Annotated in this window: 105 protein-coding genes; 59 read left to right on the top strand and 46 right to left on the bottom strand. The window is 63.1% G+C overall.

Annotated elements, in window-relative coordinates; translation table 11 throughout:
• Positions 1 to 350: 350 nt before the first annotated feature.
• From CWS72_RS19290 to CWS72_RS19305, 4 genes are all read left to right on the top strand, one after another.
• Positions 351 to 1910: a M23 family metallopeptidase gene (locus CWS72_RS19290; RefSeq protein WP_101252276.1), complete on the top strand. Its 1560-nt coding sequence runs from the start codon at positions 351 to 353 to the stop codon at positions 1908 to 1910.
• Positions 1911 to 2047: 137 nt separating this feature from the next.
• On the top strand, positions 2048 to 2425 hold the full coding sequence (locus CWS72_RS19295; RefSeq protein WP_101252277.1) for a hypothetical protein: 378 nt from the start codon (positions 2048 to 2050) through the stop codon (positions 2423 to 2425).
• A 7-nt stretch (positions 2426 to 2432) separates the two neighbouring features.
• Complete coding sequence (locus CWS72_RS19300; RefSeq protein WP_101252278.1) at positions 2433 to 2849, top strand: hypothetical protein; 417 nt, start codon at positions 2433 to 2435, stop codon at positions 2847 to 2849.
• Positions 2839 to 3381: an RNA polymerase sigma factor gene (locus CWS72_RS19305; protein ID WP_101252279.1), complete on the top strand. Its 543-nt coding sequence runs from the start codon at positions 2839 to 2841 to the stop codon at positions 3379 to 3381. The genes CWS72_RS19300 and CWS72_RS19305 overlap by 11 nt, the downstream gene beginning before the upstream one ends.
• A gap of 10 nt (positions 3382 to 3391) precedes the next feature.
• Here the strand turns inward: CWS72_RS19305 and rbsK are convergent, their stop codons facing one another.
• From rbsK to CWS72_RS19325, 4 genes are read right to left on the bottom strand one after another with little or no spacing between them, the layout of a single operon-like run.
• On the bottom strand, positions 3392 to 4324 hold the full coding sequence (gene rbsK / locus CWS72_RS19310; protein WP_101252280.1) for a ribokinase: 933 nt from the start codon (positions 4322 to 4324) through the stop codon (positions 3392 to 3394).
• Positions 4321 to 5265, bottom strand: coding sequence for a dihydrodipicolinate synthase family protein (locus CWS72_RS19315; RefSeq protein ID WP_101252281.1), 945 nt, complete (start codon positions 5263 to 5265; stop codon positions 4321 to 4323). The genes rbsK and CWS72_RS19315 overlap by 4 nt, the downstream gene beginning before the upstream one ends.
• A 15-nt stretch (positions 5266 to 5280) precedes the next feature.
• Positions 5281 to 6609: an MFS transporter gene (locus CWS72_RS19320; protein WP_101252282.1), complete on the bottom strand. Its 1329-nt coding sequence runs from the start codon at positions 6607 to 6609 to the stop codon at positions 5281 to 5283.
• 53 nt (positions 6610 to 6662) lie between these two features.
• Entirely contained in the window at positions 6663 to 7358 is a 696-nt protein-coding gene (locus CWS72_RS19325) for a GntR family transcriptional regulator (protein ID WP_101252283.1), read from the bottom strand.
• 88 nt (positions 7359 to 7446) lie between these two features.
• Between CWS72_RS19325 and CWS72_RS19330 the strand changes: the two genes are divergently transcribed.
• Positions 7447 to 8136 carry a YceI family protein gene (locus tag CWS72_RS19330; RefSeq protein WP_158240724.1) on the top strand — a complete coding sequence of 230 codons (690 nt, stop codon included), beginning with the start codon at positions 7447 to 7449 and terminating at the stop codon, positions 8134 to 8136.
• A 26-nt stretch (positions 8137 to 8162) separates the two neighbouring features.
• Here CWS72_RS19330 and CWS72_RS19335 read toward each other — a convergent pair whose 3' ends face one another.
• From CWS72_RS19335 to CWS72_RS19400, 14 genes are all read right to left on the bottom strand, one after another.
• Positions 8163 to 9257 carry a type II secretion system F family protein gene (locus CWS72_RS19335; protein WP_101252285.1) on the bottom strand — a complete coding sequence of 365 codons (1095 nt, stop codon included), beginning with the start codon at positions 9255 to 9257 and terminating at the stop codon, positions 8163 to 8165.
• Positions 9254 to 10786, bottom strand: coding sequence for a GspE/PulE family protein (locus tag CWS72_RS19340; RefSeq protein ID WP_158240725.1), 1533 nt, complete (start codon positions 10784 to 10786; stop codon positions 9254 to 9256). The genes CWS72_RS19335 and CWS72_RS19340 overlap by 4 nt, the downstream gene beginning before the upstream one ends.
• Before the next feature lie 4 nt (positions 10787 to 10790).
• Positions 10791 to 11411 (bottom strand): type IV pilus biogenesis protein PilP, encoded by a 621-nt coding sequence (gene pilP, locus CWS72_RS19345; RefSeq protein ID WP_101252287.1) that lies wholly within the window; start codon positions 11409 to 11411, stop codon positions 10791 to 10793.
• Entirely contained in the window at positions 11401 to 12576 is a 1176-nt protein-coding gene (gene pilO2, locus CWS72_RS19350) for a type 4b pilus protein PilO2 (protein WP_101252288.1), read from the bottom strand. The genes pilP and pilO2 overlap by 11 nt, the downstream gene beginning before the upstream one ends.
• Position 12577: 1 nt before the next feature.
• Positions 12578 to 14281: a PilN family type IVB pilus formation outer membrane protein gene (pilN, locus tag CWS72_RS19355; RefSeq protein WP_101252289.1), complete on the bottom strand. Its 1704-nt coding sequence runs from the start codon at positions 14279 to 14281 to the stop codon at positions 12578 to 12580.
• A complete protein-coding gene (locus CWS72_RS19360) occupies positions 14278 to 15234 on the bottom strand; it encodes a toxin co-regulated pilus biosynthesis Q family protein (RefSeq protein WP_101252290.1) in 957 nt (318 codons plus the stop codon). Before CWS72_RS19360 ends, pilN begins: the two co-directional genes overlap by 4 nt.
• Entirely contained in the window at positions 15228 to 16403 is a 1176-nt protein-coding gene (locus tag CWS72_RS19365) for a TrbG/VirB9 family P-type conjugative transfer protein (protein WP_101252291.1), read from the bottom strand. Before CWS72_RS19365 ends, CWS72_RS19360 begins: the two co-directional genes overlap by 7 nt.
• Positions 16400 to 17137 (bottom strand): VirB8 family type IV secretion system protein, encoded by a 738-nt coding sequence (locus CWS72_RS19370; RefSeq protein WP_158240726.1) that lies wholly within the window; start codon positions 17135 to 17137, stop codon positions 16400 to 16402. The genes CWS72_RS19365 and CWS72_RS19370 overlap by 4 nt, the downstream gene beginning before the upstream one ends.
• 241 nt (positions 17138 to 17378) lie before the next feature.
• Positions 17379 to 18080 (bottom strand): hypothetical protein, encoded by a 702-nt coding sequence (locus CWS72_RS19375; RefSeq protein ID WP_101252293.1) that lies wholly within the window; start codon positions 18078 to 18080, stop codon positions 17379 to 17381.
• Entirely contained in the window at positions 18077 to 19696 is a 1620-nt protein-coding gene (locus CWS72_RS19380) for a hypothetical protein (RefSeq protein ID WP_146002814.1), read from the bottom strand. Before CWS72_RS19380 ends, CWS72_RS19375 begins: the two co-directional genes overlap by 4 nt.
• Positions 19697 to 19704: 8 nt before the next feature.
• The gene (locus tag CWS72_RS19385; protein WP_146002815.1) at positions 19705 to 20550 is read right to left on the bottom strand and encodes a hypothetical protein; all 846 of its coding nucleotides are present in this window, start codon (positions 20548 to 20550) and stop codon (positions 19705 to 19707) included.
• A complete protein-coding gene (locus tag CWS72_RS19390; protein ID WP_101252296.1) occupies positions 20534 to 23005 on the bottom strand; it encodes a VirB4 family type IV secretion/conjugal transfer ATPase in 2472 nt (823 codons plus the stop codon). Before CWS72_RS19390 ends, CWS72_RS19385 begins: the two co-directional genes overlap by 17 nt.
• Complete coding sequence (locus tag CWS72_RS19395) at positions 22995 to 23285, bottom strand: hypothetical protein (protein ID WP_101252297.1); 291 nt, start codon at positions 23283 to 23285, stop codon at positions 22995 to 22997. Before CWS72_RS19395 ends, CWS72_RS19390 begins: the two co-directional genes overlap by 11 nt.
• A 17-nt stretch (positions 23286 to 23302) precedes the next feature.
• Positions 23303 to 23638, bottom strand: coding sequence for a TrbC/VirB2 family protein (locus CWS72_RS19400; protein WP_158240727.1), 336 nt, complete (start codon positions 23636 to 23638; stop codon positions 23303 to 23305).
• Between the two features lie 364 nt (positions 23639 to 24002).
• On the opposite strand from CWS72_RS19400, the gene CWS72_RS19405 reads away from it, so the two are divergent.
• From CWS72_RS19405 to CWS72_RS19460, 12 genes are all read left to right on the top strand, one after another.
• Positions 24003 to 24626, top strand: coding sequence for a helix-turn-helix domain-containing protein (locus CWS72_RS19405; RefSeq protein WP_101252299.1), 624 nt, complete (start codon positions 24003 to 24005; stop codon positions 24624 to 24626).
• Between the two features lie 451 nt (positions 24627 to 25077).
• The gene (locus CWS72_RS19410; protein ID WP_241911812.1) at positions 25078 to 25434 is read left to right on the top strand and encodes a hypothetical protein; all 357 of its coding nucleotides are present in this window, start codon (positions 25078 to 25080) and stop codon (positions 25432 to 25434) included.
• 381 nt (positions 25435 to 25815) lie between these two features.
• Positions 25816 to 26139 carry a hypothetical protein gene (locus CWS72_RS19415; protein ID WP_101252300.1) on the top strand — a complete coding sequence of 108 codons (324 nt, stop codon included), beginning with the start codon at positions 25816 to 25818 and terminating at the stop codon, positions 26137 to 26139.
• A gap of 75 nt (positions 26140 to 26214) precedes the next feature.
• The gene (pepF, locus tag CWS72_RS19420; protein WP_101252301.1) at positions 26215 to 28077 is read left to right on the top strand and encodes an oligoendopeptidase F; all 1863 of its coding nucleotides are present in this window, start codon (positions 26215 to 26217) and stop codon (positions 28075 to 28077) included.
• Between the two features lie 199 nt (positions 28078 to 28276).
• Entirely contained in the window at positions 28277 to 29527 is a 1251-nt protein-coding gene (locus tag CWS72_RS19425) for an MFS transporter (protein ID WP_241911813.1), read from the top strand.
• A gap of 26 nt (positions 29528 to 29553) precedes the next feature.
• Positions 29554 to 30435 carry a dihydroorotate dehydrogenase electron transfer subunit gene (locus tag CWS72_RS19430; RefSeq protein ID WP_101252303.1) on the top strand — a complete coding sequence of 294 codons (882 nt, stop codon included), beginning with the start codon at positions 29554 to 29556 and terminating at the stop codon, positions 30433 to 30435.
• On the top strand, positions 30432 to 31394 hold the full coding sequence (locus tag CWS72_RS19435) for a dihydroorotate dehydrogenase (RefSeq protein ID WP_101252304.1): 963 nt from the start codon (positions 30432 to 30434) through the stop codon (positions 31392 to 31394). Before CWS72_RS19430 ends, CWS72_RS19435 begins: the two co-directional genes overlap by 4 nt.
• Positions 31391 to 32686 (top strand): Zn-dependent hydrolase, encoded by a 1296-nt coding sequence (locus CWS72_RS19440; RefSeq protein ID WP_101252305.1) that lies wholly within the window; start codon positions 31391 to 31393, stop codon positions 32684 to 32686. Before CWS72_RS19435 ends, CWS72_RS19440 begins: the two co-directional genes overlap by 4 nt.
• Positions 32683 to 33780, top strand: a complete 1098-nt coding sequence (gene pyrC / locus CWS72_RS19445; protein ID WP_101252306.1) for a dihydroorotase — start codon at positions 32683 to 32685, stop codon at positions 33778 to 33780. Before CWS72_RS19440 ends, pyrC begins: the two co-directional genes overlap by 4 nt.
• Positions 33777 to 34457 carry an orotate phosphoribosyltransferase gene (locus CWS72_RS19450; RefSeq protein WP_101252307.1) on the top strand — a complete coding sequence of 227 codons (681 nt, stop codon included), beginning with the start codon at positions 33777 to 33779 and terminating at the stop codon, positions 34455 to 34457. Before pyrC ends, CWS72_RS19450 begins: the two co-directional genes overlap by 4 nt.
• A 62-nt stretch (positions 34458 to 34519) precedes the next feature.
• Complete coding sequence (locus tag CWS72_RS19455; protein ID WP_101252308.1) at positions 34520 to 34828, top strand: hypothetical protein; 309 nt, start codon at positions 34520 to 34522, stop codon at positions 34826 to 34828.
• A 181-nt stretch (positions 34829 to 35009) separates the two neighbouring features.
• Positions 35010 to 35720: an orotate phosphoribosyltransferase gene (locus CWS72_RS19460; protein WP_101252309.1), complete on the top strand. Its 711-nt coding sequence runs from the start codon at positions 35010 to 35012 to the stop codon at positions 35718 to 35720.
• A gap of 294 nt (positions 35721 to 36014) precedes the next feature.
• On the opposite strand, the gene CWS72_RS19465 is transcribed toward CWS72_RS19460, so the two are convergent.
• Positions 36015 to 36929 carry a helix-turn-helix domain-containing protein gene (locus tag CWS72_RS19465; RefSeq protein WP_101252310.1) on the bottom strand — a complete coding sequence of 305 codons (915 nt, stop codon included), beginning with the start codon at positions 36927 to 36929 and terminating at the stop codon, positions 36015 to 36017.
• Positions 36930 to 37177: 248 nt separating this feature from the next.
• Between CWS72_RS19465 and CWS72_RS19470 the strand changes: the two genes are divergently transcribed.
• Complete coding sequence (locus CWS72_RS19470; protein WP_206747704.1) at positions 37178 to 38647, top strand: coniferyl aldehyde dehydrogenase; 1470 nt, start codon at positions 37178 to 37180, stop codon at positions 38645 to 38647.
• Between the two features lie 66 nt (positions 38648 to 38713).
• Here the strand turns inward: CWS72_RS19470 and CWS72_RS19475 are convergent, their stop codons facing one another.
• Positions 38714 to 39061 (bottom strand): hypothetical protein, encoded by a 348-nt coding sequence (locus tag CWS72_RS19475; RefSeq protein WP_101252311.1) that lies wholly within the window; start codon positions 39059 to 39061, stop codon positions 38714 to 38716.
• A 352-nt stretch (positions 39062 to 39413) separates the two neighbouring features.
• Here CWS72_RS19475 and CWS72_RS19480 point away from each other — a divergent pair, with 352 nt between their 5' ends.
• Both CWS72_RS19480 and CWS72_RS19485 read left to right on the top strand, forming a co-directional pair.
• A complete protein-coding gene (locus CWS72_RS19480) occupies positions 39414 to 39677 on the top strand; it encodes a hypothetical protein (RefSeq protein ID WP_101252312.1) in 264 nt (87 codons plus the stop codon).
• Positions 39678 to 39950: 273 nt separating this feature from the next.
• Complete coding sequence (locus CWS72_RS19485) at positions 39951 to 40304, top strand: winged helix-turn-helix domain-containing protein (RefSeq protein WP_101252313.1); 354 nt, start codon at positions 39951 to 39953, stop codon at positions 40302 to 40304.
• Here CWS72_RS19485 and modD read toward each other — a convergent pair.
• The 5 genes from modD to modA form a co-directional block, all read right to left on the bottom strand.
• Positions 40291 to 41160: a ModD protein gene (gene modD / locus CWS72_RS19490; RefSeq protein ID WP_101252314.1), complete on the bottom strand. Its 870-nt coding sequence runs from the start codon at positions 41158 to 41160 to the stop codon at positions 40291 to 40293. The genes CWS72_RS19485 and modD overlap by 14 nt on opposite strands.
• A gap of 80 nt (positions 41161 to 41240) precedes the next feature.
• The gene (gene nifX / locus CWS72_RS19495; RefSeq protein WP_101252315.1) at positions 41241 to 41627 is read right to left on the bottom strand and encodes a nitrogen fixation protein NifX; all 387 of its coding nucleotides are present in this window, start codon (positions 41625 to 41627) and stop codon (positions 41241 to 41243) included.
• The gene (gene modC / locus CWS72_RS19500) at positions 41624 to 42754 is read right to left on the bottom strand and encodes a molybdenum ABC transporter ATP-binding protein (protein WP_101252316.1); all 1131 of its coding nucleotides are present in this window, start codon (positions 42752 to 42754) and stop codon (positions 41624 to 41626) included. The genes nifX and modC overlap by 4 nt, the downstream gene beginning before the upstream one ends.
• Positions 42755 to 42757: 3 nt before the next feature.
• A complete protein-coding gene (modB, locus tag CWS72_RS19505) occupies positions 42758 to 43450 on the bottom strand; it encodes a molybdate ABC transporter permease subunit (RefSeq protein ID WP_101252317.1) in 693 nt (230 codons plus the stop codon).
• 13 nt (positions 43451 to 43463) lie between these two features.
• A complete protein-coding gene (gene modA / locus CWS72_RS19510) occupies positions 43464 to 44228 on the bottom strand; it encodes a molybdate ABC transporter substrate-binding protein (RefSeq protein ID WP_101252371.1) in 765 nt (254 codons plus the stop codon).
• A gap of 306 nt (positions 44229 to 44534) precedes the next feature.
• Between modA and coxB the strand changes: the two genes are divergently transcribed.
• From coxB to CWS72_RS19550, 8 genes are all read left to right on the top strand, one after another.
• The gene (gene coxB, locus CWS72_RS19515; RefSeq protein ID WP_101252318.1) at positions 44535 to 45353 is read left to right on the top strand and encodes a cytochrome c oxidase subunit II; all 819 of its coding nucleotides are present in this window, start codon (positions 44535 to 44537) and stop codon (positions 45351 to 45353) included.
• 50 nt (positions 45354 to 45403) lie between these two features.
• Complete coding sequence (gene ctaD, locus CWS72_RS19520; RefSeq protein ID WP_101252319.1) at positions 45404 to 47038, top strand: cytochrome c oxidase subunit I; 1635 nt, start codon at positions 45404 to 45406, stop codon at positions 47036 to 47038.
• A gap of 4 nt (positions 47039 to 47042) precedes the next feature.
• Positions 47043 to 47615, top strand: coding sequence for a cytochrome c oxidase assembly protein (locus CWS72_RS19525; RefSeq protein ID WP_101252320.1), 573 nt, complete (start codon positions 47043 to 47045; stop codon positions 47613 to 47615).
• On the top strand, positions 47612 to 48418 hold the full coding sequence (locus CWS72_RS19530; RefSeq protein ID WP_101252321.1) for a cytochrome c oxidase subunit 3: 807 nt from the start codon (positions 47612 to 47614) through the stop codon (positions 48416 to 48418). Before CWS72_RS19525 ends, CWS72_RS19530 begins: the two co-directional genes overlap by 4 nt.
• Positions 48419 to 48632: 214 nt before the next feature.
• Positions 48633 to 49133 (top strand): RNA polymerase sigma factor, encoded by a 501-nt coding sequence (locus CWS72_RS19535; protein WP_206747705.1) that lies wholly within the window; start codon positions 48633 to 48635, stop codon positions 49131 to 49133.
• Positions 49133 to 50095, top strand: coding sequence for a FecR family protein (locus CWS72_RS19540; protein ID WP_101252323.1), 963 nt, complete (start codon positions 49133 to 49135; stop codon positions 50093 to 50095). The genes CWS72_RS19535 and CWS72_RS19540 overlap by 1 nt, the downstream gene beginning before the upstream one ends.
• A 114-nt stretch (positions 50096 to 50209) precedes the next feature.
• Positions 50210 to 52633: a TonB-dependent siderophore receptor gene (locus CWS72_RS19545; protein WP_158240728.1), complete on the top strand. Its 2424-nt coding sequence runs from the start codon at positions 50210 to 50212 to the stop codon at positions 52631 to 52633.
• Between the two features lie 143 nt (positions 52634 to 52776).
• Complete coding sequence (locus tag CWS72_RS19550) at positions 52777 to 54399, top strand: PepSY-associated TM helix domain-containing protein (protein WP_158240729.1); 1623 nt, start codon at positions 52777 to 52779, stop codon at positions 54397 to 54399.
• 95 nt (positions 54400 to 54494) lie between these two features.
• Here CWS72_RS19550 and CWS72_RS19555 read toward each other — a convergent pair whose 3' ends face one another.
• Complete coding sequence (locus CWS72_RS19555; protein ID WP_101252326.1) at positions 54495 to 55403, bottom strand: LysR family transcriptional regulator; 909 nt, start codon at positions 55401 to 55403, stop codon at positions 54495 to 54497.
• Positions 55404 to 55685: 282 nt separating this feature from the next.
• Here CWS72_RS19555 and CWS72_RS19560 point away from each other — a divergent pair, with 282 nt between their 5' ends.
• From CWS72_RS19560 to CWS72_RS19610, 11 genes are all read left to right on the top strand, one after another.
• Positions 55686 to 56600: a SphA family protein gene (locus tag CWS72_RS19560; protein WP_101252327.1), complete on the top strand. Its 915-nt coding sequence runs from the start codon at positions 55686 to 55688 to the stop codon at positions 56598 to 56600.
• A gap of 46 nt (positions 56601 to 56646) precedes the next feature.
• Positions 56647 to 57447, top strand: a complete 801-nt coding sequence (locus CWS72_RS19565; protein WP_101252328.1) for a 5-oxoprolinase subunit PxpA — start codon at positions 56647 to 56649, stop codon at positions 57445 to 57447.
• A gap of 6 nt (positions 57448 to 57453) precedes the next feature.
• A complete protein-coding gene (locus CWS72_RS19570) occupies positions 57454 to 57699 on the top strand; it encodes an acetyl-CoA carboxylase (RefSeq protein ID WP_101252329.1) in 246 nt (81 codons plus the stop codon).
• A 14-nt stretch (positions 57700 to 57713) separates the two neighbouring features.
• Positions 57714 to 59120 carry an acetyl-CoA carboxylase biotin carboxylase subunit gene (locus tag CWS72_RS19575; RefSeq protein WP_199175808.1) on the top strand — a complete coding sequence of 469 codons (1407 nt, stop codon included), beginning with the start codon at positions 57714 to 57716 and terminating at the stop codon, positions 59118 to 59120.
• Positions 59117 to 59992 carry a 5-oxoprolinase subunit B family protein gene (locus tag CWS72_RS19580; RefSeq protein ID WP_101252331.1) on the top strand — a complete coding sequence of 292 codons (876 nt, stop codon included), beginning with the start codon at positions 59117 to 59119 and terminating at the stop codon, positions 59990 to 59992. The genes CWS72_RS19575 and CWS72_RS19580 overlap by 4 nt, the downstream gene beginning before the upstream one ends.
• Positions 59982 to 60956: a 5-oxoprolinase subunit C family protein gene (locus tag CWS72_RS19585; RefSeq protein WP_101252332.1), complete on the top strand. Its 975-nt coding sequence runs from the start codon at positions 59982 to 59984 to the stop codon at positions 60954 to 60956. The genes CWS72_RS19580 and CWS72_RS19585 overlap by 11 nt, the downstream gene beginning before the upstream one ends.
• Before the next feature lie 34 nt (positions 60957 to 60990).
• Complete coding sequence (torT, locus tag CWS72_RS19590; RefSeq protein WP_101252333.1) at positions 60991 to 62067, top strand: TMAO reductase system periplasmic protein TorT; 1077 nt, start codon at positions 60991 to 60993, stop codon at positions 62065 to 62067.
• Positions 62068 to 62156: 89 nt separating this feature from the next.
• The gene (locus CWS72_RS19595) at positions 62157 to 63683 is read left to right on the top strand and encodes a sugar ABC transporter ATP-binding protein (RefSeq protein ID WP_101252334.1); all 1527 of its coding nucleotides are present in this window, start codon (positions 62157 to 62159) and stop codon (positions 63681 to 63683) included.
• Positions 63680 to 64702 carry an ABC transporter permease gene (locus tag CWS72_RS19600; protein WP_101252335.1) on the top strand — a complete coding sequence of 341 codons (1023 nt, stop codon included), beginning with the start codon at positions 63680 to 63682 and terminating at the stop codon, positions 64700 to 64702. Before CWS72_RS19595 ends, CWS72_RS19600 begins: the two co-directional genes overlap by 4 nt.
• Before the next feature lie 166 nt (positions 64703 to 64868).
• Positions 64869 to 65789, top strand: a complete 921-nt coding sequence (locus CWS72_RS19605) for an extracellular catalytic domain type 1 short-chain-length polyhydroxyalkanoate depolymerase (protein ID WP_158240730.1) — start codon at positions 64869 to 64871, stop codon at positions 65787 to 65789.
• A gap of 2 nt (positions 65790 to 65791) precedes the next feature.
• Complete coding sequence (locus CWS72_RS19610) at positions 65792 to 66778, top strand: glycosyl transferase family protein (RefSeq protein ID WP_101252337.1); 987 nt, start codon at positions 65792 to 65794, stop codon at positions 66776 to 66778.
• 73 nt (positions 66779 to 66851) lie between these two features.
• On the opposite strand, the gene CWS72_RS19615 is transcribed toward CWS72_RS19610, so the two are convergent.
• Positions 66852 to 67922 carry a DUF1796 family putative cysteine peptidase gene (locus CWS72_RS19615; protein ID WP_101252338.1) on the bottom strand — a complete coding sequence of 357 codons (1071 nt, stop codon included), beginning with the start codon at positions 67920 to 67922 and terminating at the stop codon, positions 66852 to 66854.
• Positions 67859 to 68185, bottom strand: a complete 327-nt coding sequence (locus tag CWS72_RS27905; protein ID WP_158240731.1) for a hypothetical protein — start codon at positions 68183 to 68185, stop codon at positions 67859 to 67861. Before CWS72_RS27905 ends, CWS72_RS19615 begins: the two co-directional genes overlap by 64 nt.
• Positions 68186 to 68352: 167 nt before the next feature.
• On the opposite strand from CWS72_RS27905, the gene CWS72_RS19620 reads away from it, so the two are divergent.
• Together CWS72_RS19620 and CWS72_RS19625 are read left to right on the top strand one after the other, a co-directional pair.
• Positions 68353 to 69324, top strand: coding sequence for an ABC transporter ATP-binding protein (locus tag CWS72_RS19620; protein WP_101252339.1), 972 nt, complete (start codon positions 68353 to 68355; stop codon positions 69322 to 69324).
• On the top strand, positions 69321 to 70118 hold the full coding sequence (locus tag CWS72_RS19625; protein ID WP_101252340.1) for an ABC transporter permease: 798 nt from the start codon (positions 69321 to 69323) through the stop codon (positions 70116 to 70118). The genes CWS72_RS19620 and CWS72_RS19625 overlap by 4 nt, the downstream gene beginning before the upstream one ends.
• On the opposite strand, the gene cyoE is transcribed toward CWS72_RS19625, so the two are convergent.
• The 4 genes from cyoE to CWS72_RS28660 are packed head-to-tail and all read right to left on the bottom strand — an operon-like array spanning position 70105 to position 72905.
• A complete protein-coding gene (gene cyoE / locus CWS72_RS19630; protein ID WP_101252341.1) occupies positions 70105 to 70962 on the bottom strand; it encodes a heme o synthase in 858 nt (285 codons plus the stop codon). The two genes, CWS72_RS19625 and cyoE, sit on opposite strands and share 14 nt — an antisense overlap.
• Positions 70959 to 72350 carry a cbb3-type cytochrome c oxidase subunit I gene (locus CWS72_RS19635; protein ID WP_101252342.1) on the bottom strand — a complete coding sequence of 464 codons (1392 nt, stop codon included), beginning with the start codon at positions 72348 to 72350 and terminating at the stop codon, positions 70959 to 70961. The genes cyoE and CWS72_RS19635 overlap by 4 nt, the downstream gene beginning before the upstream one ends.
• On the bottom strand, positions 72347 to 72775 hold the full coding sequence (locus CWS72_RS19640; protein WP_101252343.1) for a DUF420 domain-containing protein: 429 nt from the start codon (positions 72773 to 72775) through the stop codon (positions 72347 to 72349). The genes CWS72_RS19635 and CWS72_RS19640 overlap by 4 nt, the downstream gene beginning before the upstream one ends.
• A 4-nt stretch (positions 72776 to 72779) precedes the next feature.
• Positions 72780 to 72905 carry a hypothetical protein gene (locus CWS72_RS28660; RefSeq protein ID WP_274540612.1) on the bottom strand — a complete coding sequence of 42 codons (126 nt, stop codon included), beginning with the start codon at positions 72903 to 72905 and terminating at the stop codon, positions 72780 to 72782.
• 235 nt (positions 72906 to 73140) lie between these two features.
• On the opposite strand from CWS72_RS28660, the gene CWS72_RS19645 reads away from it, so the two are divergent.
• Positions 73141 to 73917, top strand: a complete 777-nt coding sequence (locus CWS72_RS19645) for a DUF2189 domain-containing protein (RefSeq protein WP_241911814.1) — start codon at positions 73141 to 73143, stop codon at positions 73915 to 73917.
• 148 nt (positions 73918 to 74065) lie between these two features.
• Here the strand turns inward: CWS72_RS19645 and CWS72_RS19650 are convergent, their stop codons facing one another.
• Positions 74066 to 74311: a sulfurtransferase TusA family protein gene (locus CWS72_RS19650; protein WP_101252344.1), complete on the bottom strand. Its 246-nt coding sequence runs from the start codon at positions 74309 to 74311 to the stop codon at positions 74066 to 74068.
• A 189-nt stretch (positions 74312 to 74500) separates the two neighbouring features.
• Positions 74501 to 74743 (bottom strand): hypothetical protein, encoded by a 243-nt coding sequence (locus CWS72_RS19655; RefSeq protein ID WP_101252345.1) that lies wholly within the window; start codon positions 74741 to 74743, stop codon positions 74501 to 74503.
• Between the two features lie 242 nt (positions 74744 to 74985).
• On the opposite strand from CWS72_RS19655, the gene CWS72_RS19660 reads away from it, so the two are divergent.
• The 7 genes from CWS72_RS19660 to CWS72_RS19690 all read left to right on the top strand — a co-directional run bounded on the left by CWS72_RS19660 (position 74986) and on the right by CWS72_RS19690 (position 82316).
• A complete protein-coding gene (locus CWS72_RS19660; RefSeq protein WP_101252373.1) occupies positions 74986 to 75321 on the top strand; it encodes a rhodanese-like domain-containing protein in 336 nt (111 codons plus the stop codon).
• A gap of 9 nt (positions 75322 to 75330) precedes the next feature.
• On the top strand, positions 75331 to 76245 hold the full coding sequence (locus CWS72_RS19665) for a sulfite exporter TauE/SafE family protein (protein ID WP_101252346.1): 915 nt from the start codon (positions 75331 to 75333) through the stop codon (positions 76243 to 76245).
• A gap of 311 nt (positions 76246 to 76556) precedes the next feature.
• Positions 76557 to 76994, top strand: a complete 438-nt coding sequence (locus tag CWS72_RS19670; protein ID WP_101252374.1) for a response regulator — start codon at positions 76557 to 76559, stop codon at positions 76992 to 76994.
• A 23-nt stretch (positions 76995 to 77017) separates the two neighbouring features.
• Positions 77018 to 79111 (top strand): putative bifunctional diguanylate cyclase/phosphodiesterase, encoded by a 2094-nt coding sequence (locus tag CWS72_RS19675; protein WP_101252347.1) that lies wholly within the window; start codon positions 77018 to 77020, stop codon positions 79109 to 79111.
• 386 nt (positions 79112 to 79497) lie between these two features.
• Positions 79498 to 80847, top strand: coding sequence for an oxygen-independent coproporphyrinogen III oxidase (gene hemN, locus CWS72_RS19680; RefSeq protein WP_101252348.1), 1350 nt, complete (start codon positions 79498 to 79500; stop codon positions 80845 to 80847).
• Positions 80848 to 81381 carry an O-acetyl-ADP-ribose deacetylase gene (locus tag CWS72_RS19685; protein ID WP_101252349.1) on the top strand — a complete coding sequence of 178 codons (534 nt, stop codon included), beginning with the start codon at positions 80848 to 80850 and terminating at the stop codon, positions 81379 to 81381.
• Positions 81381 to 82316, top strand: coding sequence for a fumarylacetoacetate hydrolase family protein (locus tag CWS72_RS19690; protein WP_199175810.1), 936 nt, complete (start codon positions 81381 to 81383; stop codon positions 82314 to 82316). Before CWS72_RS19685 ends, CWS72_RS19690 begins: the two co-directional genes overlap by 1 nt.
• A gap of 4 nt (positions 82317 to 82320) precedes the next feature.
• Here CWS72_RS19690 and CWS72_RS19695 read toward each other — a convergent pair whose 3' ends face one another.
• Positions 82321 to 82857, bottom strand: a complete 537-nt coding sequence (locus tag CWS72_RS19695) for a YgjV family protein (protein ID WP_101252350.1) — start codon at positions 82855 to 82857, stop codon at positions 82321 to 82323.
• Positions 82858 to 82942: 85 nt separating this feature from the next.
• Positions 82943 to 83881 carry a mitochondrial fission ELM1 family protein gene (locus CWS72_RS19700; protein ID WP_241911817.1) on the bottom strand — a complete coding sequence of 313 codons (939 nt, stop codon included), beginning with the start codon at positions 83879 to 83881 and terminating at the stop codon, positions 82943 to 82945.
• 329 nt (positions 83882 to 84210) lie between these two features.
• On the opposite strand from CWS72_RS19700, the gene CWS72_RS19705 reads away from it, so the two are divergent.
• A complete protein-coding gene (locus tag CWS72_RS19705) occupies positions 84211 to 84441 on the top strand; it encodes a TraR/DksA C4-type zinc finger protein (protein WP_101252351.1) in 231 nt (76 codons plus the stop codon).
• Between the two features lie 228 nt (positions 84442 to 84669).
• Positions 84670 to 84897, top strand: a complete 228-nt coding sequence (locus CWS72_RS19710; protein ID WP_101252352.1) for a hypothetical protein — start codon at positions 84670 to 84672, stop codon at positions 84895 to 84897.
• Between the two features lie 15 nt (positions 84898 to 84912).
• Here the strand turns inward: CWS72_RS19710 and CWS72_RS19715 are convergent, their stop codons facing one another.
• Entirely contained in the window at positions 84913 to 85692 is a 780-nt protein-coding gene (locus tag CWS72_RS19715) for an enoyl-CoA hydratase/isomerase family protein (RefSeq protein ID WP_101252353.1), read from the bottom strand.
• Positions 85693 to 85835: 143 nt separating this feature from the next.
• Between CWS72_RS19715 and CWS72_RS19720 the strand changes: the two genes are divergently transcribed.
• Positions 85836 to 86525 carry an orotate phosphoribosyltransferase gene (locus CWS72_RS19720; protein ID WP_101252354.1) on the top strand — a complete coding sequence of 230 codons (690 nt, stop codon included), beginning with the start codon at positions 85836 to 85838 and terminating at the stop codon, positions 86523 to 86525.
• 104 nt (positions 86526 to 86629) lie between these two features.
• Here the strand turns inward: CWS72_RS19720 and CWS72_RS19725 are convergent, their stop codons facing one another.
• The 4 genes from CWS72_RS19725 to msrP all read right to left on the bottom strand — a co-directional run bounded on the left by CWS72_RS19725 (position 86630) and on the right by msrP (position 89263).
• Positions 86630 to 87106 (bottom strand): hypothetical protein, encoded by a 477-nt coding sequence (locus CWS72_RS19725; RefSeq protein ID WP_101252355.1) that lies wholly within the window; start codon positions 87104 to 87106, stop codon positions 86630 to 86632.
• A 154-nt stretch (positions 87107 to 87260) separates the two neighbouring features.
• On the bottom strand, positions 87261 to 87446 hold the full coding sequence (locus CWS72_RS19730) for a hypothetical protein (protein WP_101252356.1): 186 nt from the start codon (positions 87444 to 87446) through the stop codon (positions 87261 to 87263).
• A 225-nt stretch (positions 87447 to 87671) separates the two neighbouring features.
• Positions 87672 to 88328 carry a protein-methionine-sulfoxide reductase heme-binding subunit MsrQ gene (locus CWS72_RS19735; protein WP_101252357.1) on the bottom strand — a complete coding sequence of 219 codons (657 nt, stop codon included), beginning with the start codon at positions 88326 to 88328 and terminating at the stop codon, positions 87672 to 87674.
• Complete coding sequence (gene msrP / locus CWS72_RS19740; protein ID WP_101252358.1) at positions 88328 to 89263, bottom strand: protein-methionine-sulfoxide reductase catalytic subunit MsrP; 936 nt, start codon at positions 89261 to 89263, stop codon at positions 88328 to 88330. Before msrP ends, CWS72_RS19735 begins: the two co-directional genes overlap by 1 nt.
• A gap of 170 nt (positions 89264 to 89433) precedes the next feature.
• Between msrP and CWS72_RS19745 the strand changes: the two genes are divergently transcribed.
• Both CWS72_RS19745 and CWS72_RS19750 read left to right on the top strand, forming a co-directional pair.
• A complete protein-coding gene (locus CWS72_RS19745; RefSeq protein ID WP_101252359.1) occupies positions 89434 to 90672 on the top strand; it encodes a NupC/NupG family nucleoside CNT transporter in 1239 nt (412 codons plus the stop codon).
• Positions 90669 to 90971, top strand: a complete 303-nt coding sequence (locus CWS72_RS19750) for a DUF2293 domain-containing protein (RefSeq protein WP_101252360.1) — start codon at positions 90669 to 90671, stop codon at positions 90969 to 90971. Before CWS72_RS19745 ends, CWS72_RS19750 begins: the two co-directional genes overlap by 4 nt.
• Here CWS72_RS19750 and CWS72_RS27910 read toward each other — a convergent pair.
• Both CWS72_RS27910 and CWS72_RS19755 read right to left on the bottom strand, forming a co-directional pair.
• A complete protein-coding gene (locus tag CWS72_RS27910) occupies positions 90968 to 91138 on the bottom strand; it encodes a hypothetical protein (RefSeq protein ID WP_158240732.1) in 171 nt (56 codons plus the stop codon). The genes CWS72_RS19750 and CWS72_RS27910 overlap by 4 nt on opposite strands.
• 180 nt (positions 91139 to 91318) lie before the next feature.
• Positions 91319 to 91873: a YMGG-like glycine zipper-containing protein gene (locus tag CWS72_RS19755; RefSeq protein ID WP_241911816.1), complete on the bottom strand. Its 555-nt coding sequence runs from the start codon at positions 91871 to 91873 to the stop codon at positions 91319 to 91321.
• Positions 91874 to 92056: 183 nt separating this feature from the next.
• On the opposite strand from CWS72_RS19755, the gene CWS72_RS19760 reads away from it, so the two are divergent.
• Positions 92057 to 92599, top strand: coding sequence for a peroxiredoxin (locus CWS72_RS19760; RefSeq protein ID WP_101252361.1), 543 nt, complete (start codon positions 92057 to 92059; stop codon positions 92597 to 92599).
• 23 nt (positions 92600 to 92622) lie between these two features.
• Here CWS72_RS19760 and yccS read toward each other — a convergent pair whose 3' ends face one another.
• Both yccS and CWS72_RS19770 read right to left on the bottom strand, forming a co-directional pair.
• On the bottom strand, positions 92623 to 94809 hold the full coding sequence (yccS, locus tag CWS72_RS19765) for a YccS family putative transporter (RefSeq protein WP_101252362.1): 2187 nt from the start codon (positions 94807 to 94809) through the stop codon (positions 92623 to 92625).
• Between the two features lie 86 nt (positions 94810 to 94895).
• Positions 94896 to 95252, bottom strand: a complete 357-nt coding sequence (locus CWS72_RS19770; RefSeq protein WP_101252363.1) for an ArsC family reductase — start codon at positions 95250 to 95252, stop codon at positions 94896 to 94898.
• A 222-nt stretch (positions 95253 to 95474) separates the two neighbouring features.
• On the opposite strand from CWS72_RS19770, the gene CWS72_RS19775 reads away from it, so the two are divergent.
• The 4 genes from CWS72_RS19775 (at position 95475) to CWS72_RS19790 (ending at position 97555) form a co-directional block, all read left to right on the top strand.
• The gene (locus tag CWS72_RS19775; RefSeq protein ID WP_158240733.1) at positions 95475 to 95960 is read left to right on the top strand and encodes a Spy/CpxP family protein refolding chaperone; all 486 of its coding nucleotides are present in this window, start codon (positions 95475 to 95477) and stop codon (positions 95958 to 95960) included.
• 8 nt (positions 95961 to 95968) lie between these two features.
• Entirely contained in the window at positions 95969 to 96247 is a 279-nt protein-coding gene (locus CWS72_RS19780; RefSeq protein WP_101252365.1) for a hypothetical protein, read from the top strand.
• 264 nt (positions 96248 to 96511) lie between these two features.
• Positions 96512 to 96823: a hypothetical protein gene (locus CWS72_RS19785; RefSeq protein WP_101252366.1), complete on the top strand. Its 312-nt coding sequence runs from the start codon at positions 96512 to 96514 to the stop codon at positions 96821 to 96823.
• Between the two features lie 216 nt (positions 96824 to 97039).
• Positions 97040 to 97555 carry a phenolic acid decarboxylase gene (locus CWS72_RS19790; RefSeq protein WP_101252367.1) on the top strand — a complete coding sequence of 172 codons (516 nt, stop codon included), beginning with the start codon at positions 97040 to 97042 and terminating at the stop codon, positions 97553 to 97555.
• 46 nt (positions 97556 to 97601) lie between these two features.
• Here CWS72_RS19790 and CWS72_RS19795 read toward each other — a convergent pair whose 3' ends face one another.
• Positions 97602 to 98483, bottom strand: coding sequence for a LysR family transcriptional regulator (locus CWS72_RS19795; protein ID WP_101252368.1), 882 nt, complete (start codon positions 98481 to 98483; stop codon positions 97602 to 97604).
• Positions 98484 to 98777 lie beyond the last annotated feature (294 nt).

Here is a 98777-nt window from a genome sequence, read left to right on the forward strand (position 1 = left end):
TCATCTTTCGGAAACACTCAAAATCCGCTTCCGAAAAACCCACAATCTCGCCTCAAGGCTCAATCGGGAGGCCGGGTTCTAATGCCTCAAACAATCACTGTCAACTGACTTTTATCCTAATTTTCAGCCTCCTCGCGCATGAGCGCCCCACGCGCGTGAGCGCACGTCTAACTATTAGCTAACCTCGCAATATCGCGGTGCGGCGCCACCAGATCTGGTGTTTTATGGTGAGCGCCGCCACAATGGGCGTTGGAAGAGACCTGAAACACGAAAGATCACGGAAAACCGTGATGCAGGGTTGCCTTTTCCGGCTGAGCTTGAGATAACCGCGAAACGCCAGGATTTGCGCCATGTTGCGGGCGCCCTCGCTGATCAACCAGGGGCTGAAGGCCGATCTGGACGACATCATGCGGAAACCGGCCGGGTATCCCGGATTACCGCAAACGGGGCCGCCCGTGCCGGCCCTCGAAGCCTGGTCTTTGATACGAAGCCCCCTGGGGGACTTCGTAGAACGGCAGATGAGTAACGGAGGGCAGGATATGCATTTTTGGCGATCGACGCCGGCTCGGGCGATAACCGCCACCGCGCTGGTTGCCTTATGCGTCACCGGCGGCGTTCATCTGTTCCATCGGACGAGGACGCCCGCCGGGCCCCAAGGACCATCCGCCCCGCCATCCGCGTCCTCTCCAGAAGCGGAGACGGAATCCTACCGGCAATCCCTCGCCACGCCGAAGGCCGACAGCGAACTGGAGGATCAGGCGAGCCATCCCATTCAGACGGTGGTGGAGGCCGAGCGCGGAGATACGCTGCTCGATCTTCTTCTGAAGGCGGGCGTCGAACGGAATGACGCCAACCAGGCCATCGACGCGCTTCGCGAGGTCTACAATCCGCGCGCGCTGAAGATCGGGCAGGAAATCACCGTCACCTTCGAAAGGCCGAGCGACGGTATCGGCACCGGGCCGTTCCACGCCATCGCCTTGCAGCCCGACGCCGGGCGCCAAGTGTCGGCCAAACGGGCCAAGGACGGCTTCGCCGCCAGCGAGGTGAAGCGCGAGGTCACCCGGCAGATGGCGCATTTCACCGGCACCATCAAGGGCAGCCTGTTCGAAACCGCCACCACCGAGGGCGTGCCCGCGCCCATCCTGGTGGAAATGATCCGCGCCTTTTCCTACGACGTCGACTTCCAGCGCGACATCCAGCCGGGGGATTCCTTCGAGGTGATGTTCGATCGCTTCGTCGATAAGAAAGGCCAGGTGGTGAAGGACGGCGACATCACCTATGCCAAGCTGACCCTGTCGGGCGTGGCCATGCCCATCTACCGTTATGTCGATTCGAGCGGCATGCCCGATTATTATAATCCCAACGGCGAAAGCGTGAGAAAGGCCCTGCTGCGCACTCCGGTCGACGGGGCCAGGATCAGCTCTGGCTACGGCATGCGCATGCATCCGATCCTGGGCTTCAGCAAGATGCACAAAGGCGTCGATTTCGCCGTCACCACCGGCACGCCGGTGCTGGCCGCCGGCTCGGGCGTCATCGACTTCGCCGGGGCAAACGGCTCCTACGGCTATTACGTGCGCATCAAGCACGATGCCCTGCATTCCACCGCCTATGCCCATCTGTCGCGCTTCGCCCAGGGCATCCGCACCGGCAAGCATGTGGCGCAAGGCCAGGTCGTCGCATTTTCCGGCGCCACCGGACGGGCCACCGGACCGCATCTGCATTATGAGGTTCTGGTCCATAACGAACAGGTCAACCCGATGAGCGTCAAGTTCCAGTCGGGCAACAAACTGGCCGGAAAGGAGCTGCAACGCTTCCTGTCCACCACCAAGGAACAGGGACAATTGCTGGTCCAGACGCCGGTGACCAGCAAGGTGGCGTTGAACAGGTCCGACGCCGCCCGCCCGAACTGATCCCAAGGGAAGGCGAGCTTCCTTCCCGCCCCGCCCCCGCTTTTTTCCGAAAAATTCCCGATCACCGGCAATAAAAGGCCGGCGCCGTTCGTCACTGTCATCGAATGAGTAACCATACTCCTTGCGAGGACAGCGATATGAACGAGACTCCTTATGTGCAGGCTTTCGATCTGATGTGGGAAACGTTCCCCGAACCGACCCTGCTGGTCCGCAAGGACCGCACGGTCATCGCCGCCAACGCCTCGGCGCGCCGGATGGGACGCACGGAAGGTGGAAAATGTTTCGGCGTCACCCCCTTCGGCGGCGGCAAGAACCATTGCCGGAACTGCAAGGCCGACCTGACCTTGCGCAGCCGCGAAGCGATCAGCGAGGTCAGCCTCGATCTCGGCGCCCCGATCACCAGCTATTGGCTTCCCCTGCCCGATTCGACCGAGCTTTATGTCCACTTCGGCTTCGGCGTCGCCGAGCTTCTGCGCAATCAGGGGGCCGCCGCCGCCCCCCAATCCCAAGGATAAGTCCATCATGTTTCATCAGTGCCGCTCGGATCGCCATGACCGCTGGTCGGCCTGGCCCAAACCGGTCCGCATCGCCCGCCATGTGACGCTGGGCTTGCTGGTCGCCGCCAGCTTCGCCCTGGTCTTCGGCTATGTGACGATGCTGCTGTGGAACGCCATCCTGCCGCAAATCTCATCGCTGCCGGCCGTCACCTTCTGGCAGGCCGTGGGGATCCTTTTGCTGGCCCGGCTGCTGACCGGACGGTTCTCCCATGGCGATCACCCTCACCGGTTCCACCGCCGTCGTCCGGAGCGGAGCGAAGCGGAACGAGATGACGCCGGCCGCTATGCCGAATGGTGGGAAACCGAGGGAAGCGCGGCCTTCGACGCCTATCTGGCGCGATCGCGGAACGGAAGCTCCCGCAACGGCCCGCATGAAGAATGATCCGTCGGACAACCGGCGGCGGCTGACGGCGATCATCGAGCATGATCGCCGGGGCCTGACCCGGTTCGTCCAATCCCGCTTGTTCGGCGAAGGCCGAGACGAAGCCGACGACATCGTTTCGGACGTCGTCTTGCGCCTGTTCGAGCGCGCCGACCTGCTGGCCCAGGTCGAGGACGTCACCGCCTATCTCTATCGGGCGCTGGCCCATGCGGTGACCGATATGTTCCGGCGCCGCCGGGCCGGTCCCCTGCGTCCCGCCCCGGAACCTCCGGATCGTGACGAACCGGAGGGCGCCGACCCCGCCCCCGATCCGGAAGTGGCCCTCGCCCAACGGGAACAGCGCGAGCGCATCGGCCAGGCGCTTTCCCGTCTGACCCCGGCCGAACGGGCGGTCTGGGTGGCCGTCGAGATCGAGGGATGGCGGTTTCGCGAACTGGCCGAACGCTGGAATGAACCGCTGGGGACCCTGCTGTCGCGCAAGAATCGGGCCGCCAAAAAACTGCGTGCCCTCCTGGAGGGCGAGTCTCGATGAAACGGAGTTGTTACAGCTCGGCACGAAAAGGAATGGCCGGTTGCGCGCCATGCCGGGTCACGCAGAGGGCCGCCGCCCGCTGCCCCAGATCCGCCGCCTCCCACAATGTCATCCCTTCGCGCAGTCCGACGGCGACACCGCCGATAAAGGTATCGCCGGCGGCGGTGGTATCGACGGCCTGGACCGATCGGGCGGCAAGATGGCGCGCATCGTCCGGGCCCACGATCACCACCCCCTGCCTCCCCAGGGTCACCAGGACATGGCGGACGCCGCGCGAGCGCAATATCCAGGCGGCCTCCATGGCCGAAGACGGATCGGTGACCGGGATGCCGGCGAGCGCCGAGGCCTCGCTTTCATTGGGAATCAGATAGTCGATCTTCGGCCACAGCCGATCCGGCAGCGCCAGGACCGGCGCCGGATTGAGCAAAACCGGCAAACCGGCGCGGACGGCGCGATCGACGGCATGCTCCACCGTCGCCAAGGGCACTTCGAGCTGCAGAATCATCAGCGCCGCCCGGTCGATGGCGGCGGAGGCGGCGTCCACATGGATGGGCTCCAACGTCGCATTGGCCCCCGAAACCACGACGATGCGATTCTGGCCGTCGTCATCGACCTGGATCATCGCCACCCCGGTCGCCGACCGATCGTCGGTCACGACATGGGTGGTATCGATGCCGTCCCCGGCCATGGCCTGGCGAAGCTGGGCGCCGAACGCGTCGGCGCCCAGGCTGCCGATCAGCGTCACCGGGGCGCCCAGGCGCGCGCAGGCCACCGCCTGATTGGCGCCCTTGCCCCCCGGCACCACGGAAAACTGGCGCCCCATCAGGGTTTCGCCGGCCGCCGGAGCACGGGATACACGCAGCACCAAATCCATATTGAGGCTGCCGACCACGACGATCGACTTCGCCGAAGGGCCCGGCGAGGCGGCCCCCCGGGTCGTCATGCCGGCAGGCCGGCGATCTTGGCGCGGTAGAATTCGGTGCCCTCGACGATCTTGTCGAGAACCGCATCCAATGCCCAGAAGCGCTCGCGCACGTCATAATCGATAACCCGGCAGCGGATGGAGGCGAAGGTCCCGATGCGCTGATGATACATCTTGGCCAGCGCCGGATAGCCGAGGGATTCGGAAACGGCGGCCAGGACCAGGAAGGTCGCCAGTTCGCCGGCCAACTCCGGATGCCCGGCCGAGGAGGCATAGAGCCACTTGTAGAGATCGGGATGGAAATTGGCGAAGACGCCGTTGAATCCCGGCGCGCCCGCCTTCATCGCGTCCCAGGCGATGGCCGCGTTGGCGTTGAGGATCCGCATGGGGGTCTGGGCGGTCAGCGCCACGCGCCGTTTCACCGTCGGCAGATCGCAACTGACGTCCTTCAACAGGATGAAGCGGCCCGACTGGGCGCACAGCGACAGTTCCTCGTCCGTCAGCAATCGCCGATAGGGCGCCGGGCATTCGTAAAGACCCAGGGGGAGATCCTTGGGCAGACGGTCGAGCAGCGTGGCGAGCGTCGCCTTGAAGGCGCCCGTCCCCGCCTTCTTCGGATCGAGATGATTGGTCACCAGGATCAAGGCGTCGGCGCCCACCCGGCTCATCTCGGTCAGTTCGCCGATCTGGGCGTCGATATCGTCGCTGATGTGCCCCGAGACCACCACCGGCACCCGGCCTTTCACCTTTTCGACGACAAAACGCCCCAGGGCGGCGCGTTCATCGAGCGACAGGAACATCATCTCGCTCGATTGGCAGACGGCGAACAGGGCGTCGGCGCCGTGGGCCAGATACCATTCGATCAGACGTTCCAGGCCGGCGTAGTCGATCCGCCCGTCATCGGTGAACGGAGTCAGCATCACCGGGACGATGCCCTGGATGCGGGGAAGAGATTGGGTCATGAGAAGCACCTATGGCTATTCGGCATGTTCGGGAATGGGGCGGGTGACCAGGAACAGATAGCTCATGGCGCCCGCGAAGGAGATGGCCGCGCCGGTCAGCAGGGCCGGCACGAAGGAGAAGGATTGGGCGATGAAGCCGGTGACGATGGGCGCCAGGGCGCCGCCGATGAAACCGCCGAAATTCTGCAAGGCGCCCAGCGAGGCGATGCGGCTGGGCGGCGCGGCGGCCGTCACCAGCGCCCAGGAGCAGGCCGAGGCGGCGTTGGCGAGGAAGATCACCACCGAGATGCAGGCCAGCGCGACGAGGTTGCTGTCGGCCAGTGCGGCCGGAATGGTGAAGGCGGCCATGCCCAGCATGGCGACCACCACCGGGATGCGCCGGCCCTTCACCGGCGAGCCCTGGGTCCGCCGGGTCACCTGGTCGGAGACCCAGCCGGCGGCAAGGCATCCCAGGAATCCGCAGAAGAAGGGAACCGAGGCGGCGACGCCGGTGCGCGCCAGGCTCATGTGGCGTTCGCCGATCAGATAGGCGGGCAGCCAGCTCAAATAGACCCAGTTCAGATAAACCGAACCGAAAAAGCCCAGGATCATTCCCCAGGTGGTGCGAAACGAAAAGAGGCTGAGCCAATCGGCGAAGGTCACCTTGGGCGCGGTCCGTTCCTCGGTCTCCGACGTCAGATAGGCGGTTTCCTCCTGGTCGAGGCGCATCTCGGCGGGATCGCGGTAAAGCGCGTACCAGACGAGGGCGACGACGAGGCCGGCCCCTCCCATCAGGATGAACATCCAGCGCCAGTCGAGGAAGATGATCAGCTGCGTCAGGATCAGGGGGGCCAGCGCGGTTCCCAGCGGCGAGGCGGAATTGAAGATGCCCGTCGGCACGCCGCGCCGGCTGACCGGATACCAGTTGCTGACGACCCGCGCGGCCGAGGGAAACTGCGGCGCCTCGCCGATGCCCAGGAAGACGCGGGCGGTGATCAGTTGCACGAAATTCGCGGCCAAACCACCCGCCGCCTGGGCCACCGACCAGAGGGCGAGGCCGACGGCCAGCAGCCGGCGCGGCCCGACGCGGTCGACCAGGCCGCCGGTCGGCAGTTGGGCGAGGGCGTAGCTCCAGGAGAAGGCCGACAGCAGCAGCCCCATCTGTCCGAGCGACAGCCCCAGTTCCTTGGCGACGGTCTGGCTGGCCACAGCCAGGGTGCCGCGGTCCATGTAATTGACGACGCCGCTCAGGATCAGCAGCGACAGCGAAAGGATCTGGGCCCGCCGGACACGGGGCGGGGCGGCGGCGAACGATCGCCGTGGAATGGCCACGGATAATGGTGCCGGTGGCGCCGGGGTGCTCATGGTTGTTCCTCCACTGGTGGCTTTTTTTCTTTGTTTTTCGAAAGGGTGTTGTCTCAGGTCGAACCCGGCTCGACGGATTCGCTTTCGTCGAAGGGGCCGACGCTCAGCGACCGGCGGCGCGAACTGTGCAGATGCGCCCGCAAGGCGAGCAGGGCGGCATCGACGTCCCGCCGGACCAGGGCCGCCAGCACCGCCTCATGCTCGCGCAGCGCGACCGGCAGACGGGCGGCGGGCAGGCCGATGCGTTCCCCCAGGATCATGCGGATGCGCAGGGAATTGACGCGATGGATATCGGTGATCAGGCGATTGCGCATGGCGGCGATGAAGGTGTCGTGCATCTCCCAGTCGGCGGCCTGCGCCTCCTCCAGGAAAGCCGGCGTTACCGGGCCCCGGCCGGCCACCGCCTTGATCTCCTGGAGACGGTCGTAGAGGGTGGTGATCTCGCGCGGCGAGGCATGCCGGCCGAATTCCGCCAAGGCGGTCATTTCCACCATTTCGCGCAGTTGGAACGCCTCGACGACCATCTGCAGGTCGACATGGGCGATTTGCAGGCCGCGCTGGCTGATCACCTTGATCAGTCCTTCGGCCTCCAGCCGGGGCACCATCTGATGGATCGAGGCCAGGGACATGGAGGTCAGTTCCGCCAGTTCCCGCTGACTGACGAACTGACCGGGCAAAAGCTGGCGTTTCAACAGATGCTGAGTAAAGGCCTGGTAGGCCTGGTCACGAAGTTTCGGTTGCCCCGACATCTGACGACACCATTACCATCACACTGACATGTCAGTGACTATTGCACAAATATGGCAGTTGCGCAAATCGGCGTGGCGAGATAATCGGATGAGCGCGGGTCCAGTGCCCTTGGAGTGGCCCGGCGGCGACACCATGTGGTGGGAATTCGACGGAATGGCCCCATCGGCAACCGGCCGGGAGCGGATCCCCATGTGGCGCGCGATCGTCCTTGTTTTTATCCTGGCGCTGGCCGTGCCCGCCCGGGCCGCCCCTTCGGTTTATGAGATCGGCCCCTACTCCACGGAGATCGGCTTCGCCGTCGACCTGGCCGACGTCACCACTGTGGCCGGGGCCTTCACCCGCTTCACCGGCAAGCTCTCCCTCGATCTGGACGCGCCGCAGGCCAGCCGGGTGGCGGTGACGGTCGACACCCGGTCCTTCGACATCGGCTGGGAACCGGCCTACAGCCTGTTGCGATCGGACGCCTATCTGGATGTCTTGCACTGGCCGGCGATGAGCTTCTCCACCGAAACGGTCAGCCAGCAGGATGCGACGCATGTGCGGATGGCCGGCACCCTGACCATCCGCGGCGTCGCCCGGCCGCAAGTCCTGGACGCGGTCCTGGAACAGCGGCATTGGGATCCGGACAGCCAAGCCGAAATCGCCGTCTTCACCGTGACGGGCATCCTGCACCGTTCCGATTTCGGCATGGTCTCCGACGCCTTGCTGGTCGGCGACGAGGTCAATCTGAATATCAAGGCCCGCCTGCGTCTGGCCGGCGCGGAACCTGCGCGGTAATCCGGAGGGTTACCATTGCCCCGGCCTCACATTCCACTGGTCAGTTGCTGCTGAACGGCGATGATCCCGAACTGGATCCAGGCGATGGTCCCGGCGACGAACACCATGCCCGCCACCTTCATGGCGTCGCTCTTGGCTTGCAGACTGTCGAGGCTGAGCTTCATCCATTCGGCGGAAAGGCGTCCCATCGCCTCTTCCAGATTACCGAGGCTGGCATAGATTCTGAGATCCTCGACGATTTCACGGGCCGGAAACCGGTAGCCGGTCAGATGCAGCGCCTCGCCCAGATCGTAGCCGGAATTGACGAAATAAAGCGTCGCATCGATCCGTTCCCGCAGCCAGGGATTGGCGATCGTCCGCAACCGCCGCAACGCTTCCGGCACCGGCATGCCGGCTTTCAGAAAAGCCACCAGCGAGGCCAGGAAACTGGTTCCCATGATCAATTGGTAGAGCGACCAGGGCGGCCAGGAATCGACCCGCGCCCGCCATTCACCCGTCCATCGGGGCAGCGACCAGACGACGGCCGACAGAAGGGCGAGCAGAAGCGCCAGAAACGGCAGCAGCCCGGCATGAACCACGCGGGACAGAACGCCCATGGCGGCGGCCAGTCCCGTCCATTTCTCCATCGGCTTTACCTCGGCGAAGGCGGGAATCGCATCGACGCTGAAAATCCAAAGCAGGATGCAGAGCAGGCCCCCCAAAAAGAGCGGATAGCCGACGGCGGTGGTGATCGCTCCCAGCATCTTCTGGGAAGATTCGATAAGTCCCGCAGCCTCGTCCAGGGCCTGCCCCAGGTCGCCGGCGCCCGCCTCGATGAGCGACCATTCCTGAACGGGCACCCAACCATCGAGAGCTTTGCCGAAGGTGTGGCCGTCGTAGACCTTCCGGCGCCAACTGTCGACGACTCGGGCCAAGGGGGACGCGGAGCGCTTGCCGCCCAACGAGCTCACCTGCCAGATGGCATCGAGGGCGCGCGGCAGAGGCATGCCGGTCCGCGACAGGCTGGCGATCTTCCGGTAGAGGCGCATCCTGACCCGCGCGGTCAGGGCGAGCCGCGCCTGAAACAGCCCGATGTCCATTCCTTCGAACCAGAATACGATCGTATCGAAGATAGTCTTCATGGAGCCGGCAACTTTCCCAGCCGGTATTCGGCCTGTACGGGGTCGATCACGCCCTCGATGATTTTCTCGATGGCGTGATGCGAGAACTCCCGTCCCCCCAGACGATCCATCCAATAACGATAAGCGTCCTGACGCTCGCCCGCGCACAGCAGATCCAACAAGGTCTGATCCGGCCGGATGATTTCGGCGACCACGGTCCTGCCGTCATAACCGTTCCGGCAATCGGCGCATCCGCCGCCGGGCATCCAGACGGGCCGTCCCTGGAGAATCGGCCGCAACCGCGCCGCCGTCTCGGCCGGCAGGCCGGCGCCGTCGAGGCCGCACCGGCGCCGGCACTTTGGGCACAGCCGCCGGACCAGCCGCTGGGCGACCAGACCGCGCATCAGCGAGGCATCGCGCAATTTGAAGGATTCGACGCCGACATCGAGCAGACGGGGAACGATGCCCAGGGCGTCGTTGGCATGCACCGTCGTCAACACCTGATGGCCGGTCATCGCCGCTTCGAAGGCATGATGGGCGGCGGCCCGCGTGCGAATCTCGCCGATCATGATTCGATCGGGATCGCTGCGAAGCGCGGCCGCGATGGCCTCGGTGTAGGCGCCGTCGCGATCTCCGTCGTTGCGCATGTTGGAAACGGGCAACTGGACGACCCCGGGAATCCTGTATTCGGGAGGGTCCTCGACCGAAAGGATGCTTTCGCCCGGATTGCGCTCGACGATCCGCCGCATCAGACGTTCCAGCGTCGTCGTCTTACCCGAGCCGGTGGGCCCGGAGATCACGATGATGCCGGTCTGATTGCCGGTGACGTCGGTCAGCATGTCGACCTGTGCCGGGGAAAAACCCAGATCGCCGATGGACTGGCCCGCCGCGTGGCCGGCGTAGAGCAACCGCATGACCAGATGGCGGCCGCTGTATCCCACCGGATTGAACTGCAGGCGTACGGCCTGAACCCCCGGCGGCAGACCCGTCATGATACGGCCCGCCTGATAGCTGAAGGGATCGTAATTGGCATCGGCGGTCCCACCCTCGGCCGCCATCGCGTAGGCGGTCATGCAGATCTGACGCCCGTGCTCGGCCCGCCATTGCACGGACGCCCCCGAACCGCCCGGCATCGTTTGGAGTTCTCCGTCGATGCGAACCCTGACGCTGGCGGTGTCGGCGTCGACGACGATATGAATGTCGCTGGCCTGCACGGCGGCGGCCCTCGACAGCAGGTTCTGCACTTCGCGCTGCATGGTCGTGTCGTCATGCAGAAGCCGGCTGGCCGAAGACCAGGGGCCCGCCGGCGCCGCGCCGGAATAGAAGCTTCGCAGGGAGCCGAGATCGACGAACTCCGGCGCCCTGGTGGGAAAGCCAAGCCGGCGAGCCAGCGCGATCAGGGAAATGACGTCGACGTCCTCGGAATGCGCGCGCGAGACCAGGCAGCGTCCATCGGCGAAAATCGCCACCTTGTCCCGCAAGGCTTCGCTGGCCCGGACCGGGCCCCCGTCACGGGTGATCAACTCCCCGGCGTCGGCGGTTCCCCACATGGGATCAGAACCCCACGCGCCGGGACGAAGAGACCGGCAAGGCGTAGGGCGGCTGGTCCCCCTTGCGGACATAAACCGTGTCAGGAAGGATCTGGACGACCCGCAACCCTCCGATAACCCCTCCCGACCTGATGTTCCTCGTCTCCCCGTCGGGCAAGGCGATCAGTGCCACCAGATCGTTGCCCACCTTGTGGATACGCCGCACCAGGGGACCGACCGGCGCCTCCTGCGGCATATCCACCGAAGAAGGAGGAAGCGATGCGCCGGGGCTCGGCGGCATGGCGGCAGCGGCAACGGGCAGGAATTGCGGCGGTTTGGCTTGGCCGGCGCTTTCCAGCTCGCGCAGCTTTTTCTGAAGTTCGGCACGCTTCAGGTCCAGTTCCAGGATGGTGAGTTCGGTCTGCCGCCGGCCGATTTCCCGTAGAACGCCAGGGAATTGGCCGTTTTCGGGCGGCACCGCTTCGGCAGGGGGCGCGCCCGCGACGACGGACGCGGGCGCGGGCACCATGGGCAGAACCACGGCCGGTGGCGCGGGAAGGATTTCCTCGGCCATCGCCGGCTGTGCCAAAGGTGGTGCGACCAACAGAAAATATCGAAAGAAACGAGCCCTTTGGTTAGCGGACATAGGCTTTCCCTCTCACACGCCACCCCGATGATTGCCAAGAGACCTCATCGGCCACGAAGGCCGGAATTTTCGCAAGCAGGACGGACAGCGCGCTCAACGGCAGCCGCCCGCCCATGGAAAGTGGAATCGGGCGGAAACCGCTATTGTCGTCGGCGGCCAAAGACCGCCCCGGCAACAACCCGGCGGCCGGGCCGCCCTGCTCGCCCAACTCGCTGTCGAGCAGATAGGCCTGCGCGGCCCCCCACAGATGCCGGCGCAAGGCGTCGATGGTCATCGGCCTTTCCTCGCCGGAACGGCGAAGCAGGGGGATGGTCAGCGGCGTGCTCACGCTGACCCGGTCCGGAGATATCACCACGCTGTTTTTCGGCAACCAGGCGACAGATCCCTTTTCCCGCCGATAGCGCGCGGTGGCACCACCGGATCCACAGGTCGCCATCTCGATCTCGAACCCCGGAAGCGTCCTGGTTTCCTCGATCGCCCGCTCGCAGGCCAGGATCAATGACGATACTGTCGGCTGTCCCAGCCAGGGCGGAGGCGGCGCCACCGGCACGCTGGAAACCGTGGGCGCGGCCGGGGGCGAGGGGAAAACCGCCATCCAGCCCCCCCAACAAACGGCCGCCGCGCCGCAAAAGGCCAGGATGAATGGCAGAGGAGTGCGGTTAACGGCGCGCAAACGCGCATCGGAATAGGACGAGATCAGATCGACGATATCGTCCGTTCGCGCCTCTTCCATCCGCCAATGCAACGGCGCGAAAACCGCGTCCCAATCCCCGATCGACAATTCGCTGCGCAGTTTCTGGCGCGCCTCCTGCTCGCTGCGGAACAGGACGTCGCCATCGGGCATGACCGCCCCCTTGCGAACCATGACGTAAAGCCACCCCTGATCCGTCCGGAAGACACCGATCCAGCTGGCATCAGCCACAGCCGAAGCGAGAACGGGGGCGATCGCCCGCATTCCGGCCCGGTGTCCGGCTTTGCGCTGCCCCAGACCGAATTGGGGAACACCGCGCTTGCGGACGCAAAACAGATCGGCGGCCAATTCCGCCTTGCCCGCCACGATCCGAGCCTCTCGCACGGCCAGGCCGGCCGTCGGCGCCGCCTGCCAGAACAGCCCGGCGGCGAAGGTCTCCTTTCCAATGCGGATGATCGCGGAAACCTTGTCCATTCTAGAGGGTCTCCCCGACCGCGCGCGCAAGCACCTCCGGCGCCATCATGATGACGATGACCGAGCGTCCTTTTTCGGTCTGAATGCTTCCTCCCAGCAGGGAAGGACCGATACCCGGCAGACCGGTGTCCGCCACGCCGGCCGAGGTGGACTGGTAGCCGGCGAGAACCAGCAGGTCGCCGCTGCGCATGATCGCCTGTTGCAGGAAGGAGCGGATATTAACGTCGGGCAGTTGGACCTTCGTCCCGTTGGAATCGAACTCGGTCAAAGCCTTGAGATCGGACAGGCTCAGCCCGTATTGCAAAAGAATCTGCCCGTCGTCGAGAACACGCGGCAGCACTTGCATATTGAAGCCGGTCACCAGCGTCGCCGGGGTGATCTGCGTCTGGGTCGTCGAATTGGTGCCGCTGGCGATGGTCGTCGCGGTGGAAGCGACATAGCTCTGCTGCTCGGCGACCGATACCGGAGCCACCTGGCCGTTCAGGGTGGTCACGCTGGTCTCGGTCATCAAAGTGACCTTGCCCATGGTCTGCAGCGCATCGATGGCGGCGTGAGTCGTCGACGCCAGCGAACTGCCGGTGGCCCATTGCCCCTTGTTGGTCTGCGTGTTCTGGATGGCCTGGACCAGATAGGTGGCCGCCGTCCCCGAGGTCACCTTAAGCGGCGCCGGCCCCGCCAGATTGACCGCATATTGGCCCGACAGTTGCTGGAACACCCCGCTCAGGTCGAGACCCAGATCATAGGTGTCCTTGACGTCCACCCTGAGCACCTTCACCGAGATGGTTACCTGACGGGTGATCCGCCTGTTCTGCTGCTCGACATAACTGGCGATACGGCGCATGGCCAATGGGGGGGCGATCACCGTCAGCGTGCCGGTGGCGGGTGACATCGTCGCCTTCGCCCCACCGGGCAGCATCGCCTGAACGGCCTCCTTGATATCGTCCCAAAGCTTGATCGACGCCTCGTGCGACGTGTCCTGCAGCATCGAGCCCGACGATGTCGTCCCGTTGCCGGGCGCCGTCGAACCACCATTGGCGGAGGAGGACGATCCCGAGGTATTGACCCCCGACCGGATGGTGGAGTTCGACGGAAGAGCCGCCAGAGTGAAGGTGCGGATCTCGTGTCGGAAAATACGGACCTGCCCGCCCCGATATTCCCATTGCAAGCCGAAATAGGTCGATACGCTGTCCAGGAGCCCCGACAACGGCCCGGACCAGGCCAGAGCCATGCCGTTTTGCTGACGCGCCGCCGCCAGCACCGGAAGCGACGGAGCGGCGGGCGGCCCGTCCGCGTTCGTCCGCCGGACCGGTTCCGGCGCCGGAATGGTGGCGGATGCTGGCAGATCGAGATGTTCCTCCAGCACGACCTTGACGCCGGTCTGAGCGGTGATTTCCGCGGCGATCTCCCTCAGTTCGAGCGAAGCCCCCATGCTGTTCAACACCACGGCGGCGGCGGTCTCGGCGGCGGCGGGAAGAGCGTCGCCATTGGGTTTCACGACGCTCCGTCCCCCCACCCAGATCCCGTCATGCAAGGTGATGGTTCCGGCGCGCACCTTTCCCCCTTGAGAAACGGCCTTGGCCATCGCATCGTCCGCCTCCTTTTCACGCAAATGGACGGCCGCCTTGCTGTCGTCGGCCACCTGGCAGGCCGCCATCGGGAAAAGCAGTGACGCCAGAACCAGCGCCTCGCGCAAACCTTTGGTCATCGCCCTTCCCCCGATTCCACCAAGAGAACGCGGTTTCCCTTGTAGAAATGAGCGGAGGGCACGGGTACCGCGGTCGAAAAGCCCTCGAACAATTGACTGGCCGCCTTGGTGAAATCGCCGGAAAAGGTGGCGGCGGCATCGATCGGATATTCCCGATCCGATTGCCAGACGACCGTCCAGCCGGAACGGCTTCCCCAATCCTTCAGCACCGTCCGCAGGGACTGCCCCACCGGCGCGATCCAGAGCTCCTCGACCTCGGCCTCGACGACGGGAGGCGAATCCGCCGGTATGACCGCCGGGGGGCCCCCGCCCTGAACCGGCCCCTCGGCGGGAAGCGGAGGCGAAGACGATGTCGGCGCAGATGGGGAAGAGGGAGAATGTGCCGCCGCCTCTCCGGCCCTTGCCGTTTTCTCCCCATCGTCAATGGGAAGAAGAGAGGTCGGATGGGTCTCAGGCCGGGTCTCCTCGCGCGATACCGGCACGGGTGCCGCGACCGTCGCGGCGATCGGCTCGATTTCGAGCGGCGTGGCAGGCAAGACCCGTGGCGCAACCCACAAGACGATGGTGTCGTCGGCCTCGGGGCGAGGAGATTTGACCGTTTCGCCGGCCATGCCCCGCTTTGCCAGTTCCTGCTGCACGACATTCAGGCGTGACCGGACGAATTGACGAATCGCCGGATCGCGGGGCGTGGGGACGAAGACGACGAGCCGGCTTTCAGGCTGCGCGGCCAGAGACACCGACAACCGCTCAAGACCGGACAGATCCGCCGCCGTCAACCGATTGGAACGCGCCTCGAACCCCAGCACCAGTCTCGCCCCGTCTTCCGCTCCCCCGACCGCCGCGTGACCGGGGCGGATGGCCGAAATCCCGGCGAGAATCATGAGGGCGATGCACCATGCGACGACAGGGGGATTCCCGATCCGTCCGCCGACCTGCCTGGATCTCATTACCATGCCCCTGCTCCGCTGGAGGCTCCGGCGGCATCGCCCCCCCTGCTCGCCGACCTGGAGCCGCCGCCTCCGGCCTCGGGGAGGGTTCCGCTGATTTCGAGCGGCGTCAGTGTCTGCTTCACGGCGGCGCGCCGAACGCAGATGACCCGATTGCCATTTCTCAATGTGAAATCGCCGACGGCTTCGGCAATCAAGACGCTGCCGCGCGGCCCCGCCGTCCTGGTGTTGACGGCGGTGTCGACCCCGTCAACGAGATGATGGACCACCGGCCGGGCGATGGAATCGCTGCGCTCGCCGAAATCGAAGTAAGTGAAGATGCCGTCTTCGAATATCCGTTCCGGCGCAATGTCGGCATCGGTTTCGCTGCGGGCGTACATTTTCATATCGAAACGCAGATCTTCGGGACGAAAGACGATCCGCCTCAGATAGTCGGGCATGCCGGCGACGGCGCCGTAACCGGGCGCGTCGTCGGCCGCGGGGCCCGAGCCCGCCGACGTGCCGATCCCGATGCCGTCCATGTCGTCCCCGTTGCGCGGCGCGTCGACATAGACAGTCAGATCCGTCACCTGGGAGGAGTTCCACGTCTCCGAGCGAAGGTAGAAGTTGTAGACGTTCCCCGTCGCCCCGAGGACCGTCAAATTACTGTCGGCTCCGGCGTTGCGGGACCGGACGGCGACGACATTGCCGCGAACCTTCTTCGCCTCGAAAACGACGGGATCGCCCAGATAGAATTCGTTGGCCTTCTCCCATGCCGGCAAAATCAAGGTCGTAACCATGAAATCTCGAGTCCGCACGCTCATCACGAAGTCGGAATGCCACATGTAATGAATGACGCCCGGCGCCGTCTGCCCCGCGGCCGCGCTCGGCCGATCCCAACTCCGCTGGAGAGTTCCCAAAGGCAGCGAGGGGCTGCGGTCCATGGTGGGGAACTGTCCTCGAGTCTGCTGATCGATGGCCGTTTCGGTGGAACTCAGGAATTGCGGGGGGACCGCCTGCTGGTTCCTCGCCGCAGGCGGAGCCGATCCGGTCGCAGCGCCGGAGGTGGTGGCCGTAACGCCGCGCGCGGCGGTCGGCAACGGAACGGTGGGCACCGTATTTTGAGCCAGCCCCAGGCTGGAGGACACCATGAGGAGAAGCACGCCGCATCCGGCCGATATCGCGAAGGTCTTCATTGTTTTGCCGTCACGGAATAGGCGGTCACGATGAAGCCGAGCGGGTTCATATAGCGGTCCTCCCAGCTGATTTCCCGGGGCACATAGGCGGTGGTCATGGAGGCGACCCACAGGGAGTCGGCGATTTTCCGGCCGGCCGCGTCGCAGTCGTTGGTGGAGAACTCCACCTGCCAATAGCCTTCCGCGATCTTGCTGACGCGATGCACGACCACCGAGCGCACCAGCCTGCGCTGACGGATTTCTTCATATTTCGGAGCCATTTCAGCGACGAACCGCCGATATTCGTCGGCATCCGAACGATGGGCGACCACCCCTCCGCCGCCCCAGCGCCGCTTCATCTCGTCCTCGTCGAGAACGATCTCATGGCGCGACAGCACATAGTCGCGAACCTGCATCTCGGTCATCAGTTCGAAACCCTTCGTGCCGCGCGAGAAAGGCTCGACCTTCACCAGCTGCTCGCTCTTGTCCTTGAAGGTGAGCAGCATCGGCTCGACGCGAACCAGAGGCGACAGTCCGGCGAGAGCGAAGCCCAAAACGACGTTGACGCATAGGCTGAGGAACATCCCGATGGCGAAAGCCCTGGCCGTCCACAGATAGCGACGTCCCTCGAGCGCCGGAACGTCGCATTCCGCCGGATAAACACCCAGACGATCTCCTCCGGCCGCGATGGAAGACGGATCCCGTTGGCCCCCGAACGCCCTGGTCCGGAAGGAGAAGGAGCGGGAGAACTTCACGACGCTTTCCAGTAGGGGCCGCGCTGGGGTAACTCGTAGCAGGCGCACGGGCTCCGCTTTAAGGAATCCCGGTCCGACCCGATTCCGATGGGTTCCAGCAAATTGCTGTTCCCACATCCCGCAAGGCTGAACACCATCCCCAAAAACACGGCGAGGCGAAGCAGGTGCGCGCCTCCGGCAACACCCATGGTCCTTGTTTCGATTTGCGCGGAATGCGTCATTTCCATGATCCCCCAGGCCTTCATTTGCTCGAAGGCGAGTTCTTCGGCTGAGCGAGACGGCCCGCCGATTGGATTTCGAGGATGGCCGCCAAGGCGGCCTTCAGGCTTCCCATCTGATCGAGCACGGCCATCGCCGCCGCCGTATTGGCTCCGACGTCGCCGCGCAAATCGGCCGAGGCCGAGGCTTCGGCAACCAGAACCTTCGCCCGCTGGGGCGCGACGCTGACCGTCTCGCGCGTGTGGGTGGAGAGCGTGTAGCCGTCTTCCAATGCCTTGCGGTAGAGGCTGTCCAGGGCCTGGCGAACCTGTCCCGCCCCGGTCGTCGGGCTGGTATCGGAGGGAACGGCCAACAGCTTGTGGACAAATGTCGAAGCGTCGTCGAAGGACGAGATCTTCATCTGGCGGACGGCGGCGATGTTGGAAGCCAGGCCGGAAATCTCGGGACCTGCGCCCTTCAACCCTTCCAGCGTGTCGAAACGGGCGAAATCCAGATTGGAAAGAGCTCCGAAGCGACCGATGGTCCGAGACAGTTGATCGACGTTGTTGAGCAATTCGACGGCGCGCGACAGCGCCTCGGACATCTGGGCCGACTTCTCGGCAAGCCTGGCGATTTCCTCCGGATCCCAGACCGCCTGCTGGGCCTTGGCCGGTGCCGGCCCCGCGATGCCGGACAGGCTCAACAGACAGCAAAGGATGGACAGCCCGGCTGAAAATCTCGTCATGATGGCCACCGTACGGTCACGAAGCTGGTCGCGGCGCTATCGGACCGTACGGCCCCCGCAGCCGCCTGGAAGGCGGAGATATAGGCGGAGACCCAGGATTGCTGGGACTCTCCCACGCTTTGGCCCGCCTGAGCCACCACCGTCAATGTGCTCTGAAGCTGCTGACCGAACTGATCGAGGAGCCTGTTTTCCCCGGCCAAGGCCCCGGCCCCCGCAATATCGAATCCGCGTCTCTCGCTGATTTCCTTCAAACGCTGGTCGAGACTGGCAATGGCGGTTTCGGCATCCCGACGCAAAGGCGCCCAAAACCGTTCGAGCTTATCATCCTCCAGCCAGGCGGCGAAACCGCCGGCAAGCGTCTCGCCATAAGGTGCGGCGGACGAGGTCCCGCCGTTTTCCGCGAGATCGGCCCGTACCGTTCCATAGGCTTGAGGGTGGGCCAGAATATCCTGAACGACGGACTGGGCCGCCGCGTTCGCCGCCGCTATCTTGGTCGCATTGTCCCTCCAGCCCGTGGTGTCCAGGGCCAGAAGACGCGCCTGCGCCACCTGAAAGGCGGCGGCACCATCGATAAAAATCTGGGCAAGCTGAGTGGAAACCGCGGCCGCGTCGGCGGCCCGGAATTCGATCGCCTTGTTATCGCTGGCCACCGTGTTCCACAGACCTGGATATTGAGCCAGCATGACGGTGGCGGCATGACGCTCGTTATGCAGACCGGTCAGCGCCGAGGTGGTCGCATCCAACAGATTGACCGCGACGCGCACCTGGCGGAGTTGGTCCAACCGCGCCGCCTGTGCTTGCAAAGCCACCGCCAGGGGGGAGGCGTCCGCCGAATTGGTGGTGGAGGAAAGCGGATCGGCCGCCGTCGTCCGCGTCACAGATGCTGACGAGGCCTCGCTGGCCGCCCAGGACGACAGCAGCTCCTTCAGTCCGGCCAGATTGTCGACCAATGCCTGACGGGCCGACGCATTGACGGCAAGATCGTCACGAACGGTTTTGGCCTTCGAGGCGGATACCGTCTGCTGCCCCCGATCCGTGGCGGCATCGGTCAGCCGGCTGTATCCATGCATGCCTGTCGCCAAGGCGTTGACGGCCTCGTCGGCGGCCACCGCCGCCCGCTGCCGGACGCGATCGATGCTGCCGGTGAGCTTGACCACCTCCAGATTGGAGGGATCGAACAGAGCCGTCTTCAAAATTTCGGCGATGGCGCGCGGATTACCAAGATCCCCCGCCTTCAGCATCGACGGATAGCTGGCCTGGAAGGTGGTGAAGACGCCCGACACCGAACCGGGAACGCGCCGGAGTTCGGTTGCCAGCGGGCCGTTCGGTCCGAACGTGGACAGCAAAGTCACATACCGATCGGCGATCTGGCGGCACTGTTCCACCTTCTGCCAGGCTTGCTCGGCCTCGCCCAGAAACCTGGCGACCTTGGCCTGGTCGAAAACCGGACAAGGTGTGGGACAGCACATCGGATTGATCGGATGAACGACGCAAAAGGCAACGAGCAGCCGCCGGTCGAAAGACGGAAGAACACGGGCCGCGACAGCCGCCATCCGGGCCAATATCCGGCGTCCGGTCGAAACCGGCCTTTCCCGCCACGCCATACCGACGATCACGGCGAGGCTCACTTGCTGCTGGCCGTGGTGGCCGAAGCCGCGCCGGCGCTCGACGTCGGATCCACATCGGCGAGGCGGCCGGAACTTTGCACCTCCAATATGGCGGCGAGCAGAGCCTGGACCTGAGCCATCTCGTCATGCATGGCCAGCATGACGGCGGTGTTGGCCGCCATGTCGCCCCTCAAATCATTGGCTCCGCTCGCCTGCTGAGCGAGTTTTTGAGCGCGGTCGGCCATGGTGGCGACCTGCTGGCGAGTGTTGAGCGCGATCGCATAGGCATTGGCCGCTGCCTCGCCGGCCAGCATGGTTCGTGCCTTGCGGACGAGATTGACCGTCGTCAGATTGGCGTCCTTGGCCACCGTCAGCTCTTTGCTGACCCAATTCTGCGTCGAGGTGAAGCTGGAGAAATCCGGTTTCGCCGCCAGCGAATTCCCCAGTCCCTTGAGCTTATCGGCCTCGGCCAGAACGGACTTGAAGCTGGTCGCCGCCTGTTGGCCGGCCGCATAACCCGCCTGCACCGTCCCCCAGGTCGTCTGGGCCGAATCGAGCAAATCCTTGACGGGAGGTCCGTATTGGCTGATGCCGCTTTGCGACAAGGCTTCCTGGAACAGAAGAGTCGGCACGCCCTGCTTGCCGACCGTCTGCACGATCGACTGCACCTGGGAAAGCATGTCGTTCAGTTCGCGCACCTGTTGCGTCGCCGCGTTGAGATTATCGACGGCCTCCGCGACGGCGGCCGAATCGATGACGGGATAACCTTGCGCGCCGGCCATCCGGGGCGTGAGCGTCAACAATCCGGCGATCAACCAGCGGAACGCCGCCTTTCCCAACAGCCGTCTATTTGCCTTTGACATAATGCCTCACCCATTCCGGCCCATGTTTGCGCTGCAGTTCGGCGGCGAAAGACACGCTTTCCCGGCCCGAGGAGAAAATTCGGAGATACGGTCCGAGCGGCGTCAGATCGGTGTCGAGGACAACGGATTCGCCTGTCGCCCGCTTGACCAGGACCGCCCGTTTCATCCGTCGCGAAAGCGGCAGCGTTCCCTTGATGAAGGCCCACTCGGTGTCGGTGAGGCTCCAGTCCGCGTAATCCTCCTCCCGCGCCTGAAGATTGGGAAAAAAGAACACCGTCTGGCATTGGCCGCGGATGGCTTCCCCCATTCCGGCCTGGGCGATCGCCTCGGGGCGCTGGAAAGCCGAAATCACCGCGGCTCCGCGCTTCCGGTATTCCTGCAGCATGGTCAGGTAATAGGTGCGGAACATCGGATTGCGCAGCATCGGCTCGGTTTCGTCGATGAAGATGAAAGCGGGCGCGTTGAATTCGGTGATGGTCGCCTGGATACGGTGCATCAGATAGGAAATCGTCGCCTGCGCCAGCAGCTCGTCCTTGAAGACCTCGGTCATGTCGAAGGCGATGAGACGGTTTTCCCGGATATCGAGGGTATCCCGCCCGGCATTGAACATTTTGCCGTAGTAGGCCGGATCGACCCATTTCAACAGTTGCGGCTTGACCGCGCCGCCGGCACTGAAACAGGGATCGAAAATCGTCTGCAACGAGCGTTTTTCCATGGGCAGGCCGCTTTGAAACAAGGCCTGGACGGCGAGGCCGATTTCCTCAAGCGAATCGGCATCCTCGCATCCCGAGATCGCCCGCAGCCACAATCGCAGGAATGCACGATTTTCCGGCGTGTCCTGACATTGAAAGGGATTGAGGCTGCATGAGCCGAGAGCGGTCTCGCCCGTCGTCGGATTGAGATAGGCGCCGCCAAGGGCCGTCGTGAAGACGTAAGCCCCCTGATAGCGATCGAAGATATAGGCCCGCAACCGCGGATGCCGGAGCGCCATCCCGGCAAGGAAGGTCATCACGGTGGTCTTTCCGCTGCCGGTGGGTCCGATGCAGACGGCGTGCGCAACGGCGTCCTTCTCCGCCGACACATGAAGCTGGAAGGAATAGCTGGTGCCGCCCGCCGTGCGGAACATGGCCAGCGGTCCCTCGCCCCAATCGCTGGACGGCAGCCCCGGCGGCGGACGATCGAGGGTAACGTTGCAGGCGATGTTGGAGGTGAAGAAACGGTAGCTTCTCGGCCAGATGCCATAACTTGGAAATTGCGAAAACCAACTGGCCTGGGCGGCCACACCCTCGCGCACCGACGCGGCGCCGTAAGCCGCGCAAATCTTCCGTACCTCATTGTCGAGGGAGGCGATTTCCTCGGGGGTTTTTCCGAAGACGAAAAGGGTCAGTCCGTAATTGGCCAGGGCGGAGCGGTTTTCATCCAGCCCCTCGATGATCTGCATCGCCGCGTCATATTGATCGCTGGCGGCGGGACTGAAGCGGGTCGCCATGCTCATGCGGTTTTCCTGCGCGATCTTCAGCGCGGCAACCGCCTTGCTCCACGGTTCGACGAGATTGAGCAGGATGAATTCGCCGTCGAGGCTCGAAAAGTCGGCGATCATCTGTTCGTCGACGTAGTCGCCGAAGCGCCGGATGCCGATGGCCGCCGCATAGAGCGTTTCGGTCCCGCGGCGGAAAACGATCAGACCGGATTCACCGGTGAATTCGACCGTATCGACGGCGATGGCCTCGGCGACGTCATTGCTTCCAGCCAGCGGCGTCGGCTTGGACAAAGGGCTGGCCAGCCGCCCCCAGAAGGCCAGGAGAGACGGGGAAAGAGGCCCCCCATGGATGTCCGCCTGCTGCGTCATCGGCCGGGGATGGTAGGGATCGAGGATCTGCATCGTCGTGTCGGCCGCCTCCGACAGACGGGACGCGGCGGACCGGGACTTTCCCGAAATGGACAGGACGATGGTTTGACGGTTGAGGAAGGAGGACTGGAACGAACGGTTCCACGACTTGGCGAATTCCTTCAGCAAGGGCAAGTCGAAATCGTCCGTCCGCGTGACGTCGACTTTTTCGCGAACCAGGACGACGCGCACGGTGACGCCCATCTCGGCGATCGCGTCGAGCCAGTTTTTCCGCAAGCGGAACATGGCTTCGCGCTCGGGGGCGCTGAGGAACATGCCGTCGCGGCCTTCGACGGCCAGACATTGAACCAGCGTCCCATCCCGGCAGACGAGGGTTCTGTTATCGGACAGAAGACGTTCGAAGGGCAGATGATCGGCCAGTCGCGTGTCTCGGGGCGGCGGTAGAACCGCCCTGGCGACGGCCGGCACCGTCAATCCGGTAAAAGCCGCCATGCCGGCCACCACGCCGGCGACACTGACGGCAATTTCGCCGGACGAGGTCGCCCTGAACAAGGCCTGCGCCATGCCTTGCGTCAACCGAACGGCGGCATCGGGATCAAGGGACATATTTGTTTCCCCGGACGCGCAGCATGTTCCTGGTCTTTTTGCGCGTCTCCATCCAGGCCGTCATCAAGGTGGAAAGATGAGGATCCCGGACGGCGTAGACGGCGATCATTCCGTGTCCGACAAGCGTGGTGACGAAGAAGGGGATCGGCGTGACGTTGTAGAGCAGGATGAAGAACATCATGAGGGTGACGTTCAGAAGCACGTTGGCCGCCGCCGGCAAGACCGGAGCCCAGAAGATCTGGGACGGTTCGGCTATGACGCGCAGGACCATGGTTCTCATGCCTCAGCCCCCGACGCTCAATTGACCGGAATATTCGCCGAGGTCCCGACGAAATACTGGACGACCTGCCCGACGAAGGCGATCAGCGCGAGGCCGCTCAGCAGGCTGACCGCCCAGGACCATTTGAATTTTCCGAAAAAAGCCATCGTCGCCAGCGCCAGAACGCCGATCGCACCGATAATCATCAGGATGTTTCGGACATTGGTGAAAATGTCGCTCGCCTTCGCCTGGACGCTGGTGAACACCGCCGAGGAGGCGGTCGAGCTGGTATCCGCCAGCGCCGGATCCAGAGCACACACCACGCCCATGGCGACGATCAGAGAAAAAAGGAAACCGCGTTCACGGCGGGACATCGGGACCTCCATTGCAATACTCTCCCCGTTGTATCCATTTTGGATCATTTCGTCAACACCGACATTCCTCCCGTGCGCAACGAACGCACCCCCCCCCTTGTTCCCTGCGGAAACCCATGACTTTCAGGTCCTCCGGCCATCTCTCCCGGAAGCCATCCGCCGAGGGAGACGGAATGAAAATATTCGTCTCCGAAAGGGAAACCCGCCCCAAGTCCCCCGGTTCTGCCTCGACTTGACGCACTTGCCGAAAAGGTGAATTCTGAAGCGTTATTTCGAATGAGCCGGCCCGAAAGCGGCCCGGCCGCATGGGGTACCGAAACCCCCTTGAATTTCGGGTTTCTCCAAATCGATTGGTTATGGCGTCATGAGTTCGACAGACTTGGCAAACCGCATCCGTGAATGGCGCAACCGCCGGCGCATGTCGCTGGCCGAACTGGGCGAGATCGTGGGATTGAGCCGTTCGGAGATCAGCAAGCTGGAAAGCGGCAGCCGGCGCGTGCGGGCCGACCATCTGGTGGTGCTGGCCCGGGCGCTGAAGGTGGCCCCCGAAGACCTGATGGACAAGGAGGCGGTGCGCGAGCTGATCGGCGAGAGCGCTCCGGCACGGCCGTCGGCCCCCAGCCTGACGGTGGTCCAGGTGCGCAGGCAGAACGGCACCGTCCGCCTGCTGCCCGAGGATTCCAGCGTCAGCGGCGACGCCCCGCCACAGATCGCCAATGTGAGCGGCGCCTATGCCTTCTATATGCCCGATACCAGCATGGAGCCCCGGGTGCCGGTCGGCGCCCTGCTCTATGTTCATCCGCTGCTGCCGCCCCGAGCCGGCGATCTGGCGGTGGTGACCCGGGGCGAGGAGCTTCCGGTCCTGGCCTCGATCGAACGGCATTCCAACGCCCTGGTGGCGATCATCGGCGGCGAGGCCGCGCCCATCGATCTCAATGACGCGGCCGTCAGTCATGCCGCGCGCATCGCCGGGATGTGGTTTCCCTGAAGGGTCGTTCGGGTAAGAGGGGCAAAACCCGAAATCGTCATGCCCGGCCTTGTGCCGGGTATCCACGCCGAGCAACCTTTCAGGCTTAAACAGTTAAAAAAACAAGTTAATTCAATAGACTGAACTCAATGGAAGCGCCTGTGACATCCCCCGGCGTGGATGGCCGGGACAAGCCCGGCCATGACGAAACTGATAATTGCCGCACCTGCGTGCCCGCCCTTTTGCCCCTCTCATCCGCTCGGGCTTAATTTAAGATGGCTCACCCGTCATCCCGGAAATAAACGCCAAGGCCCTGTCAAACAATCAAAGGCTTAGCGAAATTCGTTGCGTCGGAACCGGCGCCTCGGCTTTATTGTCGTTTTCCCATATCGCCAGCCCGACTGGAAAAGTCGCCGGCGGGCGCCGCGGCGCCCGCCGGCCGATGTTCCGTCGCCTGATACCAAGGACGTTGATGAAGATGAGCACCGCCGGATCGAACGAGCAGGACGCCCTGATGGCGGAAATGGAAATCACCAGCCTGAAGGAGGAAATCGCCACCCTTCGCCAGGAAATCGAGGATCTGCGGACCGAGGCCGATCTCGATGCCTGCCACGTCGCCGGGCTGTCGGCCCAGATCCAGGCGCTGATCGCCGAAAGCGAGGCCTGCCCGAACAAGGCCGCCCATCCGCTGATCGAACGCGTCGAATATGTCAACAGCCGCACCGGCCAGACGATGCTGAAGACCAGGGCCCTGCCGCTCTACCGCGAGGCCTTCGACGCCGAAGCCCGGAAGCTGGGCATCGCCGATCCGGAACAATTCCGCTCCTAGTGGTTCCGGTACGCTCCGGCTTTTGATTAACCACCAAGACACCAAGGCGGCGGAAAGAGCCATAGGCATTTCCTGTTCGACCAGCGACGTGACGCTGAATAGCGAACGAAAGCTTCGCGGCGCCTCAACCGAGTCAATCTCCCGATTTTTCGGGAAACGCCTTGGTGCCTTGGTGGTTCAAAATATCCGGGGGTTCCTTTCATGCCATTGGGGAACCAGAGGCAACGGGAGAAGCCTTAAGGCGCCCCCGACCATTTCCCGAAACGAAGGCCGACCTCTCAAAAAGCGGGGGATAACTTCCCTTTTTGGGGCACCGGCCCCAATTCTGCCGCTTTCCCTGCCGATAGTGCGCCCCATCGCAAAAGCCGATGGAGGTCCGAAATGTGGCAGAAACTGATGCGCACGTGGCTGATCGGCGCCGCCGTAACGCTGGCAACACCGGAGGGAGCCTTGCGCGCAGAAACGAACCACCCCACCGACCCCGCCACGGGAAGCGAGCGCAATACGGAGGACCAGCAGACCGCGACCCAGCCCCGCAAGGATCTTTACGCCGGCAACGAGGAGCCGTCCCTGGCGGAACTGCTGGCCGATCCGGTCTGCCACGCGCTGATGCGCTTCGACGGCGTCACGCAGGACAGCCTGACCACGATGATCGCCGGCTGGCAGGAAAAATTGCGCATCCGCCCGGACGACGCGGACGGATAGGGCCCTTGTCATGCTTTCCCCGCCGGAGCGAGGCGTCTAAGCTGGCCCCGTCCCTAAGTCCCCCGGAGAGCATGAATGAGACGTTTCGCCCGCACGCTTGGAGTGGCCTGCCTGGCCCTCGCCCCCGCCGGCACCGCCATCGCGGCGGCGTCCGAGGCGGCGCCGGCCATGGCCTGGGACCTCCGCCCGCTTTACGCGACGGACGCGGCGTGGGACGCCGAGCGGCAGGCCATCGAAGCCGAACTTCCGGGATTGTCCGCGCTCAAAGGCACCTTGACCGACGGCGCCACGCTGGAAGCGGGCCTGGACAAGATCTGGGCTCTCAAGAAGCGGGTGAGCCGGCTCGACACCTACGCCTCCCTGTCCGCCGACGCCGACACCCGCGTGGAGGCCAATCAGGTCCGCCGGCAACGGGCCGACGATCTCAGGAACAAGCTCGACGAACGCATCGCCTTCCTCAACCCCGAGATCATCGCGCTCGGTCGCCAGAGGATCGAGGACTTCCTTGCCGAACGACCGGGACTGGCGAAGGACCGCTATCAGTTGCAGACGATCCTGCGCGAAGCGGGCCACACCCTGGGACAGGAAGCGGAAAATCTGCTCGCCGCCGCCCAGACGCCCCTCGAACAGCCGGGATCGATCTATGGCCTGCTGGCCAACGCCGACATCCCCTGGCCCGGCGTCGACATCCGGGGCAAGAAGGTCACGCTGGACCAGGAGGGATATGTCGCGCATCGCGACGACCGCGACCCCAAGGTGCGCGGCAAGGTCTTCGCCACCTTCTGGCCTGTGTTCAAAACCTATGAGCGGACCTTCGGCGCCACCTACGCCGCCAACCTGCGCGGCACGGTCTTCGCCGCCAAGGCCCGGAAATACCCCGATTCCATGGCCCAGGCGCTGGCCCGCGACAATGTGCCGGAAGATGTCTACAAGACCCTGATCGCCGAGGCGCACAACGGCCTGCCGACCCTGCATCGCTATCTCGCCGACGGCAAGAAGCTGCTGGGCCTGAAGGAATTCCGATATTCCGACATCTATGTGCCCTTCGCCGCGCCCCCCCGTCACTACACCATGGCCGAGGCGGAACGGCTGGTGCTGGAGGCGCTCGCCCCCCTGGGAGACGATTACGTCCGGGATCTCGACGAAGGCTTCCGGGGCGGCTGGATGCATGCGCAGCCCCAGCGGGGCAAGCGCTCGGGCGCCTATATGAACGGCTCCGCCTATGACGTGCATCCTTACGTTTTGATGAGCTATTCCGGGAAATACGAAAGCGTCTCGACGCTGGCCCACGAATTCGGCCATGCCATGCATTCGGTCCTGACCAACCGGACGCAGCCTTTCGAGACCGCCGATTACTCGATCTTCGTCGCCGAAATCCCCTCGACCACCAACGAAATGCTGCTGATCGACCATGTGATCGCCCGCTCGCGCACCAAGGCCGAGAAGATCTACGCGCTCAGCCAGGCGCTGGAGCTCCTGCGCGGCACCTTCTTCCGCCAGGCGATGTTCGCCGAATTCGAAGCCCTGACCCACGCCGCCATCGAACGGGGGGATCCCCTGACCGGCGAAGGGCTCAGCAAGATCTATCTGGGATTGTTGCGGCGCTACATGGGCGAGGCCGAGGGGGTGATGAAAATCGACGACCTCTACGGCGTCGAATGGGCCTATGTCCCGCATTTCTACAACGACTTCTATGTCTATCAATATGCCACGTCGATCAGTGCCGCGGCCTATTTCGCCGAAGGGATCGAAAAAGGCGACCAGGAGTTGCGCCGGCGCTATTTCGACATGCTGAAGGCCGGCGGTTCGGACGATCCCTATCTGATCGTCAGGAAGGCCGGTCCCGATCTGGCCAGCCCCGAACCCTACCGCGCCCTGGTCAGACGCATGGACCGCCTGCTCGACCAGCTCGAAGCCGCGATGGCGGAAAAGGAGTAGAACTCCGCACGGGCGTCCCTCCCCGGCGGTCCCTTGGAATGGCCAAATCCCCCAGGAAGCCTGGGTATTCCTGCACAGTCTCACGCTGTCTCAAAAATAAGATTTGTGCTTGATGCTGAGATTTCTTTGTGAATATAGTTTTCTCTTTCCCTGTCATTAAGGGCCATCCGGCCCCATGGAAGGAAGAGGGGGATCCACCGTGAGTGACATCCAGACCGCAACCGCGGAAACCAATATTCCGACAAGCCCGACCGTCGTCGACGCCACGGCCCGAAAAGCCCTGCTGGGCTCCGCCCTCGGCTATGCCATGGACGGCTTCGACCTGCTGATCCTGGGCTTCATGCTGAAAGCCATTTCCAAGGATCTCGCCCTGACGCCGGCGCAAGGCGCCTCCTTCGTGACCGCCACCCTGATCGGAGCCGTGTTGGGGGGCTTCGTTTTCGGCATGCTGTCGGATCGTTTCGGCCGGGTGCGCGTGCTGACCTGGACGATCGTCATCTTCGCCGTCTTCACCGGCCTTTGCGCCGTGGCGCAGGGCTATTGGGACCTGTTGTTCTACCGCACGGTCGCCGGTCTCGGCCTGGGCGGGGAATTCGGCATCGGCATGGCGCTGGTCGCCGAGGCCTGGCCGGCCGCCAAACGGGCCCGGGCCTCGTCCTATGTCGGCCTGGGCTGGCAGTTGGGCGTGCTGACGGCGGCGCTGGTGACCCCCTTCCTGCTGCCGATCATCGGCTGGCGCGGCATGTTCGCCGTCGGCATCCTGCCGGCCGTCGCCGCCTATTTCATCCGCCATTCTCTGCATGAGCCGGAGATCTTCGTGGCCAAGGTCGTCCAGCAGCGGCCGAAGCAGTCGTCGCTGTTTCTTCTGGTCAAGGACGCCGAGACGGCCAAGCTCAGCCTGGGCATGGTCATTCTCTGTTCGGTCCAGAACTTCGGCTATTACGGCGTGATGATCTGGCTGCCCAACTATCTGTCCAGCCGCTTCGGTTTCGCGCTGACGCAATCGGCGATGTGGACGGCGGTCACCATCGCCGGCATGGCGGTCGGGATCTTCCTGTTCGGTCATATCGCCGACCGTATCGGCCGCCGCCCCACCTTCTTCAGCTACATGCTGGGCGCCGCCATCATGGTCACCGTCTACTCCCGGCTGACCGACCCGATGGAGCTGCTTGTCGCCGGCGCGGTGATGGGCTTCTTCGTCAACGGCATGATCGGCGGCTACGGCGCGTTGATGAGCGAGCTGTTCCCGACGGCGGCCCGCGCCACCGCCCAGAACGTGCTGTTCAACATCGGACGCGGCGTCGGCGGGTTCGGTCCGGTGGTGGTCGGCGCCATCGCCACCGCCTACAGCTTCGAGATGGCCATCGGCCTGCTGGCCACCCTTTACGTGCTCGATATCATCGCCATGTGGCTGTTGATCCCCGAGCGCCGCGGAGCGGAACTCGCCTGAGCGGCGGGAAAGGAAGGATCGAAGACATGGCGGTCCACCGCGATCTATCCCCTGAGACTCCCCCTCCTCCGCCCCCGGCGGAGGAGGATGACTCCCACGCGCGTTGGAAGGCGAGCGTCGTCTCCGAACTGGCCCGGGTGGTCGACAACCGGGCGATAAACGCCGAATACCGGCATCTGGTGGCCGACTGCGGAGAGGAATCCGCCCAGGCCAGGCCAGGCCAATTTTTTCAGCTTCTCTGTCCCCAGCCGCCCGGCGGCGGGCAGCCGTTCCTGCGCCGCCCGATGAGCCTTTACGGCGTCGATCCGGAAAAACGCCGGGTCGAATTCCTCTACAAAGTGGCCGGGCTCGGCACGCGCGGCCTGGAAACGCTGCGGGCCGGCGACCGGCTCGACATCATGGGGCCGCTCGGCCAGGGCTTCCGTTTGAACGCGGACTGTCGCCACATCGTGGCGGTCGGCCGCGGGGCCGGGCTCGCCACGCTGGCGCCACTGGCCAAGGCGGCGGAGGCGAGGGGCATCGGGGTCACCGCCATCCTGAGCGCGCGCCGGCCCGACCTCCTGGTGTCCGTCGAGCTTTTCCGGCATCACGGCGCCGAGGTGATCACGGTGACCGATTCCCAGTCGACCAGCGGGCCGGCGAACGTCGAACGCCTTCTGCGGCGGCTGATCGCCGAAGGCCGCTGCGACGCCTTCTTCACCTGCGGATCGAGCCGCCTGATGGGCGTCCAGCAAAGGCTGGCCCGGGAATTCGATCTGCCCGGACAGGTCGCCATGGAACAGCAGATGGCCTGCGGTATCGGCCTTTGCCATTGCTGCGTTCGCGACTTCAACGTGAACGGCGAGATCGTCAGCCGCCGCGTCTGCTGGGACGGCCCGGTGTTCGACCTGATGGAGGCGCTGCCATGAGCGAGACGCGCGACATCGACATGTCCGTCCGCATCGGCGGGCTGACGCTGAGGAATCCGGTCATGCCGGCATCCGGCACCTTCGCCGAAGGGCTGGAAAGCGTGATCGACTTCAACCGCCTGGGGGCCATGGTCACCAAGACCATCACCCGCGAACTGCGCGCCGGCAACCCGTTGCCGCGCGTCGTCGAACAGCCCGGCGGCATGATCAACGCCATCGGCATCCCGTCCAAGGGCGTGCCCTATTTCATCGAACGGACGCTGCCTTGCTACACCCCTTATGACACGCCCCTCGTCGTCAGCATCTCGGCCCCCACGGCGGAAGGATTCGCCAGCCTGGCGGCCGAGTTGAGCATTCCCGGAGTGGCGGCGATCGAGGCGAACATCTCCTGCCCGAACATCGAGGAGGACGGCAAGGCCTTCGCCATGCGCGCCGAATCGACCGAGAACGTGACCCGCCATCTGCGCGCCGCCACCAATCTGCCGCTGTGGATGAAACTGACGCCGAACACCGGCGACATGCCCGAGGTCGCCAGGGCGGCGGAAGCCGCCGGAGCGGACGCCGTGGTGGTGGCCAACACGATCCTGTCGATGGCCATCGATCTGAAGACCTTCAAGCCCTGCCTCGGCAACATCATGGGGGGCCTGTCCGGTCCGGCCGTCAAGCCGATCGTCCTGCGCCACGTCTTCCAGTGCGCCAGGGCGGTCGGCATTCCGGTGATCGGCTGCGGCGGCATTTCCTGCGCCGACGACGCCGCCGAATATCTGCTGGCCGGCGCCAGCGCCGTGCAGGTTGGCACGGCGACCTTCGTGAAGCCGGCGGTGATGGTCGACATCATCGACGGCCTGGCCACCTTCTGTCAGCGCCGCGACATTCCTCGGGTGGCCGATCTGATCGGCGCCACCGTCATCGAAGAGGCCGACGAGCCCGACGTTTCCTGGTTGAGCCCCGCATCATGACCGCCCCATCCGAACAGAAGAGCATCACCGTGATCAAGGACGCGCGAGATCGGAACCTGGCCGAGGAGCTGTTCGCGGCGCTTCGCGCCAGGACCGGCGATTCCGTCGGCATCACCCGCGCCAGCTACGGCGAAGGCGAATCGGCCGCCATCGACATCATCGAAGCCAAGGCGAAAGCCTTCGGCCTGACGACAGAACGGGACGCCGGGGCCAATCTGATCGTCACCCTGGAAGGACGGGAGCCAGACCGGCCCTTCCTGGCCTGCGGCTCGCATCTCGATTCCGTGCGCCAGGGCGGCAATTACGATGGCGCCGCCGGCGTCGTCGCCGGCCTCGCCATTCTAGCCGGGTTCAAGGAGGACGGCTTCCGGCCGCGGCGCACCGTGAAGCTCTACGCCCTGCGCGGCGAGGAAAGCGCCCGTTTCGGCACCGCCTACATGGGGTCGAACGCTCTTTTCGGCCGCCTGCAGGCCGCCGATCTCGCCGCCCGCGACGCCAGGACCGGCCGGACCCTGGCCGAATGCATGAAAGAGGTCGGCGTCGACGTCGAGCGCGTGGCCAGAAGCGAGCCCCTGCTCGACGCGAAACGCGTCGGCGCCTGGATCGAATTGCATATCGAACAGGGACCGGTGCTGGTGGCCCGCGACCTGCCCATCGGCATCGTCACCGGCATCCGGGGCAATCTGCGTCACCGCGTGGTCGAATGCGTCGGCGAGGCCGGCCATTCCGGCGCCGTGCCGCGCTGGTTGCGCCGTGACGCGGTGTTCGCCACGGCCGAACTGATCACCCATCTGGACCGTCATTGGCGCACCATGCTGGAACGCGGCCGGGATGTGGTGGTCACCTCCGGCGTGTTCGGCACAGATCCCCAGGAACACGCCATCGCCCGCATTCCCGGCCTTGTCCGCTTCTCCTTCGAGGTGCGCAGCCAGAGCAGGGAAACCCTTGAGGCCTTCTACGAGCTTTTCCTGACGGAATGCGGCATGATCGGCGACGAGCGGGGGGTCGAATTCAAACTCGACCGCAGAATCGACTCGGCGCCGGCCACCATGGATCCGGAATGGATTCAGCGATTGAAAACGGCGGCCCGCGGGCTAGGATTGCCCGATGAAGACATTCCCAGCGGAGCCGGGCACGATGCCGCGGTCTTCGCCAATGTCGGCATTCCCAGCGCGATGATTTTCGTGCGAAACGAGCAAGGTTCGCACAATCCGAACGAAGCGATGGACATGGGCGATTTTCTGGCCGGCATCGCCGTCATGCGTGCGGCCCTGACGGAGGCGGAGAAATGAGCGAGGCGAAGTCCGAGGACACTGTGGCGGAAGGCGGCGGCGTCCAGCCCCCCCGAAGCATCACCATTCGCCGCCCCGACGATTTTCATCTGCATCTGCGTGGCGGCGCCGTGCTGGAAGCCGTGCTGCCCAGCACCGCCGCGCAATTCGCCCGCGCCATGATCATGCCCAACCTGGCCCCCCCGGTGACCACCGTCGCCGCGGCGAACGCCTATCGCGAGAAGATCCTCTCCGCCCGCCCCGAAGGATCCGATTTCCAGCCCCTGATGAGCTGCTATCTGACCGACGCCACCTCGCCCGACGAGATCGAAAGGGGCTATGTCAACGACGCCTGGATCGCCGCCAAGCTCTACCCGGCCGGTGCCACCACCAATGCCCATCACGGCGTCACCGATCTGCCCGCCCTGGCGCCCGTTCTGGAACGCATGGAACGGATCGGCATGCCGCTTCTCGTGCATGGCGAAGCCACCGATCCGGCCGTCGACATCTTCGATCGCGAAGCGGTGTTCATGGAACAGAGCCTGCTGCCGCTGCTGGCTCGCCATCCGGGCCTCAAGGTGGTCATCGAACATATCACCACGGCGGAGACCGCAGACATCGTGCGCGCCCACGCATCGCGGGTCGGCGGCACCATCACCCCCCATCACCTGATGATCAACCGCACCTCGCTCTTCCAGGGCGGCCTTCGCCCCCACCTCTATTGCCTGCCGGTCGCCAAGCGGGAACGCCATCGCCTGGCGCTCCGCAAGGCCGCCACATCCGGCGAGGGATGCTTCTTCGCCGGCACGGATTCGGCGCCGCACTTCAAGAGCGCCAAGGAGTCCGCCTGCGGCTGCGCCGGGGTCTTCGTCGGCGCCACCGCTTTGCAATGCTATGCGCAGGTCTTCGACGAGGAAGACGCGCTCGGCCGGCTGGAAGGCTTCGCCTCGCTCAACGGCGCGCGCTTCTACGGCCTGCAATCGAACGACGGCACCGTCACGCTGGAGCGAACGCCCTGCACAGCCCCCCCGGTGATCTCCGTCGGCGACCAGGAGATCCTGGTTTTCCGTGGCGGCGAGCCGCTGCCCTGGTCGGTGAAGGGAGCCCCCCGATGAGCGCGGACGAAATCGGCAGGGCCGTCGCCCAGCTTCTGTTCGAAGCCGGGGCGATCCATGTCAGTTGCGGACAGCCTTTCATCCTGGCGGCCGGCTGGGCCAGCCCGGTCTATGTCGACTGCCGCGTCCTTCTTGGCGACCCCGAACGGCGCCGGGCGGTGACCGATCTGGCTTTGGCCCGCCTGACCGAGGACTTCCCCGCGGGAGCGATCGACGCCATCGCCGGAGCGGAGACCGCCGGCATTCCTTTCGCCGCCTGGCTGGCCGACAGGACGGGACTCAAACTGCGCTACGTGCGCAAGGGTCCCCTGGGTATCGGTCGCAACGCCCAGGTCGAAGGCGGTCCGGTGGAGGGATTGAAGGTCCTTCTGATGGATGACCTGACCACAGATGGCGGCAGCAAGCTCGCCTTCGCCAGGGGCCTGCGCGCCGCCGGCGCCACGGTCGAGCATATTCTGACGATCTTTTATCATGGCGTTTTTCCCGGCACCGAGGACCGCCTGCGCGAAGCGGGGCTGACCCTGCATGCGCTGTCCACCTGGGCCGATGTGCTCGACGCCGACGCCGGCGACCGGCTGGCGCCGGCCGACCGCGCCGAAGTCGAGCGGTTTCTGGAAGACCCGGTCGCCTGGTCGACCTGGCATGGCGGGCGCAACACCCTGGCGCCCCGTCTCTGACGCCATCCGGAAGCCCCGCCTGCGAGGCCTCGACGGGCGACCATCCAAAAAATGTGGAGTGAATGATGAAGGAACTGCTGGACTGGCTGCGTCTCCAGAAGGGAGCCCTGCTCACCTATCGGGAATTCCAGCGCAGAGGACTGGCCTTGCTGGCCGACCATCCGGAGCAGGCCGCCCTGGCGCGGCTTCTCGTCGATCTCGCCGGACGCTTCGCCGACGCCTATGACGGCGAACCCCTGGCCATCAACGTCGCCGAACAGGCGCTCGGCCGCCTCACCGAATTCGTCGAAATGGCGGAACGGACGAAAGCCGCCCCGCCGGAGGAACGGCTCGCCCTGCTCAACAAGATCGGTGCCGCCGAACTGGCGTAAACGGATTCCATCGGCGGATAGACGATAAATTTCCGGCAAGAGCGTATGGTTTTGCAGGCGGACGGTTGACCTCCCGAGACTCATCGTCTAGAAGAGGCCGTTTGCCGATTTCAAACATACACCCGTCACAGCGTCGCTTGTGAGAGCGACGACGCGCGCTCAAACCTGGAGAATCCCTACTATGACAGTCTTTTTCCCGCCTGTCGATAAAGAGAAAATCGCGCTTGAAGCGGCCAAAATGCTGCTGGAGATCAAGGCTGTTCATTTCTATAACGAAAAGCCATTTTTCTTTACTTCGGGATGGGCCAGCCCGGTCTATATCGATTGCCGCAAGATTATCTCTTACCCGCGCTTGCGCTCGGCGCTGATGGATTTCGCCGCGGCGACCATCGTGCGCGACATCGGGTATGAATCGATCGACAATGTGGCGGGCGGCGAAACCGCCGGTATCCCCTTCTCGGCCTGGATTTCCGACCGTCTGATGCTGCCGATGCAGTATGTGCGCAAGAAGGCCAAGGGCTTCGGCAGAAACGCCCAGATCGAAGGGGAAGTGGTGGTGGGCGCGCGCACCCTTCTTGTCGAGGATCTGGCCACGGACGGGCGGAGCAAGGTCAACTTCTGCCAGGCGCTGCGCGCGGCCGGGGCCGACGTTACCCACTGTTTCGTGCTGTTCTATTACGACATCTTCCCCAAGAGCGGCGAACTGATGAAGGAGTTGGGCGTCAACCTTCACTATCTGACCACCTGGTGGGATGTGCTGAAGGTGGCCAAGGAAAGCGGCCATTTCTCGCCGAGCGTCCTGGCCGAGGTGGAAAGCTTCCTGCACGAACCGGCCAAATGGTCGGCCGCCCATGGCGGTATCTCCGATTTCGGCGAGGAAAAGCCCGCCTGATCGCGGGCGGCAAGCCGGCTCAGGGGGGAACAAGGCGGGCAAAAGCCCTTCTCCCCTCGTGGGAGAAGGGTTGGGATGAGGGGGCATTTTCGCCGACAGGCGGAGGAAAGCTCTCAGGTTCTGCGCGACTTTCCCCCTCACCCTCCCACCGCTTCGCGGCGGGCCCCGCCCTCTCCCACGAGGGGCGAGGGAGAAGACTATGAAGCCAGGCCGGCTAATGGGTGGATTGCTTGGCCTTTAGGCTCGCAATGACGGGGAATCAACCGCGATCACCCTAGCGGCCTCTTCCCTCTCTCAAGAGACCTTGCGCATTTCAGGCGCGCCGATGCCCGAGCGATCGAGCACGGCGCGCAGCAACGCGGCAGCCTCGCTGCCCTTGTGAGCGCGCCGCCACAGATCTTCCGCGAGCTGTTCGTAAAGGCGCACCGGCTGTTCGTCGGCGGTGACCATGGCGACGCCGATGCGGACGTTCGGCAGCTCGACGCCAAGGCGAAAGGGACTCAAGCCCAGCACGGTCCGCTCGGACGTGCGGAAAAGCTGAAACGTGATGTTGGGCAGGGTCTCGTCGATCAGCCCGATCTGCACGCCCATCGGCTCCCGCTCGATGAGGGAAAGCAGATGCTCGACCTCGGTGCGCGCCGCCTGCCGCCGCCGCATCACCTCGTCGGCCGGCAGGTCGAAGCCGCCCACGATACCGATTTTCAGGAAACGTTCGATCTCGGGCAGGCTGACGAAGTTCACCACGCTCAACGCCCGGCGCCTCCTGGCCTTTTTCCGTTCGTCGAGGATGGTGATGATCGCGTCGATTTCCTGCTCGATCTTCGCCCGGTCGTCGAGAGAGGACGGCAAGGCCTCGATCAAGGCCTTGCGCAGGTACACCGGGTAATTGTCGGAGGTCAGCAGATAGGAAAGCAGCGGAAAATGCGCGACGATCTGATCGGATTCCTCCTCAACCTGCCGCATCCTTTCGAAATAACCGACCGCGCTCGAATAATATTCGACACCCGCGCCCAGGAGAGAGGCCGTCGTCGTTTCGAGAACGGCCGCCAAACGCTCCAGGGTCTCGACCTTGACCACGTCACCGCTCTCGATGCGATAGACCGCGGCGCGCGAAATTCCCAGCCTTTCGGCGATTTCCTCGGCGGTCAGCGCTTGCCCCAGCCGATACGCCCGCAATCTTTTACCTATTTCATCGAAGCGTATCGCCATTGAGCCCCGCCTCCTGATCGTCTCGAAACTGAGACAGCATAAAGAGTATTGGCCGACGGCGGAATCCCTGAACATATGCGTCACTCGAATAGACCATGCCCGGAAGTGCGGAGGATCGCTCCTCCCGGGTTTTTTTTAGCTCTTTGCAAGGCTGCGTTGCGGCGGCGAGGAATCACGATCCTTGCCGACGACGTTGGCAGGGCGGAAACTAACCTTCCTCCGCTCGGTGCTTTCAGCGGAACAAGAGGATGACGATGTCGAGCCCAGACGGCCTCGCCGATGACGAGGCGACAGCAGAAACAACAACCGGCGCCCAACATTTGCGGCGAGCCTTTCAAATCCAAAAGCAAGCCTATCTTCAGGATATGGCGCCCGACCGCAAGCGGCGGACCGACCGGCTGGATCGCCTGGCGAGGTTGATCGAACGGCACGACCGCGCCTTCGCCAAAGCCATTTCGGCCGATTTCGGGCATCGCTCCCATCACGAAACACAGATGATGGAAATCCTGCCGGTCCTCGCCGCCATCAAAAATGCCAAGCGCCACCTGGGGTCATGGATGCAGACCCGGCGCCTTCCCACGGCGCGGCATTTCCGTCCGGGGCAAACCCGGTTGATCCGCCAGCCGCTGGGCGTGGTCGGCATCGTCGCACCGTGGAATTATCCCTTGCAGCTTTCCGCCGGTCCGGCGGTCGGCGCCCTGGCGGCCGGCAACCGGGTGATGATCAAACCATCCGACTCCACCCCGCGTTTCGCCGCCCTTTTCCAGGAGCTGGCCAGACGCGTGTTCGGCGAGGACGAACTGCTCGTCGTCGACCCGGACGCCGAAACGGCACGGGCTTTCGTCGCCCTGCCATTCGACCACCTGCTGTTCACCGGTTCGGCCCAGACCGGCCGGCTGGTCGCGGCGGCGGCGGCCCCCAATCTCACACCGGTGACCCTGGAACTGGGCGGAAAATCTCCGGCGATCGTCGACCCATCGGCGAATTTGGCAAAGACGGCGCTACGGCTGGCCCAGAGCAAACTGGTCAATGCCGGACAGACCTGCGTTGCGCCGGACTACGCGCTGGTGCCCACCGGTTATGAGGAGCATCTGGTCGACCTCCTGCGCAAGGCGATCACCCGCCTTTATCCCCGCATCATCGCCAACCCGGACTACAGCAGCATCATCAACGAGCGGCACTTCACCCGCCTGAAGGCGCTGTTGGCCGACGCCCATGCGAAAGGGGCGACGATCATCGAGATCAATCCCGGACGGGAAACCGCCGACCCCTCCTTGCGAAAATTCCTGCCCACCCTGGTTCTCGGTGCCACCGGCGAGATGCGCCTGATGCAGGAGGAGATTTTCGGGCCCATTCTGCCGATTCTCACCTACGACGATCTGGGCGATGTGATCGCCGGCCTCGGTCAATGCGATCGGCCCCTGGCTCTTTACTGGTTCGGAGAGGACCATGGCCAGCGCGAGCGGGTCTTGCAGGAAACCGTCTCGGGTGGCGTGACCATCAATGATTGCCTATGGCATGCCGGGCAGGAGAACGCCCCCTTCGGCGGCGTCGGCGCCTCGGGCTCCGGCGCCTACCACGGCGAATACGGGTTCCGCACCTTCAGCCAGGAAAAGACGGTCTTTCTGCAAGGCCGGCGCAGCGGCATCAGCCTGCTCTATCCCCCTTACGGCGTCATATTCCGCATGGTGATGACAGCGCTGCGCCGGATGATCTGAGCCGGGGCATGAAAAAACCGCCGCCTCATGAAAAGGCGGCGGTTTTTCCCAGGCAACCCGGTGGGCTTAAAAACTGGAGCAAACCTGCTTTTGCAGCAGGGCCTGCATCATCGACAGGGCAACGACCTCTTCCACCGTTTCCTTGGATTCGGACGTCGGGGCCTTGCCGTTGTTGTCCGCGGCGCGGACGATGATGTCCATCAGATCGGAAATCAACTGGTCGACCTGCGACTGCGGCCCTGCGGCATGAGGGTCGCTGGCCAGGCAGGCGCGGCGATAGGGCGTGGGAACCTTGGGAGCCGGGCGGTGATCCATGAAGTCACTGACGGTCACCGGCTTCATCCCCCCGATGAAATCGCGGACCGGCCGGCCAATGAAATGTATGCAATCGTCAGCGGAAAGGCTCTGAGCCATGGCGCGTCTCCCAAAAATTCTCCTGACAAGCCTGATAGCAATATCCGGGCCACACGAAAATGACGCAGAAAACAAGGCGTTTCGGCGTAACCGTCGTTACCGGTGGGAAAGATCTGTCCGGCAGGATATGCCGGGTCGGCCGGGCAAAACCCGGCATTCGACTATCGAAACCAAGGGGTCGCCGAGGAGACCAAATCGCGATGATCGGAACAGATCACCGCGGCCCGCAATGGGCCTTGCCCCGTGTTTCGATGAACGACACTCATCGAAACACGGGGCAAGGCGCCGTCATGGCACGCGCATTGCGTGGTACTGGGCAAGCAAACCCCCGAAGAATTCAAGGAGCGCCCCGATGCGTGTCTATTGGTCGTTGCTGGTCCTTAGCCTGTCCCTGCCGTTCTGCTCCACCGCCATGGCGGATTCGACGACAGGCCAGAGCCTGCAGAACTACCGGGCCAAGGCGACCTACAGCTTGCCGTCCGCCTGCGTCCAGGCCGGCGGCACGGTCGTCTATACCGCCCACACGCCGGAATGCAAATTGCCGACGCTGTCTTCCAAAACCCCGTCCGCCGTCACCACCCCGGCCCGGGCCACGCCTCTCTCGGCCCAACACTAACGTTGGAGGCGGGACAATCGGGTGGACGCGCGCGAATTTTCTCTTCCGGGAGAGAGTCTCGCCGCGTTGGCGCGATGAGCGCCCCGGAGCTTTAGCGGAGGAAGCCCAAGGCGGACGGATGTCCGCCGCCCGGCGACTGAGGGGCAAAAATTTAAAGCGGGGCAAACGGGTTCGCCCGATTGCCCGACAGTGGAGGATTGTCCTGTTGGAATGCGGGAGCGGCGCGTGTAACCTCGAAGCCTTCCGCAGCAATCGGCGATAGCGTTAACGCCCGTGCCCTCGAGAATTCTTCCCCGCCTGCGTTTCAAATTGGGTCCGGTCATTCTGCTGGGTCCCGGCAAGACCGACCTGTTGGAAGCGATCGACCGCACGGGATCGATATCGGCGGCGGCGCGCACCATGGACATGTCCTATAAACGGGCCTGGCAACTGGTCGATGAGATGAACCGTCATCTCGATCATCCGGTGGTGGTCGCCGCCTTCGGCGGCAGTCACGGCGGCGGAGCCCATTTGACCCCTTTCGGCCATGAATTGCTGACGCGCTACCGCCGCATGCAGACGTCGCTGGAGACGGCCCTGGCCGAAGACATCGCCTGGCTGGACGAGCACGTCGTCAAGACGGAATAGCGTGACCCGCATGCCCTGGACCGTCGGCGGTGATCTTGACCGAAACATCGGCAGGCTTGGCCCAGTAGGGAGAACTGCTGACCAGGATCTTCGCGCCGGCCCGGACATAGGCTTCGGCATTGCCCGCGTTGACACCGCCGGCCGCCGCCAGCACCGGCGGCGACGGCAGGTCGGAAAGCGCCCTCACGGTTTCCGCGACGGCCTCGGGAGGAAACTTCTCCAACTGCAAAACGTCGATGCCGATCCGCGCCATCTGCAAGGCCTCATCGACATTGATCACTTCCGCCACCACCTTCTTTTCCGGGCAGGCCGCCTTAAGGTGGCGGAGGGCATCCGCGGTATCCGCGCCAAGGAAAACCCGGTGTTCGGGAAAAACCAGCAGACTGTCGGACAGGCCAAGACGATGCGGCACCCCGCCCCCCGCATAGACGGCCTTCAAGGACGCGGCCTTGGCTCCCGGGAAAGTCTTGCGCGTACAGGCGACGACGGCCCCGCCACCCCGTTCCGCCGCCTCCACGAGGTGGCGCACCGCCGTGCTGATGCCGGAAGTGGCCTCGATCAGGGTCTGGGCGACCTTCCATGACAACAGCAAGGCTTCCGCTGGACCGGTGGCCTCCAGAATGAGGGCACCCGAGGGCAGAAAATCACCAGAGCGACAATAGGCGGAGACTTGCGCCCCGGCCCGCTCGATCAAGCGGACGGCCTCCTCGACGCAACAGACCACCTGAGGCGCGCGGGCAGAAAACCGCATCCGCCCCGGACGCTCGCCAATGGCCAGCGCGATGGTGGTCAGATCTCCATGCGGCGTGTCCTCTGCCTGCAACTGATCCAAAAAGGCGTCGGGAAGTCGCAGCATGCTGTCCTCAAAGGCTTGTTCAGAAAAACCGTCTTACCACGTCATTCCGGCGCGAGCATGAAATCGGAGCCCCGCCGTCATCACGAGCGGAGATATCCGCGCCGCTCGGCCTGCAGACGTCGACGCAGCCAGGGTTGCGGGCGGCTGCGCAAGGTCCATTGCAACTCCCGCAGGGCCTCGTCGATGGATTTTCCGGAGAACTGCTCCATCGCATGCACTCCCTGGCGGACCAATTGCGCATGGGCCACCGGTCCGACGGCGCTGACGAAGACGAGATCGCAGCCTCTCAGCGCGCGCAGCTTGGCCATCAGCTTCTGCTCATCACCATCCTGACGCAACGCCCCGAAATCGCGCACCTTGAGATAACGGTATCCCTCGGGCGACACGTCATAGAACACCAGATGGCGCGCCCAGCCGAAATGGGCGTCGATCCGGGTCAGGTCCTGGGTGGCAAAAGCGACTTTCATATCTCTTCCTCCGCCAGGGTTGGATGCTCGTCTTTCGCCGGTTCGTGCTCGGCGATGTCGCTACGGCTGATCGCCGCGGTTTTGACCAGGGCATACAAGGGCAAGCCGATATTCAGGCCAAGGTCGGCATACGCCTGCTCGCTGATCTGCGCATGCAGCATACAGCCGAGATCGAGTCCGACATCGACCAACCCGCTCTCGTGACGCAGCGAGACGACGCGGGCGGGAAAGATGTTCTGCACGGAAAGGCCGGTGGGCCGGGTCAGGGACAGCATTACATCGCCGGCGTCGATGCGCACACGCAATTTCCGGCCGGCCGGCGCGCTCAGCAGCGGCACCCGGATCACCCCGCCCGGAAAGCTCAGATGAGTGGTGCCATGCAACCGGTCGTGCTGCGTCACCATGGCGGTAACGATACTGGCCGGATCCCGCCTGCCGGAAACCTCGGCGAAGCCCGATCGGCCCATCACATCCTCGACCGTGCCGCTATCCTCAAGTTTGCCGTCATTCATCAGCAGCAGATGGTCGGCCAGACGCAAAACCTCGTCCACGGCATGGCTGACATAGAGAATGGGAACGCCGAACTGGCCCGGCAGCAAGGCGATGAAGGGAAGCAACTCGTCCTTGCGGGCGCCGTCCAGGGCGGCCAGGGGCTCGTCCATCAGCAACAGGCGCGGACTGCTCAGCAAGGCCCGGCCGATGGCCACCCTTTGCTTTTCGCCCCCCGACAACCTGCTGGGACGACGGTCGAGCAGCGCCCCGATTCCCAGAACGTCGATCACCTGATCGAACTGAATGAAGCGCTCGGAGGCCGGCGTCCGTTCCATTCCGTAGGTGAGGTTTCCCCTGACGGTATAGTGGGGAAACAGCCGGCCTTCCTGGAAGACATACCCGACCCTGCGACGAGGCGGCGGCAGATCAATGCCCTTTTCGCCGTCAAACAGGACTCGTCCGTCGACCGCCACGCGGCCCTGGTCCGGCCGCACCAGACCGGCCACCATATTGATGACCGAGGTCTTCCCCGATCCCGACCGACCGAACAGGGCCGTGACTTTGGCGCCATCGCTTTGAAACGCGAGATCGAGCTGGAAGTTACCGTGCTGTTTGCGTAATGCGATATCCAGCATCGGCTACCCTCTCATCCTGCGGTCGATGCGCCGCGCCAGAGCATCCGAGATGATCAGGGTGGCCAAGGCGATGAGAACGGAAATGACGCACAGGCGGAAAGCCGGAGCCTCGCCGCCCGGGATCTGCGTCAATCCATACAAGGCCAGCGGCAACGTCCGCGTCTCGCCGGGAATATTCGAAACGAAGGTGATGGTCGCCCCGAATTCGCTCAAGGAGCGGGCGAAGGCGAGGATCACGCCGGCCAACACCCCCGGTAGCGACAGGGGCAGGGTGATCGTGAAAAAGACCCGCAGCGGTCCCGCCCCCAGGGTCGAGGCGGCGGATTCGACCCCGCGGTCGACATTTTCGAGAGACAGCCGGATGGCTCGGACCATCAGCGGGAAGGAAATCACGGCGGACGCCAGGGCCGCCCCCTTCCAGTTGAAGGCGAAGGAAACCCCCAGAACCTGATAAAGCCAAGCCCCGATGAAGCCCTTGCGCCCGAACGCCACCAGCAGGGCGTACCCGACCACCACCGGCGGCAGCACGAGCGGCAGATGAATCAGACCGTCGAAAAGGCTCTTACCGATGAACCGTCGCCGGGCCAGCAGCCAGGCACACAGGATGCCCAGCGGCAGGCTGGCGACGACGGCCCACAAGGATACCCAGAAACTTAGGGTCAAAGCCTCTTTTTCGAGGGGCGTCAGGGTAAACACGGGGGGCCGCGCCTTACTTCACGGCGAACCCGTATTTCTGGAAAATCGCCTTGGCCTCCGGCCCTTGGAGGAACGCCAGGAACGCCTTCGCGTCCGCCGTGTCCTTGTCCTTGATCAGGGCGGCGGGATAAACCACCGGCGGATGGCTGTCCTCGGGGAAGACACCAACCACCTTCACCTTGTCGGTCACCGCGGCGTCGGTGGCGTAAACGATACCCAAGGGGGTTTCGCCACGTTCGACGAAGGCCAGAGCGGCACGCACGGAATCGGCGGGAGCCAGTTTGCCCTGCACCGCGTCCCAGACGCCCAGTTTCTTAAGGGCTGCCTCGGTGTAGGCGCCGACCGGCACATGGCTGGGATCGCCAACCGCCAGACGCCCCTCGCCCAGCAGCTTGGCGAGCGGGAAACCGGGGCCGATGTCGACTTTGACGGTGCTGTCCTTGGGCGCGATCAGAACGACCCGGTTACCCAGCAGATTAAGCCGAGTGCCCGTGGCCAGCAGCCCCTTGTCCGCCAGATAGTCCATCCAGCGCTCATCGGCCGACAGGAACAGATTGGCCGGAGCGCCATTTTCGATCTGCTTGGCGAGGGTGGAACTGGAGGCGTAGGAGGGCACGATTTCCTTGCCGCCCCCGGCCACGAAGGCCTTGCCGATCTCATTCAGCGCATCGGTGGCCGATGCCGCGGCGAAAACCGTGACCTGGGCATTGGCCGGAACACCGGCCAGAAAGGGAAGAATGACGGTAAACAAAACCGCGAGACCGCGGAACGTCTTCATCGAGCGCATGGCCGTCCTTTTTGCATCTCATGCCGGTGCCCACCCGCCCCCGCGAGGCGGCATCACGGTCCGACCTATATTCCGTTGACTATAAGTAGGCGTCAAGAGGCGCCATTCCTGGACGAGCCCGCCCCCGCCTTTTTTACCCGCTCCACCCAACGTCCTATTGAAGATCTTCGACGGCTCCCAATCTTTCGGGGTGAAAACGAGAATCGGCCGCAACTTCCGCAACGACATCCCGACGATCAGGCGCGATCGGGAGAAAGAGAGGGCGGGCTGCGGTAAATACGGTTGCAAGGGGGTCACATGTCCCGGATCGTTCCCGCAACTTCCGTTTTTTCGGCCGCGGCCACCCTTGCCTCGCCGGCTTTGGCCGATCAGCCCAAGGCCTGGGGAATCTGGATGCAGGAGGCGGCCTCGCCGACCATGCATCAGATCACCACGCTCAACACCACCATCACCGTCATCATCCTGTTCGTGCTCGCTTTCGTCTTCGTCCTGCTCGGCTATGTGGTGGTCCGTTTCCATGCCAGCCGCAACCCGACACCGGCGAAATGGGAACACAACACGCCCCTGGAAGTGGCCTGGACCCTGATCCCGGTGTTGATCCTGGTGGTCATCGCCTTTCCCTCGTTCCGGCTGCTTTACGCCATGGACCGGGCCAAGGATGCCGACATGACCCTGAAGGTCACCGGACATCAATGGTACTGGTCCTACGACTATCCGGACCAGAGCGTCTCCTTCGACGCCAACATGGTTCAGGAGGGCGACCTGAAACCCGGCGAACCCCGCCTGCTCGCCACCGACAACCACATCGTCCTGCCGGTCGATACGACGATCCGCATCCAGACAACGGCGGACGATGTGATCCACAGCTGGTCGGTGCCGTCGCTGGGTGTGAAGATCGACGCCTTCCCGGGGCGCCTGAACGAAACCTGGGTGAAGATCGAGAGGCCGGGATTCTATTTCGGCCAATGCTCACAGCTCTGCGGCATCAATCACGGCTTCATGCCGATCGAAGTCGAAGCGGTCACCAAGGAACAATTCACCGCCTGGATCAAAAACCAGGGCAAGCGGACGTCTTCGGCGGATGGCCGGGACAGATTAGCCAACGCGGCCCAATGACAAGGATCTGAACCAGGCTTCGGCATAATACGAGAGAGGAACGACCGGCCATGTCGCCAGATACCGCCAGCCACGCCCTCGACCCCCATCACGCCCATGCCCATGAGGCGCCGCATGGCTGGCGACGCTGGGTCTATTCGACCAATCACAAGGATATCGGCACCCTTTACCTGATCTTTTCGATCGTCGCCGGACTGATCGGCGGCGCCGCGTCGGTCGTCATCCGCATGCAACTCATGCATCCCGGGGGCACCCTCTTCAACGGCGACTATCAGCAATACAACGTGTTCGTCACCGCCCATGCGGTGGTGATGGTCTTCTTCACCGTCATGCCGGGACTGATCGGCGGATTCGGCAACTGGTTCGTGCCTTTGATGATCGGCGCGCCGGACATGGCCTTTCCCCGCATGAACAACATCAGTTTCTGGCTGCTGGTGCCGGCCTTCTGCCTGCTGTTGCTCTCGGCCCTAACGGGAACCGGGGCGGGAACGGGCTGGACGCTTTATCCGCCGCTGTCGGTGACGGGGCACCCCGGCCCCTCGGTGGATTACGCGATCCTGGCGCTGCATCTGGCCGGCATTTCGTCGATTCTGGGCGCCATCAACTTCATCACCACCATCGTCAATATGCGGGCGCCGGGCATGAGCTTCCACCGCATGCCGCTGTTCGTCTGGGCCATGCTGGTCACCGCCGTCCTGCTGCTGCTCGCCGTGCCGGTCCTGGCCGGAGCGCTCACCATGCTGCTCACCGACCGCAACTTCGGCACGGCCTTCTTCGATCCGGCCGGCGGCGGCGATCCGATGCTTTATCAGCATCTGTTCTGGTTCTTCGGCCATCCGGAAGTCTATATCATGATCCTGCCGGCCTTCGGCATCATCAGCCAGGTCGTCTCGACCTTCTCGAAAAAGCCGGTGTTCGGCTATCTCGGCATGGCCTATGCGATGGTCTCGATCGGCATGATCGGCTTCCTGGTCTGGGCGCATCACATGTTCACCACCGGCCTGTCGGTGAACACGCGGGCCTACTTCACCGCCGCCACCCTGGTCATCGCGGTGCCGACCGGGATCAAGATCTTCAGTTGGCTGGCCACCATGTGGGGCGGCTCCATCGAGTTCAAGGCGCCGATGCTCTGGGCCGTCGGCTTCATCGCGCTGTTCACCACCGGGGGCGTCACCGGCGTGGTGCTGGCCAACGCCGGTGTCGATGTCCAGTTGCACGACACCTATTACGTCATCGCCCATTTCCACTATGTCTTGAGCCTGGGCGCCGTCTTCGCCATGTTCGCCGGTTTCTATTACTGGGTCGGCAAGATGTCCGGCCGTCAATATCCGGAAACCCTCGCCAAGATCCATTTCTGGATCATGTTCATCGGCGCCAACCTGACTTTCTTTCCCCAGCATTTCCTCGGCCTCCAGGGCATGCCGCGACGGATCCCGGATTATCCCGACGCTTTCGCCGGGTGGAATTACGTCTCCTCCATCGGCGCCTATATCGGGTTCGCCGGCGCGCTGCTTTTCGTGGTCATCGTCTTCATGACGCTCGGCTCGAAGCGGCGGGTGGCCGACAATCCATGGGGTATCGGCGCCACCACGCTGGAATGGACCGTCTCCTCGCCGCCACCGCTCCACAGCTTCGAGACATTGCCGGTCATCGGGCCGGCGTCACACGGACATCCGGCGGAGTGAGGCGATGAAGGGAACGGTGCGCACGGCTTTGATCTCAATCGCGGCCCTGGCCGCGATGACCGGCCTGGTCGCCGCCAGCGTGCCGCTCTATTCCCTGTTCTGCAAGGTGACCGGAGCCGGAGGCACGCCGCGCGTCGCCACCGGCCCCTCGCCCGCGCGGGGCGCGCAAATGATCGAAATACGCTTCGACGGCGCCGTCATGAAGGACATGCCCTGGCGCTTCCTCCCGGCGCAGAAAAGCATGAGCGTCCATCTGGGCGAGACCAATCTGGCGGCCTTCACCGCGGAAAACCTGTCGCAGGACACGCTGACCGGCACCGCCGTCTTCAATGTGATGCCGGCCAAGGCCGGTCCCTACGTCGACAAGATCCAGTGCTTCTGTTTTTCGGAACAGCGCCTCGGGCCCGGAGAAAAAGCCGAACTGCCGGTCTCGTTCTACATCGACCCGGCGATCGCGACCGACCCCGATACCAGCGACGTCCATACCATCACGCTGTCCTACACCTTCTTCAAGGCACGGCAGCAACCGGCCGCGAAACGCGCCGCCGGCGGCCCCACCAGCGAGGGTAGATCATGAGCGACGCCTCCGAAGCCGCCGCCCACGCGGCGCCCCATCCCTATCATCTGGTACCGCCCAGCCCATGGCCGGCGATGGGCGCGCTATCGGCCTTCGTGCTCGCCTTCGGCGCCGTCCAATGGTGGCATGGCAGCACGCCGCTGATCCTCGTCGCCGGCTTCCTGCTGGTGCTGCTCACCATGTTCGTCTGGTGGCGCGACGTGATGAGGGAAGCCCAGATCGAAAAGGCCCACACCGGGGTCGTGCGCCACGGCCTGCGCCTCGGCATGGGATTGTTCATCGCCTCGGAGGTGATGTTCTTCGTCGCCTTCTTCTGGGCCTTCTTCAACGCCGGATTTCTGGTCAACCCCTCGGTCAAGCAATGGCCGCCGGCCAATATCGCGCCGCTGGAAACCTGGGGCATACCCTTTCTCAACACCTTGATCCTGCTGTCGTCGGGACTGGCGGTGAACTGGGCCCATCATGCGCTTCGCCAGGGAGACCGCAGCGGCCTGCGCCGCGGTCTGGCCCTGGCGGTCGGCCTCGGCCTCGTCTTCCTCAGCCTGCAGGCTTTCGAATATATCCACTCACCCTTCGGATTCCGCGAGGGGGTCTATCCCTCGATCTTCTATATGGCCACCGGGTTCCACGGCTTTCATGTCTTCGTCGGCGTCTGCTTCCTGTCGGTGAACTTCTTCCGGGCGCTGGCGGGCGACTTCACGCCGGAACAGCATGTGGGATTCGAAGCCGCGGCCTGGTACTGGCATTTCGTCGACGTGGTGTGGATCTTCCTTTTCGTCTGGGTCTATTGGTGGGGAAGCTGAAGGACTTTCGGTCGAACTCCGCCTCTTGGGGCCTGGGACGGAATCACCGAACCAGGCCCTCTAGCCCGAGCGGCGCCTCTCGCCCGCCGACAGCGGAGCGGAGGCGCCCTTAGACATTCCCGGCAGTGACGGTTTCGACGCGGCATTTAATCTTGCGAATCATTCGCATCTCGATTACGACTGACCGGCCATGTCGAAACGCCGGGAAACATTATTGTCGAGCTTCGCCCAGCACAGGGAGGCGCTGTTGCGCTTCCTGGTGCGGAAACTTGGCAATGCGGCCCTGGCCGAGGATCTGGCACAGGAGACATGGCTGCGCGCCGCCAACGCCGATGGGCTGGCGGTCTTGGATAATCCGCGCCCCTATCTGTTCCGCATCGCCGCCAATCTGGCGCTCGACCACCAGCGCCATGTTGGATACGGCATCGAGGTCGAAGCGACTGAGGAGGTGGTAACGGCGGTGGCCGATCCCCGCCCGTCGCCCGAGGAGGCCACGCTTCAACGCGCCGAGTTCTGCCGTCTGATGGAGGTGGTGAATTCCCTGTCGCCACGTTGCCGGGAGGTGTTCATCCTGTGCCGCTTCGAGGGCATGACCCAGGCCGAGGTGGCCGGAAAATTGGGAATTTCCAGGGCCACCGTCGTCACCCATGTCGTCCATGCCCTGGCCGCCATCGAGCGAGCCATGGGGCCGACACACCGCCGGGGAGAGGCGTGATGACGGTTGAGCGCGACGGACGGGTGGACGCCACGATGATGGAAGAAGCCTTGCGCTGGTGCGTGGTGCTCCACGACGGCGACGCGACGGAGATCGACCATCGGGATTTCACCGGCTGGCTTGCCGAAGGACCGGCCCATGAGGAGGCCTGGTGCCGGGCTCAGGCAACCTGGGCCTATGCCGCCCGGGCGGAACCGGCATTCCGGAGGACCGAGGAACCGGGGCGATCCTCCCCCGCGCATCGCCCAACCCGGTGGCAGGGCTGGGCCCTGGCCGCCTCGGTCACGCTGCTGGTCTGTACCGGGGTCGTGGCCGGACGGCCGGATCTCTTGGCGGACCAACGGACAGCTGCGGGAGAGCGCCGGACCGTCACCCTGGAGGACGGCTCGACGGTGGAGATGGGCAGTTCCTCCGCGCTGTCCACCGTCATGGACGGACAGACGCGCCGGATCCTCCTGTATCGCGGCGAAGCCTTCTTCACCGTCGCCCCCGATGCCGCCCGCCCCTTCGACGTCGAGGCGGCGGGCGGCCGCAGCCGAGCCTTGGGAACGGCGTTCGACGTGAAAGCGAATGACGGCGCGGTTACCGTCACGGTCGCCGAACATGCCGTCGCCGTTTCCGTGCCGGGCCGGAGCGAGATCACGGTGCACCAAGGACAGCAGGTCCGTTATGGATCCGAGGGACTGGACGAAGTTGGTCCAGCCGATTTGCGCCAAACCCAGGCATGGCAGCGCGACCGCCTGATCTTCCAGGAGGCGCCGCTGGCCCAGGTGGTGGCGGAACTGAGCCGTTGTCGCGGCGGCATGATCGTCATCACCGACCGAAAGCTGGCCGCCCTTCCGGTCACGGCGGTTTTCGATACCACCCGGGTCGGCGAGGCCTTGCAGACCATGGCCAGCACCCTGCCGGTACGGCTCACCGATCTGGGAGGCATGCTGACGCTGATCCGCCCCGCCGACTGATCCATTCAACTTTTTTCGATTTCCCCATCCCACTGCTTTCAATCTCAGCCGTTTTAAGGTTATGAGATGCGATCGCGTCTCATTCTTAATTTACTCATGGACGTGGAGTGTGGGATGACGAAACTATCTGAACATGCGTTGCGCGGAGTACTGGCGGCGGCCCTCATGGGGGCTCCGGCGATGATGGTCGGATCCATGCCGGCGCCCGCCCGGGCCCAGGCAGCCGCCATGCTTTCGTTCGATATTCCGGCGCAGCCGTTGATCCCGGCCCTGGTGGCGTTTTCGGACCGGAGCGGCCTGCAACTGTTCTTCGATTCCGCCCTTGCCCGCGACCTGAAATCCCCCGGCGCGTCCGGGACCATGACCACCGAGACGGCCTTGCGCCGGTTGCTGTCCGGTACGGGCATGACCTATCGCTTCACCAACGCCGGCACGGTGACACTGGAAAGGGTCGCCACCGATGGGGCCATGACACTGGATCCGGTGACGGTGGAGGGCGGCACGGGGACGCTGGCCGAGGAAAGCGCCACCGGCCCCGTTCAGGGCTATGTGGCCAAGCGCGGCGCCAGCGCCACGAAAACCGACACCCCGCTGCTGGAAACGCCGCAATCCGTCTCGGTCATCGGTCGAGAACAGCTCGACGAGCGCAACGTCGCCACGCTGAATGACGCCCTGCATTACACCGCCGGCGTCTCGACCTATTACAGCAACGACACACGCAATGACGCCTTCAACATTCGCGGCTTCAGCTCGGACTTCTTCTATCTCGACGGCACCCGTCTTCCCGCCGTTCCGGGACGCGCGCTGGATCAATGGCGCATCGATCCCTACCAGCTCGAACGCATCGAGGTCCTCAAAGGTCCGGCATCGGTGGCCTACGGCCTCGGCGAACCGGGCGGAATGGTCAGCATGGTTTCCAAGATGCCGACCGACTATAGCCGTGGCCAGGTCGACCTGCTGGCGGGGTCCTACAATCACTTCGGAAGCGGCGTTGATATGTCGGGCCCGGTCGATGCCGAAGGCCGTGTGCTTTATCGCGCCATCGCCATGCAAAGCTACAGCGAAAACCAGGTCGATGATGTCAAGGGAACCCGAACCTTGCTCGCGCCGTCAGCCACGTTCCGTCTCAACGACCGGACCTCGGTCACGATGATGGCCAGCTATCTGCGCGACGACACCATGGATTCGAACAATTTCCTGCCCTATTACGGAAGCGTCAAGCCGACCAGCCAGGGACAGCGGATTTCGACCAGCCTGTCGACCAGCAATCCCGGATATGAAAACTACGACAAGACCCAGTATTCGGCGTCCTACCTCCTCGACCATCGCTTCAATGACGACTGGGCATACAAGCAGAATTTCCGCTATGCCCACCTCGACCTGGACAACCAGGCGATGTTCGGCTACGCGCTAAGCGGCGACCAGCAATCGATCCGGCGAGCCGTCATGAATTTGAAGTCGAATTTCGACGTGGTCGATCTCGATAATCAAATTCTCGGCAAGGTAAAAACCGGCCCCATCGATCATTCTCTTTTGTTCGGGTTCAATTTCACCAACCAGAATTTCGACGACAATGAGGGTTTTACCTATTCCGGCTATACTCTCAATCTCTATAACCCCACCACGCTGAACGATCCGGTAGCCAAGCCCCCCTTCAACGATACCCAGACCCGCCAGACCCAGCAGCAGTACGGTTTCTACGTTCAGGATCAGATGAAGTACGATCGGTGGATCCTGGTGCTGAGCGGGCGCCGCGACCAGGTTTCTTCCGTTACCCGGGACCTGCTGAGCGAGACCAAGGAACGACAGGACGATGGCGCGTTCAGCGGCCGGGCGGCCGCCATGTATCTGTTCGACGGGGGCGCAGCGCCTTATGCCAGCTATTCCTCGTCGTTTCAGCCGCTAACCGGAACGGACGCTTATCATCAGGCATACGATCCGCTGTTCTCAAGACAGGCCGAGGTCGGCGTCAAGTATCAGCCGGATTTCGCCAACGCCACCTTCACCACCTCGCTCTTCGATCTGCGTCAAAACAACACTTTGACCGCGGCGTCCGATCCGAGCTTGACGGGCTATGTCCAGGCCGGACAGGTCCGCAGCCGGGGCGTGGAATTCGAGGCGACGGCTCAACTGACGGAAAACATCAGGATCCTGGGTGCCTATACCCGCCAAAGCGTAAAGACCACCAAGGGCAGCGAAACCGATACGGCGGTCGGCAAGGTGCCCACCGCGACTCCCCGACAACTCGCCTCGCTCTGGCTCGACTACACGATCAAGCATGGCCCGTTCAGTGGCTTGGGTTTCGGCTCGGGAGCGCAATATGTCGGAGCGACCTACGCCAATGCTGACAACAGCTTGAGAGTCGATCCGTTCGCGGTCGTCGATGCGGCCGGCCACTACGATATCGAGCATTGGCGGTTCGTGCTTTCGGCAAACAATCTGTCGGACGAGATCTATGTCGCCCGTTGCGGCAACGTCACTCGTTGCCAATACGGCCTGCGCCGTAACGTCATGCTCACCGCCCGCTATTCCTGGTAAATCCCCCCCGCCGCCTGGGCCGCGATGGCCCGGGCGGCTTGCAACAAGCCCTGGATCACATGGATAGACCTTCATTGCCAAGCCAAGACAAGCCGTTTGAAAAGACGGATGAACACCATTTCCCGCGCTTCCGGGAACAGCCCATGAACCGGTCCGCGCCACGGCGCCTGTGGTTCCTGTGGCACTCCTGGCTGGCCCTGCCCATCTGGGTGTTCCTGCTGTTCGTCTGCGTCACCGGGACCATCGCCACGATCGACAAGGAAATCTTATGGCTGATCGATCCCGCCGTGCGGGCCGACCACGAGAATGGGACGGTCCGCAAGCCGCTGAACGCGGTTGCGGAGGACATCCACCGCCAGCTTCCGAATGCCGCCATCGCCGGCATCGCTTTCGGCGAACCCTACATGGCCCTGAAGGTGAGCCTCTACACGCCGGACGGGGCCGACACCACGGCCTGGGTCAATCCTTATAGCGGAATCATCCAGCGTATTTCGCACGGGATCAACTTCTCGGACTTCGTGGTGTCCTTGCACGGCTGGCTGCTGATGCCCTGGACGAAGGGAACACCGATCGGCTGGTATGCGGTGACCCTGCTGGGGGTACCGCTGCTGGGATCGGCGATCACCGGGATGGTGATCTTCAAGCGTTTCTGGCGGACCTACATAACATGGCCGAAGCTGCGGTTCCGCCAGGGCGCACGCCTGTTCTGGGGCGATCTGCACCGGCTGGCGGGCGCGTGGAGCCTGTGGTTCATCATCATCATCGCCGTCACCGGCCTGTGGTTCCTGGTGCGGGGAGTGATGTACGATCTGCATGTGCCGGTGGGCATGGAAGCGCCGGACATTCCCCGGCGCGAGGTTCCGTCGCGCAAAGCCGGCGAACCCTTGCCGGAAATCGACATCGACGGCGCCCTTGCCGCCGTCCGGACCGCCCGACCGGAAACCCGCCCCCTGGCCGTTATCCTGCCCGAACACGCGCGCGGCACGATTTCCGTCTACAGCCGCTCCGCTTTTCCCCTGCTGGCGGAAGAGGCCTGGGTTCACCCCTACAGCGGTGATGTCTTGATGGTGCGCGACTGGCGGAACGCCCGAACCTCCGAAGTGATCTCCACCCTCAACGCCAGTCTGCATTTCGGTAATTTCGCCGGCCTCCCGGTCAAATTGGTCTGGACATTCTTCGGCGCACTGCTCTCCACGCTGGTCGCCACGGGCACGGTGATCGGGGCCAGGCGCGCGGCGAAAGCAAGCCGCGAGATCCTGGCCACGGCCTCGCCCCTCGCCGGCGGCCCCCGCCGAGCGAGGTTCCGATGGCGCTTCTATCTCGGCGGCCTCGTCCTGATCCTGCCGCTGATGTCGTTTCCCCGCTATTTCACCGAGGTTTCCGCCCCGCCCCTGGGGGCGCACATCCTGCCCGGGCGAGAGGTGGGTCCGTTCCGGGTCACCCTGGCCGAAGTCATCCCGGGGGCACCCCGGCTCAGCGAACAGGGAGGCCTTCTCAAAGACTATGCCTTGCATATCGAAAACGGCTACCCGGACCGCATCCGCCTCGCCTATCTTCGCCGGGGCAAGCCGCCCCATGAGCGCAATCTGGGAGAAATCCTGGAAGGCAACCCCTATCGCCTGCATGGAAAGGTGCGTTTCCCGCCAACCCTCAAATCCTCCGACAGCCTGTGGCTGACCATCGAGGAATGGGACGGAACCCTGCACCAGACCTCCTGGCCTTTGGCCGAAGTCATGCAGGGCGTGACGTTCGGTGGAGAGTCCTGACGGGAAGCATTCTCCACGGAGTTCCGCCACGAAAGGCGGCATGACGAAGAACCTTCGAAATGAAAATAAAACGGGTGTCCCGTTTTCTTCCAAAGCTAAATCCGCCCCTGCTGGATTTGCAGGGCTTGGCGAAAATAGTCCCGAAATGCGATCTGAATTGGCGTCATTTCGGCGTCGCGCGCCCAGGCCAATCCGACATCCATCGGCGGAATGGGGAGGCTGGGATTGATCCTCTCGATCCGTTTTCCGTCAAGGGACCAGGGGCGGTAGACCATGTCCGAAAGCAGCGTCACCCCCTGACCGTCGGCCACCATCGAGCGAACCGCCTCGACCGATGATGTCCGCAGCAAGACGTTGGGGCGCGACGCCGCATTGGGCCAATATTTCTGTGTCGTTTGCGCCGCCTCATCGACCGTCAGCATGATATAGGGCTCGTCGACGAACAGCTCGAAGGACACCTCGCGCGCCTGTAACAGGGGATGGCGCGAACAGACCCACAGGCGCCGCGTCGAACTCAGCAGCGTCTCCGAGGCGATCTCAAGATTGCTCAGATTCGACGTCAGGAGCACCGCCATGTCGTAGCGGCGCCCCAGAAGCCCATCCTCGATCGCCTCGCGGCTCATCTCGTGAATCTTGACGGTGAGGTCCGGGAAAAGGCGTCGGATCCGCCCCAGGTGATAGGGGAGGAAATAACCGAGCACGGTATAAGTGGCGGCCACCGTGATGGTGCCCCTGATTTCCATTTGTGGGGTGGCAAGGCTCAGCGCCTCTTCCATCTTGGCCATGATTTCGTAGGCGTGCGACAGGAAGCGGCGCCCCGTGTCCGTCAACTCCATGCCATAGGGCATTCGCTGGAACAGATCGACCCCCAGGGTCATCTCCAGTTCCTTGATCGCCGTCGTGACAGCCGATTGCGAAATCGCCAGGGCGACCGCGGCCTGCGAAATCTGCCCGAGTTCGGCCGTCGCCACGAAATAACGAATTTGCTTGAAACTAAGAGCCATACCGCACCACCAGAACGCCTGCCTTCGATATTTCCAATAATCAATGCACAATATTTGTGCGTATGCAATTTTTGAGCAAAAAATAGGCCGTTTTGCGCTTTTTCCGGAAAATTCGCGTCTTTCGATATCAATTTATCCGAAAACGGCATGTCCAAAAATCGAATTTTTCAAAGATGAGGTTCATCTCTAAGCTTTTCGACAGTGGGAACAGGGGACGCCGGGCACTTCCCGCTCGATGCCCCCATTGGGGAAATTCATGATGGAATTCAAAGGGGACCGCTCATGAGAAGCCTGTCTTGCGTGGCCATTACCGTTATCGGCCTGGGCACCTTGTTCTCGCCCGCTCAGGCGAAGGAATTATGGACACCCTATCTGCGTGGCGTTGACGAGGGTCTGGCCTCAGGCGCCCTGCCCCCCGCCGGCGTCTACGGCGTTTTGAACAATTACTGGGCCGGCTACGATCAATATGACAGCAAGGGGCACAAGACGGGCCTCAAGCTGGACGCCTTGATCGAGGTCCCCGTCGTGCTGTGGGTAACCGGACTGAAGGTCCTGGGAGCCGATTACGCCGTCGCCCTGGCTCAGCCCTTCGACTACACCAACGTCAAGATGGCCGGGGCTTCCAGCCTGTCCAACAACGCCCATTGGGGCAACTTCAATACCATCCTGGTCCCGGGACAGTTGTCCTGGAGCCTTCCCAACGACCTCCATGTCAAAACCGGCCTGTCCGTCTATCTCGACGACGCCAGTTCCTCGCCCGCCCATCCGCCGTCGGGCGGTGGCGTCGGCGCCGGCAACGGACATTGGTCGCTGCAGCCGGACCTTGGCATCAGCTGGCTGCACGACGACTGGAATCTCAGCCTGGAGGTCCATTACGACGTCAATTTCGAGGATGGGAAGACCCATTACACCTCGGGTGATGATATTTCGGTCGACTACACCCTGGCCAAGACCATCGGAAAATGGACGGTGGGTCTGGGCGCCCATCAGCAAAACCAGATCACCAGCGACAGCGGAGCCGGGGCCGCCGGTTGCGCCACCAAGAACGGTTGCAAGGTGAATAATTACGGAATGGGTCCGCTCGTCGGCTATCAATTCACCGACATCAGCATCATGGCCGAATACAACCACAATCTATACGCCGAAAATGACGTCGCAGGCGAAATATTCAACGTAAGACTTGTGACAAAGTTTTAGTAAAAAGAAAATTTCTTCAATTAAACATACAAACGGAAGGTTTTTCATGTTGCATCAGGCGGTGGACGTGAACTGTGATCTTGGCGAAGGCTTTGGCCATTGGTCGTTGGGCGAAACCCCGGATATCGACCTTCTGCCGTTGATCAGCTCCGCCAATATCGCCACCGGCTTCCATGCCGGCGATCCGACCCGGATGGATTACACCGTCCAGCATGCCACTCGCCTGGGCATCGGACTGGGGGCCCATCCGGGGTATCGCGACCTTGTCGGCTTCGGGCGGCGTTTCCTTGATGCCCGGGCCGACGAACTGGTCAATGACGTGCTTTATCAGCTGGGGGCCCTCAGCGAATTCGCCGGCCGCCACGGCGGCAGCCTCCAGCATGTGAAGCTGCATGGCGCGCTCTACATGCATGCGGCGGCCGACGAGGATTTCGCCACCCTGCTGATCGATACGCTGCGCCGCGTCCGCCCAGACCTTTACGTCTACTGCATGGCCGGTTCGGCCCTTCACAGGGCGGCGGAAGCCTCGGGTCACCCGGCGGTCCGCGAATTCTATGCCGACCGCGACTACGGCCGCGACGGATCCATCGTGTTCCGCCGCCAGATCGCGGCCCCCGACCCGCTGGCTCTGGCCGACAAGGTGGTGCGCGCCTGCCGGGACGGCATGGTGACCACCGTCGACGGGGAAGACATCCCGATCGCCTTCGATTCGATCTGCTTCCATTCGGATACGCCCGGCGCTCTGGCGATCGGCCGGACCATCCGCGCATCGCTTCAGCGGCACGGCATCCGAATTGCACCGTTGATGGATGTGGTCCATCCACGGACGCCAGAGGACAAGGAGTAACACATCATGGCGATTATCGTCGTTCGCGCCCCGATTCCCGGAATTTTCTATGACAAACCGGCCCCGGATCAGCCCCCGTTCAAGACGGAAGGCGATAGCGTCGCCCCCGGCGACAGCCTGGCCCTGGTTGAGGTGATGAAGACGTTCAACCCGGTCAAATCCTCGAAAAATGGCCGCTTCGTCCGTTACCTGGTGGAAAACGAGGACGAACTGATGGCTGGTCAACCGATCGCCGAAATCGACGTGGACTGAGTGGGATGTTCGAAATGACCGACAGAAAACCGGCCGGACGAATCCGTAGGCTCCTGGTGGCCAACCGCGGCGAAATCGCCGTCCGGATCATTCGCGCCGCCCATGAACTGGGGATTCAGACGATCCAGGTCCACAGCCAGGCCGACGGCGACATGCTGGCGGCGCGGCTGGCCGGAGAACGCATCGAGATCGGACCCTCGCGGGCCAACAAGTCCTATTTGCGGCCCGAAGCGATCCTCGACGCGGCGCGGCGGACCGGCGCCGACGCCATCCATCCCGGTTATGGCTTCCTCGCCGAAAACGCCGAATTCGCCGACATGACCGAAAACGCCGGACTGATCTTCGTCGGCCCCTCCGGCGACATCATGCGCACCATGGGCGACAAGGCCCGGGCCCGCAAGGCCGCGGAAACCGCGGGTGTGCCGACGGTCCCGGGTAGCCGGGGCGTGGTTGCCGACGTCGACGAGGCCCTGACCCTGGCCGAGGCCATCGGTTATCCGCTGCTGCTGAAGGCCACGGCCGGCGGCGGCGGACGGGGCATCCGTCTGGCCTCCAATCCAGCCGAGCTCAAGGATTTGTTCATCCAGGCCGCCGCGGAAGCGCGTGCCGCCTTCGGGGATCCGGGGATCTACCTCGAACGCTTCATCCCCCGCGCCCGCCATATCGAGGTCCAGGTGCTGGGCGACGGCGAAAACGTCATCCATCTGTTCGAACGGGAATGCTCCCTGCAACGCCGCCGCCAGAAGATCTGGGAAGAAGCCCCCGCCGCCAGCCTCGACGACGACATCCGTCAACGCCTCTGCCGCTCGGCGCTGGAACTGGCCCGCGCGGTCCGCTATCGGGGGGCCGGCACGGTCGAATTCCTCTATGACGAGAACCGACGGGCCTTCTATTTCATCGAAATGAATACCCGGATCCAGGTCGAACATCCGGTCACCGAAATGGTCACCGGCATCGATCTGGTGCGGGAAATGATCCGCATCGCCGGCGGCCATCGGCTGTCCCTGCGTCAGGAGGATATCCGCCTGACCGGCCATGCCATCGAATGCCGGATCAATGCCGAGGATCCGGCGCTCGACTTCACGCCGGTCCCGGGGACCGTCGAAACCTTGCACATCCCCGGCGGCCCCGGCCTGCGCTTCGACACCATGCTCTATCCCGGCTACACGATCCCACCGTTCTACGATTCGCTGCTCGGCAAACTGATCGCCTGGGATCACAGCCGTCCGCAGGCCATCAGCCGCATGGCGCGCGCCTTGCGCGAAATGCGCATCACCGGCGTGCCCACCACCTTGCCCCTGCTGCTCGAACTGACGGGCGCCGCCGATGTCCGAGAGGGCGCCGTCCACACCGGTTGGCTGGAAGAGTGGCTGGCATCGAAAACACTCGATCTCCCCCTGGAAAAGGCGGCCTGCCCATGAAACCGAGATATTCCTTTGGCGGCGACGAGCATGTCTTCGTCGAGTTCGGCGAAGAGATGTCCCTGGAGGGCTTCTTCGCCAGCATGTCGCTGACCAACGCCATCCGCGACAGCCGCATTCGCGGCGTGACCGAGATTTGTCCGGCCAACGCCACCCTGTTGGTGAAATACGATCCCGATGTCATTTCCCCCGCCGACATGATGGGGGAGATCCGCCAGTTGGAGACCGCCGCCGAAAAGACCGAGCCGGTCCTGCGGACCCGCATCATCGAGATGCCCGTCTACTACAACGATCCCTGGACCCATGAAACCCTGATGCGCTTCCGCGACCGCCATCAGGCCCCGGACGCCACCGACCTCGAATATTCGGCGAAGATTTCCGGCTATGACGACGTTTCGTCCTTCATCGGCGCCCACGCGGGCTCCCCGTGGTTCGTCTCGGCCGTCGGGTTCGTCGCGGGACTGCCCTTCATGTATCAGATGGTCGAGCGTCCCTTGCAGATCGACGTTCCCAAATATCTGCGTCCACGGCTTGACACCCCGCGCCTGACCGTCGGCCATGGCGGCTGTTTCGGCTGCGTCTATTCGGTGCGCGGCGCCGGTGGATATCAGATGTTCGGCGTCACCCCGATGCCGATCTACGACCCTCGGCAAGAACTCAACTATCTCCGGGACTTCATGATCTTCTTCAAGCCCGGCGACATCGTGAAATTCAAGCCGGTCGGCCGCGAGGAGTATGACGACACCGTGCGACGGGTGGATGCCAACAACTTCGAGCCGCTGATCCGGCAGGTCACCTTCAATCTCGAGGACTTCCACAAAGCCCCGACAGCCTGCAATCAAGCCTTGGAGGGCATTCTCCATGACCGTTAACGTGCTGCAGCCCGGACTATCGACGACCGTGCAGGACCTGGGGCGCCCCGGCTTCTACCATGTCGGCATTCCCCTGTCGGGCGGCATGGACCGCTATGCCCTGATCGCCGCCAATCTGCTGGTCGGCAATGACGACGGCGACGCGGTTCTCGAAACCACCTTCCTGGGACCGGAATTGCAATTCCTGGAGGACGCGCTGGTCGCGGTGACCGGCGCCGACCTGCCCCCCCTGGTCGACGGCGTCGAGCAGCCCGTCTGGGAAGCCTTCTCCATTAAGGCCGGCCAGGTTCTTTCCTTCGACTATCTGCGTTCCGGCGCCCGCTCCTATATCGCCATTGCCGGCGGCATCGACGTGCCCCTGGCCCTCGGCAGCCGATCCACCTATGCCCTGGGCGGCCTCGGCGGTTATCAGGGACGCGCTCTCAAGGCCGGTGACATGCTGAGTGTCGGTCCGGCGAAACGGCCGGCGGGTCCCGGCCGCGGCATTGGCCCCGAACTCCATCCCCCACTGCCCACGGTGACGGAACTGCGCATGCTGCCCGGCCTCTATTGGCACCGGATGACCGACGAGGCGGCCGCCAACTTTTTCGAAGACGTCTGGAAACTGGCGCCGGAAGCCGACCGCATCGGCGGACGCTTCCGCGGAGGACGCTCGCCGAAGCTGGTCGACCGGCCCCAACCCTTCGGCGCCGGCTCCAACCCCAGCAACATCACCGATGCCTGCTACCCCTATGGTTCGATCCAGATCCCCGGCTGTCTGGAACCCATCGTCCTGCACCGCGACGCCGTTTCGGTCGGCGGCTATTTCATGGTGGGGACGGTCATTTCGGCAGACATGGATCTGATCGGGCAATTGCCGCCCAACGCCAAGACCCGCTTCGTCAAGGTCGATATGGAGCAGGCGCTGGAGGCCCGCCGGGCCTACCGGAGACGCCTCGATCGGCTGCGCGCTTCTCTGTCTTAAAGAGCCCCCCATAGCCTGTCCGGAGGAAAAAGTGATGCCTTCCGCCTTTTTGCGCCTTTCATCGTTGCTCGTCGCCGCGACCTTGGCCCTGCCCGCCGCCGCCGCCGAAAGCAGCTGGTATCCCTATCCGGCCGAAGTCACCACGCCGGCCTTCTCGGCCGACGGCAAGACCTCGCCGATCGAGTACAATGCCCTCGACAAGGCCGCCAAGCCGCACAATCTCTGCGTCTCTTTCCCCCATATGAAGGATGCCTACTGGCTGGGGGTCGACTATGGCGTAACGCAGGAGGCGAAACGCCTGGGCGTCAAGGTCGACCTGGTCGAGGCGGGGGGCTACACGGAACTCGCCAAGCAAATCTCACAAATCGAGAATTGCGTCGCCAATGGAGCCCAGGCGGTCATCATCGGCGCCATTTCCGCCGACGGCCTCAACAGCCTGATCGCCGAGATCCACAAGAAGAACATCCCCGTCATCGATCTGGTCAACGGCATCAACTCGCCCGACGTGGCAGCCAAGTCCCTGGTTTCATTCTACACCATGGGTCACTCGGCCGGGGCCTACCTGGCCGCCAAGCACCCCGCTGGCGCCGCGCCGGTGAAAGTGGGCTGGTTTCCCGGCCCAGCCGGCGCCGGCTGGGTCGAGGCCGCCAACAAGGGCTTCTTGGACGCCGTCAAAGGCTCGGCGGTCACCGTCCTGCCTCCGAAATACGGGGATACCGGCAAGGAGGCGCAGTTGAAGCTGGTCGAGGACGTCCTGCAGGCCGAACCCGATCTCAGCTATGTGGCCGGAACCGCGGTGACCGCCGAGGCGGCGCAGGGCCTCATCCGCGAACGCGACCTGAAGGGGAAGGTCTCCCTCCTGGCCTTCTATATGACGCCCGGCGTCTACGACGGCATCAAGCGGGGCAGCATTCTGGCCGCTCCCGCCGATTCCATGGTCATCCAGGGCCGCATCGCCGTCGACCAGGCGGTGCGCATCCTGGAGCGGCAATCCTATGAGAAGCACGTCGGCCCCAAGATTTTCATGGTCGACTCCTCGAACATCTCCGCCACGCCGCGCGAAGCCATCCTGCCGCCGGAACGCTTTTCGCCGGTCTTCAAGGTCGACTGACCCCGAAGCAGGGAATTCCGCTTAAGACCTCCCGCACACGGCCGGCGCTCCTCCGGGCGGCGCCGGCCCCAATGATTGATCGGGTCGCCATGAACGCTGTGCCGCTACCGCCGGGAACGCCGCCACGGGTCGAAGCGAGGGGGATCAGCAAACGCTATCCCGGGCTGCTGGCCCTCGATCACGTGACTTTCAGCGTCATGCCGGGAGAAGTCCATGTGCTGTTCGGCGAGAACGGCGCGGGAAAGTCCACGCTGGTCTCGATCATCGCCGGCGTCAACGAACCCAGCGACGGTGAAGTGGTGGTCAACGGCGAAAGCGCCGAGATCCATTCCGTACACGACGCCCGGACATACGGCATCAACGCCGTCTTTCAGGAATTCTCGCTGGTTCCGTCCCTGTCCGTGCTCGACAATCTGTTTCTCGGCGACGAGATCCGCCGGGGCCCCTTCCTTGATCACGCTCGCATGCGGCGCGAAGCAACGGCGCTCTTCGGGAGGATCGGCTTTCCCCTCGACCTTGATACCCCGGTTTCCAGCCTCGGCCGGGCCGAACAGCAGATGCTGGAAATCGCCAAGGCGCTGCGCCGCGAACCCACGACACTGATCCTGGACGAACCGACCGCCTCACTGACCGAGAAGGAGACCGACCGTCTGTTCTCCTTCATCGCCGAGCTCAAGACACGCGGTATCGGAATCATTTATATTTCCCACCGCATCCAGGAATTCCAGCGGATCGCCGACCGCATCACGGTCCTGCGGGATGGCCGCGTCCGCGGCGTGGTGCCAGCCGATACGCCGGAATCGGAACTGGTCGAGCTGATGGCCGGGCGCGCCATCGGAAAAATCTATCCCTCGATCGCCCATCGGCCCGGCCCGCCGATACTCAGCGCCCGCGATCTGACCGGCGCCGGCGTCGAGGGGGTTTCCTTCGACGTCCGTCCGGGCGAAGTTCTGGGCTTGGCCGGCCTGGTCGGCTGCGGCAAATCCGAAGTCTGGCGGATCATCCTGGGATTGAGCCGAAGGAGCTCGGGGTCGGTCACCCTCGCCGGCCGCGACATGTCCGCGGCCAACACCGGCGACATGATCCGCGCCGGCGTCTTCTACCTTCCTCCCGACCGCAAAAGCGAAGGACTGATGCTGGCCCTGTCCTCGCTCGACAATATGGCGCTTGGCATGCTCGCGGGCGATCAGGTAAGCCGCAGCCGGGGCCGGATCTCCAACCGGGCCATCCGGACCGAAGGGCTGAGACTGGCCGCACAGGTCGACCTCGCCCCCGGACATCTGCCTCGTCCGGTCTCCCAGCTGTCAGGCGGCAACCAGCAGAAGATCCTGTTCTCGCGCGGGTTCGCCCGGACCTGGGAGGTCTTCGTCTTCGACGAGCCGACGGTCGGCGTCGACGTCGGCACCCGCGCCGCGCTTTATCTGCTGATCAAGCAATTGACCGAAAGCGGCAAGGCGGTGGTGGTGATCTCCTCCGATCTGCCAGAAGTCATGAATCTGTCGCACCGCCTGCTTGTTTTCGCGCGAGGAAGGATATCCACGGTCCTCGAACGGGACGAGATCGAGGAATCGGCAATTCTGGGACATTTTTTCAAACAGGGAGAGCTTGCCCGATGACCACCGCCACAGCGGCGCTACCACCGCGCCACCGCGATCCGGCCGGACTGCTTCGCCGCATTTTCATCCGCGTCGGCATCCTGCCGTTCTTCCTGATCCTGGCCTTGCTGGTGTTTTCTTCGGTCTCCGGCAATTTCCTGACCGGGGCCAACATGATCAATGTAACGAGGCAGTCGGTCTATCTGATCCTGGTCGCCCTGGGCCAGATGATTGTGCTGGTGACCGGAGGCTTCGACCTCGCCGTGGGGACGACGATCGCCCTGACCTCGGTGGTCACAGCGACGGCCATGACCACCCTGGCGACAGGATCCACCATCGGCGTTTTCGGGATCATCGGCCTCGGTATCGGAGCGGGCCTGCTCACCTCGCTCGGCATCGGGCTGGTCAATGGCTTCGGCGTGGCCTATCTGGGCGTCTCTCCCTTCATCATGACCCTGGGGGTGCAGTCGGTCGGCATGGGCCTGGCCCTCTATCTAACCGGAGGAGTGCCGATCTCCGGTCTGCCGCCGGAATTTTCCGACAGCTTCGGGTTCGGCCGGATGCTGGGCATTCCCGTCCCCATCATGGTGGCCATGGCCGCCATCGCCGTCATCTGGCTGTTCGTCGGCCAGACCAGGCTCGGCAAGGAGATCTATGCCGTTGGCGGCAATGCGCGGGCCGCCGTGCTATCCGGAATCAATGTCGGACGCACCCTGGTGATCGCCTATGCCCTGTGCGCGATCCTGACCTCGATTTCCGGTATCCTGCTGACCGCCCGCGTCGAATCGGGGGAAGCCAATCTCGGGGCGACCATCGCCCTCGAATCCATTGCCGCCTGCGTTATCGGCGGTGTTTCGCTGCATGGCGGCATCGGCCGGGTGGGCAACGTCATCCTGGGCGCCTTTTTCATAGTGTTGATGCAAAACGGCATGAACCTGGCCAAGCTCGGCTCCTATGTGCAGATGATATTGCTGGGCGGACTGCTGATATTGGCTGTCATCGCCGACCATTTCCGCTATCGGCTGATCCTGGGAAAGTGAAGGGAAACAGATGCGGCCCGGTACCGGCATTTCGTCGACGTGGCATGGATCGCCCTTTTCGTCCGGGTCTATCAGGCCGGGTTCCCGATGGCCTCAAGGGCCTTTCGATCGAACCCTGCCCTATGGAGAGCTTGACCTGCTCGCCGCCTCGCCGTCCAATGGGAGCATGATTCGCTTTTTCGCATCTGCGCTCTGTCTCACCCTCGGCCTCGCCGCATTCGGCGAGGCGAAAGCCTCGACCATGGAATTCGAAGGCTATGACCGGACCTTCGAAATGTATGTGCCGGCGACCACGCCCCGGCCGTTACCGGTCGTCCTCATCCTGCATGGCGGCAGAGGCACGGCGGCGCAGATGCGCCGTTACACGGACTTCGATTCGCTGGCCGCCAAGGAGGGAATCCTTGCCGTCTATCCGCAAGGGCTCAACGGACATTGGAACGACGGACGGCCGGAACTCGGCAACAACAACCTCAGCCATCAGGCGAGCGAGGCCAACGACGTCGACTTCCTCCTGGCTCTCGTCGACAATCTGGTCAGCCATGGCCTGGCCGACCCCAAGCGGGTCTATGTCACCGGCATCTCGAACGGCGGCATGATGGCGATCCGTCTGGCCTGCGAGCATCCGGGCAGAATCGCCGGCATCGCGGTGGTGGCCGCCAACCAACCGGTGGAAGCTGACTGCGAACCGCAGACGCCGGTCCCCGCGCTTTTCTTCCACGGCACCAACGACCGCTTCGTTCCCTATGCCGGGGGTGACATTCTGCAATGGGCCAACGTCGACCGCGGCAAGGTCCTGTCGGCGGCCGAAACGGTGGCCACATGGCGCAAGATCAACGGCTGTACCGGCGAAGCCCGTAAGCAGCGCCTGGTCGACGGTTCCAGGAAGGGAAGCCTGCCGATCGACAAGGTGACCTTCGAACCCTGCGACGGCGCCCCCGTCGAACGCGTCATCATCCGGGGCGGCGGTCACGCCTGGCCCGGCGCCAGGCAGGCGCCCGCGGTGGACGAAATTCTGGGCCCCGCCGGCACCGATCTCATCGCCAACACCGAGATCTGGGATTTCTTCAAAGCCCAACCGACGCGCTGAGCATGTCCGAACATCCTTTTGCATCTTACGTCCGCATCCTCGGTAAGGGGCCGAACCTCAGCCGTGCGCTGACTCTCGATGAAACGCGCGCGGCCGTCGGCATGATCTTGAAGGGCGAGGTCGAACCCGTGCAGTTGGGCGCCTTCCTCTGCCTGATGCGGGTCAAGACGGAAACCCCTGCGGAAGTCGCCGGCTTCGCCCTCGCCATCCGGGACAATCTGGCGATCCCCGGCGATATGCCGCCGGTCGATCTCGATTGGCCCTCCTACGCCGGAAAAAGCCGGCAATTGCCGATGTTTCTGCTGAGCGCGCTCCTGCTGGCGGAAAACGGCGTCGCCATCGCCATGCATGGAATCGGCGGCCATACGGCGGGGCGCCTCTACAGCGAGGAGGCGCTGGCCCATCTCGGCATCCAGGCCGCCCAATCGCTGGAGGACGCCGCCCGGCAAATCGATGAACGGCGTTTCACCTATGTCCCGATGCAGGTGCTGCATCCGGCGCTGCCCGGCATCATGGGCCTGAAGCGGCTGCTCGGCCTGCGCTCGCCCCTGCACACCGTGGCCCGCAACATGAACCCCTTCGACGCCCGGGTTTCCCTGATGAGCGTCTTCCATCCCAACTATCGCGCGGTACACCGGGACGCCGCCAAATTGATGGACATGCGCGAACTGGCCTGTTTCAAGGGCGAAGGGGGCGAGATCGAACGCCGTCCCGAAAAGCCATGCCTGGTCGAAGGTCTGCGCGGTGGCGAGCCGTTCGAAGAGGAATGGTCCCCGACATTGACAGCCGGCGCCGCCCACGATCTTGAAATGGATCCCGCTCGCCTGGCCGCCCTTTGGCGCGGCGAGGCGTCCGACCCTTACGCCGAGGCCACGGTTCGGGCGACCACCGCGGTGGCCCTGCGACAACTCGGCCGCGCCGGGACGATGGGCGAGGCGGAGGCTCTGGCCGTCGAATTGTGGAACAGGCGGCGGCGCAAAGGATTTTGACTGTTCGTCAAAATCCTTTGCTCATTACTTGAAATTTCGGACACAGGTCTCCGCGAGCTTGACGAAAGTTCCGTCAAGGACAAAATCCAGCCGCTACGTCTGAAAAGCCCACCGCACTGCGGGAACCACCCAACAGTTGATCGACGCATTGCTGCAGGCCAGCCATGAACGTCCTTTCGAATTCCAGCCCCGGTTTTGTCATGTAATAGCGAGGCATCCACCAGTTCTGATCATCCGGAAATGGATAGGGAAGGTGGACATACTGGATGGAACCCTTGTCGAAATTGAAAAAATCCTCGGATGGAGGGGTCTCGTTTCCGCCCAGAACCAGAATGATGAACCGATTGCCACAAACCGGCTTCAATCCCTTTAACAGTTGGCCAAGCAAATCGGCGGTTTCACCATTCCACGCGCCGAACGCTCCATTCACCCGTCTGATATGGTGAAGAATGAATATAATCGGCTTACCGTTCCCGATCACCCTATAGAATAGATCAATTCTTTTCGCATAGAGGTCGCGAAGACCCTGAAAATTATTTTCGGCCAGATGCCGCCCGCGATCATGAGACCACTGAATATCATTTTTAACATCAACGCAAAAATCAGCCTCTTGCACATACTCTAGATTTTCAGGATTCATATAATCTGAAAAATGAGAGGAAATCTGCTCGACGATAGTTTCCAGCGTGTGCGTCGACAAATCAAAGGGCATCGTCTTTTCGCCCAGAATAGCAGGCCTCTTATATCCCCACCGCGTAGGCAATGTTCGGGAAATGCAATTATCGCCGATAGAGATAACATTAATCTTGTCTGAGAGAAGATTCGCATAATTGTACAGGCGACGAGTCATGACCTCTACGAAAAACTCATGATGAAACTGCACCTCCCCGGCCCAAATGGCGATGCTAAGCTGACTTAGCGCGCTAAGAAAATTCCGGGTCCCCGGGACAAAGCACTGCGTCATGAAGAAGCTTGTTACAGACTCGTCAAACGATTTTACCTCAAAATTTTTCTCGATCTTATCATCAATATCTTCAGGAAAACTTTCCTGACATTGCCCGAAGAAACCCGAAAGGCGATCTATATCCGCCAAGTCGATACCAATTTCTCCCCGCCCAAAAGGCGTCCCTTGATCATAATCCATTTCCACTGCCCAGCCTCAATAGATAGGATACCCCTAGCTATTAGCTCCTTCGCCCAGATTTTCCAATACGCTGATTGCGGATTTTTCAGTAAAAAATTTCTTAATTTATATTCTCTATGTTGAAAAATTACGGTTTCAGATCGCGGCAACGGCACCAAGCACATCAGATCGATTCCTTTGGTCATCATCTCTGGGATCTCCGCCCAATTTGGAGCATGGAAGAATCGCCCCCCTTGCTCAGTTGTGCCAATCGTCTGCGCCACTTAATGTCATCCTCCGCGCCGGCTCGTCGCTAAAGCAACCGTCGTTTACGATTGCCCTGACGCCTCGGGCGAAGCAGCTTGACTCCTTTGGCACGAAGGGCCATCTACCGCCCGGTACCTCCGCTCATGCCTTCATCCCGCCGTCCAGGCCCCTCTTTGGGAACGCCATGATCGACATCGCCCATCTCACCCATGTTTATCCGGGCACCCGGAAGACGCCACCGCGCACGGCCATCGACGATCTCTCGCTTACCATCGGAGACGGCGAGTTCTGTATTCTCTCGGGTCCCAACGGCAGTGGAAAGTCGACGCTGTTCCGCATCCTCTGCGGCATGTCGCTGCCCTCGTCGGGGCGCATATCGATGGGTGGCTTCGATCTGCTGAAGTATCCCTCCAAGGCCCGCGCCCAAATGGGCGTGGTGTTCCAAAGCCCGGCCATCGACAAGCATCTTTCCGTCGCTGAAAACCTTCGCCTGCATGCGGTGCTCTACGGCCTGAGAGGCGGCGAATACGATCACCGGCTGACCGAAGCGCTTGCCTGGACCGACCTCAAGGATCGTCTCGCCGACAAGGTCGACACCCTTTCGGGAGGCCTGGCCCGGCAAGTGGAATTGGCCAAGTGCCTGCTGACCCGCCCCTCCATCCTGTTGCTCGACGAGCCGACCACCGGTCTCGACCCCAGCAGCCGCCGCAATTTCATCATGGCCTTGCATAAGATCCAGCGGGAACGCCGGATGACCGTGCTGATGACCAGCCATATCTTCTCGGAGGCGGAAGACGCGGACCGGGTGGCCATCATGAAAGGAGGCCGCCTTTTGGGATTGGACAGCCCACAGGACCTGCGGGCCAAGCTGGGCCGCGAGATGGTGGTCATCCAGTCGCGCCACGCCGAAAGCCTGGAAGCCCGGATCCGCTCGGAGTTGGGCCTGAAGACCCGCCGCTACGGCGACGAGGTCCGGCTTGAGGAAACCAGCAACGGGGACAGCCTGCCGGTCCTGGAAAAGCTGCTGGCCCGCTATCGCGCCGATATCGACAGCATCGCCATCAAGCAGCCGACGCTGGAGGATGTCTTCATCCATCTGACCGGTCAGACCGCCGAACAGATCGAACGCGAGCAGATGGAAGGGGCCCATCCATGATCCGTGTCGCCCTTGCCCTCGCCCACCGCGAGTTCATTCGCTTCATCCGCCAGCCGCAGCGGGTGGTGGGCACCGTCGCCCAGCCCATCCTGTTCTGGTTGTTCCTCGGCTCGGGTTTCAGTTCGTCCTTCCGGGCGCCGGGCATGGAACACATCAGTTATCTCGAATATTTCTATCCAGGCGTCATGCTGATGATGATGCTGTTCGCCAGCATCTTCTCCTCGATCACCATCATCGAGGACCGCGACGCCGGCTTCCTGCAAAGCGTCCTGGTCGCGCCGGTCTCCCGCCTGTCCATCGTCCTGGGCAAGGTGCTGGGCGGCACCGCCATCGCCATGGTGCAGACCTTGATCTTCACCATCGCGGCGCCGTTTCTGGGGCTGTCCCTCGGATTGGGCTCGCTGGCGCTGCTGATCGGCGCCTATGTGCTGACCAGCATGGGATTTGCCGCCATGGGCTTCCTCTTCGCCTGGCCGATGCGCTCCTCGTCAGGCTTCCACGCCATCATGATGGTATTCCTGATGCCGCTCTGGATGCTGTCCGGCGCCCTGTTTCCCATCGAGAAGGTACCGGGTTGGCTGCATATCCTGATGACCATCAATCCGGTGGCCCACGCCCTGGTTCTGATGCGCATGCCGTTTTACATGACGGCAGAACAGGCCCTGTCCGACCAGCGCTATCTGACCGCGCTGGCGGTGACGGTGCTTTGGACGGCGGTCTGCCTGCTGGGATCGATGCGACGGGTGGAGAAACGCGACCGGGGTCTCGTCCAGACGTCCCTCACCCCACATTGACGTCGACCAGGACCGCGACGAACAGGCCGACCAGATAGATCATCGACCCCAGGAAATTCTTGCGCGCCCAGACGCGGTCCGGACAGCGCAACAATTGCCAGTTGTTCCACAGGAACCAGCCGCCGAAACCGGCGGCCCCCGCTCCGTAGAACCAGCCCAGCGTCCCGAAGGCCAACGGCAGCAGGGACGCCCCCACCAACAGAACGCTGTTGATCAGGATCGCCCGGGCGGTCGCCTTCACCCCATGCACCACCGGCAGCATGGGGATGTTGGCCTTGGCGTAATCGTCCTTCAGAAGAATGGCCAGACTCCAGAAATGGCTGGGCGTCCACAAGAACAAAGTGATCGATAGAAGACAGGGCAGCAGCCAGCGGCCGGGATCGACGGCGGCTCCGCCGGCCAACACGGCAAAACTTCCCGCAGCCCCGCCGATGACGATGTTGAGCCAGGTCCGGCGTTTCAGCCAGACGGTATAGACGATGCCGTAGAAGAAGGCGCCGAGGAACAGGTGAAGCGCCACCACCATGTTGAAGAAGAAAAGCGCCGTGCCGCAACCAGCGACCAGCAGAAAGCCGGCCAACCAAAGCACGTGCCGGGGATGTTCGGTCTGGCGGCTGGCCAGGGGACGCCGGCAGGTCCGGCTCATCAGACGATCGATGTCCCGGTCATAGAAATGGTTGAAGACCGAGGAACTCGCCGATCCCAGCAGCATGGCGCAGGCGAGAATGGCCAGGCGCGACGGATCGACCCGGTCGGCGACGGCGACATAGCCCATGACAGCCATCAGAGCCACCATCAGGCCGATGCGCAATTTCATGAGTTCGACATAGGAGCGAATCGTCATCTTGCAGTTTCTCCCCCGCCCTCGTTGATTTCCCGGAGAGGCGGCGCCCCGCCGAGGCGACGCAAAGCCTGCCAGACGAACAGAATGCCGCCCAACACGGCCAACGCCCCGCCGGTTCCGGTCAAAGCCATCCCGGTCACCTTGACCAGGCTATCCAACCCTTGCGCGGCACCGGCCACCTTGCGACCGACCCCGGCAGAACCGGCAACGAACATGCCCAGGCAAAACAACGCCTGGCCGCAACCGTAGAACCAAAACGGCAAAAGCGTGCGGACGGCCTGGTCGGCAGGCTTCAGCAACGCCGGCAGCAAAGTGGCGAAAAGCAGCCCCATGAAGGCGAGGTTCACACCACCGATCGCCGCATGGTAATGGGCCGGCGTCCGGGTATCGCCCCCGTCGGCGAAACCTCCCAGGACGCCGCCCAGGGCGAACAGCAGAAGCGACAGGACCAGGCCCAGAAAGGCCGGCGAACGCCAATTGCGCGGGCCTCTCGCCACCGCCCGCAGCACCGCCGCCCCGGTGACCAGCGGAGGCAGGGGCAGACCAATCCAATAGAGGCGGGTAAAGGCCTGGCGCAAGGCATCGTCGCCGGCGAAAGGGATGGCGTAGAACACCGGGCCCGGCAATCCGGCGAAAACCAGCAGGGCACAGAGGATTTGCCAGGCTCTCGGCGACAGGGGAGCCTGTCCGAACGTCTGCTCCCCCAACACCTGCCAGGCCGTCAGCAGCAGGGCGGTGTTGACGAATTGCAGCAGATGGCCGCCCCCCCAGAATACCTGCTCGTCATAGGCCATGGGCGCGACGCCCGCCGGCGCCGCGAGGTAAGCCAGACCGAAACAAATCAGGGCGAGCAGATAAAGGACACCGGCGGATCCCACGCCAACCACCAGGGAGCCCCCCCAGGCAGGCGGGCGCAGTAGCAGATGCAGTACAGGCGCGACCACCCCGGCCGCCAGAACCAGCAGACCGGCGTAGAACAGGGGATGGACGAGGACCGGCACATAGTTGTTGAGCGAGGGCTCGCCCTGGTTGGCCAAGGTGGGAACCAGCAGCAGCGCCGCACCGGCCACCGCCAGGACCAGCCCGCCGGCACCGCTGTAGCGCCCGGGCCGGGCCGCCGTGGCCAAACCTCCCAACATCGCCAGATACCAGACGACGAAGGAGAAGACCACATGGGCGACCAGGGCCTTGCGGAAGAAACTCTCCCACGGCCAGGGCAGCCAATCCTGGACATAAGGCGTCCGCGACATGGCGAGCAGCAGCGCCAGGGCACCGGCTACCGCCAGGGACCCCACCGCCAGCAGCAGCCAGCCCGTCACGATGCGCCGCGCCGTGGTGTCCAGGCCGACGGGGGAAAAGCCGGGGGGCAGGTCAATGGTGTCCTTCATACGCCGACCGGCCGATAGACGTGATAGAGCAGGATATAGACCAGGATGCCGGTGGCGGACACATAGATCCACACGGGGAACGTCCAACGCGCCAGGCCGCGGTGCAAGGCGAAATCTCCGCGCCGTGCCCGCAGGAAGGTGAGCGCCGCCATCGGCGTCACCAGAATGGCCAGGCCAACGTGCGAGATCAGCATGGTGAAATAGAGCGGCCGGACGAGTCCCTGCCCGGGAAAGATGAAAACCGGCGCCGTGAAATGATGCAGGAGATAGGCGGCCAGAAACAAGACCGATGTGATAACGGCGGCAGTCATCACCAATCGATGCGCCCGTTGATGCCGTGTCTTGATCAGGCTGAAGCCGATCAGAAGCAGGACGCCGGCCAAAGCATTCAACCCCGCCGTCACATGCGGCAAGACGGCGAGCATCACGTCAGAACCCCCTGGTCCAGCGCCATGTGATGCCCGCATACAGCATCAAGCTGAGCAATCCCAGACCGAAACCGAGCAGACGGTTGCGCCGTGACGAAAGACGAAGGGGGGCTTGGCGAACGGACATGCACGGACTCCCGGGGTCGGATGCTTGCGTTTCCCGCCCTTTACGTGGGGAGCCGTCGAGGCCGGGAAAAGGGCGCGTGCCACGGGAAAAAGAAAACTTCTCTTCGGGGCTAAAAATCTTCGGTTGAGGGCACCACTCTCAATGGTGGTGGGTCTTTTGTTGGCGGACGATCCCGAAAATTTACCGGCCAGCAGGGCAAATGCCGGAGAGCCGGACCGGAAGGGCGGAGATGGCGATGATGGCGACGAGCACCTGGGGATTGCAGATCCGCACCTTGCCGGTGCGGCGGATTTCGGTCGAAGCTCCCAACCTCTGGCTGATCGCCGCCTGGCGGGATTTCCGCCGGGCGCCGATGATTTCCCTGGGTTATGGCGCGCTTTTCGTCCTGGCAGGCTATGTGATCGTTTTCGGCCTGTACAACAGCGGGCTGGCAAGCCTGGTTCCCGCGGTGATAGGAGGCTTCTTCCTGGTGGCCCCCGTCCTGGCGGTCGGACTTTACGACGTCAGCCGCCGTTTCGAATTGGGGGAAAAGGTATCTTTTTCCCAGTGCATGTTGGCAATTCGGCGCAATCCGGGCGGATTGTCGAGCATCGGTCTGATTCTGACGCTGAGCCTGGCCGCCTGGCTACAAATCGCGCTGCTGATCTTCATGTTGTTCTTTCACGAGGATACCCCAAGCCTCGATCATTTCTTCTATGACGTCCTGACGGCCCCCGACGCGGCGGCCTTTCTGGTCGTCGGCACGGCGGTCGGCTATGTGATCGCCTCGATCGTCTTCGCCATATCGGCCATTTCAATCCCCTTGCTTCTGGATCGCGACGTTCCGGTCCTGGTCGCCGTCGCGACCAGTATCGCGGCCGTCCGGGAGAATTGGCTGGTGATGCTGGGATGGGCGGCGACCATCGTTCTTCTGGTCGGCGCGGGACTGGCCTGTTTCTTCGTCGGGCTGGCCTTCACCCTGCCCCTGGTCGCCTATGCGACCTGGCACGCCTACCGCTCCCTTCTCGGCTAAGGGCTTGGGGCGAAATTATCGCTCCAAGCCCTGAAGCCCGAGCGGCGCATGAGCCGGCCGAAGCCGGAGGCGGAGGCATCATATAAACCCTTAGGCTCTGGAGCGATTGTTTCGGCCCAGAGCCTAAGGGCCTGTCCGGAGAGAAGGCTCAAAACGCTCCGCCCGTCTCGACCTTCCGGATGCGATAGCGAAACACGCCGTCGTCGTCCTCGGACCAATCCTCCAGACGGTGGCCCGTCTGTTCGCAGAAGATCTGGAAATCCCGGACCGAACTGGGATCCGTCGCCATCACCGTCAGCACGCCGCCATGCGGCACCGTCTTCAGCGTCTTTTTCGCGCGCAGAACCGGCAAGGGACAGGACAGCCCCCGTACGTCCAAAAGGGTATCGCTCATCGTCACTTCCGTTCATGTGGCTCGGAAAAAAGCCTCAGTCTGAACTGAAGCACATACCGGGGCCGTCGTCAGTCGGTTAAAAAGCTCCCTTGCGCATATTTTATGATCGATCCGCACACCCGGGCAAACACCACGGATTGCCCACGCTTTACGCCGGCAGGACAAGCAGGCATTCTGTTCCATTGACAATCAGGGGAATGTCGCTTCATGCCACGTCGTTCCGCTTTTGCCGCGGCCGTCTTCGCCATGCTTTTGCCGTTGATGGCCTGTCCCGCCGCGCGAGCCGCGGGCAACGCCGCGCCCACCGCCGCTCACAGCCGGCATGCCACCCCGCCCGCCCATCATCTCGCCCATCATAAAAAAAAGCATGGGCATCAGATGAAACGCTCGCACCACAACAAAAACGGTCATGCGAAAAAAGGCCTGCAGCATCGCAGGCGCATCCATAAGAGAATCGCCCCGCCCCTCCAGTGAACGACCTACCGGTCTTGCCCCGGATCCGTCCCGCCCCTCTTGCGGATCGCCATCTCCACGTCCATCATAGACCGATCCATCGCTGATTCTCCGCGACGGGTCCCCCCCCCCCTGGAGAATTGGACCCGGATGGAGGGCCGACATCCCCGTCGCCTCATCCGGCGTCCGCCGTTGCAACCTCTCTGTTGGAAAGATGCGTGATGAGTGAACAAGTGAAGATGGTCGATGTCGATACGGTACTGGACTGGATCAAAGCCGATGAGGCGGTGATCGTCGATGTCCGGGAACGCCACGAATATGAGGCGGAACATATCGCCGGCGCCCATCTTCTGCCGCTTTCGGAATTCGACCCCGCCCGCCTGCCGAGCGTCCCGGCGGGCAAGCGGCTGTTGCTCCATTGCCGGTCGGCCAACCGTTGCGGCGTGGCTGCCGCCCATCTGCTTGAAAGCGGCTACAAGGGCGAGATCAATCGTCTGGCGGGCGGCATGTTGGCCTGGGTCGCCGCCGGAGCCCCGGTGGTCGACGGCCGGGATTGACGTGCCGAGGTGAGCATTTATCTGCCCATCGCCGGTCTTTCCCTGAATATCCTTCTCCTTCTGCTGCTGGGCGGGGGAGTTGGATTTTTGTCGGGATTGTTCGGCGTGGGCGGAGGCTTTCTGCTCACCCCCCTGCTGATTTTTCTTGGCGTTCCCTCGCCGGTCGCCGTAGCGACGGGTGCCAACCAGGTGGTCGGCGCCTCGGTTTCGGGGGTCATCGCGCATTGGCGGCGCAAGAACGTCGACATCAAGATGGGGCTGGTTCTCGTCGCCGGCGGCCTGATCGGCGCCGCCATCGGCGTCTGGCTGTTCGCCCGGCTGCGGGTTTTGGGCCAAGTCGAACTGGTCATCAATCTTTGCTACGTCCTGTTCCTGGGTTTCGTCGGCTGCAGCATGCTCATCGAAAGCATTCGCGCCGTCCTGCTGTCCCAAACCATCCATCGGGCCCACAAGCGCCATCGCCATGTCTGGGCCAATCTCCCGTTCAAGATGCGCTTCGCCCGCTCCGGCCTATACATCAGCGCCCTGCTGCCGCTGGGCGTGGGCGCCATCGGGGGCATCCTGGCGGCGATCATGGGGGTGGGCGGTGGCTTCATCATGGTCCCCCTGATGATCTATCTGCTTGAGATGCCGACGTCCGTAGTCATCGGCACCTCCCTGTTCCAGATCATCTTCGTGACCGCCAACGTCACCTTCCTCCAGGCCATCCACACCCAGACGGTGGACGTCATCTTGATGCTGACACTGCTGATCGGCGGCGTCGTGGGGGCGCAACTGGGCGCCCGCTTCGGGGCCCGGATGCGGGCCGAACATCTTCGCATCCTGCTGGCCCTGCTCGTCCTTGCCGTCTGCGGGCGCCTGCTGGTCGAATTGACCGGCGAGCCCACCGATCTCTATACCCTGACCGGTGTTCCGCGGCTTTGACGGAACTTTCCCGCCGGCATCTCGCATGAAACCTGCACGCCGGCCCGGGCGGCGCGCCTCGCCCGCCGAAACCAAAGGCATCGCATAGACTCCGCCGGCATATGTCGCTATATACTTTTTGGAGATTAGTTTCTTAGAGTTTCAACCTCCTCTCGACGTTTGTATGACGCGGCAGTGGGCATAAAAGTGGAATCCTTGATCCCTAGGCGCCTCTCGCCCGCCTTAAGCGGAGCGAGAGGCGTCATATGGAAACTTAGGGTTTATTTCGCGACAAGCCCTAAGTAAGACGGGGAATGATGGATGCGGGGAGGATGGGGCCCTTGCGACAATACGGCGAAGAGTTGGATATCCTGCTCGTCGAGGACAATCCGGGCGATGCCCGCCTTGCCACCGAGGCGTGGAAGGAGGGGGGCGTACCGGGCCGCCTGCATATCGTCGCCGACGGTGATGAGGCAATCCGTTATCTGCGCCGCCCGGAAGCCGGCAGGCCAGACCTTCTGCTGCTCGACTTGAACCTTCCGTGCAAGGATGGGCGCGAGGTTCTCGCCGAAATCAAGGGTGATCCGGAATTGAGGCGTATTCCGGTGGTGGTCCTGACCACCTCGCAAGCCGATCCCGACGTTATCCGCAGCTACGACCTTCACGCCAATTGTTTCGTCGCCAAACCGGTCGACCTCGACAGCTTCATCGCCGTCATCAAGTCGATCGCCGAATTTTGGGGACGGGTTGTTCTGCTACCGCCGCGCTGACCAAAAAAGGGGGATTCAAGGCCATGGGCAGCCGGGCAAAGCCCCTCATCGAAGTTCTACTCGTCGAAGACATCGCGGCCGACGCCCGTCTGGTCGAACTGCTCATCGATGAGATCGCCCCGGGACAATTTCATTTCACCTGGGTGACATCGCTGCAGAAGGCTCTGGCCGCGGTGGTGGAACAGGAGTTCCATGCCGCGCTTCTCGACCTCACCCTGCCCGATTCGCGCGGGCTGGAAACCCTGGCCAGATTGCGAGCCCGGGCGCCGCAGGTACCGATCGTCGTCCTGACCGGCAATGACGACGAACATCTGGCCATCAAAGCGCTCCAGCAGGGAGCCGGGGACTATCTGATCAAAAGCAGGGACAACGCCGAACTGATTCGGCGGGCGATCCGCTATGCCATCGAACGGGCCAGGGCCGACGCGTCCCTGAGGAGTAGCGAAGGGCAATTTCGTGCCATTTTCGAAAATGCCAGCCTGGGCATCGGCCTGATCGACCGCCAGGGTCGCCTGTTCTCGGCCAATCCGGCCCTGCGTGGCATGCTGACCGAAGACCCCTGTCAGAACCGGGACGGCACGCTCTACGCCTATATCCACCCCGACGATCGGGCCCACTTCGTTCCGCAGGCCGAATCCCTGCTGAACGGCGAGAGAGAAAATCTGTCGGCGGAAATCCGCTTCACGCCCAAAGCCGGCTCCTTCGCCTGGGGCCACGCCAATGTCTCGCTCATCAGAAGCATCGATGGACAGCCGCAGTTCGCCGTCGGCATGGTCGAAGACGTCACCGTCCGCAAGACGATGGAGAAACGGCTCAATCATCAGGCCAGTCACGACGCCCTGACCGGTTTGCCCAATCGGGTCCTGCTCGAGGAGCGTCTTGCCCGCGCCCTGATCCGGGCGGAGCGCAACCGCCTGGTTTTTGCCCTGCTATTCCTTGACCTCGATCAATTCAAGCAAATCAACGACACCCTTGGCCACGTGACCGGCGACACGCTGTTGCGCGATGTCGCCACCCGGCTGACCGGAACCGTCCGCCGTCAGGATACCGTTGCCCGCCTGGGTGGCGACGAATTCGTGCTAATCATCGAAGACATCAGTGACTTCCGCGACGCCGCCACCGTCGCCCAGAAGGTTCTCGGCCGCTTCAACGAACCGTTCCTGTTGAGTGGCCAGCAAACGCGGGTCAGCACCAGCATCGGCATCGGGCTCTACCCGAGTGACGGCGAAGATGCCGAAACGCTGCTGCGCCAAGCCGACGAAGCCATGTATTGCGCGAAAAAACAGGGGCGCGATTCCTTTCGTTTCGCCGCCACCGACCTCTCGGAGAAGGTCTTCGAACGCGATGCCTTGCGCAAGGCGCTCTATCGGACGGTCGACGAGGGAGGGCTGGAAATCCACTATCAGCCGATCATCGCCCTCGAAAGCGGCGCCATTCAGGCCGTCGAGGCGTTGCTGCGCTGGCGCCATCCGGAAATCGGGCTGATGACCCCCGGCCAGTTCCTGCCCTTGGCCGTCGACAGCGGCTTGATGCCGGTGATCGGCAAATGGGTCCTGGAATCGGCGCTGCGTCAGCTCGCCCTGTGGCGCAGCGACGGTCACCCCAGCCTGCGACTTTGCCTCAATGTCGGGAAAAGCGAATTGCACGCTGGAAACTTCGCCCTTCAACTTCATGATTGCCTGGCGACCAACAATGTACCGGCCCACGCCATCGATATCGAACTTCCCGTCGCCCTGGCCATGGACGCCACCTCCGCCACGCGTCACGCGCTCGGCCAGTTGCATGAAATGACCTGCAGGATCGCCATCGACGACTTCGGGGCGGGACGAACGGATTTCCACACATTACGGCAGGTGCAGATCGACATCCTGAAGATCTCGCCCGACTACATCCGCGGGCTGCCCACCGACAATGACGAGGCGAAACTGATCAATGCTGCCATCGTGGCGGCGCATTCCATGTCGATCTCGGTGGTCGCCAAGGCCGTGGAAACGAGCGAGCAATACGTCTATCTGCGCCGGCATCATTGCGACGCGGCGCAAGGATATCTTTTCAGCCGGCCTCTTCCTCCCGGTGAATTTCCGCCCGCCATCGACCATGCCCCCATGAACGGATGACGAAGGCCTACTCGGACATGTCATTTAAAATGACATGTTCGAGTAGGTTTCTTGTGATGCCTTCGGCTTCGGGCAAGCTCAAGCGCCGCTCGGGCTTCGTGGCACCTTTCATTGAAGATGAAACGCGCCACTAGCTTTTCAAAGTGCGCGCCCCTTGGCGTCGATCGGTTTTCCCGCTTTTTGATCCCGGCAAGATGCGTCATTCCCGGCTAAAACCCTTCATCTCGCTGGGTTGCACGGCATGCGCAAAAAGTCTAGGCTGCGCAAAGTCCGGGCCGATTTAAGCTTCGGCGCCGGCTCTGGAAAATTCGGCGAAACGTCCCCGCTCCGCTGGCGGTATCGTGCGTCGCCGGGGGCTTTACGGCCCTCACTTATCAGGAAACGCCATGCGCCCCGATCTCGCGGCAAAATACGATCTGCGGGTTCCCCGCTATACCTCCTACCCCACCGCGCCGCATTTCACGCCCGCGGTCGGAGCCGACCGCTATGGACAATGGCTGTCCGAATTGCCCCCGGACGCGCCGCTGTCGCTCTATGTGCATGTCGCCTATTGCGCCGAGATGTGCTGGTTCTGCGGCTGTCATACCAAGATCACGCGGCAATACGCTCCGGTCGCCGACTATATGGACTGCGTCTGGCGCGAGATCGATATGGTGGCGGCGCGGCTTCCTGGACGGATGACAGCCCGGCACATGCATTTCGGTGGCGGCAGCCCGACCATTCTGACGCCGGAGGATTTCGTCGCCACCGTCGAACGGCTGCGGAACAAATTCCTGCTGGCCGAGGACGCGGAAATCGCCGTCGAACTCGACCCCCGCACCGCCGACGAGGCCTATGTCAGGGCGATGGCCGGTTGCGGGGTCACCCGCGCCAGCATCGGCGTGCAGGATTTCAATCCCCAAGTCCAAGAGGCCATCAATCGCATCCAGCCCTATGACGTCACCGCCCGGGTAATCTCCTGGCTGCGTCAATACGGCGTCTCGCAAATCAACATGGACCTGGTCTATGGCCTGCCGCACCAGACCGTGGACAGTCTGCACGAGACCATCGATCTGGCCGTCGATTTCCAGCCGCGGCGAATCGCCTTGTTCGGCTATGCCCATGTTCCGTGGATGAAGAAACATCAGCGGCTGATTCCCGAAGCGGCGCTGCCGGATATCGCCGAACGCTGGCGCCAATATGACATGGCCACCCATCATCTGGTTCAACGTGGTTATGTGCAGATCGGACTGGACCACTTCGCCCGCGAAGACGACGAGATGGCGATCGCCCTCAAGGAAAGGCGCCTGCATCGTAATTTCCAGGGTTATACGACCGACGCAGCCCCCTATCTGATCGGCTTCGGCGCGTCGGGCATCGGCTCCCTGCCCCAAGGCTACGTCGCCAACGAGGGGGGAATCCACGCCTACAAGGATACGATCCGGGCCGGTCGGCTGGCTACGGCGCGCGGGGTCGGGGTCAGTTCCGACGACCTTCTGCGGCGGGCGCTGATCGAACGGCTGATGTGCGACCTGGCGCTCGACGTCGAGGCGGTTTGCGCGCGCTTTAACGCCGATCCCGCGCAGTTCGACGACGATCTCGCCCAGTTAACGGGGCTGGAGGCCGATGGCCTGCTGGTGCGCCAGGGCCGGCGGCTCACCATCACCGACGAGGGCCGCCCGCTGGTACGCGCGGCCTGCGCGGCCTTCGACCGTTACCTGAAAGCCGGTGAAGCCCGCCATTCGAAAGCGGTCTGAATGGAACGGGTGAGCGTCGTCCAGGGCGACATCACCACCCTTTCCGTCGACGCCATCGTCAACGCCGCCAACCCGTCCCTTCTGGGTGGCGGCGGTGTCGACGGCGCCATCCACCGCGCGGCCGGCCCCGGCCTTCTCGATGAGTGCCGCGGGCTCGGCGGCTGCCGGACTGGAGAGGCGAAAATCACCGGGGGCTTTCGCCTTCCCGCCCGCCATGTCATCCATACGGTAGGTCCCATATGGCGAGGGGGCACAGCCGGCGAGGATGCGCTGCTGGCCGATTGCTACCGGAATTCCATGAAGATCGCCCTCGCCCACGCGCTGACCAGCATCGCTTTTCCCGCCATCTCGACGGGCGTCTACGGCTTTCCTCCCGAACGCGCGGCTCTCGTCGCCGTGCGTAGCGTCCAGGACGTTCTGGCCGACGCCCCCACCCTTTGCGCGATCATCTTCTGCTGTTTCAGCGACGCCTCCGCCACTCTGCACAAGAACGCCCTGCGGGACATCGGAACCACCTTCACGGGAGAACGATAGTGTCCAAACAAAACTCTGCGACAAGGTCCGTGCCGGCCGGATTGACGCTGCTTTCCATCCGCAACGAAGACGGCAGCGAGACCCTGGGCATCAAGACCGCGACGGGGATCATCGACGTCCGCCAGGCAGCGGCGCTGACCGGCGTCGATGCGCCTTTGACCCTCGATCGTCTGCTCCAGGATGGGCGCGGCCCCGACCTTGGCCGGCTGATCGCCGCCTTCGACGCCTCCGACAGGGCCAAAGCCGCGCTGCGGCCGGAGGCAGGGCTCCACTATGGCCGGCTGTTCCGCAATCCCGGCAAGATCCTCTGCGTCGGCCTCAATTATCGCCGCCACGCCGAGGAGGTCGGCATGGCCATTCCGAAAACGCCGATCCTCTTCAGCAAGTTCAACAACGCCCTGGCTCCGCATAACGCCGCCGTGGAATTGCCGCCCCGGGATCTGTCCTACAAGATCGATTATGAGGTGGAGTTGGTCGTTGTGATCGGACGCGCCGCCCGCAACGTCTCCGAGGCCGACGCCCTCGACCATGTCGCCGGCTATTGCACGGGAAACGATCTTTCCGCCCGCGATCTTCAGTTGGAACGCGGCAGCCAATGGCTGCTCGGCAAGACCCTGGACGGCTTCGCGCCGATCGGGCCTTACTTCGTCTCGGCCGACCAGATCGAGAACCCCAACAATCTTAGGCTGGAAACCAGACTGAACGGGGAACTGCGGCAGTCTTCGAACACCAACGACTTCATTTTCAATTGTCAGCAGGTGATTTCCTACATCTCGCGGCATTGGACGCTGGAAGCCGGCGACATCATCTTCACCGGCACGCCGCAAGGCGTGATCCAAGGATTGCCGGCGGACCGCCAGGCTTGGCTGAAAGCCGGCGACAAAGTTGTCTGCAGCGTCGAGAAATTGGGAGAACTGGCCGTCACGATGGCCTGATAACTCAGATGACGCCTGAGCCTCCGGCTTCGGCGGGCGCCCGCGCCGCGCGGGCTTCTTTTTTCATGCGCAGGATGGTCGAGACATTCACCACCGCGATGGTGGCCTCGAGCAAAGTGCCGCCGATCGATCCGCTGATGACGTTGTTGACCAGCCACAGGAGGGTGCTGCTCAACAGGAAAAGACGCATCGACACGCCATGCAGAAAAAACACGGCGACGGTGGCGATGCAGGACGCGATGATCGGAAACCAGCCGAAGATATCGGTGGCCAGATGCGCCCCCAGGGCGATGCCGATGGCCAGCATCAGCAAGGCGACCTTGGGCGAACGCGTCCGCAACGCCAGAAGCGAACGCAGCCCGGAAACGAGCGAACTGGCCGACGCCGGAAGATTGCCCAACAGCACGAAATGCACGGCATAGACCAGGCATTCCGAGGCGTTCAGAAATTTGAGACGCCGGTCGCTTTTTTGCAGAAACGCCAAAATCCCAACAACGAATGCGGCATAGCCCACGCATTGTGCCGGAGAAAAGAAATTCATCCTTGAATACCCTAACCTATAATCCGAGGTGCATATTTTGGCGGTGCAATAAAAATTTGAAGGCATCCTTTCCGCAAATTCGCCTTCAAAGCAAGCCCCTCGCCCGAATCTCCCGGGCCACGTCGTCCGAGGCGTTGAGCGGCGGATGGGTCCATGGCGTCGGATCCCCCCCCAGCGGACGCGCATAACCTTCGGCAAAAAGCGATGCGTGCAGCCTGGCATGCTTGCCGCTTACCAAACCGGGCGGGGAAAATATGTAGACCGGCCCCCCATTGGCGCAAGCTTCGGAACACATGGTCATGGAATCGCCGGTCACCACGACGCGGTCGGCCAAAGCCAGAAAACCGAGATAGGGATTTTCCTCCCCCTCCCGCCAGCGAAAGAAGTAGCGGGGCTCGGGCAAATCGGCAAGCAGGACGTCGACGACCTCAGGAGGAGTCCGCCGGCTGGTGGTCACCAGAATCGAGCCGCCCATTCCTTCATGCAAGGCCCTGACACCGGCGGCCAACTGGCGTCCGCGGTCGGCCCCGAAAGGCTTTCCCTTGGTCGCGCCGCCGACCACCACGGTGAGATAGGGTCCAGGCAGGCAAGCGAGACGCTCTCTCCATTTCGCTTTTTCGGCAGCCAGCACGGCGGGAACCACGCGATGGCACGACCCCAGGATTCGAAAGATATTCGGCCGGTCCAGGGCGTCGTCATGGCGGGGAACGACGATGAGATCGCATTCCGAGCGCCCCGGCCATCCGGGATCCATGAGCTGCACCAGGCGGCAGCTCGAGCGGTGCTTGATCCATCGCCCGATGGGAGCGGTGCGCCGCCCCGCACCGAGGACGAGATCCGGCCACGGCGGAGCCAACGCCTCCCGGCTGGCGGGAGCGACCCCCATAAGACCGGCACCCTTGAAAAGATTATGCCATCCCCCACGGCGATCATAGGCGATCGTCCGCACGACGAAAGGCTCCGCGAGAGCTTCGGCCACGCCAAGGGCTTGGGCGACATTCCCCGCTCGGTCATCAGCCAACACCCAAACCCTGTCCTTCGCCATTCCCATGCTTCCGCTACCGAAAGACCTCGCTTACGTCCTTGACGGTTGCGCTGTCAATGCCGGGACGACGCATGCCCCCCTTGCGAGAGGGCTTTGATCAAACGATATAGGAGATCCGTGTGGATTTGCCGGAACTGTCCTTATCCCCGGATGCGAGGCCTGCGGCCTCGTTTCGCCGGTCGGGATGACTGCCTCCGCCGGTATGGCTTCCGCATTTTCGAATGATAGCCTTGCGACAGGTGAACAACGCGAACCAAAGCGCTATTATTCCATCACTGAGGCAATGGCTTTTCGTCAGGAAGGATGACATGGACGAAATCGACCTCGCCGCCGATGTCGCGGCTCTGTTCACCGAAGCCGCCGTTGAAAGCGCTCGGCACCGCGACTTGGGCCCTTTGTCGACGGGGATTTGCAAGTCCTGCAATGAAGCGATCGAACCTGAACGGTTGAAAGCGACACCCTATGCGAAACTTTGCGCCAGTTGCGCCGCCGAGGCCGAAGAGGAGGCATTGAGATCCAGGCGCCGCGGACCAGGCTGACGCCCGTCCGGCCTCGACCGGACCTTGAAAATATCACGGAACGCCCGGCGGGATCGACCCGCCGGGCTTGGAGTCCAGCCCGTTCGGATTGAATGACGCCCGCCAGTCCAAGCGTCGTTCGTGAAAGGCGACCGGCCTCCCCGCCCGTCACGCTTATGAAGGCTTGACGGGTATTTTCACGAAGATCAGGCTGAAATCACCGCTGGGCAATAGACGGGGGGCACTTCAATGACACTGGCCCACCAAGACGTTATCGCCATTCTCGGCCATTACGACGATATCCGTGTGGTCGAAATCATCGAGACGGGAGCCACCGGCCCCGAACTGGTGGAAGCCAAGCGATGGCTCGCCGGGGAACGGCGGACCTTGGGCGAGGACCAGCCCCTTCGCCCGGCCATCGTGAACGAACTCTATGAAATTCTCAGTGCCGAGGATCCCGAGTGGGACGAGGCCTGACCGGCCTCATCCCTGTCAGGCGCCGATAAAGCGGGGTGGACGTTTCTCCGAAAAAGCGGCCATGCCTTCGGCGAAGTCGCGCGTCTGAAGACAGTCGTGGGCCGCCGCGAGATCGGCGGCGGAAAAGGCCCCACCTTCCCCGACACGGCGGATGAAGGCCTTATGACGCCGGTTGACGAGGGGTGCGTTGGCGGTGATGCGCCGAAGCGTCGCCTGCACCTCCCCCTCCAGCGCCTCGTCTTCGACCACCCGATGCACCAGCCCCATCGACAGGGCCTCGTCGGCCGGAAAAACCCGCCCCTCCAACAGGATTTCCGACATCCGCGCCGGCCCGACCAGCCGTTGCAGGCCCGCCAATTCAGGCAATGTCATCACCACCGAAATCTTTCCCACGGGCACGCCGAAACGCGCGGACCGGGCGGCCAGCCGCAAATCGCATTGCGCCGCCAGTTCCAAGCCGGCTCCCACGCATGGTCCATAGATCTGCGCGACGACGGGATGTGGACAATCGGCAACGGCGGCCAGTCCACGCCGCAAAGTCGCATCGTAGTTTTCGGCCCGCACCGGGTCCGAACGAAGGGTGGCGAATTCCGAAATATCCGCCCCGGCGGCGAAGGCCTTGCACCCCATGCCCCGCAAAACGACGCAACGAAGATCCATGTCGGCGCTCACCGTCTCGAATGCGGTGGCCAGCTCCCGCCAGGCCGCCAGATTCAGGGCGTTCAACCGATCCTCTCGGTTGAACGATATCGTTGCGACAAATCCGCTACGGTGAAGCTCGATCAAATTGTTCATACCCCGCTCCGCCCTTCCTGTTGCACCCATGCCCCTTTTGGCCCTATATCCGCGCCAGAGATTTCTATAGCTGATGGCACCGGCGTGGGAAATCTACGCCAGCCATCGATCCCGTTCGCCCGGGCCAGTTGGAGTTGAACCCCATGCAATCCGTTTCCCGTACGCCAGAGCAAAGGCAGGCAGGTCTGACCACCGCCCGCATTCTGCTGGAAATCGGCGCCGTCAATTTTCGCCCCGAAGACCCTTATATTCTGACCTCTGGGTGGAAAAGCCCGGTCTATATCGATCTTCTCCGCGTCATTTCCTTCCCCCGCGCGCGGCGCAAGATCACCCGCCTGTCGGCCGAGGCGATCACCCGCGAAGTCGGCTTCGAATCGATCGAAGCCGTCGCGGGCGGCGAAACCGCCGGCATCCCCTATGCCGCCTGGATTTCCAACAAGCTGTCCCTGCCGATGCTTTATGTGCGCAAGCAGGCCAAGACATTCGGTCGTCACGAACAGATCGAAGGACGTCTGCGCAAGGGCGAGCGCGTTCTGCTCGTCGGAGATCTGGCTTCGGACGGCACCAGCAAGGTGAATTTCTGCCAAGCCCTGCGTCAGGCCGGGGCAGAGGTCAGCCACGCTTTCGTGGTGTTCTTTTATGGTGTGTTTCCAGGCGCCATGAAAGCCCTTGAGGAAGTCGGCGTCGAAATGATCTATCTGGCCAACTGGTGGGATATCCTGGATGTCGCGGAAGAGGACGGCTTCTTCGACAAACCGGCCATCGAAGAGGTCCGCAAGTTCCTCCACGACCCCATCGCATGGTCGGCCCATAACGGCGGCCGCTCCGCCTGAAACGGTTTTCAGTCGCCCTGAATGCCGTATTTCGCCACTCCCGGGCTTTGGCCCCCCGGGGGTGGCATATATTGGTCGCTCGCGGACGGATTTGACGCTCCGCCCTATTTTCCGCACAGACGGTAATCCATCCTCACTTCATCGGCGCCCTTGGTGGCGTTGCGCATGACGATCGCCCATCCCTTCTTCTGGACTTGTTCGAGCATGTCCTTGATACCCGAGCAATAAACCTCGGAAAGGGGATAATTGCGAAAATAGAAGACAATGCGGCCGTTCCACGCTTCCAACCGGTTGTCGGCATCATCGCTGAATTCGCGCTGGAACGCCGTTTTACGGGCGTTGGTCTGGGCGGCGAAACGAGCACCGAAGCGCTGATCAATATCGTCCCATAGGGACTGCGTATGCATGTTCCAAGGCTGGCCGTCGCAACCACGCGCCCCTTCCCGCAACCGCAATCCCAGACGCACGATCTGCTCGGCCTTTTCCTCGGCGGCGGAGAAACAGCCACGTGGCGCGCGCTGCGCCTGCGCGAAACCCGGAAGGAATGAAATCAACAGAACGAGGGACAGAATTCTCAGCATGGCCAAAGCCTACCGCCGTCCCGGCCTTTCGCCAAGATGCAAACCGGAGATCAAGAAACAGCCAACCGGCCCTAAAAGGGCCGGTTGGCACGGCGACACCCTCATTTGCTTAGTTCAGGGACGTCTCCTCATTCTCGGAAGAGCGCCGCCGGGATCAATGGGAAATCAAGCTTTCCTTGCTGGCCTCCTCGACCATCTCCAGCCATCGGCCAATGGCTATTCGAACCTCGTCCTCGGACGCGTGCCCGGAAAGCAACCCCTCACGAGTCAACAACTCTTTGACCCGATTGAACATCCAGAGGTGAGAACTCATTTCGACGTGGGTTTCCAGCGGTCTCATCGAAGCCTCCATCCCGACCAGGTTTCGTATTTTTGTGTCGCCTGCCTCTATTTTTCCCGTGTGAAAATCAGTATAGCACCATCCCCCTGACCCGTCACTTGGAGTGAGGTTAACAAGATAAATCTAAAAGGATTAAGAGAGACCATCCATTTACGCGAATCGGTGAGATCAATATTCTGGAAATGTTAAAATTTATAAGAAGTGCATCACAGCCAGTGATCTATGTTATTTCCGCATCCAACCACCAGCGCGAGACTTGACCACGCCCCGGTAGCAGAGCAGCCCCAAAATCAGGACAAAATATACCATGGGTTGAAGTGCATCAGCCTTGACCATCCAAATATAGTGAATAGCCGCCAAGGGACCGGCGACATAGACCAGGCGGTGCAACCGCTGCCAGCGGCGTCCCCCCAGACGCCGGATCATCGCGGAGGTCGAGGTGGCCGCCAGAGGCAGCAGCAAAGCGAACGCCAGCATGCCGGCCGTGATGAACTTATGTTTGACGATCTCGCGCCCAATCGCCGCCCAGTCGAAAAATTGATCGAGCACGACATAGGCCGCGAAATGCAAAGCGGCATAGGCGAAAGCCCAAAGTCCGATCATCCGCCGATAGGATGCGAGACCGGCCCACCCCGTCAGCCGCCGCGCCGGGGTCACCGCCAGGGCGACGACCAGGAGACGCAATGCCCAGTCGCCCAGACTCCTGATCACGGCTTCGATGGGATTGGCTCCCAGATCACCCGCAATCCCAGCCGCCATCAAGACCGCAAGAGGGATCAGACAAAGCACATGTATGCCGGCGCGCACGCCTGAGCGCCATCGGAAAGCAGGGCGAGACGACCGCCGGCCCCCGAGGTCCACTCCGCCCCCATCGGCCGCCATCAATAATACCGTTTCAAGTCCATGCCGGCGTAAAGGCCCGCCACCTGTTCGCCATAGCCGTTGAACATCAAAGTGGGCCGGCGCAGAAATTCGCCGATCCGGCGTTCCTTGTCCTGGCTCCATCGTGGATGGTCGACGTTTGGATTGACGTTGGCGTAGAAGCCATATTCCTCGGGCGCAAAACTGTTCCACAACGTGGTCGGCTGCTGTTCGACGAAACGAATGGCGACGATCGATTTGATGCTCTTGAAACCATATTTCCAAGGCACCACCAAACGGATCGGCGCCCCGTTCTGGGCCGGCAAGACGTCTCCGTAAAGACCGACGGCCAGAAAGGCGAGAGGATTCATCGCCTCGTCCATGCGCAACCCCTCCCGATAGGGCCAACGAAATCCGCTGCTTTCCGTCGGCATCTGCTTGGGATCGTTCAGTGTTTGAAAGGCCACATACTTCGCTTTCGACGTCGGCTCGAAGCGTTGCAGGGCGGTCCCCAGCGGCACGCCGACCCAGGGGATCACCATCGACCATGCCTCGACGCATCGCAGCCGGTAGATCCGCTCCTCAAGCGCGGCGGTGCGAATGAAATCATCGAGATCGACGACACCCGGTTTGGCGCACTCGCCCTCGACCGAGACCGTCCATGGCCGGGGCTTCAACAAGCCCGGAGCGTTTCTCGCCGGATCCTCCTTGTTGAGACCGTATTCGTAGAAATTGTTGTAATGAGTCGCGTCCTCCCGCGAGGTCGTCTTTTCGTCAAGGGTATAAGCGCTTTTGGCGATCTTGCCGAAAGGCGATGGAGCCGCCCTCCCCGCCCCGCCCGCCGAGGAGGCCAGGGCAAAGGCGCCGAGACCGATCATCCATTGGCGGCGGCTGAGATAGACCGGACGAGGCGTGATGTCGGAGGAGCGGATATCGGGGGCATGACGGATCAACATGGCGGCAACGTCTCCTCGCGGGGCCCATCCACAAACCGGGTCTTTCGGATGGCGCCATCCTTCGCCCTTAAAAGGATGGGCACTGCCGCGCCAAAAGAAAGGGGCGGGCCGTTGCCGGATGGGGCGGGCGATGCTATGCCTATCGCGAACGTCACGATGATGAGGGGATCATGGCGGGACAAGGCTTTTTGGGGATCGCCGGTCTTTTCATCCTGGCCTGGGCGTTCAGCGAGGACCGTCGCGCCATTCCGTGGAGGACCGTTGCGGGGGGAATTCTCCTGCAATGGTTTCTCGCCCTGCTGCTGCTCAAGGTTCCCGGCGCGACGGAGATTTTTTTTCTGCTCAACCGCGGTGTCGAGGCTTTGCAGACCGCCACCGATGCCGGCAGCGGTTTCGTATTCGGCTATCTGGGAGGGGGGGCGGCCCCCTTCGCTCAAATCCGTCCCGGCGCCGACTTCATCCTGGCCTTCCGCGCCCTGCCCCTGGTCTTGACCATCTCGGCCCTGTCGGCGCTTCTGTTCCACTGGGGCATTCTCCAGCGCGTCGTCATGGGCTTCGCCTGGCTTCTGCACCGCAGCATGGGGGTGGGCGGAGCGCTGGGCCTGGGTGCCGCCGTCCATATCTTCGTCGGCATGATCGAAGCTCCCCTGCTGATCCGCCCCTATCTTGCCCGGATGTCGCGCGGCGAGCTTTTCGCCATCATGAGCTGCGGCATGGCCGGCATCGCGGGCACCATGATGGTGCTCTATGCCTCGATCCTGGGTCCGGTGATTCCCAACGCGCTCGGCAATATCCTGATCGCCTCGTTGATCAGCACCCCGGCGGCGCTCGCCGTATCGGCGCTGATGGTTCCCTTCGTGCCCGGCGATGCCGCCGGTCAGTTTCACCTCGAGAATCCGCCGGCCAACGCCGTCGACGCGATCGTCAAGGGAACCACCGACGGTATCGGCCTGTTGGTCAATATCATCGCCATGCTGCTGGTGCTGGTGGCCCTGATGACCCTGGTCAACATGGCCCTGTCGCTCCTGCCCGATATCGCGGGCGCCCCGGTGACGGTCCAGCGCGGATTGGGGTGCCTGTTCGCTCCCCTGATGTGGGGGATCGGCATGCCCTGGCACGATGCCCTGATCGCCGGAACCCTGATGGGAACCAAAACGGTTCTGACGGAATTCGTCGCCTATCTCGATCTGGCGGCCTTGTCCGGCGATGCCCTCGCCCCGCGTTCGCGCCTGATGCTCACCTACGCCCTCTGCGGCTTCGCCAATTTCGGCAGCCTCGGCATCATGATCGGGGGACTGGGCGTAATGATCCCCGAGCGCAAGGAGGAGGTCATTTTCCTGGCGAGCAAGTCGATCCTCTCGGGCACCATCGCCACCTGCCTGAGCGGTGCCGTCGTCGGTCTTTTATGAGGCGACGCACGCTCCTCGCCGCGGAACTCGCCGCCCTGGCGCCTCTGACGCCCGAGGGTGAGCGTCAACTCATTCTCGACCACGCCGAGGATTCGTCCGGGCTGCGCAAGGCCCTGCCATCCAAGGCGGCATGGCTGTCCCTGGTCGCCTTCATCCGCCACAATTACAGCGACTACGATACGCTCCTGCGGGATGGCTATGACGTCGCCTCGGCCCGTCATTTCTGCCTGGACGAGATGAACGAAGTCCTGCGGGCCTGGGGATGCCGACGCCTGGTCGACGGAAATTCCGACGATTAGGAAAAATTGTCGGCGGGAGGATGGCGCAGGTCTTCGACTTCCTTCAAGCGCAGGAAATAGTCGAACTCATTGGCCGCCTTTCCGGTCTCCATCTCTTCGATGATGTTCCGCGCCCGGTCGGCCGTCACCTTATCGAGCGTGGAGAGGACTACAGACAGGAAGCTCACTTGCATGCTCCATTGATGATTGCCGCATAGCGGCAATCATCAATCCTATACCGATCGCGGGGAGCATGATTTGCAAAGACGGCCTGCCTCCCATGCATACGGAGGCATTCGGTTTCCCAATGATTTGCAAGGCAACCTCGGTATTTTGAACCACCGAGGCACCAAGCGTCTGGGTTGGACCTAAGGATTGGACGGAGGCGGCAAATTGGCGGGAGCCGGCACGGCGTTAGGCGGCGGCGGCGTCCCGACGGGCGGGGTGGCGACAACCGGCGGCGGGGCCGTCACGGACGGAGGCGGAGGCGCCGAGATCGGGCGGAAGCCCGGCACCTGATTGCCCTTGGAATACATGCATTGCGCAAAAGCCGTGTCGTACTGGCGCTGAATGCCGCCCTGGCTGTGATCGGACGAACTGGCTCCGATACCGGTGCCGAGAAGCGCTCCCGCCGCGGCCCCGACCCCGGCACCGCGACCGCCATCGACGGCGGCGCCAAGCCCCGCGCCCAGCGCCGTTCCCAGCAAGGCGCCTCCCAGAGCGCGCTCATTGACGCTGTCCGACTGCCCAGCGATCTGCTGGCTGGCATAGTCCTTACAAATGGCCACATCCTCCTGGAAAACCGGGAAGGGCTTATTGGGAGCCGGCATCACCTGGATGGTCGGCCCCCTCGGCGTAGAGGCGCAGCCGGCGAGAAGCACGAGGCCGGACAGAACCACCAACACATCTCGACATGAACGCATGCTTTCCTCTTTATTCGACTTCGGCATTAACATTCGTCAAAGCTAACCTAACCAGCGGCTTTCCTCCACTCCCGCATTTGAGCGGGACCTTCCTCCCTTGAGCATCGGGCGGGACGCCCCATATGGCGAGTTCCAGGCGCAGGTCCTCCACCATGGCCGGCGCCGACATTCCGGGAGGATCAGATGAAACCTTTCCTCATCCCCGTGCTGGCCGCCGCGCTGCTGACGACGTCGTCGGCCTGGGCAGCCCTCAGCGTCGGCGCCAAGGCCCCAGACTTCACGGCGCCCGCCACGCTGGGCGGCAAGGAATTTTCCTTTTCCCTGGCCGCGGCGCTGCACGAAGGACCGGTGGTGCTTTATTTCTACCCGGCCGCCTTCACCAAAGGCTGCACGATCGAAGCCCACGACTTCGCCGAAGCCAGCGATGAGTTCAAGGCCCTTGGCGCCACCATCGTCGGCGTATCCCACGATACGATCGAAACGCTGAATCGTTTCTCGGTCAGCGAATGCCAAAGCAAATTCTCCGTCGCCGCCGATACGGACCAGAAGATCATGAAGGCTTATGACGCGGTACTGGCCAAGAAACCCGAACTGGCCGACCGCACGTCCTACGTGATCGCACCCGACGGCGCCATCCTCGCCGCTTATACGGACCTCCAGCCGGATCGCCACGTGGAGATCACCCTGGCCGCCGTGCGAAACTGGCGGGCCGCCCATCCTCAATGACGGGAGGCGAGAAAGCCTCCTGGTCAACGCTGCTCGGAAACGTTTTGCTGGAATTGAGCCGCCAGCGCGCGAATCGGCGCCAATTGGCGGCCAATCAGCGAGAGTTGCGTGCGAAGCAAACGGCTCCGATCGTCATTGGGTTCCGCCGCCCCCATCGATTCCAGGTCCTCGACAACACGGGGATCCCCGTCGGCCACGGGAGCCACGGGACGCCGGGCATCCAAATCTCCGGCGATATCGTCCAGGATCCGCGCGATATGTTCGGCGGCCCGCCCCACCACCCGTTCGTCCTCCAAATGGATCGACTGGTTGTCCCGGTGCGCGCCCAGGGCCGAAAGATATCCGAGCAGCGTATGCGACATCACCAGATTGCGCAGGCAGGACTCGGCGTCCTTGCTGAAACGCCCCGGCTCCTGGAGCATGTTCGACAATGTCCCGGAAAGCGCGGCATCAGCGGCATGGGCATTGCGCCGGGCCAGCCGGTAAGCCAGATCGTCGCTCTTTCCGGACGAATATTGCCGGATGATTTCGCGCAAGTAGCCGGCATTGGCCCGCAAGGTCGCCGCCACTTCCTTGTGCAGCCGCCGCCCCTGCCAGTCGGGCAGGATGAAAAACACCGCCAGCCCGGAAATCAGGCTGCCCAGCAGCGTGTCGGTCAACCGGGGCCAGATGATCGCATAGCCGTCGACCACCTGGTTGAAACAGCACACCACCATCAAAGTGATGGCGCCGGTCGCCAGGATATAGCGGTTCGACCGGTAGAGGAAAAACGCCACCCCCGCGGCCACCGCGATCAGCCGCTGGATTTCCGGTTCGGGAAACAAGGTGATCGACGCCCAGCCGGCGACCAGGCCCAGCACGGTACCGAAAATCCGCTCCCACAGGCGTTGCCGGGTGGATGCGTAATTCGGCAGGCAGACGAACAGGGTGGTGAGCAGGATCCAATAGCCCAGGGTGGGATGGATCAGGTATTTCACCCCGTAACCGGCGGCAAGCGCCAAGGTCAGCCGCAATGCATGGCGGAATACCGGGGACGACGGCGTGATCTGCCGGCGGATCCGCTCCCATGCATCCCGCACCGAATGCGGGGACCCGTCGAACAGGCTGTTGTCGCGCCCGACGGCGAGAGAACCAGGATCCTTGGCGCCGGCCAAGGCCTGCTCAAGGGCGGTCAGATTACCCACCAGATCCCCCAGAGAACGAAGCAGGGCGCGTTGCGCCGGCTCATCCCGGGCCCCCAGATAACTGAAGGAATCCTGGAGATCGGCCAAGGCCTGCCGGCTGTCACCATCGCTGAAAGGCTCGCCGAAGCGGATGGCTCGTCCCAACGCCCGGCAGGCCTCCCCTTGCCGACGCAAAAGCCTTTGGCACCGGAACATCACGTCGCTGTGGAAGAACGCCGCGGCGAATTCGTCATAGGGGTAATGGGAGGAACTGGCCCGCTCGTGGATATCCTGGGCCAGGAAAAAAAGCGCCAGGGAACGATCGAGCCCGGGCGCCGCATGGCCGTCGCGCAACCGGCTGCGGATGAGTTCCTTGACCTGGTTGAGGGCGATCACCACCTTGCCGTTCTGGCGCGCCAGCGCCACCCGCTCGGCTCCGACGTCGAGCTGGCGTGAAGGCTCGAAAAGGGTGGATTTGGCCTCCATATATCCGCCCAATTGCTCGAAGAGCCCCGCCAGTCCCTGCTGAACGGGCTGATTGGCGAACAAGGCATGCCACAGCACGGACAGAAGGCCATACCACGCGGCCCCGATCGTCAACAGCATGGGTTCGTGCCACAAATCCTGCGGCGCGGCGGCCTGCTCGAGCCCCAGCATGGTGTAAACGGCGAGGATCAAGGCGGCCTGGGCAATGGTTGCGTAACGCTCGCCCAAGGCGCCGAACATCGAAAAGGTGAAGGTGGACAGCACGATTCCGCAGGTGAAGAGCGCCGGATAGGGGGTCAGAAGCTCGACGATGAAGGAGGAAACGGCGAACAACACCAATGTCAGCAGGGTCGCCTTGAGCCGCCCGCGCCAACTGTCGTCGGTTTCCGCCAGGGCCGCGGCGATGATGCCCAGGAAAAACGGAATGATCAGAGAGATGCGGTCCAGAAGCCAACAGGCCCCCATCGCGCCGGACAAGGCGATGAACACGCGGAGACTATAGGAGAACTTTTCGAGGGCCCAAAGGCGCTGAAGCGAACGAAAGAATGATGGCGGCGTCATGGTTCTGGGCTGGCTCCCCTCGGGCCTTAAGGCGTCTGTTCCGGCTTATGGCCTGCCCCCTTATTTATCAACGGCCTCTCGGAGGATCAATCTCCGGGCGCCAGCGCGGCCCGATAAAGCTCCGGCTTGAAGCCGATCAGCCGGCGCCGGCCGAGATCGAGAACGGGCCGCCTGATCATCGACGGCTGCGCCAGCATCAATGCCCGGGCCTTGTCGGCGTCGAGATCGGTCCTGTCCGCGTCGGAAAGCTTGCGAAACGTCGTGCCGGCCCGATTGAGAACGGCTTCCCAGCCGAATTCGTCACACCAGGCGCGCAGCATTCCCTCATCGACGCCGGCCTGCTTGTAATCATGAAAATCGTAGGCGATTCCGTGGCTGTCCAACCAGGCCCGGGCCTTCTTGATGGTGTCGCAATTCCTGATGCCATACATCGTGACGGTCATTGGCTTCCCAAACGGTGGTTGCGGTCATCGCTTTGACATGGACGGAAAACCGCCCATTCGCCCCGACTATACGCCGGCGGTTCGTTTCCCTGAACATCCCCCTGACGAAAAATTCCGGGGGAAGGCGTCGGGGCGCGAAATGGTCCTAGAATTGCCATGATCTCTCTCCAATCTGGCACCGATCCGGAAATCACGTTTCGGAGACGGAAAGGAATCAGAAAGATGAGACTATCCCCTCATATATCGGGCCTGGCCGGAGCGGCCATGTTGGGTGTCTTGATGGCAGCCGGCCCGGTGATGGCGCAAACCGACGGCGCCGCCGCCGCGGCGCCGGCCAAACAGGCATCGGGACATCACAAGGAATGGGCCCAGCGGGTCGAAAAACGCATCGACGAGTTGCACAAGACGCTGCAAATCAAATCCGACCAGGAGCAGCTGTGGAGCGCCGTCGCCCAGACGATGCGGGACAATGCGACCGGCATGGGCGACATGATCCGGGATGCCCGTTCGAAGGAAAAGGAAACCTCGGCCATCGAGGATCTGCAGAATTACCAGAAGATCGCCCAGGCCCATGCCGACGGCGCCGCCCGCCTGGTAACGGCCTTTCAACCGCTCTATGAGTCGATGAGCCCCGAGCAGAAGAAAGTCGCCGACACGGTGTTCGAGCATCACAAGCGTGGACCGATGCCGAAGAAGCACAAGGACTGAAGGCGATCATGATCCATTGTTCGCGAAATCCGCTGACGCGATGGCTGCTGGCCGTCGCTCTCGCCACGGCCGCGCTGGGCGCGGGCGGCGTGGCGAGTGCGCAGGAACCTCGCTTCGATCACCGTCAGGAAGGCCCCCGTCATGAACCCCGCCCCCATCACCGGCCGCCGCCACCCAGGCACTATCAGCCGCCGCCGGTGATCGTGGCACCACCGCCGCGGGCTTATTACGCGCCGCCAGTGGTGATGTCTCCGCCGGGCATCAACATCATCATTCCAATCCGCTGATCTTCTTTTTACGCCCCCGGCCGGAGTTAATACTCCGGCCGGGCTTTATTTGTCGGCACCTTTACGAAATCGCGGCACGGTGTCATCGCTCCGACGCAATGCAGTCCTCAAATTGCCATGATCACCGTCTAGTTTGGCAATCATTGGAAAAGCCGACGAGATTCGCTCGCCGATCGTCGCCTTTACCGCTCGCATGGCCCTCTTGCCCTTGCGAACGCAACGATGAAGGGCGACGAGAGCAGGACGTGAACGGAGATAAGGCTTATGGAACAGTTGCAATCGAGCCTGCGGCCCTTCCGGCGATGGGTGGTCGCCGTCGGAGTAGCCGCAGCCGCACTCAGTATCGCAGGAACGGCCCAGGCCCAGGAACGCGGTCCCTATCCGCCGCCCTATGGATGGGAACGCCACCATCGCGGTCCGCCCCCCGGCTATTGGCACCACCGGCCGCCGCCTCCGGGCTATTATTACGGGGCGCCGCCCGTGGTCGTCGCTCCGCCGCCGCCGGTCTACTACGCCCCGCCGCCGCCGGTCGTCTATTCCGCGCCCGGCCTCAACATCGTCATTCCGATCCGTTAACCATCCGCGGGCCGGGGCCAGGGGTGTGGGAAAAACAGAAGAGGCGTTTTATCCCAGACCCTGAACATCCAATAGCGATCATTCATGGCCGGACATCGGCCATGAATGATCGAAAAACCTGATTGAAAACCTCTAATCAATGCGCTTTTTGTTCGAATTATTCACCGCTATGACTCTCTTCAGATTTCAACTTTCATCCCTGAAGGAGATCGAAAAATGACAGCGCATTCCCCAAAAAATGGTAATTCCCTCGAAAATTTTCTCGGGAAGCATCTGATCTATACGTATGACAATGGCTGGCAGTACGAGATCTACATCAAGAACGCCAAGACGATGGACTATCGCATCCATTCCGGCATGGTCGGCGGCCGTTGGGTCCGCGACCAGCAGGTTCACATGGTTCGCATCGCCGACGACGTCTGCAAGATCTCCTGGGACGAACCGACCGGAACGGCCGTGAGCCTCGCCATCAATTTCACCGAGCGCCATCTCCATGGGGTCATCTTCTTCCCGCAATGGGTTGCACAGGCGCCGGAGAAAACGGTCTGCTTCCAGAACGAGCACCTCGACCGGATGCAGCGGCTCCGTGACGAAGGCCCGACCTATCCCAAACTCGTCATCGACGAATTCGCGTCGATCACCTTCATCGAAGACCGCGGCCTCGATGATCAGACGGTGATCGACCGCGCACCATCGGCCCTACCGGCGGGCTATGCCGCCCGGCGGAATTGACCGTCCCCGGTAAAAGAGGCGCCCTCGCCCTTCTCCGGCGAGGGCGTTACCGCGTCTTCGGCGCCCCGGACAACAACAACTCCCCCAACGCCCGTGTCGCCGAGCCGATCCGATCGGGGTCGGCGTAGACGAGAACAAGAGGGATCAGGCGCGAGGCGCCAAGTTCAAGCGGCAACGGGACCAATGTCCCTTCGGCGATCTGACTGGCGATCTGATGCCGTGGCAACCAGCCGAAACACAAAGCCCGCCCGACGGCTTCGATCGCCGCCTCGACGGTATTCACCCGCCAGTGCGGCCCCTCCCACGTGAGGGCCGCAGCCACGCTCTCTCCCTGGATGAACACGCAAAGGTGCCGTGACAGCGTCGCCAATGACAACGGACCGGAGCGCTGATGCAACGGATGGTCCCGATGCGCCACCGCGACCATTTCGATGTCGGTGATCCGCCGACCGGTCCGTTCATGCGGCTCCCAGGAGGTAATGGCGAGGTCGAAACCTTCGGCGGCCTGCGACATGATGCTGCCGCGAACGTTTTCCCTGAGTTCCACCAAAACATGGCCATGCGTCTTTTGAAAAGCGACGAGGGCATCGAACAGCCACGTCTTCGGAAACACCGCCTCGATCGACAGGCGGACGCAGGCCTCCTCTCCATGCGAAAGGATGCGTCCGCGCGATTCCAACCGGGCCAGATCATCGATGAGGGGAATAGCCTCGGCCAGAAGCGCCGCGCCGACTTCCGTCAGATGCGCCTTGCGGCCCTCCACCTCCAGCAGGGCGCAGCCAAGGCGCTCCTGCAGGCGCGCCACGGTGTAACTCACCGCCGACTGGCTGCGCGCCAGGCGTTCGGCGGCCTGGGCGTATCCGCCACATTCGACGACCGCCTGAAGCGTCGCCCATTGTTCGATCGTCGTCTGCGTGCCGCGCGTCATGCCCCCACCATCCTTCCGAATGAGCCGCGTTAAACCTAACCTGAGTTCATCCACAAGGGGTACCCCCGCTCACTGATTGATGCCGGCGGCCAGATCGGCTCATCGCGGCGGGCCATGACAGGGCAATCCGGAGAACGCGCGCGAGCTGTTCTTCCAAAAGTGATTTTGGCCGCGTTGGCGCGATGAGCGGTGCGTCAGGAAAGCTGGCGCGATCCGGCCGGTGGAAGTCCGGCCCAGGTAAGGGGTAGCGCCCGCCTGGTAACGAGTGTTGCGGGGTCGTCGGTGACGGCGGCC

It is taken from the genome of Telmatospirillum siberiense (genome assembly GCF_002845745.1).
Taxonomy (GTDB): Bacteria; Pseudomonadota; Alphaproteobacteria; order Rhodospirillales; family Magnetospirillaceae; genus Telmatospirillum; species Telmatospirillum siberiense.

What these genes read in the sequence shown, in the direction of transcription:
- CWS72_RS19580 (WP_101252331.1), top strand. Translation starts at nt 59,117, where the DNA reads ATGAAACCGAGATATTCCTTTGGCGGCGACGAGCATGTCTTCGTCGAG.
- CWS72_RS19450 (WP_101252307.1), top strand. Translation starts at nt 33,777, where the DNA reads ATGAGCGCGGACGAAATCGGCAGGGCCGTCGCCCAGCTTCTGTTCGAA.
- CWS72_RS19560 (WP_101252327.1), top strand. Translation starts at nt 55,686, where the DNA reads ATGAGAAGCCTGTCTTGCGTGGCCATTACCGTTATCGGCCTGGGCACC.
- CWS72_RS19675 (WP_101252347.1), top strand. Translation starts at nt 77,018, where the DNA reads ATGGGCAGCCGGGCAAAGCCCCTCATCGAAGTTCTACTCGTCGAAGAC.
- CWS72_RS19430 (WP_101252303.1), top strand. Translation starts at nt 29,554, where the DNA reads ATGGCGGTCCACCGCGATCTATCCCCTGAGACTCCCCCTCCTCCGCCC.
- CWS72_RS19620 (WP_101252339.1), top strand. Translation starts at nt 68,353, where the DNA reads ATGATCGACATCGCCCATCTCACCCATGTTTATCCGGGCACCCGGAAG.
- CWS72_RS19625 (WP_101252340.1), top strand. Translation starts at nt 69,321, where the DNA reads ATGATCCGTGTCGCCCTTGCCCTCGCCCACCGCGAGTTCATTCGCTTC.
- CWS72_RS19385 (WP_146002815.1), bottom strand. Translation starts at nt 20,550, where the DNA reads ATGTCAAAGGCAAATAGACGGCTGTTGGGAAAGGCGGCGTTCCGCTGG.
- CWS72_RS19315 (WP_101252281.1), bottom strand. Translation starts at nt 5,265, where the DNA reads ATGACCCAATCTCTTCCCCGCATCCAGGGCATCGTCCCGGTGATGCTG.
- CWS72_RS19725 (WP_101252355.1), bottom strand. Translation starts at nt 87,106, where the DNA reads ATGCTGAGAATTCTGTCCCTCGTTCTGTTGATTTCATTCCTTCCGGGT.
- CWS72_RS19320 (WP_101252282.1), bottom strand. Translation starts at nt 6,609, where the DNA reads ATGAGCACCCCGGCGCCACCGGCACCATTATCCGTGGCCATTCCACGG.
- CWS72_RS19395 (WP_101252297.1), bottom strand. Translation starts at nt 23,285, where the DNA reads ATGAGAACCATGGTCCTGCGCGTCATAGCCGAACCGTCCCAGATCTTC.
- CWS72_RS19305 (WP_101252279.1), top strand. Translation starts at nt 2,839, where the DNA reads ATGAAGAATGATCCGTCGGACAACCGGCGGCGGCTGACGGCGATCATC.
- CWS72_RS19455 (WP_101252308.1), top strand. Translation starts at nt 34,520, where the DNA reads ATGATGAAGGAACTGCTGGACTGGCTGCGTCTCCAGAAGGGAGCCCTG.
- CWS72_RS19400 (WP_158240727.1), bottom strand. Translation starts at nt 23,638, where the DNA reads ATGTCCCGCCGTGAACGCGGTTTCCTTTTTTCTCTGATCGTCGCCATG.
- CWS72_RS19685 (WP_101252349.1), top strand. Translation starts at nt 80,848, where the DNA reads ATGGAACGGGTGAGCGTCGTCCAGGGCGACATCACCACCCTTTCCGTC.
- modD (WP_101252314.1), bottom strand. Translation starts at nt 41,160, where the DNA reads ATGCTGCGACTTCCCGACGCCTTTTTGGATCAGTTGCAGGCAGAGGAC.
- ctaD (WP_101252319.1), top strand. Translation starts at nt 45,404, where the DNA reads ATGTCGCCAGATACCGCCAGCCACGCCCTCGACCCCCATCACGCCCAT.
- CWS72_RS19375 (WP_101252293.1), bottom strand. Translation starts at nt 18,080, where the DNA reads ATGACGAGATTTTCAGCCGGGCTGTCCATCCTTTGCTGTCTGTTGAGC.
- CWS72_RS19750 (WP_101252360.1), top strand. Translation starts at nt 90,669, where the DNA reads ATGAGGCGACGCACGCTCCTCGCCGCGGAACTCGCCGCCCTGGCGCCT.
- pyrC (WP_101252306.1), top strand. Translation starts at nt 32,683, where the DNA reads ATGAGCGAGGCGAAGTCCGAGGACACTGTGGCGGAAGGCGGCGGCGTC.
- CWS72_RS19335 (WP_101252285.1), bottom strand. Translation starts at nt 9,257, where the DNA reads ATGAAGACTATCTTCGATACGATCGTATTCTGGTTCGAAGGAATGGAC.
- CWS72_RS19720 (WP_101252354.1), top strand. Translation starts at nt 85,836, where the DNA reads ATGCAATCCGTTTCCCGTACGCCAGAGCAAAGGCAGGCAGGTCTGACC.
- coxB (WP_101252318.1), top strand. Translation starts at nt 44,535, where the DNA reads ATGTCCCGGATCGTTCCCGCAACTTCCGTTTTTTCGGCCGCGGCCACC.
- CWS72_RS19650 (WP_101252344.1), bottom strand. Translation starts at nt 74,311, where the DNA reads ATGAGCGATACCCTTTTGGACGTACGGGGGCTGTCCTGTCCCTTGCCG.
- CWS72_RS19410 (WP_241911812.1), top strand. Translation starts at nt 25,078, where the DNA reads ATGAAGATGAGCACCGCCGGATCGAACGAGCAGGACGCCCTGATGGCG.
- cyoE (WP_101252341.1), bottom strand. Translation starts at nt 70,962, where the DNA reads ATGACGATTCGCTCCTATGTCGAACTCATGAAATTGCGCATCGGCCTG.
- CWS72_RS19760 (WP_101252361.1), top strand. Translation starts at nt 92,057, where the DNA reads ATGAAACCTTTCCTCATCCCCGTGCTGGCCGCCGCGCTGCTGACGACG.
- rbsK (WP_101252280.1), bottom strand. Translation starts at nt 4,324, where the DNA reads ATGACGACCCGGGGGGCCGCCTCGCCGGGCCCTTCGGCGAAGTCGATC.
- CWS72_RS19295 (WP_101252277.1), top strand. Translation starts at nt 2,048, where the DNA reads ATGAACGAGACTCCTTATGTGCAGGCTTTCGATCTGATGTGGGAAACG.
- CWS72_RS19645 (WP_241911814.1), top strand. Translation starts at nt 73,141, where the DNA reads ATGATGGCGACGAGCACCTGGGGATTGCAGATCCGCACCTTGCCGGTG.
- CWS72_RS19600 (WP_101252335.1), top strand. Translation starts at nt 63,680, where the DNA reads ATGACCACCGCCACAGCGGCGCTACCACCGCGCCACCGCGATCCGGCC.
- modC (WP_101252316.1), bottom strand. Translation starts at nt 42,754, where the DNA reads ATGCTGGATATCGCATTACGCAAACAGCACGGTAACTTCCAGCTCGAT.
- CWS72_RS19790 (WP_101252367.1), top strand. Translation starts at nt 97,040, where the DNA reads ATGACAGCGCATTCCCCAAAAAATGGTAATTCCCTCGAAAATTTTCTC.
- CWS72_RS19565 (WP_101252328.1), top strand. Translation starts at nt 56,647, where the DNA reads ATGTTGCATCAGGCGGTGGACGTGAACTGTGATCTTGGCGAAGGCTTT.
- CWS72_RS19615 (WP_101252338.1), bottom strand. Translation starts at nt 67,922, where the DNA reads ATGGATTATGATCAAGGGACGCCTTTTGGGCGGGGAGAAATTGGTATC.
- CWS72_RS19605 (WP_158240730.1), top strand. Translation starts at nt 64,869, where the DNA reads ATGATTCGCTTTTTCGCATCTGCGCTCTGTCTCACCCTCGGCCTCGCC.
- CWS72_RS19300 (WP_101252278.1), top strand. Translation starts at nt 2,433, where the DNA reads ATGTTTCATCAGTGCCGCTCGGATCGCCATGACCGCTGGTCGGCCTGG.
- CWS72_RS19415 (WP_101252300.1), top strand. Translation starts at nt 25,816, where the DNA reads ATGTGGCAGAAACTGATGCGCACGTGGCTGATCGGCGCCGCCGTAACG.
- yccS (WP_101252362.1), bottom strand. Translation starts at nt 94,809, where the DNA reads ATGACGCCGCCATCATTCTTTCGTTCGCTTCAGCGCCTTTGGGCCCTC.
- CWS72_RS19585 (WP_101252332.1), top strand. Translation starts at nt 59,982, where the DNA reads ATGACCGTTAACGTGCTGCAGCCCGGACTATCGACGACCGTGCAGGAC.
- CWS72_RS19745 (WP_101252359.1), top strand. Translation starts at nt 89,434, where the DNA reads ATGGCGGGACAAGGCTTTTTGGGGATCGCCGGTCTTTTCATCCTGGCC.
- pilP (WP_101252287.1), bottom strand. Translation starts at nt 11,411, where the DNA reads ATGTCCGCTAACCAAAGGGCTCGTTTCTTTCGATATTTTCTGTTGGTC.
- CWS72_RS19475 (WP_101252311.1), bottom strand. Translation starts at nt 39,061, where the DNA reads ATGGCTCAGAGCCTTTCCGCTGACGATTGCATACATTTCATTGGCCGG.
- CWS72_RS19530 (WP_101252321.1), top strand. Translation starts at nt 47,612, where the DNA reads ATGAGCGACGCCTCCGAAGCCGCCGCCCACGCGGCGCCCCATCCCTAT.
- CWS72_RS19735 (WP_101252357.1), bottom strand. Translation starts at nt 88,328, where the DNA reads ATGGCGGCCGATGGGGGCGGAGTGGACCTCGGGGGCCGGCGGTCGTCT.
- CWS72_RS19785 (WP_101252366.1), top strand. Translation starts at nt 96,512, where the DNA reads ATGGAACAGTTGCAATCGAGCCTGCGGCCCTTCCGGCGATGGGTGGTC.
- CWS72_RS19670 (WP_101252374.1), top strand. Translation starts at nt 76,557, where the DNA reads ATGGGGCCCTTGCGACAATACGGCGAAGAGTTGGATATCCTGCTCGTC.
- pepF (WP_101252301.1), top strand. Translation starts at nt 26,215, where the DNA reads ATGAGACGTTTCGCCCGCACGCTTGGAGTGGCCTGCCTGGCCCTCGCC.
- CWS72_RS19795 (WP_101252368.1), bottom strand. Translation starts at nt 98,483, where the DNA reads ATGACGCGCGGCACGCAGACGACGATCGAACAATGGGCGACGCTTCAG.
- CWS72_RS19575 (WP_199175808.1), top strand. Translation starts at nt 57,714, where the DNA reads ATGACCGACAGAAAACCGGCCGGACGAATCCGTAGGCTCCTGGTGGCC.
- CWS72_RS19480 (WP_101252312.1), top strand. Translation starts at nt 39,414, where the DNA reads ATGCGTGTCTATTGGTCGTTGCTGGTCCTTAGCCTGTCCCTGCCGTTC.
- msrP (WP_101252358.1), bottom strand. Translation starts at nt 89,263, where the DNA reads ATGTTGATCCGTCATGCCCCCGATATCCGCTCCTCCGACATCACGCCT.
- CWS72_RS19780 (WP_101252365.1), top strand. Translation starts at nt 95,969, where the DNA reads ATGATCCATTGTTCGCGAAATCCGCTGACGCGATGGCTGCTGGCCGTC.
- CWS72_RS19775 (WP_158240733.1), top strand. Translation starts at nt 95,475, where the DNA reads ATGAGACTATCCCCTCATATATCGGGCCTGGCCGGAGCGGCCATGTTG.
- nifX (WP_101252315.1), bottom strand. Translation starts at nt 41,627, where the DNA reads ATGAAAGTCGCTTTTGCCACCCAGGACCTGACCCGGATCGACGCCCAT.
- CWS72_RS19330 (WP_158240724.1), top strand. Translation starts at nt 7,447, where the DNA reads ATGAGCGCGGGTCCAGTGCCCTTGGAGTGGCCCGGCGGCGACACCATG.
- CWS72_RS19360 (WP_101252290.1), bottom strand. Translation starts at nt 15,234, where the DNA reads ATGGTAATGAGATCCAGGCAGGTCGGCGGACGGATCGGGAATCCCCCT.
- CWS72_RS19460 (WP_101252309.1), top strand. Translation starts at nt 35,010, where the DNA reads ATGACAGTCTTTTTCCCGCCTGTCGATAAAGAGAAAATCGCGCTTGAA.
- CWS72_RS19635 (WP_101252342.1), bottom strand. Translation starts at nt 72,350, where the DNA reads ATGAAGGACACCATTGACCTGCCCCCCGGCTTTTCCCCCGTCGGCCTG.
- modA (WP_101252371.1), bottom strand. Translation starts at nt 44,228, where the DNA reads ATGAAGACGTTCCGCGGTCTCGCGGTTTTGTTTACCGTCATTCTTCCC.
- CWS72_RS19610 (WP_101252337.1), top strand. Translation starts at nt 65,792, where the DNA reads ATGTCCGAACATCCTTTTGCATCTTACGTCCGCATCCTCGGTAAGGGG.
- CWS72_RS19730 (WP_101252356.1), bottom strand. Translation starts at nt 87,446, where the DNA reads ATGAGACCGCTGGAAACCCACGTCGAAATGAGTTCTCACCTCTGGATG.
- CWS72_RS19770 (WP_101252363.1), bottom strand. Translation starts at nt 95,252, where the DNA reads ATGACCGTCACGATGTATGGCATCAGGAATTGCGACACCATCAAGAAG.
- CWS72_RS19755 (WP_241911816.1), bottom strand. Translation starts at nt 91,873, where the DNA reads ATGCGTTCATGTCGAGATGTGTTGGTGGTTCTGTCCGGCCTCGTGCTT.
- CWS72_RS19525 (WP_101252320.1), top strand. Translation starts at nt 47,043, where the DNA reads ATGAAGGGAACGGTGCGCACGGCTTTGATCTCAATCGCGGCCCTGGCC.
- CWS72_RS19390 (WP_101252296.1), bottom strand. Translation starts at nt 23,005, where the DNA reads ATGTCCCTTGATCCCGATGCCGCCGTTCGGTTGACGCAAGGCATGGCG.
- CWS72_RS19365 (WP_101252291.1), bottom strand. Translation starts at nt 16,403, where the DNA reads ATGAAGACCTTCGCGATATCGGCCGGATGCGGCGTGCTTCTCCTCATG.
- CWS72_RS19405 (WP_101252299.1), top strand. Translation starts at nt 24,003, where the DNA reads ATGAGTTCGACAGACTTGGCAAACCGCATCCGTGAATGGCGCAACCGC.
- pilN (WP_101252289.1), bottom strand. Translation starts at nt 14,281, where the DNA reads ATGACCAAAGGTTTGCGCGAGGCGCTGGTTCTGGCGTCACTGCTTTTC.
- CWS72_RS19570 (WP_101252329.1), top strand. Translation starts at nt 57,454, where the DNA reads ATGGCGATTATCGTCGTTCGCGCCCCGATTCCCGGAATTTTCTATGAC.
- CWS72_RS19545 (WP_158240728.1), top strand. Translation starts at nt 50,210, where the DNA reads ATGACGAAACTATCTGAACATGCGTTGCGCGGAGTACTGGCGGCGGCC.
- CWS72_RS19555 (WP_101252326.1), bottom strand. Translation starts at nt 55,403, where the DNA reads ATGGCTCTTAGTTTCAAGCAAATTCGTTATTTCGTGGCGACGGCCGAA.
- CWS72_RS19705 (WP_101252351.1), top strand. Translation starts at nt 84,211, where the DNA reads ATGGACGAAATCGACCTCGCCGCCGATGTCGCGGCTCTGTTCACCGAA.
- CWS72_RS19470 (WP_206747704.1), top strand. Translation starts at nt 37,178, where the DNA reads ATGACGATGTCGAGCCCAGACGGCCTCGCCGATGACGAGGCGACAGCA.
- torT (WP_101252333.1), top strand. Translation starts at nt 60,991, where the DNA reads ATGCCTTCCGCCTTTTTGCGCCTTTCATCGTTGCTCGTCGCCGCGACC.
- CWS72_RS19340 (WP_158240725.1), bottom strand. Translation starts at nt 10,786, where the DNA reads ATGTGGGGAACCGCCGACGCCGGGGAGTTGATCACCCGTGACGGGGGC.
- CWS72_RS28660 (WP_274540612.1), bottom strand. Translation starts at nt 72,905, where the DNA reads ATGTCCGTTCGCCAAGCCCCCCTTCGTCTTTCGTCACGGCGCAACCGT.
- CWS72_RS19660 (WP_101252373.1), top strand. Translation starts at nt 74,986, where the DNA reads ATGAGTGAACAAGTGAAGATGGTCGATGTCGATACGGTACTGGACTGG.
- CWS72_RS19710 (WP_101252352.1), top strand. Translation starts at nt 84,670, where the DNA reads ATGACACTGGCCCACCAAGACGTTATCGCCATTCTCGGCCATTACGAC.
- CWS72_RS19435 (WP_101252304.1), top strand. Translation starts at nt 30,432, where the DNA reads ATGAGCGAGACGCGCGACATCGACATGTCCGTCCGCATCGGCGGGCTG.
- CWS72_RS19715 (WP_101252353.1), bottom strand. Translation starts at nt 85,692, where the DNA reads ATGAACAATTTGATCGAGCTTCACCGTAGCGGATTTGTCGCAACGATA.
- CWS72_RS19595 (WP_101252334.1), top strand. Translation starts at nt 62,157, where the DNA reads ATGAACGCTGTGCCGCTACCGCCGGGAACGCCGCCACGGGTCGAAGCG.
- CWS72_RS19640 (WP_101252343.1), bottom strand. Translation starts at nt 72,775, where the DNA reads ATGCTCGCCGTCTTGCCGCATGTGACGGCGGGGTTGAATGCTTTGGCC.
- CWS72_RS19550 (WP_158240729.1), top strand. Translation starts at nt 52,777, where the DNA reads ATGAACCGGTCCGCGCCACGGCGCCTGTGGTTCCTGTGGCACTCCTGG.
- CWS72_RS19325 (WP_101252283.1), bottom strand. Translation starts at nt 7,358, where the DNA reads ATGTCGGGGCAACCGAAACTTCGTGACCAGGCCTACCAGGCCTTTACT.
- CWS72_RS19655 (WP_101252345.1), bottom strand. Translation starts at nt 74,743, where the DNA reads ATGCTGCAGGCCTTTTTTCGCATGACCGTTTTTGTTGTGGTGCGAGCG.
- pilO2 (WP_101252288.1), bottom strand. Translation starts at nt 12,576, where the DNA reads ATGGACAAGGTTTCCGCGATCATCCGCATTGGAAAGGAGACCTTCGCC.
- CWS72_RS19440 (WP_101252305.1), top strand. Translation starts at nt 31,391, where the DNA reads ATGACCGCCCCATCCGAACAGAAGAGCATCACCGTGATCAAGGACGCG.
- CWS72_RS19540 (WP_101252323.1), top strand. Translation starts at nt 49,133, where the DNA reads ATGACGGTTGAGCGCGACGGACGGGTGGACGCCACGATGATGGAAGAA.
- CWS72_RS19290 (WP_101252276.1), top strand. Translation starts at nt 351, where the DNA reads ATGTTGCGGGCGCCCTCGCTGATCAACCAGGGGCTGAAGGCCGATCTG.
- hemN (WP_101252348.1), top strand. Translation starts at nt 79,498, where the DNA reads ATGCGCCCCGATCTCGCGGCAAAATACGATCTGCGGGTTCCCCGCTAT.
- CWS72_RS19695 (WP_101252350.1), bottom strand. Translation starts at nt 82,857, where the DNA reads ATGAATTTCTTTTCTCCGGCACAATGCGTGGGCTATGCCGCATTCGTT.
- CWS72_RS19465 (WP_101252310.1), bottom strand. Translation starts at nt 36,929, where the DNA reads ATGGCGATACGCTTCGATGAAATAGGTAAAAGATTGCGGGCGTATCGG.